Annotated in this window: 101 protein-coding genes, 1 tRNA gene, 1 pseudogene and 1 riboswitch (2 of these 104 running past the window's edge); of the genes and pseudogenes, 57 read left to right on the plus strand and 46 right to left on the minus strand. The window is 52.9% G+C overall.

What is annotated here, in order from left to right; genetic code table 11:
* Window positions 1-1,506: the 5' portion of a methyl-accepting chemotaxis protein gene (locus tag HV107_RS05960; protein WP_182062444.1), read on the minus strand. The gene continues 132 nt to the left of window position 1, outside the view; only the first 1,506 of its 1,638 coding nucleotides appear in the window; it begins with the start codon at window positions 1,504-1,506; its stop codon lies beyond the left edge, outside the window.
* Between the two features lie 115 nt (window positions 1,507-1,621).
* Window positions 1,622-2,509, minus strand: coding sequence for a YghX family hydrolase (yghX, locus tag HV107_RS05965; RefSeq protein WP_182062445.1), 888 nt, complete (start codon window positions 2,507-2,509; stop codon window positions 1,622-1,624).
* Window positions 2,510-2,591: 82 nt separating this feature from the next.
* On the opposite strand from yghX, the gene HV107_RS05970 reads away from it, so the two are divergent.
* Window positions 2,592-3,632 carry an aldo/keto reductase gene (locus HV107_RS05970; protein WP_182062446.1) on the plus strand — a complete coding sequence of 347 codons (1,041 nt, stop codon included), beginning with the start codon at window positions 2,592-2,594 and terminating at the stop codon, window positions 3,630-3,632.
* Window positions 3,633-3,744: 112 nt separating this feature from the next.
* Window positions 3,745-4,899 (plus strand): IS481 family transposase, encoded by a 1,155-nt coding sequence (locus tag HV107_RS05975; RefSeq protein WP_182059485.1) that lies wholly within the window; start codon window positions 3,745-3,747, stop codon window positions 4,897-4,899.
* Window positions 4,900-4,979: 80 nt separating this feature from the next.
* Here the strand turns inward: HV107_RS05975 and HV107_RS05980 are convergent, their stop codons facing one another.
* Together HV107_RS05980 and HV107_RS05985 are read right to left on the minus strand one after the other, a co-directional pair.
* Window positions 4,980-5,468, minus strand: a complete 489-nt coding sequence (locus HV107_RS05980; RefSeq protein WP_182062447.1) for a TIGR00645 family protein — start codon at window positions 5,466-5,468, stop codon at window positions 4,980-4,982.
* 78 nt (window positions 5,469-5,546) lie between these two features.
* Window positions 5,547-6,050, minus strand: a complete 504-nt coding sequence (locus HV107_RS05985) for an ESA_00282 family adhesion-associated protein (RefSeq protein WP_182062448.1) — start codon at window positions 6,048-6,050, stop codon at window positions 5,547-5,549.
* A gap of 103 nt (window positions 6,051-6,153) precedes the next feature.
* Between HV107_RS05985 and HV107_RS05990 the strand changes: the two genes are divergently transcribed.
* Together HV107_RS05990 and HV107_RS05995 are read left to right on the plus strand one after the other, a co-directional pair.
* Window positions 6,154-6,558 (plus strand): hypothetical protein, encoded by a 405-nt coding sequence (locus HV107_RS05990; RefSeq protein WP_182062449.1) that lies wholly within the window; start codon window positions 6,154-6,156, stop codon window positions 6,556-6,558.
* Entirely contained in the window at window positions 6,551-7,006 is a 456-nt protein-coding gene (locus tag HV107_RS05995) for a cytoplasmic protein (RefSeq protein WP_182062450.1), read from the plus strand. The genes HV107_RS05990 and HV107_RS05995 overlap by 8 nt, the downstream gene beginning before the upstream one ends.
* Here the strand turns inward: HV107_RS05995 and HV107_RS06000 are convergent.
* The 3 genes from HV107_RS06000 to exbB form a co-directional block, all read right to left on the minus strand.
* Window positions 7,003-8,454 carry a methyl-accepting chemotaxis protein gene (locus HV107_RS06000; RefSeq protein WP_182062451.1) on the minus strand — a complete coding sequence of 484 codons (1,452 nt, stop codon included), beginning with the start codon at window positions 8,452-8,454 and terminating at the stop codon, window positions 7,003-7,005. The two genes, HV107_RS05995 and HV107_RS06000, sit on opposite strands and share 4 nt — an antisense overlap.
* Before the next feature lie 887 nt (window positions 8,455-9,341).
* Complete coding sequence (gene exbD / locus HV107_RS06005) at window positions 9,342-9,773, minus strand: TonB system transport protein ExbD (protein ID WP_182062452.1); 432 nt, start codon at window positions 9,771-9,773, stop codon at window positions 9,342-9,344.
* A gap of 6 nt (window positions 9,774-9,779) precedes the next feature.
* Window positions 9,780-10,511: a tol-pal system-associated acyl-CoA thioesterase gene (gene exbB, locus HV107_RS06010; RefSeq protein ID WP_182062453.1), complete on the minus strand. Its 732-nt coding sequence runs from the start codon at window positions 10,509-10,511 to the stop codon at window positions 9,780-9,782.
* A 250-nt stretch (window positions 10,512-10,761) separates the two neighbouring features.
* On the opposite strand from exbB, the gene metC reads away from it, so the two are divergent.
* The gene (gene metC, locus HV107_RS06015) at window positions 10,762-11,949 is read left to right on the plus strand and encodes a cystathionine beta-lyase (protein WP_182062454.1); all 1,188 of its coding nucleotides are present in this window, start codon (window positions 10,762-10,764) and stop codon (window positions 11,947-11,949) included.
* Window positions 11,950-12,091: 142 nt separating this feature from the next.
* Window positions 12,092-12,751, plus strand: coding sequence for a DedA family general envelope maintenance protein YghB (yghB, locus tag HV107_RS06020; protein ID WP_182062455.1), 660 nt, complete (start codon window positions 12,092-12,094; stop codon window positions 12,749-12,751).
* A 49-nt stretch (window positions 12,752-12,800) separates the two neighbouring features.
* On the opposite strand, the gene HV107_RS06025 is transcribed toward yghB, so the two are convergent.
* Window positions 12,801-13,700 (minus strand): AraC family transcriptional regulator, encoded by a 900-nt coding sequence (locus tag HV107_RS06025; protein ID WP_182062456.1) that lies wholly within the window; start codon window positions 13,698-13,700, stop codon window positions 12,801-12,803.
* A gap of 194 nt (window positions 13,701-13,894) precedes the next feature.
* Between HV107_RS06025 and yqhD the strand changes: the two genes are divergently transcribed.
* The 3 genes from yqhD to HV107_RS06040 all read left to right on the plus strand — a co-directional run bounded on the left by yqhD (window position 13,895) and on the right by HV107_RS06040 (window position 16,619).
* The gene (gene yqhD, locus HV107_RS06030; protein ID WP_182062457.1) at window positions 13,895-15,058 is read left to right on the plus strand and encodes an alcohol dehydrogenase; all 1,164 of its coding nucleotides are present in this window, start codon (window positions 13,895-13,897) and stop codon (window positions 15,056-15,058) included.
* A 106-nt stretch (window positions 15,059-15,164) separates the two neighbouring features.
* Window positions 15,165-15,992, plus strand: coding sequence for a 2,5-didehydrogluconate reductase DkgA (gene dkgA, locus HV107_RS06035; protein ID WP_182062458.1), 828 nt, complete (start codon window positions 15,165-15,167; stop codon window positions 15,990-15,992).
* A 144-nt stretch (window positions 15,993-16,136) separates the two neighbouring features.
* Window positions 16,137-16,619: a lysozyme gene (locus HV107_RS06040; protein WP_220458426.1), complete on the plus strand. Its 483-nt coding sequence runs from the start codon at window positions 16,137-16,139 to the stop codon at window positions 16,617-16,619.
* Between the two features lie 22 nt (window positions 16,620-16,641).
* Here HV107_RS06040 and HV107_RS06045 read toward each other — a convergent pair whose 3' ends face one another.
* A complete protein-coding gene (locus HV107_RS06045; RefSeq protein WP_259349683.1) occupies window positions 16,642-18,813 on the minus strand; it encodes a YgiQ family radical SAM protein in 2,172 nt (723 codons plus the stop codon).
* 202 nt (window positions 18,814-19,015) lie between these two features.
* Between HV107_RS06045 and HV107_RS06050 the strand changes: the two genes are divergently transcribed.
* On the plus strand, window positions 19,016-20,491 hold the full coding sequence (locus tag HV107_RS06050) for a TrkH family potassium uptake protein (protein ID WP_182062459.1): 1,476 nt from the start codon (window positions 19,016-19,018) through the stop codon (window positions 20,489-20,491).
* 34 nt (window positions 20,492-20,525) lie between these two features.
* On the opposite strand, the gene ftsP is transcribed toward HV107_RS06050, so the two are convergent.
* The 3 genes from ftsP to parC form a co-directional block, all read right to left on the minus strand.
* Window positions 20,526-21,938 carry a cell division protein FtsP gene (gene ftsP / locus HV107_RS06055; RefSeq protein WP_182062460.1) on the minus strand — a complete coding sequence of 471 codons (1,413 nt, stop codon included), beginning with the start codon at window positions 21,936-21,938 and terminating at the stop codon, window positions 20,526-20,528.
* A gap of 58 nt (window positions 21,939-21,996) precedes the next feature.
* Window positions 21,997-22,734, minus strand: a complete 738-nt coding sequence (plsC, locus tag HV107_RS06060; protein WP_182062461.1) for a 1-acylglycerol-3-phosphate O-acyltransferase — start codon at window positions 22,732-22,734, stop codon at window positions 21,997-21,999.
* A 165-nt stretch (window positions 22,735-22,899) separates the two neighbouring features.
* Complete coding sequence (gene parC, locus HV107_RS06065; RefSeq protein WP_182062462.1) at window positions 22,900-25,158, minus strand: DNA topoisomerase IV subunit A; 2,259 nt, start codon at window positions 25,156-25,158, stop codon at window positions 22,900-22,902.
* A 274-nt stretch (window positions 25,159-25,432) separates the two neighbouring features.
* On the opposite strand from parC, the gene tssD reads away from it, so the two are divergent.
* From tssD to HV107_RS06080, 3 genes are read left to right on the plus strand one after another with little or no spacing between them, the layout of a single operon-like run.
* Entirely contained in the window at window positions 25,433-27,412 is a 1,980-nt protein-coding gene (gene tssD / locus HV107_RS06070; RefSeq protein ID WP_182062463.1) for a type VI secretion system tube protein TssD, read from the plus strand.
* A gap of 2 nt (window positions 27,413-27,414) precedes the next feature.
* A complete protein-coding gene (locus HV107_RS06075; protein WP_182062464.1) occupies window positions 27,415-28,098 on the plus strand; it encodes a DUF2931 family protein in 684 nt (227 codons plus the stop codon).
* Window positions 28,099-28,112: 14 nt separating this feature from the next.
* Window positions 28,113-28,796, plus strand: coding sequence for a DUF2931 family protein (locus HV107_RS06080; protein WP_182062465.1), 684 nt, complete (start codon window positions 28,113-28,115; stop codon window positions 28,794-28,796).
* A 53-nt stretch (window positions 28,797-28,849) separates the two neighbouring features.
* Here the strand turns inward: HV107_RS06080 and HV107_RS06085 are convergent, their stop codons facing one another.
* Window positions 28,850-29,251 carry a YgiW/YdeI family stress tolerance OB fold protein gene (locus tag HV107_RS06085; RefSeq protein WP_014071765.1) on the minus strand — a complete coding sequence of 134 codons (402 nt, stop codon included), beginning with the start codon at window positions 29,249-29,251 and terminating at the stop codon, window positions 28,850-28,852.
* A 138-nt stretch (window positions 29,252-29,389) separates the two neighbouring features.
* Here HV107_RS06085 and qseB point away from each other — a divergent pair, with 138 nt between their 5' ends.
* The 4 genes from qseB to HV107_RS06105 all read left to right on the plus strand — a co-directional run bounded on the left by qseB (window position 29,390) and on the right by HV107_RS06105 (window position 32,428).
* Window positions 29,390-30,049: a quorum sensing response regulator transcription factor QseB gene (gene qseB / locus HV107_RS06090; protein WP_182062466.1), complete on the plus strand. Its 660-nt coding sequence runs from the start codon at window positions 29,390-29,392 to the stop codon at window positions 30,047-30,049.
* Window positions 30,046-31,395, plus strand: coding sequence for a quorum sensing histidine kinase QseC (qseC, locus tag HV107_RS06095; protein WP_182062467.1), 1,350 nt, complete (start codon window positions 30,046-30,048; stop codon window positions 31,393-31,395). The genes qseB and qseC overlap by 4 nt, the downstream gene beginning before the upstream one ends.
* Before the next feature lie 106 nt (window positions 31,396-31,501).
* Window positions 31,502-32,083 carry an NAD(P)H-dependent oxidoreductase gene (locus HV107_RS06100; RefSeq protein ID WP_182062468.1) on the plus strand — a complete coding sequence of 194 codons (582 nt, stop codon included), beginning with the start codon at window positions 31,502-31,504 and terminating at the stop codon, window positions 32,081-32,083.
* A gap of 30 nt (window positions 32,084-32,113) precedes the next feature.
* Window positions 32,114-32,428: a putative quinol monooxygenase gene (locus tag HV107_RS06105; RefSeq protein ID WP_182062469.1), complete on the plus strand. Its 315-nt coding sequence runs from the start codon at window positions 32,114-32,116 to the stop codon at window positions 32,426-32,428.
* A 63-nt stretch (window positions 32,429-32,491) separates the two neighbouring features.
* On the opposite strand, the gene HV107_RS06110 is transcribed toward HV107_RS06105, so the two are convergent.
* Genes HV107_RS06110 through HV107_RS06120 form a run of 3 tightly spaced genes read right to left on the minus strand, consistent with a single transcriptional unit; the run spans window position 32,492 to window position 36,826 of the window.
* Window positions 32,492-33,679, minus strand: coding sequence for a glycoside hydrolase family 88 protein (locus HV107_RS06110; RefSeq protein WP_182062470.1), 1,188 nt, complete (start codon window positions 33,677-33,679; stop codon window positions 32,492-32,494).
* A gap of 27 nt (window positions 33,680-33,706) precedes the next feature.
* Window positions 33,707-34,975 (minus strand): oligosaccharide MFS transporter, encoded by a 1,269-nt coding sequence (locus tag HV107_RS06115; protein ID WP_182062471.1) that lies wholly within the window; start codon window positions 34,973-34,975, stop codon window positions 33,707-33,709.
* A 33-nt stretch (window positions 34,976-35,008) separates the two neighbouring features.
* Window positions 35,009-36,826, minus strand: a complete 1,818-nt coding sequence (locus tag HV107_RS06120) for a DUF2264 domain-containing protein (RefSeq protein WP_182062472.1) — start codon at window positions 36,824-36,826, stop codon at window positions 35,009-35,011.
* 166 nt (window positions 36,827-36,992) lie between these two features.
* Here HV107_RS06120 and HV107_RS06125 point away from each other — a divergent pair, with 166 nt between their 5' ends.
* Window positions 36,993-37,847 carry an AraC family transcriptional regulator gene (locus HV107_RS06125; protein WP_182062473.1) on the plus strand — a complete coding sequence of 285 codons (855 nt, stop codon included), beginning with the start codon at window positions 36,993-36,995 and terminating at the stop codon, window positions 37,845-37,847.
* Between the two features lie 94 nt (window positions 37,848-37,941).
* Here HV107_RS06125 and HV107_RS06130 read toward each other — a convergent pair whose 3' ends face one another.
* From HV107_RS06130 to HV107_RS06150, 5 genes are read right to left on the minus strand one after another with little or no spacing between them, the layout of a single operon-like run.
* The gene (locus HV107_RS06130; protein ID WP_182062474.1) at window positions 37,942-38,829 is read right to left on the minus strand and encodes a MurR/RpiR family transcriptional regulator; all 888 of its coding nucleotides are present in this window, start codon (window positions 38,827-38,829) and stop codon (window positions 37,942-37,944) included.
* Window positions 38,826-39,776: an iron-siderophore ABC transporter substrate-binding protein gene (locus HV107_RS06135; protein ID WP_182062475.1), complete on the minus strand. Its 951-nt coding sequence runs from the start codon at window positions 39,774-39,776 to the stop codon at window positions 38,826-38,828. Before HV107_RS06135 ends, HV107_RS06130 begins: the two co-directional genes overlap by 4 nt.
* 9 nt (window positions 39,777-39,785) lie before the next feature.
* A complete protein-coding gene (locus HV107_RS06140; protein ID WP_182062476.1) occupies window positions 39,786-40,838 on the minus strand; it encodes an iron ABC transporter permease in 1,053 nt (350 codons plus the stop codon).
* On the minus strand, window positions 40,835-41,818 hold the full coding sequence (locus HV107_RS06145) for an iron ABC transporter permease (protein ID WP_182062477.1): 984 nt from the start codon (window positions 41,816-41,818) through the stop codon (window positions 40,835-40,837). The genes HV107_RS06140 and HV107_RS06145 overlap by 4 nt, the downstream gene beginning before the upstream one ends.
* Window positions 41,815-42,627, minus strand: a complete 813-nt coding sequence (locus HV107_RS06150) for an ABC transporter ATP-binding protein (protein WP_182062478.1) — start codon at window positions 42,625-42,627, stop codon at window positions 41,815-41,817. The genes HV107_RS06145 and HV107_RS06150 overlap by 4 nt, the downstream gene beginning before the upstream one ends.
* A gap of 294 nt (window positions 42,628-42,921) precedes the next feature.
* On the opposite strand from HV107_RS06150, the gene HV107_RS06155 reads away from it, so the two are divergent.
* Complete coding sequence (locus HV107_RS06155; RefSeq protein WP_000427623.1) at window positions 42,922-43,926, plus strand: IS110-like element IS4321 family transposase; 1,005 nt, start codon at window positions 42,922-42,924, stop codon at window positions 43,924-43,926.
* Between the two features lie 413 nt (window positions 43,927-44,339).
* Window positions 44,340-46,481: a TonB-dependent siderophore receptor gene (locus tag HV107_RS06160; protein WP_182062479.1), complete on the plus strand. Its 2,142-nt coding sequence runs from the start codon at window positions 44,340-44,342 to the stop codon at window positions 46,479-46,481.
* A gap of 84 nt (window positions 46,482-46,565) precedes the next feature.
* Here HV107_RS06160 and parE read toward each other — a convergent pair whose 3' ends face one another.
* Genes parE through nudF form a run of 5 tightly spaced genes read right to left on the minus strand, consistent with a single transcriptional unit; the run spans window position 46,566 to window position 50,974 of the window.
* Complete coding sequence (gene parE / locus HV107_RS06165) at window positions 46,566-48,458, minus strand: DNA topoisomerase IV subunit B (RefSeq protein WP_182062480.1); 1,893 nt, start codon at window positions 48,456-48,458, stop codon at window positions 46,566-46,568.
* 28 nt (window positions 48,459-48,486) lie between these two features.
* Window positions 48,487-49,068 carry an esterase YqiA gene (yqiA, locus tag HV107_RS06170; protein ID WP_182062481.1) on the minus strand — a complete coding sequence of 194 codons (582 nt, stop codon included), beginning with the start codon at window positions 49,066-49,068 and terminating at the stop codon, window positions 48,487-48,489.
* Window positions 49,068-49,895: a 3',5'-cyclic-AMP phosphodiesterase gene (cpdA, locus tag HV107_RS06175; RefSeq protein WP_182062482.1), complete on the minus strand. Its 828-nt coding sequence runs from the start codon at window positions 49,893-49,895 to the stop codon at window positions 49,068-49,070. Before cpdA ends, yqiA begins: the two co-directional genes overlap by 1 nt.
* A 27-nt stretch (window positions 49,896-49,922) precedes the next feature.
* Window positions 49,923-50,345, minus strand: coding sequence for a DUF1249 family protein (locus tag HV107_RS06180; RefSeq protein ID WP_003862516.1), 423 nt, complete (start codon window positions 50,343-50,345; stop codon window positions 49,923-49,925).
* Window positions 50,342-50,974 (minus strand): ADP-ribose diphosphatase, encoded by a 633-nt coding sequence (nudF, locus tag HV107_RS06185; protein WP_014071785.1) that lies wholly within the window; start codon window positions 50,972-50,974, stop codon window positions 50,342-50,344. Before nudF ends, HV107_RS06180 begins: the two co-directional genes overlap by 4 nt.
* A 192-nt stretch (window positions 50,975-51,166) precedes the next feature.
* Here nudF and tolC point away from each other — a divergent pair, with 192 nt between their 5' ends.
* The 3 genes from tolC to HV107_RS06200 all read left to right on the plus strand — a co-directional run bounded on the left by tolC (window position 51,167) and on the right by HV107_RS06200 (window position 54,685).
* Window positions 51,167-52,645 (plus strand): outer membrane channel protein TolC, encoded by a 1,479-nt coding sequence (gene tolC / locus HV107_RS06190; protein ID WP_182062483.1) that lies wholly within the window; start codon window positions 51,167-51,169, stop codon window positions 52,643-52,645.
* Between the two features lie 211 nt (window positions 52,646-52,856).
* Complete coding sequence (locus HV107_RS06195) at window positions 52,857-53,522, plus strand: DUF1190 family protein (RefSeq protein ID WP_182062484.1); 666 nt, start codon at window positions 52,857-52,859, stop codon at window positions 53,520-53,522.
* A gap of 2 nt (window positions 53,523-53,524) precedes the next feature.
* Entirely contained in the window at window positions 53,525-54,685 is a 1,161-nt protein-coding gene (locus HV107_RS06200) for a glutathionylspermidine synthase family protein (protein WP_182062485.1), read from the plus strand.
* An 83-nt stretch (window positions 54,686-54,768) separates the two neighbouring features.
* Here HV107_RS06200 and ygiD read toward each other — a convergent pair whose 3' ends face one another.
* Entirely contained in the window at window positions 54,769-55,557 is a 789-nt protein-coding gene (ygiD, locus tag HV107_RS06205) for a 4,5-DOPA dioxygenase extradiol (protein ID WP_182062486.1), read from the minus strand.
* A 196-nt stretch (window positions 55,558-55,753) separates the two neighbouring features.
* On the opposite strand from ygiD, the gene zupT reads away from it, so the two are divergent.
* From zupT to HV107_RS06230, 5 genes are all read left to right on the plus strand, one after another.
* Window positions 55,754-56,527, plus strand: coding sequence for a zinc transporter ZupT (zupT, locus tag HV107_RS06210; RefSeq protein WP_182062487.1), 774 nt, complete (start codon window positions 55,754-55,756; stop codon window positions 56,525-56,527).
* Between the two features lie 423 nt (window positions 56,528-56,950).
* Entirely contained in the window at window positions 56,951-57,526 is a 576-nt protein-coding gene (locus tag HV107_RS06215) for a fimbrial-like protein (RefSeq protein WP_182062488.1), read from the plus strand.
* 80 nt (window positions 57,527-57,606) lie between these two features.
* The gene (locus tag HV107_RS06220) at window positions 57,607-60,129 is read left to right on the plus strand and encodes a fimbria/pilus outer membrane usher protein (protein ID WP_182062489.1); all 2,523 of its coding nucleotides are present in this window, start codon (window positions 57,607-57,609) and stop codon (window positions 60,127-60,129) included.
* 6 nt (window positions 60,130-60,135) lie between these two features.
* A complete protein-coding gene (locus tag HV107_RS06225; protein WP_409050251.1) occupies window positions 60,136-60,879 on the plus strand; it encodes a molecular chaperone in 744 nt (247 codons plus the stop codon).
* Window positions 60,880-60,881: 2 nt separating this feature from the next.
* Window positions 60,882-61,943 (plus strand): pilus assembly protein, encoded by a 1,062-nt coding sequence (locus tag HV107_RS06230; protein ID WP_182063467.1) that lies wholly within the window; start codon window positions 60,882-60,884, stop codon window positions 61,941-61,943.
* A gap of 59 nt (window positions 61,944-62,002) precedes the next feature.
* Here HV107_RS06230 and ribB read toward each other — a convergent pair whose 3' ends face one another.
* Entirely contained in the window at window positions 62,003-62,656 is a 654-nt protein-coding gene (gene ribB, locus HV107_RS06235; protein WP_182062491.1) for a 3,4-dihydroxy-2-butanone-4-phosphate synthase, read from the minus strand.
* 106 nt (window positions 62,657-62,762) lie between these two features.
* Window positions 62,763-62,913: riboswitch (FMN riboswitch) on the minus strand.
* 121 nt (window positions 62,914-63,034) lie between these two features.
* On the opposite strand from ribB, the gene ubiK reads away from it, so the two are divergent.
* Window positions 63,035-63,331 (plus strand): ubiquinone biosynthesis accessory factor UbiK, encoded by a 297-nt coding sequence (gene ubiK, locus HV107_RS06240; protein WP_003862539.1) that lies wholly within the window; start codon window positions 63,035-63,037, stop codon window positions 63,329-63,331.
* A gap of 66 nt (window positions 63,332-63,397) precedes the next feature.
* Here the strand turns inward: ubiK and hldE are convergent, their stop codons facing one another.
* From hldE to HV107_RS06255, 3 genes are read right to left on the minus strand one after another with little or no spacing between them, the layout of a single operon-like run.
* Entirely contained in the window at window positions 63,398-64,828 is a 1,431-nt protein-coding gene (gene hldE, locus HV107_RS06245) for a bifunctional D-glycero-beta-D-manno-heptose-7-phosphate kinase/D-glycero-beta-D-manno-heptose 1-phosphate adenylyltransferase HldE (protein ID WP_182062492.1), read from the minus strand.
* A 40-nt stretch (window positions 64,829-64,868) separates the two neighbouring features.
* On the minus strand, window positions 64,869-67,727 hold the full coding sequence (gene glnE / locus HV107_RS06250; protein ID WP_182063468.1) for a bifunctional [glutamate--ammonia ligase]-adenylyl-L-tyrosine phosphorylase/[glutamate--ammonia-ligase] adenylyltransferase: 2,859 nt from the start codon (window positions 67,725-67,727) through the stop codon (window positions 64,869-64,871).
* Window positions 67,728-67,745: 18 nt separating this feature from the next.
* Window positions 67,746-69,044, minus strand: a complete 1,299-nt coding sequence (locus tag HV107_RS06255; protein WP_182062493.1) for an inorganic triphosphatase — start codon at window positions 69,042-69,044, stop codon at window positions 67,746-67,748.
* A gap of 237 nt (window positions 69,045-69,281) precedes the next feature.
* Here HV107_RS06255 and HV107_RS06260 point away from each other — a divergent pair, with 237 nt between their 5' ends.
* Complete coding sequence (locus HV107_RS06260; RefSeq protein ID WP_182062494.1) at window positions 69,282-69,902, plus strand: TIGR04211 family SH3 domain-containing protein; 621 nt, start codon at window positions 69,282-69,284, stop codon at window positions 69,900-69,902.
* Window positions 69,903-69,963: 61 nt separating this feature from the next.
* Window positions 69,964-71,205 (plus strand): multifunctional CCA addition/repair protein, encoded by a 1,242-nt coding sequence (locus tag HV107_RS06265; protein WP_182062495.1) that lies wholly within the window; start codon window positions 69,964-69,966, stop codon window positions 71,203-71,205.
* Between the two features lie 10 nt (window positions 71,206-71,215).
* On the opposite strand, the gene bacA is transcribed toward HV107_RS06265, so the two are convergent.
* Entirely contained in the window at window positions 71,216-72,037 is an 822-nt protein-coding gene (bacA, locus tag HV107_RS06270) for an undecaprenyl-diphosphate phosphatase (protein ID WP_182062496.1), read from the minus strand.
* A gap of 106 nt (window positions 72,038-72,143) precedes the next feature.
* Window positions 72,144-72,512, minus strand: coding sequence for a bifunctional dihydroneopterin aldolase/7,8-dihydroneopterin epimerase (folB, locus tag HV107_RS06275; RefSeq protein ID WP_182062497.1), 369 nt, complete (start codon window positions 72,510-72,512; stop codon window positions 72,144-72,146).
* A 107-nt stretch (window positions 72,513-72,619) separates the two neighbouring features.
* Between folB and plsY the strand changes: the two genes are divergently transcribed.
* The 10 genes and pseudogenes from plsY (at window position 72,620) to ureG (ending at window position 80,509) form a co-directional block, all read left to right on the plus strand.
* The gene (gene plsY, locus HV107_RS06280) at window positions 72,620-73,234 is read left to right on the plus strand and encodes a glycerol-3-phosphate 1-O-acyltransferase PlsY (RefSeq protein WP_182062498.1); all 615 of its coding nucleotides are present in this window, start codon (window positions 72,620-72,622) and stop codon (window positions 73,232-73,234) included.
* A gap of 143 nt (window positions 73,235-73,377) precedes the next feature.
* Window positions 73,378-74,843: pseudogene (locus HV107_RS06285) on the plus strand (MFS transporter).
* A gap of 180 nt (window positions 74,844-75,023) precedes the next feature.
* Window positions 75,024-75,851, plus strand: a complete 828-nt coding sequence (locus tag HV107_RS06290; protein ID WP_182062499.1) for an urease accessory protein UreD — start codon at window positions 75,024-75,026, stop codon at window positions 75,849-75,851.
* A gap of 10 nt (window positions 75,852-75,861) precedes the next feature.
* A complete protein-coding gene (locus HV107_RS06295; protein ID WP_182062500.1) occupies window positions 75,862-76,164 on the plus strand; it encodes an urease subunit gamma in 303 nt (100 codons plus the stop codon).
* A 10-nt stretch (window positions 76,165-76,174) separates the two neighbouring features.
* On the plus strand, window positions 76,175-76,489 hold the full coding sequence (locus HV107_RS06300; protein WP_182062501.1) for an urease subunit beta: 315 nt from the start codon (window positions 76,175-76,177) through the stop codon (window positions 76,487-76,489).
* The gene (ureC, locus tag HV107_RS06305; protein ID WP_182062502.1) at window positions 76,482-78,185 is read left to right on the plus strand and encodes an urease subunit alpha; all 1,704 of its coding nucleotides are present in this window, start codon (window positions 76,482-76,484) and stop codon (window positions 78,183-78,185) included. The genes HV107_RS06300 and ureC overlap by 8 nt, the downstream gene beginning before the upstream one ends.
* 9 nt (window positions 78,186-78,194) lie before the next feature.
* Window positions 78,195-78,659 (plus strand): urease accessory protein UreE, encoded by a 465-nt coding sequence (ureE, locus tag HV107_RS06310; protein WP_182062503.1) that lies wholly within the window; start codon window positions 78,195-78,197, stop codon window positions 78,657-78,659.
* A gap of 9 nt (window positions 78,660-78,668) precedes the next feature.
* A complete protein-coding gene (locus HV107_RS06315; protein WP_182062504.1) occupies window positions 78,669-79,208 on the plus strand; it encodes a HupE/UreJ family protein in 540 nt (179 codons plus the stop codon).
* Window positions 79,208-79,882: an urease accessory protein UreF gene (locus tag HV107_RS06320; protein ID WP_182062505.1), complete on the plus strand. Its 675-nt coding sequence runs from the start codon at window positions 79,208-79,210 to the stop codon at window positions 79,880-79,882. The genes HV107_RS06315 and HV107_RS06320 overlap by 1 nt, the downstream gene beginning before the upstream one ends.
* Window positions 79,883-79,891: 9 nt before the next feature.
* Window positions 79,892-80,509, plus strand: coding sequence for an urease accessory protein UreG (ureG, locus tag HV107_RS06325; RefSeq protein WP_014071813.1), 618 nt, complete (start codon window positions 79,892-79,894; stop codon window positions 80,507-80,509).
* A gap of 85 nt (window positions 80,510-80,594) precedes the next feature.
* Here the strand turns inward: ureG and tsaD are convergent, their stop codons facing one another.
* On the minus strand, window positions 80,595-81,608 hold the full coding sequence (gene tsaD, locus HV107_RS06330; protein ID WP_182062506.1) for a tRNA (adenosine(37)-N6)-threonylcarbamoyltransferase complex transferase subunit TsaD: 1,014 nt from the start codon (window positions 81,606-81,608) through the stop codon (window positions 80,595-80,597).
* 236 nt (window positions 81,609-81,844) lie between these two features.
* On the opposite strand from tsaD, the gene rpsU reads away from it, so the two are divergent.
* The 5 genes from rpsU to HV107_RS06355 all read left to right on the plus strand — a co-directional run bounded on the left by rpsU (window position 81,845) and on the right by HV107_RS06355 (window position 89,132).
* On the plus strand, window positions 81,845-82,060 hold the full coding sequence (gene rpsU, locus HV107_RS06335) for a 30S ribosomal protein S21 (RefSeq protein ID WP_001144069.1): 216 nt from the start codon (window positions 81,845-81,847) through the stop codon (window positions 82,058-82,060).
* A gap of 115 nt (window positions 82,061-82,175) precedes the next feature.
* Window positions 82,176-83,918 (plus strand): DNA primase, encoded by a 1,743-nt coding sequence (dnaG, locus tag HV107_RS06340; RefSeq protein ID WP_182062507.1) that lies wholly within the window; start codon window positions 82,176-82,178, stop codon window positions 83,916-83,918.
* Between the two features lie 150 nt (window positions 83,919-84,068).
* Window positions 84,069-85,913 (plus strand): RNA polymerase sigma factor RpoD, encoded by a 1,845-nt coding sequence (rpoD, locus tag HV107_RS06345; RefSeq protein ID WP_182062508.1) that lies wholly within the window; start codon window positions 84,069-84,071, stop codon window positions 85,911-85,913.
* Window positions 85,914-86,074: 161 nt separating this feature from the next.
* Entirely contained in the window at window positions 86,075-87,124 is a 1,050-nt protein-coding gene (locus HV107_RS06350) for a YncE family protein (protein WP_182062509.1), read from the plus strand.
* 10 nt (window positions 87,125-87,134) lie between these two features.
* Window positions 87,135-89,132 (plus strand): TonB-dependent receptor domain-containing protein, encoded by a 1,998-nt coding sequence (locus HV107_RS06355; protein WP_182062510.1) that lies wholly within the window; start codon window positions 87,135-87,137, stop codon window positions 89,130-89,132.
* Window positions 89,133-89,162: 30 nt separating this feature from the next.
* Here the strand turns inward: HV107_RS06355 and mug are convergent, their stop codons facing one another.
* Window positions 89,163-89,669 (minus strand): G/U mismatch-specific DNA glycosylase, encoded by a 507-nt coding sequence (mug, locus tag HV107_RS06360; protein WP_182062511.1) that lies wholly within the window; start codon window positions 89,667-89,669, stop codon window positions 89,163-89,165.
* A 125-nt stretch (window positions 89,670-89,794) separates the two neighbouring features.
* On the opposite strand from mug, the gene HV107_RS06365 reads away from it, so the two are divergent.
* Window positions 89,795-89,870 (plus strand) — tRNA-Ile (locus tag HV107_RS06365).
* A gap of 102 nt (window positions 89,871-89,972) precedes the next feature.
* Here the strand turns inward: HV107_RS06365 and HV107_RS06370 are convergent.
* The 4 genes from HV107_RS06370 to radC all read right to left on the minus strand — a co-directional run bounded on the left by HV107_RS06370 (window position 89,973) and on the right by radC (window position 92,136).
* Window positions 89,973-90,806, minus strand: coding sequence for a DUF4942 domain-containing protein (locus tag HV107_RS06370; RefSeq protein ID WP_182062512.1), 834 nt, complete (start codon window positions 90,804-90,806; stop codon window positions 89,973-89,975).
* Between the two features lie 113 nt (window positions 90,807-90,919).
* The gene (locus HV107_RS06375; RefSeq protein WP_182062513.1) at window positions 90,920-91,240 is read right to left on the minus strand and encodes a TA system toxin CbtA family protein; all 321 of its coding nucleotides are present in this window, start codon (window positions 91,238-91,240) and stop codon (window positions 90,920-90,922) included.
* Between the two features lie 67 nt (window positions 91,241-91,307).
* Window positions 91,308-91,643 (minus strand): type IV toxin-antitoxin system YeeU family antitoxin, encoded by a 336-nt coding sequence (locus HV107_RS06380; RefSeq protein WP_182063469.1) that lies wholly within the window; start codon window positions 91,641-91,643, stop codon window positions 91,308-91,310.
* A gap of 13 nt (window positions 91,644-91,656) precedes the next feature.
* Window positions 91,657-92,136, minus strand: coding sequence for a RadC family protein (radC, locus tag HV107_RS06385; protein ID WP_182062514.1), 480 nt, complete (start codon window positions 92,134-92,136; stop codon window positions 91,657-91,659).
* Between the two features lie 422 nt (window positions 92,137-92,558).
* Between radC and HV107_RS06390 the strand changes: the two genes are divergently transcribed.
* Together HV107_RS06390 and HV107_RS06395 are read left to right on the plus strand one after the other, a co-directional pair.
* Window positions 92,559-94,217: an ATP-dependent endonuclease gene (locus tag HV107_RS06390; RefSeq protein ID WP_182062515.1), complete on the plus strand. Its 1,659-nt coding sequence runs from the start codon at window positions 92,559-92,561 to the stop codon at window positions 94,215-94,217.
* The gene (locus tag HV107_RS06395; protein ID WP_182062516.1) at window positions 94,210-95,364 is read left to right on the plus strand and encodes a UvrD-helicase domain-containing protein; all 1,155 of its coding nucleotides are present in this window, start codon (window positions 94,210-94,212) and stop codon (window positions 95,362-95,364) included. The genes HV107_RS06390 and HV107_RS06395 overlap by 8 nt, the downstream gene beginning before the upstream one ends.
* A gap of 212 nt (window positions 95,365-95,576) precedes the next feature.
* Here HV107_RS06395 and HV107_RS06400 read toward each other — a convergent pair whose 3' ends face one another.
* The 5 genes from HV107_RS06400 to HV107_RS06420 form a co-directional block, all read right to left on the minus strand.
* Window positions 95,577-96,047: a hypothetical protein gene (locus HV107_RS06400; RefSeq protein ID WP_182062517.1), complete on the minus strand. Its 471-nt coding sequence runs from the start codon at window positions 96,045-96,047 to the stop codon at window positions 95,577-95,579.
* Window positions 96,048-96,088: 41 nt separating this feature from the next.
* A complete protein-coding gene (locus HV107_RS06405) occupies window positions 96,089-96,541 on the minus strand; it encodes a YfjS/YafY family lipoprotein (RefSeq protein WP_259349684.1) in 453 nt (150 codons plus the stop codon).
* Window positions 96,538-96,777, minus strand: a complete 240-nt coding sequence (locus HV107_RS06410; protein ID WP_182062518.1) for a hypothetical protein — start codon at window positions 96,775-96,777, stop codon at window positions 96,538-96,540. Before HV107_RS06410 ends, HV107_RS06405 begins: the two co-directional genes overlap by 4 nt.
* Window positions 96,778-96,822: 45 nt before the next feature.
* Window positions 96,823-97,524, minus strand: a complete 702-nt coding sequence (locus HV107_RS06415; RefSeq protein WP_182062519.1) for a YafY family protein — start codon at window positions 97,522-97,524, stop codon at window positions 96,823-96,825.
* Window positions 97,525-97,897: 373 nt separating this feature from the next.
* Window positions 97,898-98,761, minus strand: a complete 864-nt coding sequence (locus HV107_RS06420; protein WP_182062520.1) for a GTPase family protein — start codon at window positions 98,759-98,761, stop codon at window positions 97,898-97,900.
* A 457-nt stretch (window positions 98,762-99,218) separates the two neighbouring features.
* Between HV107_RS06420 and HV107_RS06425 the strand changes: the two genes are divergently transcribed.
* From HV107_RS06425 to brxL, 8 genes are read left to right on the plus strand one after another with little or no spacing between them, the layout of a single operon-like run.
* On the plus strand, window positions 99,219-99,836 hold the full coding sequence (locus HV107_RS06425) for a DUF1819 family protein (protein ID WP_182062521.1): 618 nt from the start codon (window positions 99,219-99,221) through the stop codon (window positions 99,834-99,836).
* Window positions 99,833-100,435 carry a DUF1788 domain-containing protein gene (locus HV107_RS06430; protein WP_182062522.1) on the plus strand — a complete coding sequence of 201 codons (603 nt, stop codon included), beginning with the start codon at window positions 99,833-99,835 and terminating at the stop codon, window positions 100,433-100,435. The genes HV107_RS06425 and HV107_RS06430 overlap by 4 nt, the downstream gene beginning before the upstream one ends.
* Window positions 100,436-100,447: 12 nt before the next feature.
* A complete protein-coding gene (gene brxC, locus HV107_RS06435) occupies window positions 100,448-104,056 on the plus strand; it encodes a BREX system P-loop protein BrxC (protein WP_182062523.1) in 3,609 nt (1,202 codons plus the stop codon).
* 48 nt (window positions 104,057-104,104) lie between these two features.
* Entirely contained in the window at window positions 104,105-107,761 is a 3,657-nt protein-coding gene (gene pglX, locus HV107_RS06440) for a BREX-1 system adenine-specific DNA-methyltransferase PglX (protein WP_182062524.1), read from the plus strand.
* Entirely contained in the window at window positions 107,761-108,882 is a 1,122-nt protein-coding gene (locus tag HV107_RS06445; RefSeq protein ID WP_182062525.1) for an AAA family ATPase, read from the plus strand. Before pglX ends, HV107_RS06445 begins: the two co-directional genes overlap by 1 nt.
* Window positions 108,876-109,445: a hypothetical protein gene (locus HV107_RS06450; protein WP_182063471.1), complete on the plus strand. Its 570-nt coding sequence runs from the start codon at window positions 108,876-108,878 to the stop codon at window positions 109,443-109,445. The genes HV107_RS06445 and HV107_RS06450 overlap by 7 nt, the downstream gene beginning before the upstream one ends.
* Complete coding sequence (pglZ, locus tag HV107_RS06455) at window positions 109,445-112,042, plus strand: BREX-1 system phosphatase PglZ type A (protein ID WP_182062526.1); 2,598 nt, start codon at window positions 109,445-109,447, stop codon at window positions 112,040-112,042. Before HV107_RS06450 ends, pglZ begins: the two co-directional genes overlap by 1 nt.
* A 10-nt stretch (window positions 112,043-112,052) precedes the next feature.
* Entirely contained in the window at window positions 112,053-114,128 is a 2,076-nt protein-coding gene (brxL, locus tag HV107_RS06460; RefSeq protein ID WP_182062527.1) for a protease Lon-related BREX system protein BrxL, read from the plus strand.
* Between the two features lie 114 nt (window positions 114,129-114,242).
* On the opposite strand, the gene HV107_RS06465 is transcribed toward brxL, so the two are convergent.
* Together HV107_RS06465 and HV107_RS06470 are read right to left on the minus strand one after the other, a co-directional pair.
* Entirely contained in the window at window positions 114,243-114,869 is a 627-nt protein-coding gene (locus HV107_RS06465; protein ID WP_182062528.1) for an inovirus Gp2 family protein, read from the minus strand.
* Between the two features lie 127 nt (window positions 114,870-114,996).
* On the minus strand, window positions 114,997-115,343 hold the 3' end of the coding sequence (locus tag HV107_RS06470; protein ID WP_182062529.1) for a YfjI family protein. The gene runs 1,069 nt beyond the window's last position; 347 of the gene's 1,416 nt are visible here — the last part of the coding sequence; its start codon lies off the right edge, out of view; it ends in the stop codon at window positions 114,997-114,999.

The raw sequence follows: 115,343 nt of genomic DNA on the forward strand, positions 1-115,343 counted from the left end.
TTCAGTCTGACGCTCCAGCGCGGATGCCGCAGCGGAAACTTGTTCCACCAGCGAGGCGTTCTGCTGCGTCACGCCGTCCATCTGGCTGATGGCCACGCCGACCTGCGAAATGCCTTTGCTCTGCTCTTCCGATGCAGACGCAATCTGCTTCATGATGGTGGTCACTTCGGTCACCGCACGCAGAATGGCTTCCATGGTTGTGCCGGTGTCATTAACCAGCTGCGCGCCCTGCTCCACGCGGTTGACGGAATCAGCGATCAGCCCTTCGATCTCTTTTGCTGCATTGGCACTGCGGCTTGCGAGGTTACGGACTTCTCCGGCAACAACTGCAAAACCACGCCCTTGCTCACCCGCACGCGCGGCTTCTACCGCGGCATTAAGCGCCAGGATGTTAGTCTGGAAAGCAATGCTGTTGATCACGTTGGTGATTTCCGCGATTTTCTTCGAGCTGTCAGAAATACCGCTCATGGTGGTGACAACATCGTCCACCAGCGAGCCACCACGGCTGGCCGTGGTTGAAGCCACATCCGCCAGCTGGCTGGCCTGACGTGCGCTTTCGGCATTCAGCTTCACCGTTGCGGTCAGCTGTTCCATGCTGGCTGCCGTCTCTTCCAGCGCGGCGGCCTGCTCTTCAGTACGTGACGAGAGATCGTTGTTCCCGCTGGAGATTTCCGTCGCGCCGCGCCAGATATTTTCACTGCCCGAGCGGATAGTGCTGACCGCTTCACGCAGGCTGTCCTGCATGGCGCTCAGCAGCGGAACCAGTTGCCCCACGCAGTTGCGGCCAAAAGGTTCAATCGGTTGGCTGAGGTCACCCTGCGCAATCTGGCGGAACTGCTGACGGATACGATCCAGCGGTTTGACCAGCATCGCCACCAGGTAGCGGTCGGTGAAGAGCAGGATCAGCAGGCCAATAATGGTAGCAGCGATAATCACGGTGCGGGTCATGGCTGTCAGGCCGTCGACCACCACACGGGTGGAGTCCAGACGGTCGCCCGCAGCTTTGTTAAAGCTCTCTGCGGCAGCACCAAACGCGCGGCTCAGCGGCGGAGTGATGTTGTTCGCCTGCTGGCGATAGCCGTCCAGTTGCCCCTGCTGCGCCTGCTGCATCTGCGGTGCAACACCCTGGTCGAGCAGCGCCTGCCAGGTGCTGATCACCTGAGAGGAAACCTGCTCATCCATTGGCCCTGGAGAGATAGCCTTCATCTGCTCCAGCTTTTTGCCCATGTTGTCCAGCGCCTGCTGTGCAGAGGCCAGGTCAGGGTTACCCCCGCTGGCTTTGACTTCCATCGCGCGGCTCAGGCGCGTAACAAAGCGGAAATACTGATCGTTGCCCTGGCTGAGCACCGTCATCTGTTGTACCAGCTGTCTGTCGACCTCGTTGCCATCCGACACCCGGGAGAGCGACCAGGTGCTGTAGAGGCCAACACCCGCCCACATTAAACAAAAGATCCCAAGTATCGTCAGCATGACGAAGCGGATCGTGAAATTACGAAGCATCTGCATAGAGTGTTCCTTGCCGTGAGGGTGAATTCGCCCAGAGGCGAGACTTACCCTCGTTATCGGCAGATGCTGCGGAAAATCTAACCTTTTATGATGAATTTGGGTGACGTTTTATTAATCAATTCAGGTACTTTTCAAACCAGCTTAACGTTCGCTTCCAGGCAAGCTCTGCTGCGGGCTCATCGTATCTTGGGGTAGAATCGTTGTGAAATCCGTGGTTTACGCCCGGATAGATGTACGCCTCGTAAACCTTATTATTCAATTTAAGCGCTGCTTCATAGGTAGGCCAGCCCTCATTAATATTTTTATCCAGCCCGGCATAATGTAGCAGCAGTGGCGCTTTTATTTTCGGAACATCTGCCGCTGCGGGCTGGCGTCCGTAAAACGGCACGGCACAATCCAGCTCCGGGTAAGCCACCGCGGCGGCATTCGCCACACCTCCACCGTAGCAAAATCCGGTGATCCCCACCTTACCGCTGGCATCCGGGTGCTTTCTCATAAATTCAACGGCGGCAAAGAAGTCGTTCATCAGCTTTGTCGGGTCAACCTTCTGCTGTAAAACCTTCCCTTCTTCGTCATTGCCCGGATAACCGCCCACCGAGCTTAAACCGTCTGGCGCAAGCGCAATGTACCCGGCTTTTGCAACCCGTCTTGCCACATCTTCGATATACGGATTAAGACCCCGGTTTTCGTGGACCACTACTACGGCAGGCACTTTTCCGTGGGCTTTAGCAGGCTTTACCAGATAGCCGCGCACTTCGCCGTGGCCGTTTGGCGAGGGGTAATGAATATATTCAGGCAGGATATCGGGATCGGTGAATTTGACCTGCTCTGCCAGCGCATAGTTGGGCTTGAGCATATTGAACAGGGCCAGCGCCGTCACGCCCCCCACGGCGTAGCGTGCCGCGAGATTCAGGAACTCGCGCTTGTTGATTTTACCGTGGGCGTAGTAGTCGTAATAGTCGAGCAATTCTTGTGGAAAATCTTTGGCGGTCAGGCGCGTCATCGCTTATCTCCATGAATTGTGATTTGATAAGCATAGAATGAAAACGTTGTTTCGAAAATTCATCGACAAGAAAGGAGACATCATGTCCTGGCACCCTTACTCCGGCCGCTATGAAAATATGCAGTACCGCTACTGCGGAAAAAGTGGCCTGCGCCTGCCTGCGCTGTCACTTGGTCTGTGGCACAGCTTTGGCCACGTTCAGGCACTCGATTCCCAGCGCGCGCTGTTGCGTAAAGCCTTCGACCTTGGCATTACCCATTTCGACCTTGCCAATAACTACGGCCCGCCTGCGGGCAGCGCCGAAGAGAATTTTGGTCGCCTGCTGCACGACGATTTTGCCGCGTACCGCGACGAGCTGATTATCTCGACCAAAGCGGGCTACGACATGTGGCCTGGGCCATACGGTTCGGGTGGGTCGCGTAAGTATCTGCTGGCCAGCCTCGACCAGAGCCTGAAACGCATGGGCGTGGAGTATGTTGATATTTTCTATTCCCACCGCGTAGACGAAAACACGCCGATGGAAGAGACCGCCTCCGCGCTGGCGCAGGCGGTTCAGAGCGGTAAGGCGCTGTATGTGGGGATTTCGTCCTACTCAACAGAGCGCACGCAGAAAATGGCTGCGCTACTGCGCGAGTGGAAAATCCCGTTGCTTATCCACCAGCCGTCCTACAACCTGCTCAACCGTTGGGTGGATAAAACCGGGCTGCTGGATACCCTTGCGGAAAACGACACCGGTTGTATCGCCTTTACGCCGCTGGCGCAGGGGTTGCTGACAGGGAAATACCTGAATGGCATTCCTGATGGCTCGCGGATGCAGCGTGAAGGTAAGAAAGTACGCGGCCTGACGGAGAAAATGCTGACGGAAGCCAACCTGAACAGCCTGCGTTTGCTGAACGAAATGGCCCATGCTCGCGGGCAATCAATGGCGCAAATGGCCCTGAGCTGGCTGCTAAAAGATGAGCGCGTAACGTCGGTGCTGATTGGCGCAAGCCGCCCGGAGCAGCTGGAAGAGAACGTCCAGGCGCTGAATAACCTGCACTTTACGGACGATGAGCTGAAGCGGATTGACCAGCATGTTGCGGATGGAGAGCTGAATCTGTGGCAGGCGTCGTCGGATAAGTAGAGTGGTCTGTTGCCCTCACCCTAACCCTCTCCCACTGTACGGTCCGGGGACATAGTGAACACTTGTTCGGGGACATGGTAGACACTTACAACTAAGGCATAAGAACCCGTTTATGGAGTCGCTTATGTCCTGGGATGCGAGAGATACCATGTCATTACGTACCGAGTTTGTTTTGTTCGCCTCGCAGGACGGGGCGAACATCCGTTCCCTCTGCCGTCGCTTCGGCATTTCACCTGCCACCGGCTATAAGTGGCTTCGCCGCTGGGCGGAGGAAGGGGCCTCCGGCCTTCAGGACCGCCCGCGCATACCGCACCATTCCCCGAACCGCTCATCTGACGACATCACTGCCCTGCTGCGTATGGCGCATGACCGCCATGAACGCTGGGGCGCACGCAAGATAAAGCGCTGGCTGGAAGACCAGGGGCACACCATGCCCGCCTTCAGCACCGTCCATAACCTCATGGCCCGTCACGGTCTGCTGCCGGGCACTTCACCGGGCATTCCCGCCACGGGACGGTTCGAACATGACGCGCCGAACCGCCTCTGGCAGATGGATTTTAAGGGCCACTTTCCCTTTGGAGGCGGCCGCTGCCATCCGCTCACCCTGCTGGACGACCACTCCCGATTTTCCCTGTGCCTGGCGCACTGTACCGATGAACGGCGCGAGACCGTGCAGCAGCAGCTGGTCAGCGTGTTTGAGCGCTACGGCCTGCCGGACCGGATGACGATGGACAACGGTTCTCCGTGGGGAGACACCACCGGCACCTGGACGGCGCTGGAGCTGTGGCTGATGCGTCTGGGTATCCGGGTGGGGCACTCCCGGCCGTATCATCCGCAGACGCAGGGTAAGCTGGAGCGTTTTCACCGGAGCCTGAAGGCAGAAGTGCTGCAGGGGAAGTGGTTCGCGAGCGGGGGCGAACTGCAGCGCGCCTTCGACCACTGGCGGACAGTCTATAACCTTGAACGCCCGCATGAGGCGCTGGATATGGCGGTACCGGGGTCGCGGTATAAGCCGTCAGAGCGGCAGTACAGCGGCAACACCACGCCCCCGGAATACGACGAGGGCGTGATGGTCAGGAAAGTGGATATCAGCGGAAAGCTGAGCGTGAAAGGGGTAAGTCTGAGCGCAGGCAAGGCGTTCAGGGGAGAACGGGTCGGGCTGAAGGAGATGCAGGAAGACGGCAGCTACGAGGTGTGGTGGTACAGCACGAAAGTGGGGGTGATCGACCTGAAGAAAAAGTCGATCACCATGGGTAAAGGATGTTAAAAAGTGTTCACCATGTCCCCGAACACCTGTCTACCATGTCCCCGGAACGTACATGGGGAGAGGGCGGGGTGAGGGGGACTTTATTTCTTACTGATCTTATCCAGATACCCCATCACAAACGCTGACAGCACAAATGTCAGGTGGATAATCACATACCACATCAGCTTGTTATCCGGGATATTCTTCGCGTCCATAAACACGCGCAGCAGATGGATGGAAGAGATAGCCACAATCGAGGCGGCGACTTTGTTCTTCAGCGACGAGGCATCCATTTTGCCAAGCCAGCTCAGTTTTTCTTTATGCTCATCGATATCCAGCTGAGACACAAAGTTCTCATAGCCAGAGAACATCACCATTACCAGCAAGCCACCCACCAGCGTCATATCCACCAGTGACAGCAGCACCAGAATCAGATCGGACTCAGCAACGGAAAAAATGTTGGGTAAGACGTGAAAAATTTCCTGAAAAAACTTAATGCTCAGTGCGACCAGTGCCAGAGAAAGGCCGAAATAGACCGGTGCCAGTAACCAACGGGAGGCATACATTGCATTTTCAAAAAAGCGTTCCATAGAGTCCTTTGTGCAAAAAAATAAGCGCAGTATATCTTAACGGCGCTTACTCTTTGCAACAACTAACCAACAAAACACCTACACTTCATCCGGATTTACTTCAGGGCGTGCATACTCAGGCCATACCAAAACAACCAGTTCCGGGTAGGCTTCCAGGCTGAACTCGCGAAAGCACTGCCGCAAATTTAAAACATCCAGATCGGAATACGACACCTTCTCGCCATTAAGACAACGCTTCTTGATATTGTCGTAATATTTATACACAGCGGAATTCAGGTCGCTGCAACGGCGCTGGGCTTCAAACAGCCCTGGCGTGTCATTAATTTGCGACATCTTCATGCGCTTTATTGTGGCATGAAGAAAATCGATATATTCGTGGTTAACTCGCCAGTACCAAACCGGAGTCACAGAGTTCATCAAAACGGAAAAATGATCCTCTCCTTCCTCTTTAGTCATCAGTTCAGGTTCAGGCGGTTCACTGGCGTCTTTCGACACTTTCGTTTTATTGAACTCTTGCATCAATAAAAGAACGCCAGCGGTCAGTAATAGTAATGTTATGACCGTAAAGAAAATACTGTTCATGGGTAGGCTCCATTTTTTTTGATTTTAAAATTGCCTCATGTTATTGTCAACGAATCTCACGCCTTTACCAACCCCACCCTGTTGAAATTAAAGGAAATTAAAAATGCTGCCCGACAATCTCGTCCCGGCTAAGTACCACATTGCGCCTGTGGAACAGCAACCGGTGGAAGCAGAAAAAGAGGCTAATTTCACTCAGGGAAAAAGAAAGCTCTCCGATTTTGAAGCAGACGTATTAATTGGTGTTTCCCGAACCGGGAAGTCTCGTAATATGTTGCTGGAAGAGCACGATCGTCATATAAAAGACCGGCTATTTCGCGTTGTTAAAATCGAAGCCTTTGTTCACCTTCTGGATGACTTGCAGGCCGAAGGTGAAATAGATGCCCAGACACTAAGTCAAATAATGGTCGAAAAAACAAAAGAAATAAATGAAGCCGGTAATAAAATTTGGCTTAATTTAATTACCCGCGAAAAAAACAACCCTATTTTTTATAACCTCGGGGATGATTAACGTGAAAGGTATTGAAGATAATAATGTTTATTTGACTTTAGATGACAAAAAAAGTGATGAGTTTATCTTAGAGCAAAATCTCGAGGCGTTGAGAAACACAAAAAATGTGGAAATGACGCGTATTACGCAAGATCTGGTTTCAATACCCGCCACGCTGGTGCGCCTGAAATGGCAAAACCGCCGCGAGATTTATGCGCTCCAGGTTAAAGAAGAAATTTACGGCGCAGTGATGAATGCGCTGATTGAGCAACGACCAGAGCTTAAAGAGAAGATCCTCGGGCGTCTGGAAGCCAACTACCAGTACCTGCTGGCCAGAGAAACGGCCACCCTACGTTTGACCCGCAAGCTCTCCGACGGCGAATACCGCACGTCGAATGTCACTTATGTCGCGCTGAATGAAGACGCGCTGGCATCCAAAACCAACGCGCCCGCTGACCCGCAAAGCTAATCAAATCTAAATACCGCTATCGCCTCTTTTAGCTGTCCGGTCTGCTGCTGCTGTTGCTCGGCAACCTGTATCGTCTGCGCGACATGCCGTACATTCTCCTGCACGCTGGCATCAATACTGGCAATACTGCCGTTCATCTGCGCGATACTGGACCGTTGATCCTCACTCATCTGCGAAAGCTCCTCCAGCAGCGAGCGCAATCCGTCGATACTCTCGATAATCGATTTCATCGTCTGTCCGGCGTGCTCTACGTGCTCGACACCCTGCTGCGTGGTCGTCTGAGAGGTGGTCAGCAGCTGACGGATCTCTTTTGCCGCCCCTTCACTGCGCTGGGCTAACATACGAACCTCGGAGGCTACCACGGCGAACCCTTTCCCGTGTTCCCCTGCTCTTGCCGCCTCGACAGAAGCATTCAGCGACAGAATATTCGTCTGGAATGCGATTCCGTCAATCAGCTCAAGAATGGTGTAAATACGTTGGGACTCTTCGCGGATCTGATCCATGGCCGCGATGGCCCGGCGAACGTTCTCGCCACCCTGTTCTGCTACCTCACTGGCGCTAAGCGCCATCTCCCGCACCTGAATGGCCTTGTGGCTGGTCTGGGTCGCCACGTTACTGAGATGCTCCATTGCGCTGGCTGCCGTCGCAAGCGATGACGCCTGATGATCGGTTCGCTCTGAGAGCGCGCTGTTACGTTGTCGCAGCGCCCGGGAGGCCTCCAGCAGTTGCCCGATATTGGCGCTCACCTGCTCAAGCGTGGAACGCATTGTGCCGAGCGTCAGGCTAAAGGTGCGGGCGAAAGAGGAGTCAGCAGGTTCGCTATCAACGGCCAGCGTCAGATAGCCTGGCTCGCGGTTAATCACCCCCGCGAGCCTCGCTACCTCGCTGGCCGAACGGGCATCCTGCTCCATACGTACCGCCAGCAGGAGAAGAATGGCCGTCTGTACCACTACAAACAGGCCGTGGAAGACCACCATATGAAAACCGGTGTGCATAAAGACCACCACGCCGTACAACCCATTTTCCTGGAGATAATTAAACACCAGATGGTGCAGCGCGATGACCGTAGCGCCCATCACCAGCGGACGCCAGTCACGCCAGGCCAGCAGTGCCGAAAGCAGGACAAAAACAGAGAAGTGGTACTCCGTCTCCCCTTCGCCAAGATGGATAAGCAGCGCGGAAAACGCCATCAGTACGAAAGCAAAGCTCAGGCGCAACAGCAGCGAGCCGGGGCAAAGCATCGCCAGCAGAGTTGAGAAACAGCTCAGCAGGGTACTGATAATCGCCCCCTGCGCCATATTGTCGTTCATATATCCCACGCACAGCGAAACGCCCCACATGGCCCAGATAAGCACCAGCATTAAGCGGTCAGCACGTTGTCGTATTGCAGATAAAGAGATGAGGTCGCGTTGAGGTGCGTGCGGGTGCAGCCATGTCGTCATCGCCATAGGGAGTCTCTTGCTGTGCAGGTGAAATAAGCCCTTCAAAAGAAGGTATTTTTTATTATCTGTTTTAAGCGTAGTGGGTATATCCCACGCTGCCATTTCAGCAAAAAGATATATTTTAATAACGCAGCCGAATACTGATATTTTCTTAACTATCAACAGATTATTAACTATGGCTTTATTGATAAATAAATGTGAAGAGTGGGGATATACAGCAGAAAAAAAGCTGGCTTGCGCCAGCTTAATGCCAGTCAGTTAAGCGATATTAAACTACTCTGCTATTTGAGTGGCATCGTTCCGTTCACTTAGGCTTTCCTGCTACCTGCATAATCCGCTGCGGTGAACGTGCTAAGGGGGTTGCCGCCGCCCCCTTAGCAATCCCGGCTCCCGGCAAAGAAACTCGCCGCTTCGCGGTACCCTCAGCTTATTCCTTCCGGCTTATCGGGGACGGGCGGAGGTAACGTCCCTGTAAATCCGCCCTCGCCGCGCATCCCTGCGCGTCGCCCCGGCCTTCAGGAAACGCTTCGGCGATTTTCAGCCGGACTCACGAACCTTCAACCTTCTCTGCGGCCTGAAAATGGCACGGATGTTGAGTCCCGCAGAAATCGGCGAACCGGAGACCGGATGACAAGGGCTGGACGCCATGGATGGCGGCCAGAGGCGAAATGAGACAGGATGTCGAGTCGAGCCGACCGCAGGCAGACGGTCGTGAGGTGAGCGCAGTGCGAAGCACCGATTTCTTTGCGGGCCGCGGGGATTGATAAGGGGGCCGCGGCGGCCCCCTTATCCCGTTCACGTGTTCTGAACGAATTATTTTCTGCGAGTATTAAGGTGAACGGAACCCTGCACCGTGCTTAACTGACAAGCATTAGGCTCTCGCCAGCTCTCTTTTATTTAACGGCGGCTTTTTCTTCGCCAACCAGGCCAATCTTCAGGTAACCCGCCTGATGCAGCGTGTCCATTACCTTCATCATGGTTTCGTAATCAACCGTTTTATCCGCACGGAAGAAGACGGTAGTGTCCTTCTTCCCGCCTGTAAGCTGCTCCAGTGCCGGGATAACTGATTCATCCGTCACCGGATCATTGCCCAGGAACATGGATTTATCGGCCTTCACCGACAGATAGATAGGCTTTTCCGGGCGCGGCTGCGGCTGCGGCTGGCTGGAAGAGGCCGGCAGATTCACCTTCACGTCAACCGTCGCCAGAGGCGCCGCCACCATGAAGATAATCAACAGAACCAGCATGACGTCGATAAACGGCGTCACGTTGATTTCGTGCATTTCGCCGTTATCGTCCAGATTTTCATTAAGACGCATTGCCATAGCTAATCAACCTGCACGCAGTTTCGACGCCGCGTGTACCGGTTTAACGGAGCTGGCGTTAAGGTCAAGGTCACGGCTTTGCAGCAGCAGAACCTGCGCTGCCACGTCGCCCAGAGTGGCTTTGTAGCTGCCAATCATACGCGCGAAGACGTTATAGATAACCACCGCAGGAATTGCCGCAACCAGACCGATTGCCGTTGCCAGCAGGGCTTCTGCGATACCAGGCGCCACAACCGCCAGGTTAGTGGTTTGCGTCTGGGCAATACCAATGAAGCTGTTCATGATGCCCCACACCGTACCGAACAGACCCACGAACGGGGAAATCGCACCGATAGTCGCCAGATAACCATTACCGCGGCCCATATGACGGCCAACAGCGGCAACACGACGCTCCAGGCGGAAGCCGGTACGTTCTTTAATGCCTTCGTTATCTTCACTGCCTGCGGAGAGTTCCAGCTCGTTCTGAGCTTCGTTCACTAACAGAGTGCTCAGGCTTTTGGCGTGGAAGGAAGAGGTCATATCAGAAGCCTGATCCAGAGAGCGGGCCTCTGCCAGCTGCTGCTGTTCGCGCTTGAGGCGACGCTTCTGCGAAATGAGCTCAACGCTCTTACTGAAGAAAATAGCCCAGGTGACAACGGACGCCAGAATCAGGCCGATCATCACAATCTTAACCACGATGTCAGCATGATGATACATGCCCCAGACGGAAAGATCCGTCTGCATCAAATTATTACCCACTCTGTATCTCCAGGACGCAAATCACAAAATCTGAGCGTAATAATATCAAAACGTCGTCGAATTGATAGTAGTTCTCATTATTATTTACATATTGCCGTAATTTTCGCTCACTTTCCTTGCGCTTACGCAGTAAAAATTTCTTATGCGTATTTTTCATAAAATTTTCTGCTTATTCGATAAGCATCCGGGTGCACATTTTTACAATCGTGGTAGTCTGGACGTCCAGACGTATAAAACAGGGTTGGCGAACATGACTAAGAAGCAGCTTGATACCACGCTTGTGCAGGCAGGACGCAACAAGAAATACACACTGGGATCGGTGAACAGCGTGATTCAGCGGGCCTCCTCACTGGTATTTGATACCGTTGAGGACAAAAAAATCGCAACGCGTAACCGTGCCAAAGGCGGGCTGTTTTACGGTCGTCGCGGGACGCTGACCCATTTTTCACTCCAGGAAGCCATGTGCGAACTGGAAGGCGGCGCGGGCTGCGCACTGTTCCCGTGCGGGGCTGCGGCGGTTGCCAATACCATTCTGGCGTTTGTGGAACAGGGTGACCATATCCTGATGACTAACACCGCCTATGAACCAAGCCAGGATTTCTGCACCAAAATTCTCAGCAAGCTCGGCGTAGCCACCGGCTGGTTTGATCCGCTGATTGGTGAAGGTATCGCAGAGCTTATTCAGCCAAACACGCGCATCGTGTTCCTGGAATCCCCGGGCTCTATCACCATGGAAGTGCATGACGTGCCCGCCATTGTGAAAGCCGTGCGCAGCAAAGCGCCGGAAGCCATCATCATGATCGACAACACCTGGGCGGCGGGCGTGCTGTTTAAGGCGCTGGATTTCGACATTGATATCTCTATTCAGGCAGCAACCAAATACCTGATTGGCCACTCCGATGGCATGATTGGCACCGCCGTGTCCAATGCCCGCTGCTGGGATCAACTGCGCGAAAATGCCTACCTGATGGGACAAATGGTTGATGCCGATACGGCCTACATGACCAGCCGCGGGATCCGTACGCTGGGCGTGCGCCTGCGTCAGCATCACGAGAGCAGCCTGAAAATCGCTGAATGGCTGGCGCAGCACCCGCAGGTTGAACGCGTGAACCATCCTGCCCTGCCGGGTAGCAAAGGTCATGAGTTCTGGCAACGTGACTTTACAGGCAGCAGCGGTTTGTTCTCATTCGTTCTTAAAAAACGGCTGAATAACGATGAGCTGGCGAGCTACCTGGATAATTTTACCCTCTTCAGCATGGCCTACTCCTGGGGCGGTTTTGAATCCCTGATCCTGCCAAACCAGCCAGAGCAGATAGCAGACCTGCGTCCGGGCGGCGAGGTGGACTTCAGCGGAACCCTGATCCGCCTGCATATCGGTTTAGAAAATGTGGACGATTTAATTGCGGATTTAGCGGCAGGGTTTGAGCGTATCGTGTAGAGTGCTGGCTGAAAATGTACCCCTGGACTCTTTTGTGAACACCGCCACCAGAAAAGTCTGCATTAGTTGCGCCCGCGATCAAACCCTGCGGGCGAATCAGGGTGTACAATAGCGCTATATCTGCTGTTCCACAGGAAAGTCCATGGCTGTTATTCAAGATATTATCGCGGCACTCTGGCAACACGATTTTGCCGCACTGGCGGACCCACATGTCGTGGGTGTTGTCTATTTCGTGATGTTCGCGACCCTGTTTCTGGAAAATGGATTACTGCCAGCCTCGTTTTTGCCCGGTGACAGCCTGCTTCTGCTGGCCGGCGCATTAATCGGAAAGGGTGTGATGGACTTTACCCCGACGATGGTCATTCTCACCTCTGCCGCCAGCCTGGGCTGCTGGTTAAGCTATTTACAGGGCCGCTGGCTCGGGAATACGCGCATGGTGAAGAGCTGGCTTTCGCAGTTACCCCATAAATATCATCAACGTGCGACCTGCATGTTTGACCGGCACGGCCTGCTCGCGCTGCTCGCCGGGCGCTTCCTGGCGTTTGTCCGCACGCTGCTGCCGACGATGGCCGGTATCTCTGGCCTCTCGAATCGCCGCTTCCAGTTCTTCAACTGGCTGAGTGGGCTGCTGTGGGTCGGCGTGGTGACCTCACTCGGCTATGCGCTGAACATGATCCCGTTTGTGAAACACCATGAAGATCAGGTGATGACCTTCCTGATGATCCTGCCGATGTTCCTGCTGGTAGCAGGCCTGGTGGGAACTATTGCGGTAGTGATTAAGAAGAAGTATTGCAGCGCGTGATAAAAAATTGCCGGGTGGCGGCTACGCCTTACCCGGCTTATATTTCCCGTCAGGCTCCCTGCATCATTCTGATGCGTGAAGCATCTTCCCCCGGCGTCACGCCGAAGTAGCGCTTAAACTCCCGACTGAACTGCGACGCACTTTCATAGCCTACCCGCATTGCCGCCGCGCTGGCCTTCATGCCGTCGTGGATCATCATCATGCGCGCTTTATGCAGCCGGTATGTTTTCAGGTATTGCAGCGGCGAGGTGCTGGTCACTGATTTAAAATTATGGTGAAACGCCGAGACACTCATGTTCGCTTCCGCCGCCAGCTGGTCAACGCTGAGGTTTTCCGTGTACTGGCTTTCTATGCGCTTGAGCACGCGGCTTATCAGGCTAAAGTGCGTCTGGCGGCTCACCAGCGCCAGCAGCGCCCCGCCACCCGGCCCCAGCAGCACGTGGTAGAGAATTTCACGGATAATCTGTTTGCCCAGAATGCGGGCATCGAGCGGCCTCGCCATCACATCCAGCAAGCGTTCAATGGCACAGAGGATCTCTTCCGATAACGTGGCCGAGTTAATCGCGCTTGCTGCCATCGATGGCTGGAACAGCTCGTCCTCGCCGATCTCCATCAGCAGCTCCTGCAACTGAAGGATATCGACATTTAAACGAATACCGGCCAGCGGAACGGCTTCTGTCGCAAAGGTTTCACATTCAAAGGGTAAAGGTACTGTCAGGAGCAGATATTCATTGGTGTCATAACGGAACACGCGCTCATTGATATAGCCAATTTTATGGCCAGAGAAGAGAAAAACGATGCCCGGCTGGTACATCACCGGCGTACGCGTACCCGGCTGGGTCCCGTAGAGCAGACGAATATCCGGCAGCAGCTCACCACTATTATTATCTTTATCTATCAGATGTTTAATCTGAGAGGTTAACTGAAGGCAAATCTCTTCGCGGTTCATTCTTAGTTACTCCGGGTACGGTTTCCGACCTTAACAGTGTGCGCAGTTTTTTGCTGTTTCTCCAGCGCTCTGTAGAAATGGGCAAGACATCGGCAGGAATGTGCATTGAGAGGATGGCGCGAGCCCGCCACAATGTGCAGCATCAGGTAGCCATCGCGCCACCACGATTTTTCACCCACGATAGGGAACGAGCAATGAACAATTTTAATCTCCACACCCCAACCCGCATTCTGTTTGGTAAAGGCGCTATCGCCGACCTGCGTGCACAAATCCCGGCTGACGCCCGCGTACTCATTACCTACGGCGGCGGTAGCGTGAAAAAAACCGGCGTGCTGGATCAGGTGTACAGCGCCCTGGAAGGTCTGGACGTGCGTGAGTTTGGCGGTATTGAGCCAAACCCATCTTATGAAACTCTGATGAACGCGGTCAAAATTGCCCGCGAAGAGAACATCACCTTCCTGCTGGCTGTTGGCGGCGGCTCCGTACTGGACGGTACTAAGTTCATCGCTGCTGCGGCGCATTACGCAGACGGCGTTGATCCGTGGCATATCCTGGAAACCCGTGGCAGCGACGTGAAAAGCGCGATCCTAATGGGCTCGGTCCTGACCCTGCCTGCTACCGGCTCTGAATCCAACAAAGGTGCCGTTATCTCCCGTAAAACCACGGGCGACAAACAGGCCTTTATGAACGATCACGTACAGCCTGTGTTCGCAATCCTTGACCCGGTTTACACCTACACCCTGCCTGCTCGCCAGGTGGCTAACGGTGTCGTGGATGCATTCGTTCACACCGTTGAACAGTATGTGACTTACCCGGTTGACGGCAAAATTCAGGATCGCTTCGCGGAAGGTATTCTGCTGACGCTGGTAGAAGATGGCCCGAAAGCGCTGAAAGAACCTGAAAACTACAACGTGCGTGCCAACGTAATGTGGGCCGCGACTCAGGCGCTGAACGGCCTGATCGGTGCAGGTGTTCCGCAGGACTGGGCAACCCACATGCTGGGCCACGAACTGACGGCAATGCATGGTCTGGATCACGCTCAGACGCTGGCGGTTGTGCTGCCTGCACTGTGGAACGAAAAACGTGATACCAAGCGCGCCAAACTGCTGCAATACGCTGAGCGCGTGTGGAATATCACCGAAGGCTCAGAAGATGCACGTATCGATGCCGCAATCGAAGCAACCCGCAACTTCTTTGAAGGACTGGGTGTTCCGACACGTCTTTCTGGTTACGGCCTGGATGGTAGCTCCATCCCTGCCCTGCTGGCAAAACTGGAAGAACACGGCATGACACAACTGGGCGAACATGGCGACATCACGCTGGACGTGAGCCGTCGTATCTACGAAGCGGCGCGCTAAGCGTTTTTAACATCCCGCCTTTCGTTTTTTGACATTTCGTCCAGACTTAATGCACACACGCCATCGGGGGTTCGCCCCCGATGGATGAGCAAATGAAGGAGGAAAAATGGCAAACCAAACCGTAATCAAGCTTCAGGACGGCAACGTGATGCCCCAGCTGGGGCTCGGTGTATGGAAAGCCGGTAACGACGAGGTCGTATCCGCCATTCATAAAGCACTGGAAGTCGGCTATCGCTCTATCGATACCGCCGCCGCGTACAAGAATGAAGACGGCGTGGGTAAAGCGCTTGCCACTGCAGGCGTCTCACGCGACGACCTTTTCATCACCACCAAACTGTGGAACGACGATCAAAAGCGCCCGCGTGAAGCGTTACAGGAAAGCCTGGATAAGCTACGGCTGGATTTCGTCGATCTGTATTTGATGCACTGGCCCGTTCCGGCTATTGACCACTATGTTGAAGCCTGGGAAGGGATGATTGAGCTGCAAAAAATTGGGCTGGTGAAAAGTATCGGGGTCTGTAATTTCCAGGTTCACCATCTGCAACGTCTTATTGACGAAACGGGAGTGGTTCCGGTCATTAATCAGATTGAGTTGCACCCGCTGATGCAGCAGCGTCAGCTCCATTCCTGGAATGCCACGCACAAAATCCAGACCGAGTCCTGGAGCCCGTTGGCTCAGGGTGGTGAAGGCGTTTTCGATCAGAAAATTATCCGTGAACTGGCGGATAAATATGGCAAGAGCCCTGCGCAAATTGTCATCCGCTGGCATCTGGACAGTGGTCTGGTGGTTATCCCGAAATCGGTCACGCCAGCGCGCATCGCCGAAAACTTCGACGTCTGGGATTTCCGTCTGGACAAAGATGAATTGGGTGAAATTGCGAAGCTGGATCAGGGCAAACGGCTTGGGCCGGACCCGGATCAGTTTGGCGGCTAATCTCTTCTCAACCCCGGCATCGCCCGGGGTTCTTTTTAACCTACCCGTCTTACTCCGCCGCAATTATTACAACTTTTTGCCTGGGGCGTAACCCAACCAGCGCTGTGTATAGTCTGTCAACATGATCACTTCGGAGATCGGGCTATGAGCAACATGCGGGTAGGTACGAGCGGTAAACTTTTGTTCAAAGAGTGGGAAGGACTTATTCCCTATGAATATCTGGATTCGGGAGGGGCGCCAACGATTGGTATCGGCCATCTGCTGACCCCTTCAGAACGGCGCTCGGGAAAGCTAACTATCGCGGGCGTTACAGTGAGGTACAAGGACGAGCTCACAGAGAACCAGTGCTGGGCGTTACTGGATCAAGATCTTGATCCCGTTGAAGCCCTGATTAACAACAGCGTCCAGCAGATTCTGTCACAAAACCAATTCGACGCGCTGGTGTCATTTGCCTTTAACGTGGGTAACGGTGCTTTCCTGGACAGTACCTTGCTGAAGGTACTTAACAACGGAAACTTTGCTGGCGTTCCCGATCAGATGCGGCGCTGGGTTTACGACAATGGCAAAAAAGTACCGGGGCTGGTCAACCGCCGGGAAAAAGAGGTAGCGCTGTGGAATACCCCTTAGGGTATTCCACTGTCATTTTGCACTAAGCTTTACGCTTCACTGGCTTCTTCGCACTGGAATTGCCGTTCGAACGCTGATGCACAATCGGCGTGTGCTTGGTCAACGCCGGGCGCGTATTGCGGTTCTGACGACGTGCTTCGCGCATTTCATCAAGCGTCGGCGCGGGTACCAGACAGTCGCGACGCGAGCCGATCAGGTGTTTTTTACCCATATCTTCCAGCGCCTGACGGATCAGCGGCCAGTTAGCCGGATCGTGGTAACGCAGCAGCGCTTTATGCAGGCGACGCTGTTTATCCCCTTTCGGCACCACCACATCTTCACTCTTATAGCCAATCTTACTCAGCGGGTTCTTACCGGTGTAATACATGGTCGTTGAGTTTGCGAGCGGTGACGGATAGAAGTTCTGCACCTGATCCAGACGGAAGCGGCGTTGTTTTAGCCACAGCGCGAGGTTCACCATGTCTTCATCACGCGTACCAGGGTGCGCGGAGATAAAGTACGGGATCAGATACTGCTCTTTACCGGCCTGTTTCGAGTAAGTGTCGAACAGCTCTTTAAAGCGGTCATAGCTGCCCATGCCCGGCTTCATCATCTTGGACAGTGGGCCTTCTTCGGTGTGCTCCGGGGCAATCTTCAGGTAACCGCCAACGTGGTGCGTTGCCAGCTCTTTGATATAACGCGGATCTTCAACCGCGATGTCGTAACGCACACCGGAGGCGATCAGGATCTTCTTGATGCCTTTCAGGTCACGGGCGCGGCGATAGAGATTGATCGTCGGCTCGTGGTTGGTGTCCATATGCTCGCAAATGCTTGGGTAGACGCACGACAGACGGCGGCAGGTTTGCTCCGCACGTGGGGACTTACAGCGCAGCATATACATGTTTGCCGTTGGGCCGCCCAGATCGGAGATAACCCCGGTAAAGCCGGGTACGGTATCACGAATGGCTTCGATCTCGTTGACGATCGACTCTTCAGAGCGGCTCTGAATAATGCGGCCTTCGTGCTCGGTAATGGAGCAGAAGGAACAGCCACCGAAGCAGCCACGCATGATGTTGATCGAGAAGCGGATCATCTCATACGCCGGGATACGGCTGTTGCCATATGCCGGATGCGGAACACGCTTGTACGGCAGCGCAAAGACGCTGTCCATCTCTTCGGTCGACAGCGGGATGGCTGGCGGGTTAACCCAGATGTAACGCTCGCCGTGCTTTTGCATCAGCGCGCGGGCACAGCCCGGGTTGGTTTCATGGTGCAGAATACGCGAGGCGTGCGCATAGAGCACTTTGTCGCTTTTGACCTTCTCAAAGGACGGCAGCAGCACATAGGTCTTTTCCCACGGCTTTGGACGCGGCGGCTGCACGACAACGGCTTTAGCTTCGGCTTTTTTCGGCTCGACCGGTTTGTTATCCGCGCACGGCAAATCTTCACCGTACGGATGCGGGATAGGGTCTATTTTGCCCGGCATATCGATGATACGGGAATCCACACCGCTCCAGCCTGGCAGTGCTTCTTTCACCATGATCGCAGTGTTACGCACGTCGCGGATCTCGCTGACTGGCTCACCCTGCGCCAGACGGTGCGCCACTTCTACCAGCGGACGTTCACCGTTACCGAAGATAAGCATGTCAGCTTTGGAATCCACCAGCACTGAACGACGCACGGTATCAGACCAGTAGTCATAGTGCGCGGTACGGCGCAGGCTTGCTTCGATGCCACCCAGGATGACCGGCACGTCTTTCCATGCTTCTTTGCATCGTTGGGTGTACACAAGCGTCGCGCGATCCGGGCGTTTGCCCGCCACGTTATCGGCGGTATAGGCATCGTCATGGCGCAGCTTACGGTCGGCAGTATAGCGGTTGATCATCGAGTCCATGTTGCCGGCAGTGACGCCGAAAAACAGGTTCGGTTTACCGAGCGCCATAAACGCGTCTTTGCTGTTCCAGTCAGGCTGGGAGATGATCCCTACACGGAAGCCCTGTGCTTCGAGCATTCGGCCACAGATGGCCATCCCAAAGCTCGGGTGGTCGACATAGGCATCGCCCGTGACCAGAATGATGTCGCAGCTGTCCCAGCCCAGTTGGTCCATCTCTTCACGGGACATCGGCAGAAACGGCGCCGGCCCAAAACAGGCTGCCCAGTACTGGGGCCAGGAGAAGAGGTCACGATCCGGCTGGATCAGGGAAATTGCGCTCATAATGCTTCCGAAGAAAAAATAAACAAAAGGGCGGGGATTATACGCTGTTAATCTGCCAGAAATGAAGAAAAGGATGCAGGATCAAAACAGAAAATCATGGAAGATGTTAAATCCCAGCATATCCGTAGTTTTAGATCATAATATCCACTATATTTCTCCGGCATTGAACCTCAGAAACCCGTTACCTGGCTGGGAGTTGCCCGTGACGTCCAACGCTTCGTTAAACATATCCCAGTTGCGGGTTGTGCTTCACCTGTGCGGTTTTTTAGTTTGTCTTTACAGCCTCTCTATGCTGCCGCCGATGGTTATAGCCCTGCTGAATAAAGAGCGTAGCTATTTTACGTTTTTAATCACCTTTTTAGCTTTTTTCACTCTCGGTGGGCTCACCTGGCGTTCGACAAAACACGCCGGTATACAGCTCCGCACCCGCGATGGTTTTGTGATTATTGTGCTGTTCTGGCTGCTGTTTTCATTGATTAGCGCCATGCCAATGTGGATGGATGACGGGTTACAGCTCTCCTTTGCCGATGCGCTTTTTGAAGGGGTTTCAGGGATCACCACAACCGGTGCAACCGTTGTTGGTGATGTCAGCGCCCTGCCCAAATCCTATCTTTATTATCGTGCCCAGCTTAATTTTATTGGTGGGTTAGGTGTTATCGTGCTGGCCGTTGCCGTCCTGCCTTTACTGGGGATCGGCGGCATGAAACTTTATCAGTCCGAGATGCCTGGTCCGTTTAAGGAGGAGCGTCTCACCCCGAGACTGGCAGATACCGCCCGCACCCTGTGGCTGACCTATTTAATTCTCGGTTTAACCTGCACCTTCGCCTACTGGCTGGCGGGGATGTCTTTTTTTGACGCGCTCTGCCACGGGCTTTCGACCGTGTCACTGGGTGGGTTCTCTACCCGCAGCGAGAGTATTGGCTTCTTCGACAGCCACGCGGTAGAGCTGGTTGCGGGCCTCTTTTCGCTGCTGTCAGCGTTTAACTTCACCCTCTGGTATGTCGTCATCACCAGACGAACGTTAAAGCCCATCCGCCACAGTCCGGAAGTGAAGTTTTTTCTGGTGGCTGCCACTATAGTGATAGCCATTACAGCCTGGCAGGTGTGGTTTGCGGGGATGTATAACCCCACCGACAGCCTTGTTCATGCTTTTTTCTTAGCCAGCTCGATGATGACAGATAATGGCCTTTCGACAGCGGATTACGCCAAATGGCCCCCTCATACTATCTTCCTGTTACTCAGCGCCAGCTTTTTTGGCGGCTGTGTAGGCTCTACCTGCGGCGGCATCAAGGCGCTGCGCTTTCTCATCATGTTCAAACAGTGTGCTCAGGAGCTGAAGCAGTTAGCCCACCCAAGAGCACTGCTCAGTATTAAAGTCGGTAAAAGCGTGGTCAATGAACGCGTCCTGCGCTCGGTATGGAGCTTCTTTTTCCTCTACGTGATGATTACCGGCTTATTCGTCTGGATGCTGAACCTGATGGGCTACGACCTGTTCACCTCATTTGCCACGGTGGCTGCCTGCATCAACAATATGGGGCTGGGATTTGGTGAGACGGCGTCGACATTTGGTACGCTGAAAGAAGGGGCGAAGCTGTTGATGTGCGCGGCGATGATATTAGGGCGTCTTGAAATTTACCCGGTACTGATCCTGTTTACGCGCTTTTTCTGGCGCACCTAGACTATTCCCGGCGAACCGGGAATAGTGGTTGCGGTTACGGTGCCGGGTTTACCAGCATCTGCCCCACGGAACCCCTGTCCATCATCTCCAGCGTCTGGCTGTGGAACAGGAACGGGAAGTGTGGCCATGAAGGCTGGCCGTAATAGACCAGCAGTTCAACCTGGCCATCCACCCAGACGGTATCCTTCCAGCCCCTGTCTTCCGGGAACGGCATCGCGCCATTCACGTTACGGATCAGGAAGTTCACCCCTTCAATATGGAACGATTGCGGCATGTCTGAACGCACGGTCCAGCGTTCCCATGTTCCCTGCTGAGCAGTGATATCAATGCGGTTAACATCCCACAGCGCACCGTTGATGCCCGGATCGCTACCCAGACTGATATCACGGCTACGCACGGGCGAACCACTCATGATCTCCTGCGGTAGCAAACGCATCGGCAGGGTATCAGTCACCAGCGGCAGCAGGCCGGTAGGACGCAGGGTCAACACCAGGGTCGACACCAGAATGCTTGAGGGTTCAAAGAACCCACGGATGCGATCCACAATGCTCGCCGCTTCACCGCAGGTGACCGACACTTCATCCCCGTTGGTCATATCAATGAGGATTTCACGACGTTCACCCGGCGACAGCGCCAGCTGTTTGACCGCAACCGGTGCAGGTAAAAAGCCCTGATCGCCCGAAATCACATGTAACGCGCGGCCATCGCTCATTTGCAGCTGATAGCGGCGTGAGTTGGAGGCATTCAGCAAACGCAGCCGCACCCAACCGCGAGACACTTCGACATACGGACTTTGCGCGCCATTAACCAGCAAGGTATCGCCGACAAAGCCCCCGCTACCCGGCTCGCTGTACTCAGGCGTGCCGAAATTATCCAGGCGTTTATCCTGGATAATGACCGGGAAATCATCCACACCGTAATGGTTCGGGATCGGCAGCGATTTGCTGATGTCATCTTCCACCAGCCACATCCCGGCCAGGCCGTTGTAAACCTGCTGCCCGGTGCGGTTAGGGGTATTGGCGTGATACCACAGCGTTGCGGCATTTTGACGAATCGGCAGCACCGGCGCCCAGTCAGCGTTAGGTGACATCATGCGTGCCGCGCCGCCAATCAGCGGCCCTGGCACCTGCAACCCGCTGATGGTCATGGCCACCTTTTCAGACGTGCGGTTGCTGTAGATCAGCTTAACGTCATCACCATTCCACACGCGAATGGTTGGCCCAAGATAGCGCCCGTTGATCCCCCAGACCGGCGCGCGCGTGCCCTGGGTAAAAGACCAGTGGCTACGCTGTAGCGTCAGGAATAGCGGTTGCCCGCGACGGGATTCCAGCAACGGCGGAATGGGCAGCGGCGGTTGCTGCCCGGCGGCGTTGGCTGTCGACGGAATCGCACCCGCACAAAGGGCAATCCCCGAAGCCTGAATAAACTGACGCCGACTGAGTGACATATAAGCTCCATCTGAAACGACTAACAACGCGGGAATTCGTTTTCCCTTTCACGCCGGATTAAATTTTACCGGCGGCTTCTCTCTCTGCGACTTCTTTGTCGAGCAGTGCAATATGCTGAGCCATCAGTTCACGGCAGTGTGCCGCCAGCTCACGTACCTGATCTTTGCCGTATTTGCTGGTGTCTACCGGCGGCAGCATTTCGACAATCACCAGCCCATTATTCAGGCGATTAAGATTAATCTTATTAGATGTATTGGAAACACACACAGGAATAATTGGAACGCCTGCCGCAATTGCAGCATGAAACGCACCGGTTTTAAACGGCAGCAGGCCGCGACCACGGCTGCGCGTCCCTTCCGGGAACATCCAGATGGAGATTTTGCGTTTTTTAAAGTGATTCACCATTTCCCCAATGGTGCTGTGCGCTTTCGCACGGTTGTTACGATCGATGAGCAGGTTACCGGTCAGCCAGTACAGCTGGCCGAAAAACGGGATCCACAGCAGGCTCTTTTTACCCACCGTCACCGTCGGTGGCAGGACGATGTTAGCAGCCGTCACCATATCGTAGTTGTTCTGATGGTTAGCGATATAAATGGCGTTACCGAAGTTTTCTGCGCCTTCCGGCAGGCGTTTTTCCACTTTCAGGCCAAACAGCGGCGCAAGGCGACCGAACATGTGACCGAAGGTCGAGACATGCTTCGGGTTACGCGGGCTGAACAGGCAGTAAATAGAGCCGAAAATACAGACCAGAATGCAGTAGATAACGGTAAGAATTAAACGAACAATGAATAGCATAGCGACCTCTGAAGCCCCAACAGCTGACAATTATACTTCACCTGTGGCCAGGTAAGGACTTTATTACGAGCGCGTATTGTTAATCGCAACGCACGAATTAACAACGTTTTTACGGGAAATTTTAATGAAATACCCCCTCCGGAACGGAGGGGGATGGGTACGGGATTACTCTTCGCTGTCGCCCGCGTGGCTTCGCGCCGGAGAGTCAATCTCTACGCGATCGATACGCTGTAGCCCGCGCATCAGTGAGCCGCGGCGACCGCGCTCACCCACCACTTTCTGCAACTCTTCCGGGCGGAGCTTAATTTTACGTTTACCCACGTGGATGGTAAGCGTGCTCTGCGGCGGCAGAATGAACAGGTGCGCCAGGCCATCTTCACCTTTTGCCGCTTCCGCCGACGGGATGTTAATGATCTTATTGCCCTTCCCTTTCGACAACTCCGGCAGGTCGCTAACCGGGAACATCAGCATTCGGCCCGCGGTGGTGATCGCCAGCAGCATGTCGCTTTCGTTTTCAATCACCAGCGGCGGCATAACGTGGGCGTTATCCGGCAGGGTGATGAGCGCTTTACCGGCACGGTTGCGCGCTACGAGGTCGTTAAAGGTACAGATAAAACCGTAACCCGCGTCAGAGGCCATCAGCAATTTCTGCTCGTCGGCTTCCATCAGCATATGGTCAACGGTGGCACCCGGCGGCAGCGTCAGCTTGCCGGTTAACGGCTCGCCCTGCCCGCGCGCAGACGGCAGCGTGATCGGGTCGATAGCGTAGCTGCGACCAGTGGAGTCAATAAAGGCGACCGGCTGGTTGCTCTTGCCTTTCACCGCTGCTTTAAAGCTGTCGCCCGCTTTGTAGCTCAGACCTGGCGCATCGATATCGTGACCTTTAGCGCTACGCACCCAGCCGCTCTGAGAGAGAACGATAGTGACAGGCTCAGACGGCTGCATGTCGTGCTCGTTCATGGCCTTCGCTTCTTCACGCTCGTGCAGCGGAGAACGACGGTCATCGCCAAAGGCCTCGGCATCGGCCTGAAGCTCTTTCTTCAGCAGGTTGTTCATCTTGCGTTCGGACGCCAGAATCGCCTGCAACTGATCGCGCTCTTTTTCCAGCTCGTTCTGCTCACCGCGAATTTTCATCTCTTCCAGTTTGGCGAGATGGCGCAGTTTCAGTTCGAGGATGGCTTCGGCCTGGGTTTCGCTTATCCCAAAGCGCGACATCAGCGCGGGTTTCGGTTCGTCCTCAGTACGAATGATCTCAATCACTTCGTCGATGTTGAGGAACGCCACCAGCAAACCTTCGAGGATATGCAGGCGCTTGAGCACTTTCTCCAGACGATGATTCAGACGACGGCGTACCGTATCGCGGCGGAACGTCAGCCACTCGGTCAGGATCTCCAGCAGGTTTTTCACCGCCGGACGCCCGTCCAGGCCAATCATGTTCAGGTTGATACGGTAGCTTTTTTCCAGATCGGTGGTGGCGAACAGGTGGTGCATGACCTGCTCCATGTCCACGCGGTTAGAACGCGGTACGATAACCAGACGGGTCGGGTTTTCGTGGTCGGATTCATCGCGCAGGTCGTCCACCATCGGCAGCTTTTTATTGCGCATCTGAGCCGCAATCTGCTCCAGCACTTTCGCCCCGGACACCTGGTGTGGCAGCGCGGTAATCACCACCGCGCCATCTTCTTTCGTCCACACCGCACGCATACGCACGGAGCCGCGACCGTTCTGATAGATTTTGCGGATTTCCGCACGTGAGGTGATGATTTCAGCTTCGGTCGGGTAGTCCGGCCCCTGCACGATATCCAGCACGTCATCCAGCGTGGTTTTCGGCTGTTCAATCAGAGTGATGGCGGCTTTTGCCACTTCGCGCAGGTTATGCGGCGGGATATCCGTCGCCATACCCACGGCAATACCGGTGGTGCCGTTCAGCAGGATGTTCGGCAGGCGCGCAGGCAGCATTTTCGGCTCCTGCATCGTGCCGTCAAAGTTTGGTACCCAGTCAACGGTTCCCTGACCCAGCTCGCCCAGCAGCACTTCGGCGTATTTAGACAGGCGGGATTCGGTATAACGCATCGCTGCGAATGACTTAGGATCGTCCGGCGCCCCCCAGTTCCCCTGCCCGTCTACCAGCGGGTAGCGGTAAGAGAACGGCTGCGCCATCAGCACCATCGCTTCGTAACAGGCGCTGTCGCCGTGCGGATGGTATTTACCGAGTACGTCACCCACGGTACGGGCGGATTTTTTGAACTTAGCGCTGGCACTCAGGCCCAGTTCAGACATTGCATAGACGATGCGTCGTTGAACGGGTTTCAGGCCATCACCGATAAACGGCAACGCCCTGTCCATGATGACGTACATGGAGTAGTTCAGGTAGGCGTTTTCCGTGAATTCATGTAGCGCGAGGCGCTCTGCCATATCGCTCATTAAATGTGATTCCTCAACTCAGAAACCTGCCGGTTTCAGGCAATATTGCCGCAGATACTACCCTATCTGGCGTGTTGAGTCACAAAGAAAAAGGGCCAGGTATGTGGCCCTTTTGGGGGTAGCGCAAAGGGTTTGATCGATATTTATTTTATTAGCGCTTCCTTTTACATTTAAATAACCCATAACGATTACTGCGTAATGTGATAAATAGCCGATTAATGATTTAACTTTATAATTATGCTTCTTTCTGAAAAAATACACTCAGGAAAAATAAATGAGCAACCTTATTTATTTAACGCTTGAGGGTGATATTCAGGGACAGATTTCTGCTGGCTGTGGCTCACAGGGCTCCGTTGGTAACCGCTATCAACAGGGACATGAAGATGAGATCTTCGTATTCAGCCTGATGCAGGCGACAGACGGCGCCAATGGCCGTGTTAACCACCGCGGCCTGCAATTTTGCAAACTCCTGGATAAAAGCTCTCCGTTACTCAGCAATGCCATTAATAATAATGAACGTCTTAATATGACGTTTGATATTTACCGGACCAATCAATACGGACGACTGGAGAAATATTATCTGATTGAAATTCGCGGTGCGACGATAAACGCCATTTATCTGAACTCAAGGATGAACGATTTAGATTATGAATATATCTCGGTGGATTATGATTATATTCTGAGTCGCCACCTGATTGCCGGCACCGAGTTTGCTTATCTGCTGACGCCGGAGCGTTATAACCAGCTCTTCCCGGTGGTGCAGAAGACCCTCCTGCCCGAAGAGTTGCCAGAACGCAAGGTGACGTTGGTGCTGGGCATATTCTTTGACGGTACCGGCAACAACGCGGTGAACACCCGAAATATGCTCGAAGCGCTGACGGCGCAGCACTTTGAGATTGATGGGCCTGATGCTGCAAGCATTCTTGCCAGAAATGCGTCAGAGAAGATGGGGATCAGCGGGATTGGGGCGACCAGTTATCTTGGGTATTACACGAACATTCACTGGTTGAATGAGTTGTATCGTTGGCAATTTCCTGAAAATAGCAGTTACGTGCAACACAGGCTGTATATAGAAGGAATTGGCACCCGGGCGGGTCAGCCTGATAACGTGATTGATATAGGACTAGGCACAGCCGAGACAGGAATTATTGCCAAAACTGACGATGCGGTAGCGCAACTGGCCGCTAAAATAAATACCGCTCTTTCCCGACTTAACGGGAAATTTGTCGTCGATGCGCTGTATTTCGACATCTTCGGCTTCAGCCGCGGCGCGGCCGCTGCACGCCACTTCGCCAACCGAATACAGGCTGAAGACAGCGCTATTATCAGTGCTATATCGACGGGTATGCGCAAATTTAGTTATTGCGGCGCACCTGCCGGAATCACCCGCTTTCTCGGCATTATGGACACCGTGGCGGCAGTCGGCACAGTAGCAAATGGACTCGATCCGCACAGCGCCGATACCGGCAGCGTTAATATCCAGCTTCGCCCCGGCGTGGCGCAGAAGGTGTTTCATCTCACCGCCCAGCACGAGTGTCGCTATAACTTCGCCCTTAACAGCGTTGCCCGCGCCTGGCCGGAACTGGCGCTCCCCGGCGTGCATTCCGATATCGGTGGCGGTTATTTGCCGCAACTGCGGGAAGACCTCTTTCTTACGCGCCCACAGGTGGAAACCCTGCCGCAAAATCAGCCCGGATCGCAGTCGCATGTTTACCAGCAGGCAATCGCGCAACTGCACGTGCTGGGACGCTCCCCCGCCATCCTGCCCATTATACGGACCAGTAAGATCACTCCCGAAATATGGGAAGACGACCGGGTACCCGACGACCACTACAGCCAACGGCAAAAACGCACATTCGCCGCCCTGACCCTGCGCCACCGGACGGTCTTTTTTGACTGGTCGAAGGTGGTACTGCGGGTCATGTTCGATGCGGCAGTTGAGGCCGGGGCGATACTTGCAGACGTCGACAAGGTCAGTACGCACAGGCTACCGGATGAACTGAAGGCGTTCAGCGACCATGCCCGGCTGATGGGAAAAGCGGCTCGTCTGGGTAAAAAAATAGCCGGTTTTACAACAGAAGAGGTGGATATGATTGCCCGGAAGTATATCCACTGCGCAGCTCACTGGAACGCGGTGGAGCTCCAGGCGTCCGGAGACTTACGGGGTGGAGCCTCCATCTCTGAAACCATCGGCTTTGTGAACCGACCGGACAGTAACTGGGTCAGAAAAATCTACAACATGGACGGAAAATAACGATGAAAAGACCACACGCACTGGCGCTTGCGCTGCTACTGACGGCTACAGGATGTAGCCCATCTAAAACCCACCCGTTACAGTCAAATCAGGCCGCCAGCGGTGACTGGACGCTGCCGTATGGTGAATGGAACTTTTCTTTTATCACCCCTTATGAGTTACCGTCTGAGGTCCTACATGCCAGGGTGATCGATACGGATGGTTATCTGTATACTTTTAACACTCTGGACCAGGCTTCCCCTGACCCTGATTCCGTCCCGAAATGGGCTAAAAGCGCACATGGATTTGGTGACCAGTTCAACAAAGTCAAAAATCCACCCCAGTATATTGTTTTCTGCTGGGATTCCTATATTGACCAGCAAACCTACGAAACCAGCGCCATATTCGGACCCGACACCTGGCTGCGCATGAAAACCCCTGCTGATCATATTTGGAGTAATGGGGACTTAGTCTGGTACGACAATATGACCTTCGGCCTGTCCCCTGGTGGCAAAGTCAATATCTGGTTCCCCGATGTCGCCGGACGCCCCAGCCTCCGCGTCAAACCCCTGAAGCTAATGACCCGTTCAGGCAAAGACCTGACCCTCTGCAAAGACTATGTCGTACCCGGCGGCAGTTTTAATTTTCTCCCCGAAACGCAGGAGTTCATAAAAGGCAAAACCTACCCCTACGGAAACTGGGATTAACAGGGATAATACCAATGAAAATAAATAACCTGTTGATACTCACGCTGTTGCTGATCGCTGCGGGATGCAGCCCGCAAAAGCGACACCCGTTACAGTCAAATCAGGCCGCCAGCGGAGACTGGACGCTGCCATATGGAGAGTGGAATTTTTCTTTTATTACCCCCTATGAACTACCGGGAGAAGCGCTTCATGTCCGCGTGATCGACACAGATGGTTATCTGTATACGTTTAACACGCTTGACTCGACTTCTCGCGACTCTGAATCCGTCGATAAATGGACAGATGTCACTTTTGGCGGGAGCGTTAATTTCAACAAAGTCAAAAAACCACCCCAGTATATTGTCTTCTGCTGGGATTCCTATATTGACCAGCAAACCTACGAAACAAGCGCCGTATTCGGGCCCGACACCTGGCTGCGCATGAAAGTCCCAGCTGATCATATCAGCCCGACGGGAAGAACGGTCTGGTACGACAGCATGGTGTTTGGCCTCTCCCCCGGCGGTAAAGTCAACGTCTGGTTATCAGATGTTGGCGGACGCCCCAGCCTCCGCGTCAAGCCCCTGAAGCTGATGACCCGCTCCGGCAAAGACCTGACCCTCTGCAAAGACTATGTCGTACCCGGCGGCAGTTTTACCTTCCTCCCCGAAACGCAGGAATTTATCAAAGGCAAAACCTACCCTTACGGGAACTGGGATTAATAAAAAAATGCCGATCGGCGACCGATCGGCATTTTTTGCATATCACCCAGCGGTTATTTATTCAGCCTGGTAACCTGCTTCACGTCGATTTCGAAATCGTTCCACTCTTTATCGACCTTACCCTGGATCTCCACTTTATCCTGCGGGCTGACCGTCACGCCGTTCCAGCGTTTGTGGTCGATTTCCACATTGACGGTGCCGGTTTCATCGCGGAAGGTATAGCGGTCATCAGACAGGCGCTGCGTGATGTTCCCGCGCAGTTTCACCCAGCTATCGTCTTTCATCTCTTTGACTTTCAGCGCGGTGGTGAGGTTGGCGTCGTTATCAATAAAACCGCCCTGCTGAGTTTGCGTCTTCGCAGTGGTGGCTGTTGGGCCAGTAAAGCCCCCTTCTGCCGCAAAGAGCGGAGCCGTGGTCATCATCATGATGGCAGCAATAGCAGCGAATTTTTTCATTTTATCTCTCCCTTTAATGTCGGTTCGCAGTCCATTAAACAGGGTAATCCTTAACAACTTCTTAAGGGGAAAATTTATTTATTATTGCTGTACAGCAGGCTTGCCCAGAGGGTTTACTGGCGTTATCAAGGAGGGAATATGCGCATCTTACTGGTAGAAGACGACAGGCTGATTGGCGATGGCCTTAAAGCCGGGCTGACGAAAATGGGCTTTAGTGTGGACTGGTTTACCGAGGGTAAAACGGGCAAAGCCGCGTTGTACGCAGCCCCCTACGATGCCGTGGTACTCGACCTGACGCTGCCGGAAATCGACGGTCTTGATATCCTGCGTGCATGGCGTGAAAACGGCCGCAGCGAGCCGGTGCTGATTTTAACGGCGCGGGATGCGCTCAACCAGCGGGTTGAAGGCCTGCGTCTTGGCGCAGATGACTATCTCTGCAAGCCCTTCGCCCTGATAGAAGTGGCTGCACGGCTTGAAGCGCTGGTACGCCGCAGCCACGGTCAGGCGCGCAGTGAACTGCGCCACGGCAGCGTGGTGCTTGATCCCACAAGCCTGATTGCCACACGCAACGGCGAAACTCTGGCGCTCAAACCCAAAGAGTTCGCGCTGCTGGAACTGCTGATGCGCAACGCCGGGCGCGTGCTGCCGCGCAAACTCATCGAAGAAAAGCTCTACAACTGGGACGATGATGTCTCCAGCAATACCGTGGAAGTTCACGTCCATCATCTGCGCCGCAAGCTCGGCACTGATTTTATCCGCACGGTGCACGGCATCGGCTACACCCTGGGTGACGCATGAAACTGACTCAACGCCTGAGCCTGAAACTGCGCCTGACGCTCCTCTTTTTATTGCTGTCACTGACGGCGTGGTTTGCCGCCAGCGTGGTGGCCTGGCAGCAGACCTCGCACAAGCTCGATAAGCTGTTCGATACGCAACAAATGCTGTTTGCCAAACGGCTGTTGACCATGAATTTGGACGAGATCCATGCACCAGAACGGATGCGTGAGCTCCCGAAAAAGGCCAAACATGGCCGCCTGGACGATGACGCGCTGGCTTTCGCTATCTACTCCCCCGACGGAAAAATGCTGCTGAATGACGGTGAAAATGGCCGTGATATTCCGTATCACTATCGCCGCGAGGGGTTCGACAACGGGCTATTGAAAGACGATAACGACGCGTGGCGTTTTTTATGGCTCACCGCGCCAGACGGCAAATACCGGGTGGTGGTCGGCCAGGAGCGGGAATACCGTCAGGAAATGGCGCTGGATATTGTCAGTTCGCAGCTTATGCCGTGGATGGTGGCACTACCCGTCATGCTGCTGTTGCTTATCGTGCTGCTGAGTCGGGAACTGAAGCCGCTGAAAAATCTGGCGCAAACCCTACGCTCACGCTCGCCGGATGCCACCGACAAGCTGCCGACCGGCGGCGTGCCGACCGAAGTTCGACCGCTGCTTGATGCGCTCAATCATCTGTTCATGCGCACCCAGGAGATGATGAGCCGTGAACGCCGTTTTACGTCTGATGCCGCTCACGAACTGCGTAGCCCGCTCACTGCGCTGAAAGTACACACCGATGTGGCGCAGCTTTCCCTGGATGACCCGCAGTTGCAGGCTAACGCCCTGGCGCAGCTGCACGCTGGGATTGACCGGGCATCGCGCCTGGTGGATCAGCTTCTGACGCTATCGCGCCTGGATTCTCTGGAAAACCTGGATGACGTTGAAACCCTGCCGATGGCCGATGTGCTGCAATCCGCCGTGATGGATTGTTATCATCCCGCGCAGCAGGCAGGCATCGACGTGCGGCTTCAGGTCAATGCCCCGCAGACCACGCATACCGGGCAGCAGCTTTTGCTCAGCCTGCTGGTGCGTAATCTGCTGGACAACGCCGTGCGTTACAGTCCGCGCGGCAGCGTGGTGAACGTAACGCTCGACGCCCGCAGTTTTACCGTGCGTGATAACGGGCCGGGGATTGCACCCGATGCGCTGGCGCGGATCGGCGAGCGCTTTTACCGCCCGCCGGGGCAGACTGAAACGGGCAGCGGCCTGGGGTTATCTATCGTGAAGCGCATTGCTGCGCTGCACGGGATGCACGTCACTCTGGGCAATGCACCGGAAGGCGGATGTGAAGTAAAGGTGAGCTGGTAGCCGCATTATTGCTTCTCAGGCAAAAGACTTTGCACATTTTGCTCATTTTATCGCTTCGCCCTCGCGCGTAGAATTGTTGCCAGCATTGCATTAACGAGGACAAACAATGAGCAACCTCCTGATTATCAACGGCGCGAAAGAGTTCGCGCACTCTAAAGGCCAACTGAATGACACCCTGACCGAGGTCGCGGACGGTTTCCTGCGCGACGCCGGGCATGATGTTAAAGTTGTACGCGCAGACAGCGACTATGACATCAAAGCAGAAGTGCAGAATTTCCTGTGGGCGGATGTGATTGTCTGGCAGATGCCAGGCTGGTGGATGGGCGCGCCGTGGACGGTGAAAAAGTACATAGACGATGTGTTCACCGAAGGCCACGGTTCACTGTATGCCAGCGACGGTCGTACCCGTTCAGATGGGTCTAAAAAATACGGCTCTGGCGGCCTGATTCAGGGCAAAAAATACATGCTGTCGCTGACCTGGAACGCGCCAATGGAAGCCTTCACCGATAAAGACCAGTTCTTTGAAGGCGTGGGCGTAGACGGTGCATATCTGCCGTTCCACAAAGCAAACCAGTTCCTGGGGATGGACCCACTGCCGACCTTTATCGTCAATGACGTAATTAAAATGCCGGACGTCCCGCGCTATATCGCAGAATATCGCAAGCATCTCGGCGAGATTTTTGCTTAACTGGTAGCCTGGAATTAGAAGGAGTTAACCATGCTTACCGTTATTGCTGAAATCCGTACTCGTCCAGGTCAACATCACCGCCAGGCGGTGCTGGATCAGTTCGCGAAGATTATCCCGACCGTACTGAAAGAAGAAGGCTGCCACGGCTACGCGCCAATGGTCGATGCCGCGACAAACGCCAGCTTCCAGGCGACTGCACCCGATTCAATCATTATGGTTGAACTGTGGGAAACCGTGTCACACCTTGAAGCACACCTGCAAACCGCGCACATGAAAGCGTGGAGCGATGCGGTGAAAGGTGACGTGCTGGAAACCCATATCCGTATTCTGGAGCAAGGGGTTTAAGTTCGGTTGACCCTGAACCGTAGGCCCGGTAAGCGTTAGCGCCACCGGGCTTTGTTTTATCGTCTACCAGTACAGCTTCCAGCTCTGGGTAAACCGCACCAGCGCCTCAACGTAGAAGTAATCCCCCCAGCTTGCGCACTCATCCACCCCTTTGTTGCTCGCCAGATGATAGACCGAGTGTTTCAGCAGCCCGTTGCCCTTCTCGTCTTTACCCATCAGGTAGTGTTTTGTGAGTGACGACATGATCCCTTTCGCCCACTCCAGATAATGCGCCCTGTCAGGATCCGTTTCCGGCAGATGTTTCACCAGCTCCAGCAACCCGCACACCGCAATAGCCGCCGATGACGAATCGCGCAGCGCATCGGTTCCCACCAGCGCCAGATCCCAGTGGCAGACGTAATCTTCCGGCAGGCGGTTAAGGAAGTAGTTCGCCAGCCGTTTAGACAGGGCGATCATCGTCTCATCACCGGTATAGATGTAGCTCAGCAGAAAACCATAAATCCCCCACGCTTGCCCGCGTGACCAGCAAGAGTCATCAGCATAGCCCTGCTGGGTGTTGCCATAACGCGGCGCGCCAGTGACCACATCCATATAGTAAGTGTGGAACGTCGAGGCATCTTCACGGATCAGGTAAGTCGCCGCCTGCATCACGTGGGCTTTCGCCGCATCGGCAAAACGGGGATCGCCCGTCTGTTCGCTCGCCCAGTAGAGCAGCGGCAGGTTCATGTTGCAGTCGATTATCATCCGCCCGGCCTGTTCAGGGTCGGCCAGATCGCCCCACGCCTGAATAATTTTCGCTTTGTCGTGGAAGCGCTCAAGCAGCGCTTCTGCCGCCAGCAGAGAGAAACCGCGCGCTTCACGGTTGCCGGTCAGCCGCCAGGCTGCCACGCAGGAGAGCGTATACAAAAAGCCTAAATCGTGGGTGTTGGTGTCGTTACGCCCGGCGATACGCAGACCAAATGAACGCACATGTTTTTCCGCCATCGCACGGAATTTCTCATCCCCGCTCATCTCCCACGCCAGCCAAAGCTGCCCGGTCCAGAAGCTGGTCGTCCACTCCACGTTGTCCGTCAGCGGATAAAAACCCTCTTTACAGGTTTCCGCCGGGAAGCGCTCACCGAACGCCGTTAAATGACGGCCAATCAGGTCGAGGATATGGCGGCGCGCCGAACTCAGTTCATCACCAAACGCACGCGGATCGACGGGTGCAGGAATAGCGGGCAGGCGCTCTTCAGTGATACGACTTAACATATTTCGGTTCCTTCTTTGACGGCTTCATTAGCGAGATGGATTTTGCTCTGCAACATTCAGCGCCTTTGCGCTGCGCCATTTGCACTGGCAGGCAGATAACGTAAATGCAGAAATAAGGGTAAAGGTCAGCGCCGTAGCACCCATGATGATATAGGTTTGTTCAAAACCGATGCGGTCATACAGTAAGCCTGCGGGTGAAGAGACAACCACGTTGCCGACATACAGCATCGCCTGATACCCCAGTAAATACATGGTGGCATTAACGCGTTTATCGAAATGCTCGGCGATATATTTAAATACTGAAACCAGCAACAGGCAGATTTCCAGACCGTAGAGTGGTTTCAGGACGGAAATTAATAAATGGGAATCACACAGACCAGAAATAATCAGCCGCGCGCCAACAATTAGCCCCACAATCAATAACCCGCGCTTGGCGCCAATGAAATTCACAAACAGTGGGATCACCATATACATGATGAACTCCATCCCCGACTGCACCGTGCCCAGATAGCCAAACACCGCGTTACCCTGATGAATATCATCAAAGAAGGTAACGAAATAACGCGAGAACTGCTGCTCAGCGATAAACATCATCCACGCCACGCCTGCCACATACAGGCAGAAGGCCCAGAACTTACGGCTACGCAGCAGGGCGTAGACATCCGCCGGGGCGATTTTTTCTTTGGTTAACACCTCGCCTGCATGAGCGGAGTTAGTGTTCACTTTCAGGCTAATCAATACCACCAGCATAATGACCGATGTCACGCTGCCCATGATAAAGTTATAGGCCGGAGAGAGGTTGAACAGCAGGCCAGAGAAAGAGGACGCCACCGCCCAGCCAAGCGAACCCCACATACGAATTTGCCCAAATTCCATACCGTTTAAACGGCTGAAGCGGTCAGAGTAGGATTCGCACGCCGCCACACCCGCATACCAGGCAAAGCTTAAATAGAGCGCACCGATGATAATCCCCAGCAGGGTGTTGGACATTAACAGCGGCTGGTAAACATAAATAAAGAACGGTGCCATCAGGGCAGACATCGCCACCACAAAATAGAGCAGGTATTTGCTCATGCCTATCTTATCGAGAATATAACCGTAGATGGGTTTCAGAATAACGGAGAACACACCGTTAACCGCAAATACCGTACCGATAACCGTGCCGCTGAGATTGGCTTTTTGTCCGAGCCAGATTGCCAGCAGGCCAATACTGGCCGACCAGGTAAAGAAATAGAGAAAAATAAAACTGCTTATTTTGTAATATTCGGTTCTGTTATTCGTAGATGTATTTTCCATATCATCCTCGCCGACGTGTAGGGGCCAGAGTTTTTATAATGTGAACGACAGCTGACGTTCGCCTCCAGGTTCGCGGATAACGACCTGGTGATGAGTAATGTTCAGTTGCGGCACTGCCGCGTAGTGTTTTTGTTTTTCACTGGCGATGACGGCACAACACAGCCAGCTTTCCCCTTGCGGGATATCGGTTTTCAGCAGCGGAACAGAGGCGCACTCCGGGAACATAATGCTGCTGTTCGGCGGCGTCACGATGCTGTCCGGCTGGCGCATCAGTTCTGGCGACAGACACACAATCGCGCTGCTGCCGTTTTGTGCGTCCAGGTAACAGCCGCGCTCACGGAGCTGGTGTTCGGTTTTCATCACGGCAAAGCCCCCTTCCACCGTTTGCAGGACGCGGGCGCTGTTGATACGGTGCAGGCGCAAATGCCATTCCCCGAACGGGACTTGCCAGGTTTCGATATGGACGTCGTGCCACGGTGACCAGCGTGAATAGAGGTAATGTTCATCCACCCGCACCGCGTCACACCCGCGGCGACCGCGGAAGTAGTTATCCCCGTCAGCCAGCAGCAGCATGGAGTCACAGGCGGCGTGCTTCAGGCCATAACGCCCGCGTTCAATGGTGAAACCAAAATGGCTGGAGTAGGCAAATTTGGTGTATTTGGCTTCGGTATTGACGTAGTTATTCAGTTCAAGCTGCCCGGCGGTGAGCAGCGTGACATGCTGCGATGCGTCCGCGTGTATCAGGATCTGTTGGGCATGGGGGATCACCTGTTTTTCAGCAAGCGCGGGCAACGGCTGCTCTTCGGCCTGCCAGAACGGGTGAGTCTCTGGTAGAGCCAGGATCAGGTATGTTTTCAGCGCCCAGTACGGTGAGCCAGGGGAATTGTAGTCTTCACACATCGCCAGGTTGGGATAGGCAAAGCCGAGCGTCAGAATACCGTCACGATCGGTAATGGGCTGCTGTTGCCACCAGCGCAGATGGCGCAGAACAATCCCTTTCACGATACCCGGCGTGAACACCTCCAGCCCGGAAAAGGCCACTGCACTCCAGAAGGCAACCATCGCAAAGCGGTAGGTCAGGCTACGGCCAAACGGCACCGACGCGCCATCAGCGGCAGACATATAAATAAAGTCCGTGGCAAACAGACGCGAGCGTTCACGCAGAATGGTCGCCCTCGGTTCATCACCACTCAGGGTCGCGTAAATCAGACCGTAGAAGTGGAACGCCATCGAGATGTAATAATCTTTCGGTCGGCCCGGGCCGTCGGAATACCAGCCATCACCCAGATAGTAGGCGTCCATCATCGCAAAACGCTCATCGATGGCCCGTTGGCTGAACGGCAGCCCGGCGCGTTTAAACCCAAGCTGAACCATAATGGCAAAGTAGTTCCAGTTGCTGTCCGGCATCTGGGCATCTGTTATCTGGTTCAGCCAGGTGTGCAGATTCATCAACTCGCGCTCCGTGAACTGCGACGTGAGTGTGTCCTGCAACAGTGACAGCCCCAGCCCGTACGACGCCATCTCTACCAGACGCTGATCGTAAGGCGCGGTTTCCCCCCAATAGCCCTCGCTGTGCGGATCGGTACCAGACCGGATAGCCGCAATGTACTTGTTGCTAAACGCGGTGGTTTCACCGGATGCCATCAGCGGGAATAGCCCCCACAATGCTCGAGAAAGCCCCTCCATCTGCGCGATATCCGTAGCGTAATGCGCACAGGTATCCCCCAGCGAAAAGCGCGAATGACCTGCCGGAAACTGCGTATCCAGCGCACTCAGCAGGGTATTTAACGCCGCCACTACATCCTGGCGGGAAGACAATGGATTTGATTTTTCTTTATTTACCGCCGACATAGGCTTGTCCTCGTCATCAACTGCGGCAAAGCATAGTGAATCCTCGGGGGGCAGAAATGTTAGCCATGTCACAGGAGAGAGTGATGAATAAACTCGCAGTTGAGAAAATTTAAAAAGGTGGTTTATAAAGATAGTCAGACGGGGAAAAGTTGAGTTTTATTGCACTATGCGCGACACGCTAAAATCCGATCATCTTGAGCTGATCACCTTAAACGATGCCATTGCGTCGTTTAGCCGACTCTTTGCCAATACCGTGCGTTATCACCACTGGCATCAGTGTCTGGAAATTCTGTATGTGGAGGAAGGATTTGGCGTGGCGATTGTTGATAACCGCCACTACACCATGCGCCCCGGGCGACTGTTTTTCTTCCCACCCTTTACCCTTCACAAAGTGATGGTGGATGAGCAGGCAGAGGCGATTTATCGACGCACCATTATTCACCTCGATCCCCATGCGGTGCTGAAGGTACTGCGTGATTTCCCGCAGACCCTGCAACGATTACAAAAGCTCTCACGCCGTGGCGGGGAGGCATGGGTCGCGGATGTGTTTGCCAGCCACGCGCACATTGATCACCTGCTGGAGTGCTATGCAAAGCGCGCCAGCGTTCAGCCCCTTAACAGTGAAAATATTGCCAGCCTGCTGATTAGCCTGTTTGCCATGTTACCCGGTGATAATGACGGAGCACCCGGCAGCAGCCACGGGATCGCAAGCCAGGTGATGTTCTGGCTCGATGAACACTATCGGGAAAAATTCAGGCTGGATGCGCTGGCCGAAGAGCTGGGGAAGTCACGAAGCTACGTGTCGCGAAAATTCCATGCTGAAACGGGCGAGAAGATCCACGACTATCTGAACACTATCAGGCTGCGGAAGGCGTGCGAATGCCTGCTGCACACGGATGCCAGCGTACGTGAAATAGCCGAACAGGTGGGTTTTTCCGACGTGACCTGGTTTATCAGTGCATTCAGGAAGGGGATTGGCGAAACGCCGTTGCAGTACCGGAAGAACCATGCTGACCGCTGAGCGGGGTTATTGCCGGGTGGCGGCTACGCCTTACCGGGCCTACAAAACGACAAAACCGTAGGCCCGTGCAAGCGCAGCGCCGCCGGGCATTTTATCAACCGCTCTTCTTCCCCGGCTTTAACCCGCGATGAAACTCGTTGATGCGCTTCATCGACTTAATGGTGCGCTGCGGCTCGGTTGAGGCCACGGACAAAATAATCATCTCCAGACACAGCAGCACGGTGCCATGCAGCGGGATTTTGCCTTTCTCGCCGCCGCGCGGCACGTGGATGACCACGCTTGCCTCTTTACTGAAGCGCGACTCCAGCGCGTTAGTCAGCAGGATGGTCGGAATGCCCAGACGCCTGGCTTCACGCAGGGTGGTTTGCCCTTCCCGATGAGCAGATTTCTGTGCCATCATCACCAGCACGTCACCCCGCTGAAGCGCAATCAGCTGCTCGGCCAGGCCAATGCCAGTACGGTTAAGGGGTGTGGCGGGCAGACCAATACGGCTAAACAGTCGCGCGGTGTATTCGGCCAGAATACCGGATGCGCCAATGCCAAAAATAGCGACCTGCCGTGCCTGCGCCAGCAGCGACACCGCCTGCGCCATCGCGTAACGGTTACCCGGCTCAGACAACACATCGCAGGTGTGTTGATGCCCTTCGAGCACAAAATCGATGCTCGCGTTCACGTCGCTGGTGAGGGTATTCACCGTGGTGGACATCTTTTCGCTGGAGTTCACCACCGGGCCAAACCACTGCTCCAGCGTTTGCTTCAGGTCGCGCAGCCCGGCAAAGCCCAGCGCCTGAATGGCACGGACCACGGTCGCATCGGAGGTTTTCAGCAGCGTGGCGATTTCCATTGCCGTCTGCTCCATTACTGCCTCACGGTTTTCATTGATATACCGCGCCACCAGCAGCAAGCGCGGTGTCAGCTGATGCCCGCGGGATCGGAAGCGTTCGCCATATACGTCTACCCGCGCTTTGTCTTTTCTGATCACCTGGAGGCCTCCGGCAGCGGACGCCCCGCTATCTGAGACTGCACCTGAGCGGCCATCAGCCCCAGTGAAGCGAATGAGTTTGAAATCGCCTCTTCACGGGAAATCAGGATGTAACGCCCGGTACGACAGGCATTCAGAAACTGACACCAGCCAGGCATCACCGCATCCATCGCCGCCAGCTCATCCTGCGGTTTTCCGCCCGTATCGCCACGCCAGGTAGCAAAGACAAAATCGGCGTCCAGCTCTGGCAGGCGCTCGGCGCTGACGTCAATACGCCCGCCATCCGGGATACTCTCGATAAGCGGCGGGAAGGTGAACCCGGCATCACGCAGCACGCGTCCCAGGGAGTGATAGCTGTGCATGGCGGTGATTTTGCCCTGATTAGCCTGAATCACCGACACCGTGATTTTGCGGGTATCAATGGTCGCTTTCAGCGCATTGATTTGCTCCTGATAGCGACGCTCAAGGATCTTCAGCCGCGCCTGCGTTCCCGTCAGTTGCGCCAGCTTGCGGTAAATTTCCGGCGCACCGCCATCGAGGTGATCGATACTCACCGTGGGGGCGATTTTTTCCAGTTGCTCAACCGGCGTGTTGCGGGTCGGCTCGGTGATGATCAGATCCGGTTTTGCGGCAGCAATGGCTTCGATATCGATATCCGCGGTGCCGATAAACCTGATGGAGGAGTTATCAAAATCAACGCCCGTTAACATCCCACTGGAGCGTATAAAATGGCTGCCGTCCGGTCGCGTGCGACCGTGGCTGGCAACCGGAGGCGCGCCAAGCTCGATTAAGGGGATAGTGATATCCAGATCGTGCAGCGAAACAATCCGTTGCGGATGAACGGGCACGGTAACCTTGCGCCCCAGATCGTCCGTGAACACCTGAGTCGGCTCTGCCGCACTCACCGAAAACCCGACCAGCAACAGCAATGAAAAAAGTACGCGCATCTTTATCCCCTAAAATCTGTCCCGACGCTGCCAGAGCAGCAGCAGGAAAAACGGCCCGCCAATTAAAGAAATCACAATGCCTGCGGGGAGTTGCAGCGGTAAAAACGCCAGACGACCGACGTTATCTGCCATCAGCACCAGCAGTGCGCCCAGCACGGCACTCCCCAACAACAATGCGGTTTGCCCGCCACGTAACAAGGCGCGCGCCATATGCGGGGCAATTAATCCGACAAACCCGATACTGCCCACGCAGGAGACACAGGCAGCAGTCAGCACTACAGGGGCGAGAAGGCGCAGCAGCGCCAGCCGTGACGTACGAACGCCCAGCCCGGTGGCGGCCTGATTGCCGAGCAGGGCCACGTCGGCCGCACGGGCGGTAAAGAGCAGTAAGGCACATGCAGGCACAGCCCACCCTGCCGCCACGCTCACTAACGCCCAGTTTGCCGTATGCAGACTCCCCGCCAGCCACAGCATCGCGGTCTGGACATCACGCACGTCAGCCGTGGTCATAAAGACGCCCATTGCCGCCGCAAAAGCCCAGGAGACGCCAATACCGGTCAGAATAAAACGTGGCCGCGAAATATCACGCGCCAGAGCCACCACCAGTAATGCCGTCAGCAGCCCGCCGACCATACCCACTGCCGGACGCCAGAACAGGCTCAGCGCCGGGAACTGAAAAATCAGCAGCAACACCGTCGCGCTACAGCCCTCTTTCACGCCGATAAGCCCCGGGTCGGCCAGTCCATTACGGGTAATGGACTGCATTGCCGCCCCCGCCATCCCCAGCATGGCGCCACACAGTACGGCCATCAGCAGGCGTGGCAGACGAATATCCATCACGATGTAACGCGCATCCGCAGGCAGGCTTTCAGGGTAAAACAGCGCACGACCGATAGCGGAAGTGGGAATAGGCAGTGAGCCGTGCGTCAGGCCAAAACTGAGCAACAGCACCGTTATTAACAGGAACAGCGCCAGGCACGCCAGCGCGCGCGGACGCACGAGCGCTGAATATGCGCCGATGCGTAACGGCCGCAGACCGGCTCGCAAAACCGCCCGCTTCATTTGAACATCCTCGATGCCATAACGATAAAGACCGGTGCGCCAACCAGCGCCGTCATAACGCCGGTGGCCAGCTCATAAGGGGTGAATAGCGTGCGGGCGGCCAGATCGGCAATCAGTAACACCAGCGCACCGCACAGGGCAGAAAGCGGCACCATCACGCGAATATCTACTGACACCAGACGGCGGATCAACTGCGGTACCACCAGGCCAATAAACCCGATGGGCCCGGCAATGGAAACGGCAGCACCACACAGCAGCGCAATCGCCAGCAGTGCAAACAGGCGGGTTTTCAGCAGCGCAACGCCTAATCCCTGTGCCATACGGTCGCCCAGCGCCAGCATATTCAGCGATGGCGACAGCCACAGCGCCAGCGCGAAACCTGCACCAGCTACCCAGGATGCCGTGCGAACTATCTCGCCGTTTAATCCAGCCAAATCCCCCGCCAGCCAGGTACGCATGGCGAGCAGCGTCTGTTCATCCAGGATCAGCACGGCGGCGGTAATAGACGACGCGAATGCCGACAACGCCACGCCGCACAGGGTCACCTTCATCGGGGTTAACCCGGTGCGCCCGGCGGATGAGAACATCAGCACCAGCAGAAACAGCGCCCCGGCACCGGTCGCAGCAATCAGCGGGCGACCAAACGGCAGGCTAAGCCCCAGAGCACTGGTTAACACCACCGCCAGTGCTGCCCCGGCATTCAACCCCAGAATATGCGGTTCACCCAGCGGGTTGCGGATAACGGATTGCAGCAACACACCCGCCACGCCAAGCGCCGCGCCGGTGGTCAGCGCGGCGAACAAGCGCAGCAACCGCAGCTTAACGATGACGTTATGGTCGAAATTGCGCGGATCGAAATGAAGGAGCGCCTGCACCACCGTTTGCGGGGCAATAAAACGCGCGCCGATCCCCAGATGGGCAATGCCACCCGCCACCAGCAGCAGCGCAAAAAGGATGAAAGCCAGAGATGTGCGCATCATGGTTTTGCGGTTCCCTGACGAAAAGGCATAAAGAACGGCTTTCCGGTCAATGGGTTCACCGACATATGCACGTCGACATCAAAAACCGCTTTGATCAGTTCAGGCGTACAGGTATCGCCTTCATGAAGCACGCCCTGCACTTTTCCCTGCCGCAGAAAGACCAGCGAATCGCCATAGTTAACGGCAAAATTGAGATCATGGAGCACCACCACAACGGTACGTCCGTGATGGCGGGTCAGCGTGTGAAGTAGTTCGAGTATCTCAACCTGATAGCGAAGGTCGAGATACGTCGTCGGCTCATCCAGCAGGATATATGGCGTTTGCTGCGCCAGCGCCATGGCTATCCAGCAGCGCTGACGCTGGCCACCGGAAAGGCTTTCTACTGGCAGGTGAGCAAATTCCGTGGTGCCGGTCAGACGCAGGGCTTCTTCAACGGCGTGCTCGTCTTCGTCGCTCCACTGGCGCATAAAGTTTTGCCAGGGAAAGCGCCCGCGTGAAACCAGCTCAAACACGGTTAACCCTTCCGGCAGTATTGGCGATTGCGGAAGAATGCCCAGGCTGCGGGCAACCGCTTTGGTGGGTTGTTCATGAATTGCCTTCCCGTCCAGAAATGCGCTACCGCCAAGCGGCTGAAGCAGGCGCGCAATGGTACTGAGCAGGGTGGATTTTCCGCAGCCGTTCGCCCCAATCAGGACAGTCATTTTCTGCTGAGGGATCGCCAGGGAAATATCATCAACGATGATTTTTTTCTGATAGCCAGCAGAGAGGTTTTCAAGCACCAACCCCTGCTTTTTCGTGTTATGAGCCACGTGAACGCCAACTTAATAAAATGACAAACAAATAAAAATAAAACTCATTCTCTTTTGGGAGTTTGCCGCTGCGCCATGTAGTAGTCAAGCGAATAAATACCCTGAAAAACCCAGGGATAATGATGGACTACTACGCTAACAACATCTTTATTAATCCTTTTATTTTCAGATTGTTAAAAAAGGAATAACCGGTCATGTACGGGTGTTTTTCTTTTGTAGTCGATTTTTAATGAGATGGTCACTCCCTCCTTCCCGGTACTATGCTGAGGACAGGCTTTCATTCGGAGAACTATCATGGAAAACATTGCGCTCATTGGTATCGATCTGGGTAAAAACTCTTTCCATATTCATTGCCAGGATCGTCGCGGGAAGGCTGTTTACCGTAAAAAATTTACCCGGCCAAAGTTGATCGAATTTTTGGCGACATGCCCCGCTACAACCATCGCAATGGAAGCCTGTGGCGGTTCTCACTTTATGGCACGCAAGTTGGAAGAGTTGGGGCATTCCCCAAAGCTGATATCACCACAATTTGTCCGCCCGTTCGTTAAAAGCAATAAAAACGACTTTGTCGACGCCGAAGCTATTTGTGAAGCTGCATCGCGTCCGTCTATGCGTTTTGTGCAGCCCAGAACGGAATCTCAGCAGGCAATGCGGGCTCTGCATCGTGTCCGTGAATCCCTGGTTCAGGATAAGGTAAAAACAACCAATCAAATGCATGCTTTTCTGCTGGAATTTGGCATTAGCGTTCCCCGAGGAGCTGCCGTTATTAGCCGACTGAGTACCATTCTTGAGGATAATAGTTTGCCTCTTTACCTCAGCCAGTTATTGCTGAAATTACAACAGCATTATCACTATCTTGTTGAGCAGATTAAAGATTTGGAATCCCAGTTGAAACGAAAGTTGGACGAAGATGAGGTTGGACAGCGCTTGCTGAGCATTCCCTGCGTCGGAACACTGACAGCGAGTACTATTTCAACTGAGATTGGCGACGGGAAGCAGTACGCCAGCAGCCGTGACTTTGCGGCGGCAACAGGGCTTGTACCTCGGCAGTACAGCACGGGAGGTAGGACGACATTGCTGGGAATTAGTAAGCGAGGTAATAAAAAGATCCGAACTTTGTTGGTTCAATGTGCCAGGGTATTCATACAAAAACTGGAACACCAGTCTGGCAAATTGGCCGATTGGGTCAGGGATTTACTGTGCCGGAAAAGCAACTTTGTCGTCACTTGTGCTCTGGCAAACAAGCTGGCCAGAATAGCCTGGGCCCTAACGGCACGACAGCAAACTTATGTAGCATAACGGCAGAAATACACCGGTTTAAAGAATTACTGATCTGGTTTTGCGAATACTGATATTGATGATACTAACGGCCCACCGGCCTGTTGAGGAACCTGTAAAACGGAAAGGCTCATTGAAGCCGTATATTTTCTGGAGGTTCATCAGGCGCGGAACTCATCAAGGCGCGGGAATAAAATCCCATTCAGACGCCGGATAGATTCAAGCAAGCCAACTTGTCGTCAAAATCGGTGTTGCAAAAACGGGAGTGACCATAGATTCTGTTTTCCATTTACTACTACATTCCCGCATGATTGAATGATTCTCAATTACATGTTCGATGCCTGACATGGCGAACGGACAGACCGTTAAGGGCAATGAATCACACATTCTTCCGCGAACATTCATGCGCGGGATATTTCGGGAAAACAGATGTAATGGCTAAGTTCACACCTTCTCTCTCTGGGGTAAAAGGGCGCGCGCTCTTTTCACTGTTATTCATCACACCGCTGGTGCAGGCCGCAGATACCACAACGGCTAAAGATGGCGAAACGCTGACTGTTACCGCCGATCCAAATGCAACCACCGATGCCACAAACGGCTATCAGCCGCTGAACACCTCCACCGCTACACTGACCAACATGCCAATGCTGGACATCCCGCAGGTGGTGAATACCGTCAGCGATAAGGTGCTTGAAGATCAGCACGCTACCACGCTCGACGAAGCGCTGTATAACGTCAGCAACGTTGTGCAGACCAACACCCTGGGCGGCACCCAGGATGCGTTTGTACGCCGGGGCTTTGGCGCTAATCGCGATGGCTCAATCATGACTAACGGCCTGCGCACCGTACTGCCGCGCAGCTTTAACGCGTCAACCGAGCGTGTGGAAGTGCTGAAAGGCCCGGCGTCGACCCTGTACGGCATTCTCGATCCTGGCGGCCTGATTAACGTGGTCACCAAACGCCCGGAAACGACGTTTGGCGGTTCAATTTCAGCCACCTCTTCCAGCTTTGGCGGCGGGACCGGGCAATTCGATGTTACTGGCCCGATTGAAGGGACGCGCCTTGCCTGGCGCCTGACGGGTGAATATCAGGACGAAGATTACTGGCGTAACTTCGGCACAGAACGCAGCACCTTTATCGCCCCATCGCTGACCTGGTTTGGCGATGATGCCACCGTCACGGTGCTCTACTCCCATCGCGACTATAAGACACCGTTCGATCGTGGAACGATCTTCGATCTCAATACCAAACAGGCGGTAAAGGTTGACCGAAAAACCCGCTTTGATGAGCCGTTTAACATCACCGACGGGCAATCCGACCTGGCGCAGCTCAACGCGGAATACCGCCTGAACAGCCAGTGGACCGCGAAGTTCGACTATAGCTACAGCCAGGATAAATACAGCGACAACCAGGCGCGCGTGATGGCCTATGACTCTGCCACCGGCAACCTGACCCGCCGTGTGGATGCAACGCAAGGCTCGACGCAGCGAATGCACACCACCCGTGCCGATTTGCAGGGAAATGTAGATATCGCCGGCTTCTACAACGAGATCCTGACCGGCATCTCCTATGAGAATTACGATCTGCTGCGCACGGATATGATCCGCTGTAAGAACGTGAAAGATTTCAACATCTATAACCCGACCTACGGCAATACCGGTAAATGTACAACCGTTTCTGCGTCCGATAGTGACCAGACGATCAAGCAGGAGAGCTACTCCGCCTATGCGCAGGACGCGTTGTATCTGACCGATAAATGGATCGCCGTCGCCGGGATGCGTTACCAGTACTACACCCAGTATGCGGGTAAAGGCCGTCCGTTTAACGTTAACACCGACAGCCGTGACGATCAGTGGACGCCGAAGCTGGGCCTGGTCTACAAGCTGACGCCAAACGTGTCGCTGTTTGCTAACTATTCGCAGACGTTTATGCCGCAATCCTCTATTGCGAGCTATATCGGCGACCTGCCACCAGAGACGTCAAATGCTTACGAAGTGGGTGCAAAGTTTGACCTGTTCAACGGCATTACCGCCAATATCGCGCTGTTTGATATTCATAAGCGCAATGTGCTGTATACCGAAAGCGTGGGGGATGAAACCATCGCCAAAACCGCAGGCCGCGTGCGCTCGCAGGGCGTGGAAGTGGATCTCGCCGGATCGCTCACCGAGAACACCAACATCATCGCCAGCTACGGTTATACCGATGCCAAAGTGCTGGAAGATCCTGATTACGCGGGTAAACCGCTGCCAAACGTGCCACGTCACACTGGCTCCCTGTTCCTGACCTACGACATTCATAACGTGATCGGCGGGAATACCCTGACGCTTGGCGGCGGCGGGCACGGCGTGAGCCGTCGTTCAGCTACCAACGGTGCGGATTACTATCTGCCAGGTTACGTCGTTGCGGATGCGTTTGCGGCGTATAAGATGAAGCTGCAATACCCGGTGACGTTGCAGGTGAACGTGAAGAACCTGTTTGATAAAACCTACTACACCTCTTCAATCGCCACCAATAACCTGGGCAACCAGATTGGCGATCCACGCGAAGTGCAGTTTACGGTGAAGATGGAGTTTTGATGTAAAAAAGCCCGGGGCGCTATCGCTTACCGGGCCTACGATCCAATACCCTCTCCCACCGGGAGAGGGTCAGGATGAGGAGCATCACCCCTCAATATCTGCCAGATCGCCTTTTTCCTGCAACCAGTTGCGTCGGTCTTCCGAACGTTTCTTGGCCAGCAGCATATCCATCATGGCGTTGGTTTGCTGTTCGTCTTCATCGCTGATCGTCAATTGCACCAGGCGGCGCGTGTTCGGATCCAGCGTGGTTTCACGCAGCTGCATCGGGTTCATTTCGCCCAGCCCTTTAAAGCGCTGAACGTTTGGTTTGCCCTTCTTGCGCTTAAGCTGTTCAAGCACGCCCGCTTTCTCTTCTTCCGTCAGCGCGTAATACACCTCTTTGCCGAGGTCGATACGGTACAGCGGCGGCAGCGCCACGTGGACGTGACCGTTTTTCACCAGCGTTCTGAAATGCTTCACAAACAGCGCACAGAGCAGCGTGGCAATGTGCAGACCATCGGAGTCCGCATCCGCGAGGATACACACTTTACCGTAGCGCAGCTGGCTCAGATCGTCGCTGTCAGGATCGATGCCAATCGCCACAGAGATATCGTGAACTTCCTGGGACGCCAGCACTTCATCAGAAGAGACTTCCCAGGTATTCAGGATCTTACCCTTGAGCGGCATGATCGCCTGATATTCACGATCGCGCGCCTGTTTGGCGGATCCACCTGCCGAGTCCCCTTCAACAAGGAACAGTTCGGTACGGTTGAGATCCTGTGCGGTGCAGTCTGCCAGTTTGCCCGGCAGCGCAGGGCCGCTGGTCAGCTTTTTACGCACCACTTTCTTCGCCGCACGCAGACGACGCTGCGCGCTGGAAATCGCCATTTCAGCCAGCATTTCTGCCGCCTGAACGTTCTGGTTCAGCCACAGAGTAAAGGCATCTTTGACCACGCCAGAAACGAAGGCCGCGCACTGGCGCGATGACAGACGCTCTTTGGTCTGACCGGCAAACTGCGGGTCTTGCATCTTCACGGACAGAACGTACGCGCAGCGATCCCAGATATCTTCCGCCGACAGCTTCACGCCGCGCGGCAGAATATTGCGGTATTCGCAGAACTCGCGCATCGCGTCCAGCAAGCCCTGGCGCAGGCCGTTTACGTGCGTACCGCCAAGCATGGTTGGGATCAGGTTGACGTAGCTTTCCGTCAGCAACTCGCCGCCTTCTGGCAGCCACAGCAGCGCCCAATCCACTGCTTCGGTGTCACCGTTAAAATTACCGACAAACGGTTTTTCCGGCAGCGTCGGCAGGCCGTTTACTGCTTCGCACAGATAGTCGTTCAGACCATCGGCGTAGCACCAGGTTTGTTCGGTGTTGTTAACGTGATCTTTAAAGGTGATTTCCACGCCCGGGCAGAGCACTGCTTTGGCTTTCAGCAGGTGCGTCAGGCGAGAAACGGAAAAACGTGGGCTGTCGAAGAAGCTTTCGTCTGGCCAGAAATGAACACTGGTGCCGGTCGTGCGTTTACCGCATGTCCCTACAACCTGGAGCTCTTGCACTTTTTCGCCGTTTTCAAACGCGATGTTATACACCTGGCCATCGCGCTTCACATTGACTTCTACGCGTCGGGACAGGGCGTTAACCACGGAGATCCCCACGCCGTGCAGGCCGCCCGAGAACTGGTAGTTCTTGTTAGAGAACTTACCGCCCGCGTGCAGACGACAGAGGATCAGCTCAACAGCAGGTACACCCTCTTCCGGGTGAATATCGACCGGCATCCCACGACCATCATCAATCACTTCCAGCGACTGATCGGCGTGCAGGATCACGTCTACGCGTTTGGCATGACCTGCCAGCGCTTCGTCCACACTGTTATCAATAACTTCCTGGCCCAGGTGGTTTGGGCGCGTCGTATCGGTGTACATCCCCGGGCGGCGGCGAACCGGCTCAAGCCCGGTGAGTACCTCAATGGCATCAGCGTTATAGGTTTGCGTCATGATTTAAACTAGCAATTCGCATTGATTGTCAGAGGCTGTGCAGTCCAAGAAAATCGACAATCTGGGTGAAATGATTCTCAAAGTCCGTGAAAGCATGGTTTCCGCCCTCTTCTATAGTCTGGCGGCAGGATGCGTAATACGCCACTGCCTGGCGGTAATCCAGCACTTCATCCCCCGTTTGTTGCAGCAGCCAGATAAGATCGGGCGCATCAAGCGGGTCTACCTGCATAACTTTGAGATCGTAAATATGGCGAGACTCTAGCACATATTGCTGTCCGGTGTAGGGGTTCTCGTTTTGACCAAGAAAGTCCCGTAACAGCTCATATGGCCGCACCGCCGGGTTGACCACTACCGCTGGCAGCATGAAGCATTGCGATAGCCAGGTGGCGTAATAACCGCCCAGCGAGGAGCCGACGACTCCCAGGGATTCCCCGCCGTGCTCCAGCACGATAGATTCCAGCATTTCTGCGGCGTCAGCCGGGTATGGTGGCAGCTGCGGGATAATCATCTCAACATACGGATGATGTTCGCTCAGCCACGCGCGGAATTGTGTCGCTTTCGCGGATCGCGGCGAACTGTTAAACCCATGCAGGTAAAGGAGGGTAGACATCAATAGCCTTCTGAAGCGGTATCTGGACGGAATTTTAACCCTGACAAACGGCACACTTCAGTGGTCAGCACACCATCAGCGTGGAGTTCCAGCCAGCGCCAGCCTGGGGCAATGGTATCCAGGGTAAAGTTGGCACAATGCGGTTTAAACTGCACGCAGGTAGACGGCGTTGCCAGCATCCGGCGGCCGTTCCAGTCGAGATCCTGTTCCTGATGAATGTGTCCGCAAAGCAGATTTTTCACCCGTGGGAATTTGACCAGAACACGGTCCAGCGCCGCAGAGTTGCGTAAGCTGTGCTGATCAAGCCAGCTACAGCCAGCCGGTAACGGATGATGATGGAGCAACAACAGCGTATGGCGTTCCGGCTCGGCGGCGAGTTTTGTCTCCAGCCAGTCAAGCTGAAACTCGCTCAGCTCACCGTGCGGCACGCCAAATACCTGGCTGTCGAGCAGCAGGATTTGCCACTGGTCGCCCACGATGACGGTCTTGGCCGGAGAGATGCCTGCCTCCTGAAGCGCGCTGTACATGGCGGGCTGGAAGTCATGGTTGCCCGGCAACCAGACGCAAGGCACGTTAAAGCTCGCGATACCCTCAGCAAAATGCTGATAGGCCGCGGAGGATTGATCCTGCGCGAGATCGCCCGTCGCGACGATTAAATCGCAAGGACGGTTTTCAGCGTGAATCGCGCCAAGTACTGCCTGATAACTCTCCCAGGTGTTCACTCCCAGCAGAGTCTCATGCTTTTCGGCAAACAGGTGAGTATCGGTGATTTGTAATATCCTGACTGGCGCCCCACCAGCAACAGTCAGGTTCAACAGGCTTTCCAAATGGTGTCCTTAGGTAGGTTTATGACGCTAACAAACCGGAATCGCCATTGCTCCATGTGCTAAACAATATCTTAGCCAGTCAGCTAAAAACTGGTTAATTTGATGCTTTTCGTCGCGTTGATGCAACTTTTTATTCGGATAATCATACCGTGCCTTGAAGCGAAAGATCTGCTGGCTTGAACACACTTCAGCGACCATCGCGTCGTGATACAGGCGTACTGTCATTGACGGCAAGCTCCAGTAGCTAATACTGGGTGCCGTTTGCTCGATTTCCACAAGCGTAGTGTAGCGCGTTGATTCTGTGATCGTTAACCGATACTGCGCGTTGCTCACCTGATAGCTCACCGTTTCGCCGGGTGCGTCGTTTCGCGGCAACAGGCGGCGCAATTGTGCAAAATTGGTTTCGCACAAGCGCATCATTTCTGGGAAGTCAGGTGTATAACGCTTCATTTTTTCCACTCGTTTCGTAATGTCTGATAATGCAGTTGCAGCCATTGCAGGGCGATGACAGACGCTGCGTTGTCGATTTTCCCCTCTTCAACCCACTGGTAAGCCTGCTCCCGACTCACCACATGAACCCGAATATCTTCGTTTTCATCTGCCAGACCGTGGATCCCTTCCGCCGTCGTGGCGTCCACTTCGCCCACCATAATGGATAAGCGTTCACTTGTGCCGCCAGGGCTTGCCAGATAGCTGAGCACCGGTTTGGTGCGGCCAACCACCAGCCCTGCTTCTTCCTGCGCTTCGCGGCGGGCGACATCTTCGACCGTCTCGCCCTCTTCTATCATCCCGGCGACCATCTCCAGCAACCATGGACTTGGGCTAACGTCATACGCCGCGATTCGGATCTGCTCAATCAGTACCACTTCGTCACGCACTGGGTCAAAGGGTAGCAAGACTGCCGCATGACCGCGCTCAAAAATTTCACGTCTGATCTCGCCGCTCATCTGCCCGTTAAACAGGCGATGCCGGAAACGGTAAAGATCCATCGAAAAAAAACCGCTATATAGCGTTTCTCGTGCAATAATTTCTACATCGTTTTTGGCGAATGTCACTGGCAACTTATCTGGTTTTTGCATGAGTCATACCTTTGTAGCAATAGTGTTGAAATCATTAATTTCAAGGCTGTATATAAGGCTATATGATAGATTGGTGCAAATTACAGCCGGATGGCACGTAACGCCAACCTTTTGGTGTGGAAGATTCTGTTAGAATCGGCAATTATTTTTAATTAGATCAGCGCTAATACTGCTTCACAACAAGGAATGCAAATGAAGAAATTGCTCCCCATCCTTATCGGCCTGAGCCTGACGGGCTTCAGTGCAATGAGTCAGGCGGAAAACCTGTTACAGGTCTACCAGCAGGCACGTCTGGGCAACCCTGATTTACGTAAATCAGCCGCCGATCGTGATGCTGCGTTTGAAAAAATTAACGAAGCACGTAGTCCGCTGCTGCCGCAGTTGGGCTTAGGTGCAGATTATACCTATAGCAACGGTTTTCGCGATGCTAACGGCGTTAACTCTAACGCCACCAGCGCATCGCTGCAGCTGACCCAGACGCTGTTTGATATGTCCAAATGGCGCGCCCTGACGCTGCAAGAGAAGAGCGCCGGTATCCAGGATGTGACCTATCAGACCGATCAGCAGACGCTGATCCTGAATACCGCCACCGCTTACTTCAACGTGCTGAGCGCCATCGACTCGCTCTCCTACACTGAAGCGCAGAAACAGGCGATTTATCGTCAGTTGGACCAAACCACCCAGCGTTTCAACGTGGGTCTGGTTGCAATTACCGACGTGCAGAACGCCCGTTCACAATACGACAGCGTACTGGCAAACGAAGTGACCGCGCGTAACAACCTCGATAATGCGCTTGAATCACTGCGTCAGGTCACCGGTAACTACTACCCTGAACTGGCCTCGCTAAACGTGGACCATTTCAAAACGGACAAACCACAGACGGTAAATGCGCTGCTGAAAGAAGCAGAAAACCGTAACCTGGCCTTGCTGCAGGCACGTCTGAGCCAGGATCTGGCGCGTGAACAGATTCGTCAGGCACAGGATGGTCATCTGCCAACCCTGAGCTTAAGCGCTTCTACTGGCGTGTCTGATACCACCTACAGCGGCTCTAAAACCAACTCTGCCCAGTATGACGACAGCAATCAGGGTCAAAACAAAGTGGGCCTGAGCTTCTCCCTGCCGCTGTATCAGGGCGGAATGGTGAACTCCCAGGTGAAACAGGCGCAGTACAACTTTGTGGGTGCGAGCGAGCAACTGGAAAGTGCACACCGCAACGTGGTGCAAACCGTGCGTTCTTCCTTCAACAACGTGAACGCCTCCATCAGCAGCATCAACGCCTATAAACAGGCCGTTATTTCTGCCCAGAGCTCACTGGATGCAATGGAAGCAGGCTATTCCGTTGGTACGCGCACCATCGTTGACGTGTTAGACGCAACGACCACGCTGTATAACGCGAAACAACAGCTCTCCAGCGCACGTTACACTTACCTGATTAACCAGCTGAACATCAAATCAGCACTGGGTACGTTGAATGAGCAGGATCTGCAAGCGCTGAACGCAGCACTCGGCAAGCCGGTTTCTACATCGCCAGATAGCGTTGCGCCTGAAAATCCGCAGCAGGTTGCCGCCGTTGATAATTTTAACGCCGACAGCAATACCCCTGCAGCACAACCTGCGGCTACGCGTTCAACCACGCCTGCCAGCAAGAGCACCAATCCGTTCCGTAATTAAGTATTAGTATTGCCCGCTGTCACTTCGCTTATTGAACCTGCTTCACCGCGGGCCGGGTAAGCGAAGTGACACCCGGCGCAAAATCACATCCAAACGTAAGTCAACGTAAAGATCTCCCTGTTTCCACCCCCCTTAGCTTCATTTTCAACCACTCATCCTCTATCCTGAGCCTTATTTACTTCGTTCTACCACTGGGTCCTGGAAGACAAAAATGAAACGGACAAAATCGATTAATCACGCATCGTTCCGCAAAAGCTGGAACGCGCGCCATCTCACTCCTGTCGCGCTGGCGATCACTGCCGTCTTTATGCTGGCGGGCTGTGAGAAAACCGACGAAACGGTATCGCTGTATCAGAACGCGGATGACTGTTCAGCCGCCACCGGCAAAGCCGCAGAATGTACTACTGCGTACAACACGGCGCTGAAAGAAGCAGAGCGTACCGCACCGAAATATGCCTCTCGTGCTGACTGCGTTGCTGAATTTGGCGAAGGCCAGTGCCAGCAAGCTCCAGCTCAGGCGGGCACGGCACCTGAAAACCAGGCGCAGGCACAATCCAGCGGCAGTTTCTGGATGCCACTGATGGCCGGTTACATGATGGGTCGTCTGATGGGCGGCGGTGCAGGCTACCAGCAGCAGCCGCTGTTTAGCTCAAAAAACCCGGCAAGCCCGGCGTACGGTCAGTACACCGATGCCAGCGGTAAAGGTTACGGTGCAGCGCAACCCGGCCGCACAATGACCGTGCCGAAAACCGCGATGGCGCCAAAACCAGCGACCACCAGTACCATTACCCGTGGCGGCTTTGGTGAGTCTGTTGCAAAACAAACTTCCATGCAGCGTAGCGCAACGGGTTCTTCTACCCGCTCAATGGGCGGCTGATCATGGAACGAGTCAGTATTACCGAGCGCCCTGACTGGCGCGAAAAAGCGACTGAATACGGCTTTAATTTCCACACCATGTACGGCGAGCCGTACTGGTGTGAAGACGCTTATTACAAGCTCACCCTCGCCCAGGTAGAGAAACTGGAAGATGTGACCGCTGAGCTGCACCAGATGTGCCTGAAAGTGGTTGATAAAGTCATCGATAGCGACGAACTGATGGCTAAATTCCGCATTCCAAAACACACCTGGAGCTTCGTTCGCCAGTCATGGAAAACCAGCCAGCCATCGCTCTACTCGCGCCTCGACCTGGCATGGGACGGCGTGGGTGAACCTAAGCTGTTAGAAAACAACGCCGACACGCCAACTTCTCTGTATGAAGCTGCATTCTTCCAGTGGATTTGGCTTGAAGACCAGGTGAATGCCGGAAACCTGCCGGAAGGCAGCGACCAGTTCAACAGCCTTCAGGAAAAGCTGATTGAGCGCTTTGGCGAATTGCGTGAACAGCATGGCTTCAACCTGCTGCACCTCGCCTGCTGTCGCGATACAGAAGAAGATCGTGGCACAGTGCAGTATTTACAGGACTGTGCGGCCGAAGCCGAAGTCGCTACCGAATTCCTTTATATTGAAGACATTGGCCTGGGTGAAAAGGGTCAGTTCACGGATATGCAGGATCAGGTAATCAGTAACCTGTTCAAGCTCTATCCCTGGGAATATATGCTGCGCGAGATGTTCTCGACCAAGCTGGAAGATGCTGGCGTACGCTGGCTGGAGCCTGCCTGGAAGAGCATTATTTCTAACAAGGCGCTGCTGCCAATGCTGTGGGAGATGTTCCCGAATCACCCTAATCTGCTGCCCGCTTACTTTGCTGAAGATGATTTCCCGCCGATGGATAAATACGTCGTGAAGCCCATCTTCTCTCGTGAAGGGGCGAACGTATCCATCATCGAAAACGGCAAAACGCTGGAAGCGGTTGAAGGGCCTTACGGCGAAGAAGGGATGATCGTCCAGGAATTTTATCAACTGCCGAAGTTTGGCGACAGCTATACGCTGATTGGTAGCTGGCTCATTAACGATCAGCCAGCCGGGATCGGCATCCGCGAAGATCGCGCGCTGATCACTCAGGATCTGTCACGGTTCTATCCGCACATCTTCGTCGAATAAAGCTTGCCCGGTGGCGCTACGCTTACCGGGTCTACGCGCGACATGTAGGCCGGGTAAGGCGAAGCCGCCACCCGGCATGTTTTTTACCCAATCTGCACCGACAACATACTCAAACTCCCCATCTCAATCCCATCAACCGGGATCGTAATCGGCTCCTGGCCATCCCACGCACCTAATACATACAGCAGCGGCAGGAAGTGATCCGCCGTTGGGTTAGAGAGTGAACCACCCTCGTGTTCCAGATAGTTCACCAGAGGGTGCTGTTCAACCGGGCCTTGCCACGTCAGGTTAGCTTTTACAAAATCGTTGAATGAGGTTGCCCACGGGTACGGCGTATTCTCTCCGTGCCAGCGTGCCGTGCGCAGGTTATGCACCACGTTGCCGCTCGCCACCAGCATAATGCCTTCATCACGCAGTGAGGCCAGCTTACGGCCAATTTCCAGATGCCAGGCCGCAGGTTTGGTACTGTCGATACTCAGTTGCACCATAGGGATATCCGCATCAGGATACATTTTGATGAGCACACCCCAGGAGCCGTGGTCAAAGCCCCAGGCTTCTTTATCCAGTGCAACCGGGACGGGTGCCAGCAGCTCCACCAGCTGTTGTGCCAGCGCAGGCGAGCCAGGTGCCGGATAATGCGTGTCATAGAGCGCCTGCGGGAATCCACCAAAATCATGGATGGTTTTTGGCGCTTCCATCGCCGTTACGCCTGTACCGCGGGTAAACCAGTGCGCGGAAACCACCACAATTGCTTTCGGGCGTGGCAACGTCTCTCCCAGATGACGCCAGGCGCGGGTATAGACGTTATCTTCCAGAACGTTCATTGGGCTGCCGTGGCCTAAAAACAGTGCTGGCATACGAGAAGAAGTCATGGTGATATCCTTACAGAAGGTGTCAATTTGATGGTTCTACATTACGCGTAATCTGGCAAAGATGAACGCAGATAAGCGTGAAGATCATCATCAGGAAATTTGAATGTAAGGAATGTGTAAAGCAGAGTCTCCGCTCTCGCTTTGCCATCAATGAATCATTAATATTAATGATAATCATTATCATAAGGAGCAGTGCATGTCAGTCCCTTTGATCCTGACAATACTTGCAGGTGCCGCGACCTTTATCGGTGCGATTTTAGGCGTGCTTGGTCAGAAACCGTCTAACCGCGTGCTGGCGTTCTCACTGGGTTTTGCCGCCGGGATCATGCTGCTTATCTCTCTGATGGAGATGCTCCCTGCTGCGCTTGGCACAGAAGGCATGTCTCCGGTCCTGGGCTATGGCATGTTTGTGTTTGGTCTGCTGGGTTACTTTGCGCTCGACCGCATGTTGCCTCACGCGCATCCGCAGGATCTCATGCAAAAAAACGTGGCAACGTTGCCGCACAATATTAAGCGCACCGCAGTTTTGCTGACACTGGGTATCAGTCTGCATAACTTCCCGGAGGGTGTCGCCACCTACGTGACCGCCAGTAATAACCTGGAGATGGGTTTTGGCATCGCCCTTGCCGTGGCGTTGCACAATATTCCTGAAGGACTGGCCGTTGCCGGGCCGGTTTATGCTGCTACGGGTTCAAAACGTACCGCTGTCTTCTGGGCGGGCATTTCCGGGATGGCTGAAATCCTGGGCGGTGTGCTTGCATGGTTGATTCTTGGCAGCCTGGTTTCACCCGTTGTGATGGCAGCCATTATGGCAGCGGTCGCGGGAATAATGGTTGCTCTTTCTGTGGATGAGCTGATGCCACTGGCGAAAGAGATCGATCCTGACAACAACCCCAGCTACGGTGTGCTGTGCGGTATGTCTGTAATGGGGCTTAGCCTGGTATTGTTACAAACGGCAGGTATTGGCTGAAAGGTTGCGCTCCCTTTATTGAGGGAGCGCAATTTTATGAAGTGTAAGTGAATACCAACTATCAGTATTAATAATATAAAGTCCGACGTCATACTTTTTGACCGCCATAGAAATCAATTAAGAAATATTACTTATAACTATTCCCTGTAAAATAAATACCGCTTCGCGTATTAAATAAACGTCAAAAGATAGATGTTAATCACTGTTTAACTAAGCATCTCAGCTTTTGATATACAGCATCCATCCCACTCATAACCTCAAGCAATCTATTAATAAACCCTAAATCCCTCATTAAGAAATACTCACGAGAACACCTATATTGTGGCTGATATATTTCACCCGTTTTAATGCAATAAAAGTGTTGCAATATTAATTCATTAAATTTATTGCGATGTCCAATCTTAGATAAAGGATTATATCTTCATGCTTAACAAGACTATCCTGGCAGTTGCGACAACTGCACTGCTTTCTGGCCTGTCCTTTACTGCTGTGGCAGCAGATAACCAGGGCTCAGGGAAGATCACTTTCACCGGTGAAGTCATCAGTGCACCTTGCTCTATCACCCCTGGTGATGAAAACCAGACCATTGAATTAGGCGAAGTCGCGGATAGCGTGCTGAACAGCGGTAAAAACTCGCTGCCGGTTGACGTAAATATCCACCTGCAAGACTGTATTCTTTCCGACAACAGCGGGCAAACGCCAACCACTATCGATAAAGTGAAGGTGACATTTACCTCTGCCAGCACCGATAGCACTGACACCAGCCTGATGAAAAACACCCTGGATGGCAACATCGGCGGTGCGACCGGCGTAGGTATTCGTCTGCTGGATAGCGGCAGTAATAAAGTGACGCTGGGTACTGCGATTCCAGTGTCATTCCCATCTGTTAACTCTTATCAGGAACTGAACTTTAAAGCCCGCATGGAGCCTGTAACAGGCAAAACGGCTACCCCAGGTAACGTTCAGGCCCAGGCGAACTACGTTCTCGACTATAAGTAGTTCAGTTTAACGCCTGAATTACTAGCCGATGATGGACTCATCGGCTTTTTAATTATCTCTTTAATCAGCGAAACGGATTTATGCTAAAACACTCAGCGCCTCAACTATCTCGCCTCTCTGCTTTTATAAAGCATTCGCTGAGTGCAACACTTTACTCAGCATTATTCGTCTTGCCAGTATCTGCGGTTGAATTCAACACGGATATGATTGATGTTGAAGACCGAAGTAATATTGATATTTCCCAGTTTGGGAAAAAAGGCCATATCACACCGGGTAGCTATCTCGTCCGTATTCAGGTCAATAAAAACACGTTACCTCAATCCACAACAATGGAATGGATCGCAACGGAAAACGAAAGCGGTTCACAAATTTGTGTTAACGCCGGGCAATTATCTGCTTTCGGACTGAGCACAGATTTCATTTCGCGACTCCATTATCCACAGAACGGACGTTGCCTTGACCTTTCGGCTGTTCCGGAACTGGGCTTTTCCCTTAATAAAGCGACGATGGTACTTTCCGTGACCGTTCCCCAGGCGTGGATGAAATATCAGGCGCAAAACTGGACGCCGCCAGAATTCTGGGACGAGGGTATTGCGGGTGTTTTACTCGATTATAATCTCTATGCCAGCCAGTACGACCCGCACGGGGGCGACGACAGCCAGAATATCAGCACCTACGGCACGCTCGGGTTTAACCTCGGCGCCTGGCGTCTACGTTCAGATTATCAATATAACCAAAACTTTCGTAACGGTGAGTCTACGGGCAGCGACAGCAGTCTGGCGCGAACCTATCTCTACCGACCAATCCCTTCGCTTTCATCAAAAATGACACTGGGACAATATGATTTAAGCTCAGATATTTTTGATACCTTCCACTTTACCGGTGCTTCACTGGAAAGTGACGAAAGTATGCTGCCGCCTGATTTACAAGGCTATGCACCGCAAATTACCGGCATCGCGCAGACCAATGCCAAAGTGACTGTCTCTCAGTCTGGCCGCGTTCTTTATCAAACGACTGTCGCGCCGGGTCCTTTCACAATTTCTGACCTGGGTGAAACTTACCAGGGACAACTGGATGTGGCAGTCGAAGAGGAAGATGGGCGTAAAACCACCTTCCAGGTCGGCTCATCCTCAATCCCTTTCCTGACCCGAAAAGGCCAGGTGCGTTATAAAACATCCATCGGTAAACCCACAGCCACGGGCCATAACGACATTAATAATCCCCTTTTCTGGACAGGTGAACTATCCTGGGGCTGGTCGAGCAATGTCTCACTGTATGGCGGCACCATGCTGACGGCGGATGATTATCAGGCTATGACCACCGGTATCGGCTTTAACCTTGATTCACTCGGCTCGATCTCTTTTGATGTGACAGGTGCCCAGGCCACACTGCATCAGGAAAAAAATGAAAAGCAGCGTGGATACAGCTATCGCGCAAACTATGCTAAACGCTTCGAGGCAACCGGCAGCCAGATTACCTTTGCGGGTTATCGATTCTCGGATAAAGAGTATGTCTCAATGAGCGAATATCTCGCGTCTCGGGACGGTGATACCTCAACGACAAACGAAAAAGAGAGCTATGTAATCTCCTTCAACCAGTACCTTGATTCTCTGTCATTAAATACGTATCTCAACGTCACCCGTAACACCTACTGGGACAACAGCAGCAACACGAACTACTCCTTTTCGATCAGCCGCAATTTCGATATCGGCAATTTTAGAGGTCTATCCGCATCGCTGGCGTTAAGCCGCGTACGCTGGGATGACAGTGACGAAAATCAGGTCTATTTCTCATTTACACTCCCGCTGGAACAGAGTCGTAGCATTATGTACAGCTACCAGCGCTCAGGCGGCGACAGCGCGTCTCATATGGCTTCTTACTATGACTCCTCCGATCGCAATAATACGTGGAACCTATCCGCCTCTACGACCGAAGACGATTTACGCGAAGGTGAACCGTCATTGCGCGGTGGATACCAGCACTATTCCCCTTACGGACGCCTCAACCTGTCAGGAAGCGTTCAGCCTAATCAATATCGTTCAATAAGCGCTGGCTGGAATGGCTCACTTACCGCCACACGGCATGGCGTTGCCCTGCATGATTACAGCCCGGCCGATAACGCCCGCATGATGATCGATGCCGATGGCGTTGCAGGGATTGAGGTCAACAGTTCGCGTACGCGGACTAACGCATTTGGTATTGCCGTTGTCCCTTCACTCACCAACTACACCACCTCAACGGTGCGCGTAAACAGCAACACGTTACCTGATGGCGTAGACATTGAAACCTCCATCATTCGAACCACGCTGACAGAAGGTGCCATTGGTTACAGCAAACTTAATGCCACCACGGGCTACCAGATTGTCGGCATTATTCGACAGGAAAATGGTCAGTTCCCGCCTCTGGGCGTCAGTATCGTCGACAGCATTTCGGGTAAAGAGGTCGGGCTGGTCGCAGAAGAAGGGTTCGCTTATCTCAGCGGAATTAAGGAAAACAGTGCGTTACGTCTCACCTGGTCTGGCAAAGTGTGCGAAATCACGCCACCGAACCAAAGTAACCTTAGCGGTGACGCTATATTTTTACCTTGTAAAACAGTGCATTAATTCAGGATGAATAAAATGAACATCTCGATTTTCTCAAAGGGAATAATCTGTTTCCTCGGCATGTGCAGCTTTGCACATGCCACCGTATCGCCCGACAGAACGCGCATCATTTTCAACGCTTCAGCAAAAAGCGTGTCGGTCAGACTGACAAACCAGAGTAAAACCGATCCTTATCTGGCTCAGTCGTGGATAGAGGATAAAGAGGGCAAAAAAACACGCGAGTTTATCTCCCCTATTCCGCCATTGTTGCGTATTGAGCCAGACGAACAAGCGCAGGTTCGCCTGATGGCCCAGAAAAAACTCAGCCAGCTTCCTGCCGATCGAGAGTCCCTGTTTTATTACAACATGCGGGAAATACCACCGAAATCAGGGCAGCAGAACGTGATGCAAATTGCGATGCAAAGCCGCCTGAAGCTGTTCTGGCGACCAAAAGCCATTGAGCTAAAAGAAGGGCAATTTGTACCACTGGATAAAGTGGTCATATCCCGTTCCACTGATGGACTGCAATTCAATAATACCAGCCCCTACCATATCACCGTGGGATATATCGGGTTGAATGGAAAAACACTCTTGCCGGGTGCAGAGAGTGTGATGGTTGAACCTTTCGGCCAGGCCAGTCAGACGCTGTCGAATTTACCTGCGGAATTTCAAATAGGCTATGTCGGCGATTACGGCGGACTGGAAATGTTTAAAGTGAGCTGTAATGCGGTGCAGACCAGTTGCCAGAGCAAGCCGGTGAAAAAGGGATAATGATGAAAAGAATCTGCTTCGCTGCAATCGCATTATTTTGTCTGTTCTCATCATCCGCATGGGCGCTGGAATGCTACAAAAGTTCAAAAGGGGGGGCAAGCCTGGTGACAACGACGTTACCGGCTTTCACTGTGCCCGCAAACGCCCCTGTCGGGCAAAAAATATGGGAAAGCGGCGATTTGCTGGTAACGGTGTATTGCGATAGTGCTACGCGCGATCACGCTAAGCCGGTCGACCAGGATCCCTGGAGTGAAAACATTTATGCCTATATCCTGGACAGTTTTCATAACACCGATAGTCTGATGACTAACAATCCTTATCTGGCGTTTGGCGTGACCTACAACGGTGTTGACTATGACATCCCTGATATCAAAATTGATACCGGTGCCTGTCTTGATAAAAAAGATGACTTTTTTGGAGAGTATAAGGTTGCAGCATGTAACGGTACCACAATACAAAAAAACGTCACTTTCACCGTACGGTTTCGCCTCTATGTGAAATTAAAATCGGTACCACAAGCACAGTTTGACTTCACTTTTCCTTCGGTCACAGTACTTACCTTTGATGGTGCTGGCGGAATAAATGTCATGCCTGGTGCAAAAAATCTGCATTACGACATTGCCGGGCTTTCAAACATTCATTTTCTGGATTGCGGCGTGGATATCCGAATCTACCCGGAGAATCAGATTGTGGACTTTGGACAGTTTACGGAGAGCGCCGTAAACGCCAAAGCGCTCACGTCACCGTTTAGCATCTCGACAATTAAAGATGCCACTGCGGGCTGTTCAGAACAATTTGACGTAACGACCAGTTTTTACACCACCGATACACTCTATGATGAAACGCACCTGGACATGGGAAATGGTTTACTCATGCGTCTCATTGATAAAACAAACGGCGACGTGACGTACAATCAGTATCTTCCTTTTGCAACCTATCGCCCTGACGATACGGTGACCACGCTGACTCATGATTATACCGCTGAGCTCACCCGCAAACCGGGTGAAGCCATTGCTCTCGGGCCATTCAGTAAAGACATTATTGTCAAAATTAACTATCAGTAGCCACACCTGCCAGACACAAAAAAGCCGGGCATTGCCCGGCTTTTTCACTTCAGCACTTTTCAGCTTGCTTTGCGTTCATGCGCCTGGCGGTATTCCACCAGATCTTCAATCGTTACAACCGGCATGTTGTGCAGACGCGCAAAGGTGATGCACTCTGGCGCACGCGCCATGGTGCCGTCATCGTTGGTCAGTTCACACAGAACACCCGCTGGTTTGAAACCGGCCAGGGTCACCAGGTCGATAGTCGCTTCGGTATGACCGCCACGGGTCAGCACGCCACCGGCCTGAGCACGCAGCGGGAAGACGTGTCCCGGACGATGCAGGTCGGATGGTTTCGCACCATCGGCAATCGCTGCGCGAACGGTGGTCAGGCGGTCGGCCGCAGACACACCAGTGGTCACGCCATGCGCCGCTTCGATGGTCACGGTAAAACCGGTACCAAAAGCGCTGGTGTTGTTTTCGACCATCATCGGCAGCTCGAGCTGCTTACGACGGTCTTCGGTAATACACAGGCAAACGATGCCGCTACCGTGACGGATGGTCAGCGCCATCTGTTCAACGGACATGTTTTCGGCGGCGAAAATCATGTCGCCTTCGTTTTCACGGTTTTCATCGTCAAGCACCATCACACCGCGGCCTTCGCGCAGTGCATCCAGTGCATGTTCAACACGTTGAGTTGAAGTGCCAAAAGAGGAAAGTAGCGTCTGATTCATGGTAAAAAAACCTCATTAAAATTATGGTTACCAGAATCAGGGCAGTCTTAGGAGCGCCGCATAAGCGGCAAAAAAATAACGTGAGCGGGCCCATGCCCGACTTGATCGTTACTCTCTCCCATCCGGACTCTAACCGTCGGCCCCGGAATTACACCGGATCTGCTGACCTTTGAGTTTTCACCCAAAGCGCTCGCGGGCTTTCAGCGTCACGCTGATTTACCGCCGGTGGGGAATTTCGCCCCGCCCTGAGAATAAGCGAATTAACTATAACGCTATTGATTAACCTGGGCAATGCATAAGCTTCAAACAATATTGGTTTAACCTGGTGCATGACGCGCTACAATGGTCATCAACACCGTTTCATCAAGGGAAGCCACAATGATTGACCCGAAAAAAATTGAGCAAATTGCGCGCCAGGTCCATGAGTCCATGCCAAAAGGCATTCGTGAATTTGGTGATGACGTTGAGAAGAAAATCCGCCAGACGTTGCAGGCGCAACTGGTTCGCCTTGATTTGGTCAGCCGTGAAGAGTTTGACGTGCAGACACAGGTACTGTTGCGCACCCGCGAAAAACTGGCATTGCTGGAACAGCGTTTAACCGAGCTGGAAAACCGCAATGCACCGGAAGAGGTGAAACCGGCACCAGCCATTCCGCCGGTGGACGACCAGGCATAAGTGCGGCCTGATGCCCTCTCCCACAGGGAGAGGGAGAAAAACGAACGGGCCAACTGGCCCGTTTTTTTACTGACTGTCTTTCTGGATCTTCTTAATGATGTTGGTGGTTGAACACCCGTCCTCAAAGTTGAGCACCATCACTTCACCGCCGTTGGCCCAAACCTCTTCGCTACCCGCGATTTGATCTGGCTTGTAATCGCCGCCTTTTACCAGCAGATCCGGCAAAATGCCGGCGATCAGGCGCTGCGGGGTATCTTCTTCAAACGAGACGACCCAGTCCACCGCTTCCAGCGCGCCAAGCACGATCATACGCTGTTCCAGTGGGTTCACCGGGCGCGTTTCGCCTTTCAGGCGTTTCGTTGACGCATCGCTGTTCACCGCCACAATCAGGCGGTCGCCCAACTTGCGCGCATTCGCCAGATACGAGACATGCCCGGCGTGCAGGATATCGAACACGCCGTTGGTCATCACCACTTTCTCACCGCGTTTACGCGCTGCGGCAACGGCAGCTTTCAGTTCATCTTCGCTCATCACCCCGAAACCGGTATCTGCACGGCCGCGCACGGCGTTTTCCAGCTCGATAGGCGAAACGGTTGATGTCCCCAGCTTGCCGACCACTACACCCGCAGCAGCGTTGGCAAAGTAGCAGGCTTCTTCAAGCGAGTTACCCGCGGCAAGCGTTGCAGCCAGCACGCCAATCACCGTATCGCCAGCACCAGTCACGTCATACACTTCCTGCGCCTGAGTTGGCATATGCAGTGGTGCTTTGCCCGGCTGAATCAGGGTCATACCCTGCTCTGAACGGGTCACCAGTAATGCTGACAGCTCGAAGTCAGCAATGATCTTCATGCCGCGTTCGACAATTTCAGCTTCCGTTTTGCACTTGCCCGCCACCGCTTCAAACTCAGAAAGGTTTGGCGTCAGCAGCGTTGCACCGCGGTAGCGTTCAAAATCCGTCCCTTTCGGGTCGATAAGCACAGGGACATTGGCTTTACGCGCCAGCTGGATCATCTTCTGAACGCTTGCCAGCGCGCCTTTGGCGTAGTCGGAAAGCACCAGCGCGCCGATATTCCCAAGCGCCTGATTGATGCGCTCGTGCAGCGGCTCAGGATCAACACCTTCAAACCCTTCTTCAAAGTCGAGGCGGATCAGCTGCTGGTTACGGGAAAGTACACGCAGTTTGGTAATCGTCGGGTGTGTCGGAACAGATACGAAGTCACACTTCACGTTCACGTCCGCCAGCGACTTACTCAACGCACGCGCTGCATCGTCGATACCGGTCAGCCCTACCAGACGCGAATGCGCGCCCAGAGAAGCAATGTTCATCGCCACGTTTGCCGCGCCGCCGGGACGCTCTTCAATGGTGTCTACCTTGACCACCGGAACAGGTGCTTCCGGGGAGATGCGGCTGGTTGGCCCATACCAGTAGCGATCCAGCATCACATCACCGACAACCATAACCCCAGCACGTTCAAACTCTGGCAGTGTTACTTTCATTCCTGACTCCAGAAAGATTCACAATTTGCGCGCGATAATATCACACTTGTTTTGTTACGCACGGTTCCACCAGCCACTTCTGCCAGCTGGCGGTGACCTGCGCGCGTTCCTGCGTAAAACAGTCCAGCGCCACATTGCCGGGCTGTTCCTGTAATGCCAGATGATGCAGCTCATCCCGTAATGTGGTGTAGGCGCGCGTTAACGCCTGCGCTTCCTGCTCATCCATAATGTCGTTTTGTGCCAGCAGTTCCAGAATGCGTACATTGTCCGACCAGCGGATAAGCTTCGGCTTCTCGTTAGCATGGCGCAGCACCAGATACTGCGTAATAAACTCGATATCTGTAATACCGCCTTCATCGGCTTTAATATCAAAGCGGTCGCGATGTTTATTACCTAAGTGGGCGCGCATTTTTTCACGCATTTCACGCACTTCAGTTTGCAGCGTGCTGCCGTCACGCGTTTTGGTCATCACGTCGCGACGGATGGTATCGAACTGGGTTTTAAGCTGCGGATCGCCATAGACGACGCGTGCGCGCACCAGCGCCTGATGCTCCCACGTCCAGGCTTCGTTTTGCTGGTAATCGGCAAACGACTCCGTGGATGTCACCAGCATCCCCGCGGCACCCGATGGGCGCAGACGCGCGTCCACTTCATACAAAATGCCCGACGAAGTGCGGGTGCTGAACAGGTGCATAATGCGCTGTGCCAGGCGCAGATAGAACTGACGCCCGTCGATCTCACGTTCGCCGTCGGTCATCACATCCACCGGGCAGTCATGCAGGAAGATCAAATCAAGGTCAGAGCTATAGCCCAACTCCCAGCCGCCAAGTTTCCCGTAACCCACCACGGCAAAACCGCGGCCTTCACGGTCGGCCAGGTGTTTCGGTTGCCCGTAGCGCGCCACCATTTGCATCCACGCCTGCTGTACCACCGCATCGATGATGGCTTCGGCAAGCCAGGTTAAGTGATCGCTCACTTTCATTACCGGCAATGTTCCGGCGATATCCGCCGCAGCTACACGCAGCATCTGCGCCTGTTTAAACTGACGCAGCGCCTCCAGCTGTTGTTCTTCATCTTCTTCCGGCACGCGTAGCAAGTACTGACGCAGCTCATCCCGGTAGGCATCGGTCGCCGTCGGCTGATAAAGCGTGTTCGGGTCGAGCAGTTCGTCCAGCAGCAGCGGGTAGCGGGCAAGTTTATTGGCCACCATCGGTGATGCGGCGCACAGCGTGATGAGGTGTTTCAGCGCGCCAGGGAACTCACTCAGCAGTTCAAGGTAGGTTGTCCGCGTGATGATCCCGCTCAGCAGCGGCATCATGCGCGACAATGGCACAGGTGCATCCGCACGGGAGCAGACATCGCTCAGCAGATGCGGCATCAAATGATCCAGCACCTGACGGCCACGCGGGCCGATCGCGCGCTTGTTCAGCTCACCACGGAAATCTGCAATCAGCACCACCACGCGGTGACGGTCATCGTCACTTAAGTGAGCCAGTACCGGCGTAGTGTCATCTTCCTGCAACGCATCCTGCCACAGCTCGCGCCAGTGCTCAGAGAGCGTATCGTCCTGAGATTCACTTTCATCGTCGCCGATAAGGTCGTTAAAGATCCGGCGTACGCCCGCCATGTGGGCTTCCAGCTTTTCGGTCAGTGCCGTCCAGTCGTCCACCCGCATTCCCCAGGCCAGACGTGCGCGATTAAGGTCATCGCCCGGCAGGGTCTGCGTTTGCTCATCGTTAATGCTTTGCAGCAGGTTTTCCAGCCGACGCAGGAACAAATAGGCGTCGTGAAGCGTGCTGGCATCACCTTCCGGCAGAAGATGAAGCTGCTCAATGGCGGTCAGGGTCGGTAGCAACGAACGGGATTGCAGCGAAGGCTCACGCCCGCCGCGAATAAGCTGGAAGACCTGAACGATAAACTCAATTTCACGAATACCGCCCGCGCCGAGTTTGATGTTGTCTTTCAGGCCACGGCGGCGCACCTCGCGGGCAATCATCCCTTTCATGTTACGCAGTGACTGGATCACGCTGAAATCGATATAGCGGCGGAATACAAACGGGCGCAGCATGGCGCGCAGCTCGTTGGCGTAGACATCGCCGTTGTCGCCCATGATCCGCGCTTTGACCATCGCATAACGCTCCCAGTCGCGCCCTTGCTCCTGGTAATAATCTTCCAGCGCCGCAAAGCTCAGCACCAGCGGACCGCTGTCGCCAAACGGACGCAAACGCATATCTACGCGATAGACAAAGCCATCCTGAGTAGGTTGATCCAGCGCTTTAATCAGGCGCTGCCCCAGGCGGGTAAAGAATTGCGCGTTGTCCAGCTCACGCCGACCGCCGCGCGTCGTTCCTTTCTCGGGCCAGGCAAATATCAGATCGATATCGGAAGAGAAATTCAGCTCTCCACCGCCGAGCTTGCCCATCCCCAGGATCAGCAACGGCTGAGGAACCCCCTCTTCGCTGCACGGCGTACCCCACTCTTTGCAGCAGGCGTCGTACAACCAGTCTCGTGCCGCGACAATCAGCGTCTGCGCCAGCTCGCTCAGCTGTTGCAACGTGCTCTCTTCGCTGACCAGCTCCAGCGCCTGTGCCCAGGCAATGCGCACCATCACCCGGCGACGGAACAGACGTAGCTCGCGCATCAGCGTTACTTCATCAGCCACGCCACTGAGCGCGGTTTGTAGCCAGCTGGCATAATGCCGCCACTCGTCAGCCTGCGGTGGTGAGCTCTCAAGCTCCGCCAGCCAGTCAGGGTTAGCGGTTACGCTTGCCTGCACAAAATCACTGAACGTGAGCACGCTTTTAGCCTGCTCGCTTAATGATGACGCCGGTAATGACTCAGGCAGACGTTCGCAAACGGTCTGCCACTGCTGCTGTAACTGCGAAGAGAGCGGCATTATTGGGGTTCCTTGCCAGAGTTAACGTTTTCCGCTGTGCAGCCAGAACGGATCCTGCGAAATGGCCTCGTTGCGGAAATGCTCTATTTCTATGTGTTGCCGGGTTTCGATGGCGTGCTTCAGCCCCTGCCAGTTATCCAGCCAGGCCTGTGCTTTAGCATCATACGCACCCGCCAGCAGCAAAATGCTGTCGATGTTGCGTGCCAGACGGGGAAGCTGGTCACCATACTGATCGCCCAGCGGGTACGCAAAGGTGGTTCTCAGTTCAGCGGCATGGCGAGAAAGATGGGTATCGGCAAAACGTTTGAACGATTCGGCGATTTTAGCCTGCGCTTTCGCGTCCAGGAATGTGCGCCAGCCGTGCGAAACCAGGAACTCTGTCAGCGCCAGTTTTGCCGTTGCGGTTTGCGGGCTATAGATGGCTGTCTGCGCCGACACATCCGAAAGCATCACCGCTTCGGTTTGCGTCAGTAAATCACGTAAGTGAGCGCTCGCTTTACGAGGAACAATACCGCCAAACAGCGCCAGGGTATGGCGCACCAGGCCAATCGCCGCCAGCACATGGGCTTTCGCCCCTTTCACGCCGCGTGACCACAGTTCTTCATGGTATTGCCATTGCGAAAGCGCCAGCTCCAGAGACGCTTCCAGTCCTTGCTCTACAGAGGCTTTCGGCGCTACGCGCAAAATAGCAGTCGGCTTCAGCACGCGTGGCGCATTGCCGGCCGCCAGATGGTATCCACGCGCGGCTTTGCTCAGACTGCCCTGGCGTAAACCGGGCTGATTCACCAGCCTGCGCGCCAGCTTCAGCACATCTTCAGCCTCGCCTTCGAGCAGCTCAAGCTCCAGTTCGCAAATCGGTTCCTGGAATTCGCCCGCTTTTACTTCACCCAAATCAAGGGCGATTTCGATGCGGCTTTTACCTTCGTTCACCAGCCATTTTTCGCGCCAGAAATCGGTGCTGAACAACGGTTGCACCTGCTCCGCAAGCGTTGCTGGCAGCTCGCCGTCGGGCCAGACTTCAGCCGGGAAACGATCCAGTTCAAGTTCGGGCTTGCTGATGTCGATATTATATTCAGGACGCTGATGTAAACCGCCCACCACATGGCCGGCGATTTTCATCGTCATTTCGTAGCGCCCACTGGCACCACGAATACGCAGCCCCATATCATGACGGCGCAGCCAGTTGTCCGGCGTTTCGTAATAGATGTTAAGCAGTTGAACCGGTTCATGATGCTCGCCGGTCAGCTGATTCAGGTGTTGACGGAGTGCATCAACGCTATCTTTTTCTACTATAAATTTTAATTCGATCTCTTGAGCCATAGCCTTGTACTTACGGTTGTGTCACAGCTGAATCAATTAAGGCGAACTTACTCGCCAGTTTCTTGTCAGTACATAGTATTTTGCGCCAAATTGCCACGCAATGAGCAATTTGACGGGTGTAAAAGTTTGAAGCAGTGGTTAGCAGGACACAGATGATTCTGATTGATGATGAATACTTTGCGTAGAGACACTGTTACCACTACTATCGTTCCACTTTTTATGAAAATAACGACTGATATGCTTAAATTACGCCTGATTGGACTCACTTTACTTGCTTTAAGCGCCGCGACGGCGGTACACGCTGAAGAGAAACGTTACGTTTCTGACGAACTGAACACCTGGGTACGCAGCGGCCCTGGGGATAATTATCGCCTCGTGGGCACGGTAAATGCCGGCGAGGAAGTGTCGCTTTTACAGACCAACACTGACACCAACTATGGTCAGGTTCGCGACAGCACCGGTCGTACTTCCTGGATCCCACTGAAAGAGCTGAGCAATGTGCCAAGCCTGCGTACCCGCGTACCGGATCTGGAAAATCAGGTGAAAACCCTGACCGACAAGCTGAACAATATTGATGGCACCTGGAATCAGCGCACCGCAGAAATGCAGCAGAAAGTGGCGCAGAGCGACAGCGTGATAAGTGGCCTGAAGGACGAAAACCAGAAGCTGAAAAACGAGCTGATTGTCGCGCAGAAGAAAGTCAATGCCGCCAACCTCCAGCTCGATGACAAACAACGCACCATCATCATGCAGTGGTTCATGTATGGCGGCGGCGTGCTGGGCGTCGGTCTGGTGATGGGTCTGGTTCTGCCACTCCTTATCCCTAGCCGTAAGCGTAAAGACCGCTGGATGAATTAATTCGTCTTCGATGCCAGACTTACGTACTATCTTGCGAAAAGAGAAAACGGGAGTGTTGGGCGTGAAGAGTTATCTGGTCGGTGGTGCGGTTCGTGATGCGTTGTTAGGTCTGCCGGTCAAAGATAAAGACTGGGTAGTGGTCGGCGCCACGCCAGAAGAGATGCTCAACGCGGGCTACCAGCAGGTTGGCCGCGATTTTCCTGTTTTTCTGCATCCACAAAGCCGCGAAGAGTACGCCCTGGCGCGCACAGAACGAAAATCCGGTTCTGGTTATACCGGCTTTACCTGCTATGCCGCGCCGGACGTGACACTGGAGCAAGATTTACTGCGCCGTGATCTCACGATTAACGCCCTGGCGCAGGACGACCAGGGCCACATCATTGACGCATACGGCGGTCAGGACGATCTGAGCAACCGTATTCTGCGCCATGTCTCCCCTGCCTTTTCCGAAGATCCGTTACGCGTGCTGCGCGTGGCGCGTTTTGCTGCCCGTTACGCCCATCTGAGCTTCCGTATCGCAGATGAGACGATGGCACTGATGACGGCCATGACGAATGCTGGCGAACTGGAACACCTCACACCAGAGCGCGTCTGGAAAGAGACGGAAAACGCTCTGACGACCCGCAACCCACAGGTCTTTTTCCAGGTGCTGCGCGATTGCGGCGCACTGAAAGTTCTCTTCCCGGAAGTGGATAATCTGTTTGGCGTCCCGGCTCCGGCTAAGTGGCACCCGGAAATTGATACCGGCGTTCACACGCTGATGACGCTGAGTATGGCTGCGATGCTGAGCCCGGAAGTGGACGTGCGCTTTTCCACGCTGTGCCACGATCTTGGTAAGGGGTTAACACCAAAAGCGCTCTGGCCGCGCCACCACGGACACGGTCCGGCAGGCGTGAAGCTGGTTGAAGGACTGTGCCAGCGCCTGCGCGTGCCTAACGACATCCGTGACCTGGCGAAACTGGTGGCAGAGTTCCACGACCTGATCCACACCTTCCCGATCCTGAAACCGGCCACCATCATTAAGCTGTTCGATAACATCGACGCCTGGCGCAAACCGCAGCGCGTGGAGCAAATCGCCTTAACCAGCGAAGCCGACGTGCGTGGGCGCACCGGGTTTGAAGCCTGCGATTACCCGCAAGCGCGTTTGCTGCGTGAAGCGTGGGATGTCGCCAGAGCCGTGCCGACAAAAGATGTCGTCGACGCCGGATTCAAAGGCCCGGAAATTCGCGAAGAGCTAACGAAGCGCCGGATTGACGCGGTAACAGCGTGGAAGGAACATCGTTGCCCTCAGCCCAAAGACTGAGGGCAATCGGTCAGAAGAAGACCACGTAAACGGCAGCCGCCACGATGAAGCGATAGATAGCGAACGGAATAAACGAAATACGCTTAATCAGTTGCAGGAAGGTTTTGATCGCAATCAGCGCCACGATAAAGGCAGTGATAAAGCCCACCGCGAACATCGGAATATCGCCTGCCGTCAGGAAGTGGTAGCTCTTATAGACGTCGAGCATGGTCGCGCCCATCATCATCGGCACCGCCAGCAGGAACGAAAACTCCGACGCTGCATAACGGCTGACACCCATCAGCATCCCGCCAGAAATGGTCGCCCCTGAACGGGAGAAGCCCGGCCACAGCGCCAGACACTGGAAGCAGCCAATCATAAACGCCTGGCGATAGGTCATATCGTCCAGACCTTCTGCGCGTGGCGTTTTCGGTTTCAGCACTTCCGCCGCAATCAACAGGAAGCCCCCCACCACCAGCGCGTACATCACGTTTATAGGGTTGAAGAGCGATTTGATCGTGTCATGGAACACCAGCCCCAGCACTACTGCCGGAACCATCCCCAACAGGATATGGATAAGCGTCAGGCGGCCTTTACCTGCCCCTTCGTGCTCTGGCGGACGACCGAAGTGGATACCAATCAAACCAAACAGACGACGCCAGAACATCACCACTACGGCCAGAATAGAACCGAGCTGAATAACGACTTCAAATGTCTTTGCCGTATCCCCTTCAAAGCCCAGCAGATGACCAACGATAATCATGTGACCGGTACTGGAAACCGGTAAAAACTCCGTCAATCCTTCGACCACACCCAGTATTGCCGCCACCAGCAGCGAGTGTATATCGCTCATCTATAAACCCCTAAAAAGATATAAAAAAACGGTTCACCCATCAGGCAACCGTGAAAGTTACAGCGTTAAGACCGATATAACAGAAAATGGTTTAGCAATTATGACGTTAATTACGGCCTTTCAGATTATGGCCACGCTCAATAATAACGCCAACATTTGTTGCACGCGCCACGGCACCAGGTTTGCTCAGTTTGATGCGCACCCAGGGCGAGTTGAATTTGTTCAGCAGCAGTTCCGCAACCTCTTCCGCCACGCGTTCTACCAGCGCAAAACGTTGCCCTTCAACGTGGCTGATGACCGTTTCACTGATATCGGCATAGCTGAGGCAGTCATTGACGTCATCACTTTTTGCCGACTTGCGGTTATCCCAGCCCATTTCGATATCGAACACCAGCTTCTGTTCAATGGTCTGTTCCCAGTCGTAAACACCAATAGTGGTGATTACCGAAAGTTGCTCTATAAATACAATATCCATCACGACCTGCCTGCTTTTTGGCTAAACCGGATACCACTTCCGGCGAATTATGCGTATTATCCACAGATGTTGAGAATACAGATACATTTTCAAAACGGAACAGCGTTATGAGTGCAATCGCGCCTGGAATGATCCTCCTCGCCTACCTTTGCGGCTCAATCTCCAGCGCCATTCTGGTCTGCCGCATCGCCGGGTTACCTGACCCTCGCGTAAGTGGTTCCGGGAACCCCGGGGCGACCAATGTACTACGAATTGGCGGCAAGGGAGCAGCCGTAGCGGTTTTGATTTTTGATGTTCTGAAAGGAATGCTACCCGTCTGGGGCGCCTATGCTCTGGGCATTACCCCGTTTTGGCTTGGCCTCATCGCCATCGCCGCCTGTGTTGGTCATATCTGGCCCATATTTTTCGGATTTAAAGGCGGCAAAGGCGTTGCAACCGCGTTTGGTGCTATTGCGCCTATCGGCTGGGATTTAACCGGCGTCATGGCCGGCACCTGGCTGCTGACCATTTTACTGAGCGGTTATTCGTCGCTGGGTGCGATTGTCAGCGCACTGATCGCGCCGTTCTATGTCTGGTGGTTCAAGCCGCAATTTACCTTCCCGGTATCGATGCTCTCCTGTCTGATCCTGCTGCGTCACCACGACAATATTCAGCGTTTGTGGCGACGTCAGGAAACGAAAATCTGGACGAAGCTGAAGCGGAAAAAGAAAGAATCTGAGTAATCGACATGCCCGGCGGCGCTTTGCTTGCACGGGCCAACAGCGACATTGTCCCCTTCAGGTTATGTCTTATAACCAAATGTGATTTAGGTCACCTTCTGCCTGTGGTAACTGTTAGAGACACAACACAACCACACAAAAAGAAAATGGCAGAAATTACAGAAACAGCACCCCTTTCAACGGCAGGAAATGCCCCTGATGGCGACATCAAGTGGGTACGTAACGCATCAGACGTTTCACGCCTGGTCAACGACGGCTCTCAGGGCCGGGCCAATGCCTGTATCGCATCGGTATCGCGCTGGGCGGTATTTTCCTGGATGCCTACGATCTTGGCGCGCTGGCGTTCGGTATCAAAGATATTACCCGCGAATTCAGTCTCACCCCTGCGGGCACCGGAATGGTGGCTTCGGCCATTACCTTCGGTGCCATTGTCGGGGCATTGCTCGGCGGTTATCTCACGGACAAAATCGGGCGCTATCGCGTCTTTATGGCCGACATGGTGTTCTTTGTGGTCGCAGCCATCGCCTGTGCGCTGGCGCCAAACGAGTATGTACTGGCAGGCGCACGCTTTGTGATGGGTCTCGGCGTGGGGATTGACCTGCCGGTGGCGATGGCGTTTCTGAGCGAGTTCGCCAGGTTGAAAGGGCCGGGGAATAAAGCCTCAAGCGTCGCCATGTGGTGCCCGACCTGGTATGCCGCCATCAGTATCTCTTACCTGCTGGTGCTCTTTTTCTACGCCGTACTGCCGGAAAGCCACAGCGACTGGTTGTGGCGTTTGATCCTGGGCTTTGGCGCGGTACCTGCACTGGTGATTATTGCTATCCGCAGCCGCTATATGAGCGAGTCTCCGGTCTGGGCGGCGAATCAGGGTAACCTGAAGGAGGCGGCGTCTATTTTACGCCAGTCGTATAACATCAACGCCCACGTGCCGCAGGATGCGCTCGACCAGCCCGCACCGGTGGTCAACAAGGCGAAATGGTCAAACTATCTGAACCTGTTCCGCGGCATCTATTTACGACGCACTACGCTCGCCACACTGCTGTCGGTGGTTTCCTCGTTCGCCTATAACGCGGTCGCCTTTGGGCTGCCGGTGATTATCTCCAGTTTCTTTGTGCAGTCGATGCTGACCACTATTCTGATTTCGCTGGTGCTTAACCTGCTGTTTGCCTTCGTGGGTGGACTGCTGGCGGTGCGCTACGTGCCGCGCTTCGGCGCATGGCGGATGTCGCTTGCGGGTTACGCCTGTCAGCTTATCGCCCTGCTCGGCCTGGCGCTGATTGGTCGCCCCGAGGGCGCAGCAGAAGGTGTTGCCGCCGTTGCGATGCTGGCTCTGTTCCTGTTTGGTCAGGGCTTTGGACCGGGCGCGCACACCATGACCTTTGCCTCCCTGAGCTACCCGACCTCGCTGCGCGGTGTGGGCGTAGGCCTTAACCAGACGCTGATGCGCAGCAGTTCAACGCTATCGCTGTTCCTGTTCCCGTTGCTGGTCGCGTCCCTCGACACCGCTGTGTTCTGGGTGATCGCCCTGGCGCCGTTTATCGGCCTGGCCTCACTGCTGGCGATCCGCTGGGAACCGTCCGGGTATGATGTGGATGCGGAGGATTACCGGTAGTTTCTTCTTTAACTGAATTGTGGAATGGTTCCGTTCACTACAGCACCTCTGCTATCTGAAACGCCCGCTGCGGTGAACGGAACAAACCTCAAGACTTATCCATAAGCGACTCATATGACAGCCTTCATTTCCGCCAGGGCATACTGAAACGTAACCCGATGGTGAGCAGATGGATGCAGCATGTTAGCAACTCAGGTCACTGATAACTCTTACAAAGGCTGGCAGGCATCGCTTGCTCTGCAATTTTGTCACACCCCTGAGAAAACCCTCCTGCACTCCGCTCACCATGTCGGGCCGCTCACCGTTCAGCGGCCATTTTATCCCGAAGGTGAAACCTGCCATCTCTACCTGTTGCACCCGCCTGGCGGGATTGTCGGTGGTGATTCGCTGGATATCACCGTACGGCTGGACGCGAAAAGCCACGCACTGATCACCATGCCCGGTGCCAGTAAGTTCTATCGCAGTAGCGGACCACAGGCCTGCCTGAACCAGCACTTTTACCTTGATGAAAATGCAACGCTGGAGTGGCTACCGCAGGACACCATTGTCTTCCCCGGCGCGAATGCCGCATTGCGTTCCGTCTTTCACCTGCGGGCATCCAGCACCTTGCTGGCCTGGGAGCTTTACTGTCTGGGCCGCCCGGTCATTAATGAAACCTTCAGCCACGGCACGCTTGAGAGCCGTCTTGAGGTATGGGTCGACGACGAGCCACGCCTGATTGAGCGCCAGCATCTCAGCAATGGCGACCTGACGCCCGTCGCCGGCCATCCGTGGATCGGCACCTTACTGTTTTATCCCGCCTGCGAAAATCACCTTGAAACGGTACGCGAGCGGCTCGGTCCGCTGGACAATTTTGCCGGTGCCACCCTCACCGACGACCTGCTGTCGGTACGCTTTCTTGCACATGACAACCTGATTTGCCAGCGGGTAATGCGCGATATCTGGCAGTCGCTTCGCCCGCTTTTAACCCCCAAAACCGCCTGTTCGCCGCGTATCTGGCAGACATAAGAGAAACGTTATGGAACTGACCCCCAGAGAAAAAGACAAGCTGTTGTTGTTCACCGCCGCGCTGGTTGCCGAACGCCGTCTTGCGCGCGGGGTAAAACTCAATTACCCGGAATCGGTCGCGCTGATCAGCGCCTTTATTATGGAAGGCGCACGCGATGGCGAAACCGTGGCCTCGCTCATGGAATCAGGCCGCCATGTCCTGACGCGCGCGCAGGTAATGGAAGGTGTACCGGAGATGATCCCCGATATTCAGGTGGAAGCCACCTTCCCGGACGGATCAAAGCTTGTCACCGTTCACAACCCGATCGTGTAAGGAGCCACTGATGATCCCAGGCGAATATCAGGTTAAACCCGGCAATATCGCTCTTAACACCGGGCGTAAAACAGTGAGTGTGATCGTTGAAAACCACGGCGACAGGCCGATCCAGGTAGGTTCGCATTACCATTTTTATGAGGTAAACCCGGCGCTGAAATTCGATCGTGAGGCCACGAAAGGCTATCGGCTCAATATCCCGGCAGGCACTGCGGTGCGCTTTGAACCCGGCCAAAAGCGCGAGGTAACGCTGGTTCTGGTGGCGGGCGCACAGCGCATTTTCGGTTTTCGCGGCGATGTGATGGGAGAGGTGAAAAATGGCTGACATTTCACGCAAGGCTTACGCCGACATGTTCGGCCCGACCACCGGAGATAAAGTGCGTCTGGCCGATACCGAACTGTGGATCGAAGTCGAAAACGATCTAACGGTGTACGGCGAAGAGGTTAAATTCGGCGGCGGAAAAGTGATCCGCGATGGCATGGGTCAGGGGCAAATGACCTCGCAGGCGTGTGTGGATCTGGTGCTGACCAATGCGCTGATTGTCGATCACTGGGGGATCGTGAAAGCCGATATCGGCGTCAAAAACGGCCGGATCTTTGCCGTGGGTAAAGCCGGAAACCCGGATATCCAGCCCGGTGTGACGATCCCGATTGGCGCCGCAACGGAAGTGATCGCCGCCGAAGGGAAGATCGTTACCGCCGGCGGGATCGACACCCATATTCACTGGATCTGCCCGCAGCAGGCAGAAGAGGCGCTCGTCTCTGGCGTTACCACCATGATCGGTGGCGGAACGGGGCCAGCGGCAGGTACTAACGCCACCACCTGTACGCCAGGGCCGTGGTATATCGCCCGCATGTTGCAGGCCGCCGATACGCTTCCCGTCAACATCGGTTTACTGGGTAAGGGAAATGGCTCGAACCCTGACGCCCTGCGCGAACAAATCGCCGCCGGAGCCATCGGTCTGAAAATTCATGAAGACTGGGGCGCAACCCCTGCGGCCATTAACTGCTCGCTGACGGTTGCCGACGAGATGGATATTCAGGTGGCGTTGCACAGCGATACGCTTAACGAATCCGGGTTTGTTGAAGACACGCTGGCGGCAATTGGCGGGCGCACCATCCACACCTTCCACACCGAAGGCGCGGGCGGTGGACACGCGCCGGACATCATTACCGCCTGCGCGCACCCGAATATTTTGCCCTCCTCCACTAACCCGACGCTGCCCTACACCGTCAACACCATCGACGAACATCTCGACATGCTGATGGTCTGCCACCATCTCGACCCCGATATCGCCGAGGACGTGGCGTTTGCTGAATCCCGCATTCGCCGGGAAACCATCGCCGCCGAAGATGTGCTGCACGATATCGGTGCCTTCTCGCTGACCTCGTCCGATTCTCAGGCCATGGGCCGCGTGGGTGAAGTGATTGTCCGCACCTGGCAGGTGGCTCACCGCATGAAGGTGCAACGCGGTGCGCTGGCGGAAGAACGCGGCGATAACGATAACTTTCGCGTCAAACGCTATATCGCCAAATACACCATTAACCCGGCGCTGACTCATGGCATCGCACATGAAGTCGGTTCAATTGAGGCGGGAAAACTGGCTGACCTGGTGGTCTGGTCACCGGCCTTCTTTGGCGTGAAACCGGCCACCATCGTCAAAGGTGGGATGATTGCCTGCGCGCCGATGGGCGACATCAACGCCTCGATCCCCACGCCACAGCCTGTGCACTATCGCCCGATGTTTGGCTCTCTGGGTGCCGCAAGACATGCTACCCGGCTGACGTTTATCTCCCAGGCCGCCGCATCCGCCAACCTTGCCGGGCAACTCAACCTGCAAAGCGCCACCGCCGTGGTGAAAGGCTGCCGCAGCGTGAAAAAGGCCGACATGATCCACAACGGCCTGCAACCGAATATCACCGTTGATGCGCAGACGTATGAAGTGCGTGTTGACGGGGAACTGATTACCAGCGAACCGGCTGACGTTTTGCCGATGGCACAACGCTATTTCCTGTTTTGAGGAGCGACAATGATCTACTTAACTCAACGCCTTGACCACGCGCACCGCGTCACCGCCAGCGTTACGCTGCCGATTGATGTGCGGGTGAAAAGCCGCGCCCGTGTTGCGCTGAACGACGGTCGTGAAGCCGGGCTGATGCTTCCCCGAGGTTTACTGCTGCGCGGCGGTGACCTGCTGGCCAGTGAAGACGGCAGCGAAGTGATCGAGGTGATTGCCGCACCGGAATCCGTGTCGGTCGTGCGCTGTGCCGATCCGTTCCTGCTGGCTCGCGCCTGTTATCACCTGGGCAACCGCCATGTTCCGCTGCAAATCATGCCAGGCGAACTGCGCTATCACCACGATCATGTCCTCGACGATATGTTGCGCCAGTTCGGACTGGAGGTGACCTATGCCAGCCTGCCCTTTGAACCGGAAGCAGGTGCCTACACCAGCGATGCCCACAGCCATAGCCACTCGCACGCTCACTCACATTAAGGATTAATCATGCGTAAGTATTTACCTCTGTTACTGCTGGCTTTCTCCCTTCCGGCGCTGGCTCATCCGGGCCACGGTGCCGACAGTTTTCAGGCAGGTTTTTTCCATCCGCTGACCGGGCTTGATCATCTGCTGATGCTAACAGGCGCGGGCGTACTGTCGGCACTGAGCGGCCGCAAGCTGCTACTGCCCTTTGCCACTCTCGGGATGATGCTGACCGGCGCAATTGCGGGCAGCCTGCTCGGCGGCTTTAGCGGGATGGAGATGCTGATTATCGCCTCACTGGCGGTATGTGGCGTGATGATGTTTAAAACTGAAAATCGTCTGCTGCTGGCGGTGCCTGCGCTGGCAATGTTCCACGGCTGGGCGCACGGCGTGGAGATGGCTGGCCATAACTTCTGGCTCTTCACCAGCGGGTTTATGTTCGCCAGCGCCACGGTGCTGTGTGCCAGTTTTGCGGCGGGATTACTGCTGCGCCGCCACGACGGTCTGCGTAAAACCTTCGGCGGCGGGCTGATTGTCTCTGCCCTGTTGGCGCTGATGAGCTAATGGAACACTCCCGCCAGTGGCTGCGACTGATGCAGCTTTCCAGCAGCAGCCTGCCTGTCGGGTCATTTACCTGGTCGCAGGGGCTGGAATGGGCCGTTGAGGCCGGATGGGTAACCAGTGCCGATGCATTCAAAGACTGGCAAATTCAGCAGATGGAACAGAGCCTTTTCTGCGTCGACCTGCCGCTGTTTATCCGTCTGTATCAGGCCTGCGAGCAGCAGGAACTGGCCGCAGCCAAACGCTGGACAGCTTACCTGCTCGCCTGCAGGGAAACGCGCGAGCTGCGCGAAGAAGAGCGCAATCGCGGCGCAGCCTTTACGCGGTTGATTAAAAGCTGGGAGCCGGACTGCCCGGCAGACTGGCTGGCATTAATTGCGCAAAGCCAGCTCTGTGGCATGGCGTGGCTGGGTATGCGCTGGGGAATTGGTGCCCGCGAGCTGGCCCTGAGTCTGGGCTATAGCTGGATTGAGAGCGCCGTGATGGCGGGCGTTAAGCTCGTCCCGTTCGGACAGCAGGCTGCGCAACAGCTGATTATCGGGCTGAGCGACCATTTTGCGAAAGGGCTGGATGCAGCATTTTTACGGGGTGATGAGGCGCTGGGTGCGGCAACGCCACTTTCCGCCATCGCCTCTGCGCGACACGAAACACAATATTCACGGTTATTCCGTTCCTGAGGATGCAACATGGCTGATTACAAACACCCTCTGCGCGTTGGCGTGGGCGGCCCGGTGGGGTCGGGCAAAACCGCACTGCTGGAAGCGCTCTGCAAGGCAATGCGCGACACGTATCATCTGGCGGTGGTCACTAACGATATCTACACCAAAGAGGATCAGCGTATCCTGACCGAAGCGGGCGCGCTGGAGCCAGAGCGCATCGTGGGTGTGGAAACCGGCGGGTGTCCGCATACTGCCATTCGTGAAGATGCGTCGATGAATCTCGCGGCCGTAGAAGCATTAAGTGAGAAATTCGGCAATCTGGATCTGATCTTCGTCGAAAGCGGGGGCGACAACCTGAGCGCCACCTTTAGCCCGGAGTTGGCGGATCTGACCATCTATGTGATCGACGTTGCTGAAGGCGAGAAGATCCCGCGTAAGGGCGGGCCAGGGATCACTAAATCAGATTTCCTGGTGATCAATAAAACCGATCTCGCGCCGTACGTTGGCGCCTCGCTGGAGGTGATGGAGCGTGACACCAACCGGATGCGTGGCGAGCGTCCGTGGACCTTTACCAATCTGAAGGCGGGTGACGGTTTAGCAACGATTATTGCGTTTCTGGAAGAGAAAGGAATGTTGCGGGTGTAGTGCAGTTTATTGCCCGGTGGCGCTGCGCTTACCGGGCCTACAAAACCGTAGGCCGGGCAAACGAAATGCCGCCCGGCAAAAAAACTTACGCCTCTGGCAATTCTGCCAGCGGCCAGCGCGGACGTACGGACACGCTCAGGTCAGACGTTGCGCCCGCATTCAGACGCACCATCCCGGCGTAAGCAATCATCGCGCCGTTGTCAGTACAAAACTCCGGACGCGCGTAGAACACTTCACCGCGACGTTTTTGCATCATCTCTGCAAGCTTCGCGCGCAGGGTACGGTTAGCGCTCACGCCACCCGCCATCACCAGACGCTTAAAGCCGGTCTGATCCAGTGCACGTTTGCATTTGATCATCAGTGTATCTACCACTGCATCTTCAAACGCGCGGGCGATATCAGCGCGAGTCTGCTCGTCGTTTTCGTTATTGCGAATGGTATTGGCCGCGAAGGTTTTCAGGCCAGAGAAGCTGAAATCCAGCCCCGGGCGATCGGTCATCGGACGCGGGAAGACAAAACGCCCTTCGGTGCCCTGCGATGCCATTTTCGATAGCATCGGGCCGCCCGGGTAATCCAGTCCAAGCAGTTTGGCGGTTTTATCGAACGCTTCACCGGCCGCGTCGTCGATAGACTCGCCCAGCAGTTCGTATTTGCCAATTCCCGTCACGCTAATCAGCTGGGTATGGCCACCAGAAACCAGCAGTGCCACAAACGGGAATTCAGGTGGGTTATCTTCCAGCATTGGCGCCAGCAAATGCCCTTCCATATGGTGCACCGGAATCGCCGGAACATCCCACGCGAACGCCAGAGAACGCCCGACCGTGGCCCCAACCAGCAGCGCGCCGACCAGACCCGGGCCTGCTGTATAGGCAACTGCATCGATCTCTTTTGCGCTCAATCCGGCTTCTTTCAACGCCGCCTGAATCAAAGGAACCGTTTTACGTACGTGGTCACGAGAGGCCAGTTCAGGCACGACACCACCGTAGTCAGCATGGAGTTTCACCTGACTATACAGTTGGTTGGCAAGCAGCCCTTTTTCGTCGTCGTAAATCGCGATGCCGGTTTCATCGCAGGATGTTTCTATACCCAGTACACGCATGACTTGTTTTACCTCATTTCAATACCGCGCAGTGTAGAGCCTGGGCGGGTTGATGTAAAACTTTGTTCGCCCCAGGAAGAAGGCTCGTGTATACTCCTCACCCTTATTAAAGTCCCTTTCAAAATCGCATTGGTGCTTTACAAAGCAGCAGCATTTGCAGTAAAATTCCGCACCATTTTGAAATAAGCTGGCGTTGATGCCAGCGGCAAACCGAATTTATTAAAGGTGAGAGTTACATGCCGGTAATTAAAGTACGTGAAAACGAGCCGTTCGACGTAGCACTGCGTCGCTTCAAACGTTCATGCGAAAAAGCAGGTGTTCTGGCGGAAGTTCGTCGTCGTGAGTTCTATGAAAAACCAACGACCGAACGTAAACGCGCTAAAGCTTCTGCTGTGAAACGTCACGCGAAGAAACTGGCTCGCGAAAACGCACGCCGTACTCGTCTGTACTAATCTGTTGAGGGCTGCGGTCCTCAATTGACAGACAGAGTAATAGTCGTAAGGCCGTGCTTCCGGAAGGAATGCGCGGCTTGTTTTCGTTTATAAGTCGCTTAAATTTTTGGGGCATATGGCCGGAAGAATCCCACGCGTTTTCATCAATGATCTGCTTGCCAGAACCGACATCGTCGATCTCATCGACGCGCGGGTAAAGCTCAAAAAGCAGGGCAAGAACTACCATGCGTGCTGTCCGTTCCATAACGAAAAAACCCCCTCTTTCACCGTAAACGGTGAAAAACAGTTTTACCACTGCTTCGGCTGTGGCGCTCACGGTAATGCCGTCGATTTTTTAATGAATTACGACAAGCTCGAGTTCGTTGAAACCGTCGAAGAGCTGGCGGCGATGCACAACCTTGAAGTGCCGTATGAAGCCGGAACTGGCCTGAGTCAGATAGAACGCCATCAAAGGCAAAATCTCTATCAGTTAATGGAGGGGTTAAATGATTTTTATCAGAAATCCTTCACCCAACCCAATGCCGAGCCTGCACGTCAGTATCTGGAGCAACGCGGTCTAAGCGCCGAGATTGTTCAGCAGTTCGCTATTGGTTTTGCTCCGCCAGGCTGGGACAACGCGTTAAAACGTTTCGGTGGTAATGTCGACAACAGGAAGCTGCTGCTCGATGCCGGAATGCTGGTCAACAACGACCAGGGAAGAACTTACGACCGTTTCCGCAATCGCGTGATGTTCCCGATTCGCGACAAACGGGGCCGGGTTATTGGATTCGGTGGCCGCGTACTGGGTAACGATACGCCGAAATACCTTAACTCCCCGGAAACCGATATTTTCCATAAGGGTCGCCAGCTGTATGGCCTTTATGAAGCGCAGCAGCATCAAGCTGAGCCACAACGACTGTTGGTTGTCGAAGGATATATGGATGTTGTCGCCCTGGCGCAATACGGTATTCATTATGCCGTTGCTTCGCTAGGAACATCGACCACAGCCGATCATATGCACATGTTATTCCGGGCAACGAATAACGTTATTTGTTGTTACGACGGCGACCGTGCAGGACGAGATGCCGCATGGCGTGCGCTTGAAACGGCAATGCCTTACATGACGGACGGTCGTCAGCTACGCTTTATGTTTCTGCCCGACGGTGAAGACCCGGATACGCTGGTGCGTAAAGAAGGCAAAGAGGCGTTTGAAGCACGGATGGAGCAGGCTCAGCCGCTCTCCATGTTTCTGTTTAATAGTCTGTTGCCGCAGGTCGATTTGAGCTCACCAGATGGCAGTACGCAGCTGGCAGCGCTGGCGCTGCCGCTTATCAGTCAGGTCCCTGGCGATGCGCACCGTATTCAGCTGCGCCAGACGCTGGGTCTGAAGTTGGGCATTTTTGATGACGGCCAACTTGATCGTTTAATGCCAAAACAGGCAGAAAGTGGTGTCGTACGTCCCACTCAGCAGATAAAACAAACTCCTATGCGTATACTTATAGGACTGCTGGTGCAAAACCCGAATCTGGCACCGCTGGTGCCACCCTTGCATGGGCTGGTGCAGAGCAAGCTACCTGGACTCAGCCTGTTCAACGAGCTGGTGAGTCTTTGTGTAGCCCAGCCAGGCCTGAATACGGGTCAGCTTTTAGAGAACTACCGCGGGACAAGTGAATACTCAACACTTGAAAAACTCTCAGCCTGGAACGATATAAAGGATGAGAATGTTGAAAAAATGTTCACCGACACGCTAAACCGAATTTTTGATTCAATGCTTGAACAGCGACAGGAAGAGTTGATAGCTCGCGATCGCACTCACGGTTTAAGCAGTGAAGAACGCAGGGAGTTCTGGGAAATCAGACAAGCCCTGGAAAAAAAATGAATTTAACGGCTTAAGTGCCGAATATCGATCGGGGAGCCCCCGGCAGCCGCACTGAGAGGCAGCGGCACAAATATAAGTACGCCCTCGCTTTAAAGGTTGGCAGCACCATCGCCAACACCAATCAAACGAATTAAGTGTGGATACCGTCTTATGGAGCAAAACCCGCAGTCACAGCTGAAACTTCTTGTCCAACGTGGTAAGGAGCAAGGCTATCTGACCTATGCCGAGGTCAATGACCATCTGCCGGAAGATATCGTCGATTCAGATCAGATCGAAGACATCATCCAAATGATCAATGACATGGGCATTCAGGTGATGGAAGAAGCACCGGATGCCGATGATCTGTTGCTGGCTGAAAACTCCAACAACACTGACGAAGATGCGGAAGAAGCTGCTGCACAGGTACTGTCCAGCGTGGAATCTGAAATCGGGCGCACCACTGACCCGGTCCGCATGTACATGCGCGAAATGGGCACCGTTGAACTGCTGACCCGCGAAGGCGAAATCGACATCGCTAAGCGCATCGAAGACGGGATCAACCAGGTTCAGTGTTCCGTTGCCGAATACCCGGAAGCGATCACGTATCTGCTGGAACAGTATGACCGCGTTGAAGCTGAAGAAGCGCGCCTGTCTGATCTGATCACCGGTTTTGTTGACCCGAACGCTGAAGAAGATCTGGCGCCAACCGCTACACACGTCGGTTCTGAACTGTCTCAGGAAGAGATGGATGACGACGAAGACGAAGATGAAGAGGAAGACGACGACAGCAGCGATGACGACAACAGCATCGACCCTGAGCTGGCTCGTGAGAAGTTCGGTGAACTGCGTACCCAGTACGAACTGACCCGTGACACCATCAAAGCAAAAGGCCGTAGCCACGCCGCTGCTCAGGAAGAGATCCTGAAACTGTCTGAAGTATTCAAACAGTTCCGTCTGGTGCCAAAACAGTTCGACTACCTGGTAAACAGTATGCGCGTCATGATGGACCGCGTGCGTACCCAGGAACGTATCATCATGAAACTGTGTGTTGAACAGTGCAAGATGCCGAAGAAGAACTTCATCACGCTCTTCACCGGCAACGAAACCAGCGAAACCTGGTTCAACGCCGCTATCGCGATGAACAAGCCGTGGTCTGAAAAACTGCATGACGTGAAAGAAGACGTGCATCGCGGGCTTCAGAAACTGCAGCAAATTGAAGAAGAAACCGGCCTGACCATCGAGCAGGTGAAAGATATCAACCGTCGTATGTCTATCGGTGAAGCGAAAGCCCGCCGTGCGAAAAAAGAGATGGTTGAAGCAAACTTACGTCTGGTTATCTCTATCGCTAAGAAATACACCAACCGTGGTCTGCAATTCCTGGATCTTATTCAGGAAGGCAACATCGGTCTGATGAAAGCGGTAGATAAATTTGAATACCGTCGTGGTTACAAGTTCTCCACCTACGCAACCTGGTGGATCCGTCAGGCTATCACCCGCTCTATCGCGGATCAGGCGCGCACCATCCGTATTCCGGTGCATATGATTGAGACGATTAACAAACTCAACCGTATCTCCCGCCAGATGCTGCAAGAGATGGGCCGCGAGCCATCGCCAGAAGAGCTGGCTGAACGTATGCTGATGCCGGAAGACAAGATCCGTAAAGTGCTGAAGATTGCCAAAGAGCCTATCTCCATGGAAACACCGATCGGCGACGATGAAGATTCGCATCTGGGTGATTTCATCGAGGATACCACCCTCGAGCTGCCACTGGACTCTGCGACCACCGAGAGCCTGCGTGCCGCAACGCACGATGTTCTGGCTGGCCTGACCGCCCGTGAAGCAAAAGTTCTGCGTATGCGTTTCGGTATCGACATGAACACCGACCACACGCTGGAAGAAGTGGGTAAACAGTTCGACGTTACCCGTGAACGTATCCGTCAGATCGAAGCGAAGGCGCTGCGTAAACTGCGCCATCCGAGCCGCTCTGAAGTGCTGCGTAGCTTCCTGGACGACTAATCGGTCCTCGATGAAAAAGCTCCCTCCGGGGAGCTTTTTTTTTGGGGTTTTCCGCTCAGAGTACAAAAATTGGTAGGGGCCAAAATCACAGATGAAATTGTAAATGATATTTATTTTCATTATCATTTTTCTTTTCGTAAACTACTGTAAAGAAAAATTACATGAATTTCAAAACATTAAAAAATCAATCTCTCTGTGCGCTCTTCATTTCTCTGGCACTTCAGGCGGGCCCCGCCTTTGCAAAGGACTTCTCAGAGGATCGGTTCGCCTCCCAACCGCTGGGGCACGGCGTTTACGAGCTGGCTTATGATGCTGGTCAAAAAGCAGTTTATGCCGCGTCCGCCCCCTCTTTCGATAAGGACAAAACGACCGGGGACGTTTTTCAGCTCGCCGCTGACTCCCTGAAAATGAACACGCGGATCGCCACCCAGCGCCGCCCTTTTGCCGTCTCACTGGATGAGCAAAATTATATTCTCTGGTTGGGTAATGCGCTGGATGGCTCCGTTTCCCTGCTGGACACCCGCACCCACAAAGAACTGAAAACCCTCCAGCTCGCCGATTCAGAGAATCAGGCCCATGTCCGTGAAGTGGTTCTCGACAAGAAACATCAGCGGCTCTACGTCTCTGGTATTGGCAGTGAAGGCAAAGGCACGCTGTGGGTTGTCGACACGCAAAACCAGAAGCTTGCGCATACCCTGAAAGGGATGGATCCGGTCGGCTTTGCCGTTGATGAGGCAGGCAACAAGGTTTACGCCGTGACCGGAAAAGGCGAGCTGATCACCCTGGATGGCAAAACCTCTCAGGCAATCTCCCGCGTGAAGGTCGATCCGTCTGAGCCTAACCATTACTTCCTCAACATCGCGCTGAACGCCGCCAAAGGGGTGGGTTTTATCACCGATAGCAACACCAGGGACGTATTGGTTGTTCAGCTCGATTCCGGCAAGATCCTTCACCGGGTTCCAACGCCGAACTCCATTGCCGCCGTCTACAACCCGGCGCGCAACGAAGTGTACGTCACCCACCGCAATGCACGTCAGATTAGCGTTATCGATACCGACACCTACAGCCTGAAACACACCGTCAAAACGGCCGCCATGCCAAACAGCATGGCGCTTTCTCCTGACGGCAAAACGCTGTTTGTCAGCGTAAAGCAGGATGAAAAAGCCACCCAGGCTGACTATGTGCTCAAACTCGATTTAACCCAATTCTGAGGATTGCTTTGTGATTAACCAGACACGTACGGCGCTGGCGATTTCGCTCGCCCTCGCCAGCCTTCCTGCGGCCGTTTTCGCCGAGGAGACAACACCCGCTAATGAAGATCAGATTGTGGTCACCGCCACCGGTTTCGCTCAGGAGCGCCGCGAAGCACCGGCGACCATCTCCGTTGTCGGCGAGAAAGAGCTGAACACCCGTTCGAACCAGAATGTGACTGAAGCGTTGCGTGAGATGCCCGGTGTATTAGTGGGGAACGGTAACGGGAGCCTTGCCACCGGTGATGTGCAGATGCGCGGCATGGACTCCACGTATACCTCCTATATGGTCAACGGCATCAAACAAGGAACCCGCGAGTCCCGCCCTTACGGCCACCATATCGGTACCGAAGCAGCATTCCTGCCACCGCTTGCGGCTATCGAACGCATAGAGGTGATCCGTGGGCCGATGTCCTCCCTGTATGGTTCAGACTCCATTGGCGGCGTGGTGAACGTCATCACCAAAAAAGGCTACAACCTGGATAAATGGACCGGGGTGCTGGAGGATAACTACTTCCTTCAGGAGAAAAGCGAGTACGGCAACACCAACCAGACCAATGCCTTTTTGATGGGGCCGGTCATTCCTGGTAAACTCGGCGTGAGCGTGGCGGCGGATTATCTTGATCGCCGTGACGATGACAGCCAGAACGATGAGCGCTTCGTTAAGCACCAGGCTGGCAACCTGGACGCCACCATTAATATGGCCCCGACCGACACCCAGCTGTGGGATTTGAACGTCGTCAAAGGGCATCAGGTAAAATCACACAACGATAAAGCCTGGCAATGGGACTTCGACCGAGATGCCGCGTCGTTATCCCAGCACGCGTGGTACGGCGACGACCTGGTGGAAGTAAAGAACTTCATCAGTTACGAGAGCGCCAAAACCGAATACCGCGTCCCGGGTATGAGCTCGCAGTTTATCAAACAGAAAAACTATGAAGCCAATAGCGCAAACACCTTTAATCTCGGCGATCATAAGCTGACGCTTGGGATCAACTTCACCCGCAACGAGCTGGATGATACGTTCGGCATCGCCGACAAAGAGGTTCCGGGGATCACGCCGGTCAGCGAGATCAGCCGCAACGGCTGGGCCGTGTTTGCCGAAGACGCGTGGATGATGGTGCCAGACTTCACTCTGACCACCTCGGCGCGTCTCGATCACGACAGCTACTTTGGTTACCACGTGACGCCTAAGCTCTACGGGAACTGGACCATTGATGAAAGCTGGGCGCTGAAAGGTGGTGTATCGGCGGGGTATAAAAAACCTGACCTGCGTGAGAACAACGAAGGCTTCACCAGCGTCTATGGCTCTTATCCTTACTCGTACATTGGGATCGGTAACGATGACCTGAAGCCAGAGCAAAGCGTTAACACCGAGCTGGGCGTCTACTGGCAGCAGGATACGCTGGCGCTGGATGCCACCGTGTTCTTCACCAAATTTAAAGACAAGATCAGCGACTACACCATCTGTACCGCAACCGCCACGCAGAAGTGTATTTACAACGGTTATGAAGCTGAAGAAGTGTCCCAGTATTTCAACGTCAGCGATGCGGAAATCTATGGTCTGGAGCTGAACGCCGACTGGCAGGTCACGCCTGGGCTGAAGGCTAACGCAAACTATACGTACACCCACAGCGAGCAAAAAAGCGGTCAGTATAAGGGAGAAGCGCTGAACGAATTCCCAGGCAGTATGGCCAACTTGTCACTGACGTGGAATGCGCTCAATGACCTGGAGCTGTGGACCACCAGCAGTTGGCGCAGTAATACGCCAAACACCGGTAAATCAACCTCAACCGAGGCCTATGCGCTGGTCGATTTAGGTGCCCGCTACCATCTCAGTAAGAGCATCACGCTGATGGCCGGGGTTTATAACCTGTTCGACGTGAACCCGATTTACAAAACGTCCTATAACCAGTCTTCCATCCTGGAAGGACGCCGCTACAACATGGGCGCTCGATTCGAGTTCTGATAGTGACGCCGGAGCCTGAGGCTCCGGCAGTTACAGTCCGCGCACAACCAACGCTTCATCAAGTTCGCGATACGCCTCAACCAACTTATCCAGCGTCGCCCTGTTCAACCCACTCGGGTTTGGCAACACCCACATCTGCGTAACGCCGATAGTGATGCGTTGTTTACCCCACTGTGTTCCGCGCTGGCTAAATGCCTGCTCATAAGCCTGCTTACCGAGGATCGCCAGCGCCGCTGGCTGGTAGTCTTCAATCTTTTTAATCAGTTCACGCCCGCCACTGCGCAGTTCGTGCAGATTCACTTCGGTTGCCTGTACCGTTGGCCGCTCGACCAGCATGGTTATCCCGCAACGCGTATCCAGCAGATGCTGTTCCTCTTCAGGCTTCAGCAACCTGTCGGTAAACCCCGCCTGATGAATAACCTTCCAGAAGCGATTGCCCGGGTGGGCAAAGTGAAAACCGGTGTGCGCCGAGGACTTACCGGGGTTAATACCGCAGAACACCACCCGCAGGCCAGGGGCAAGAATATCGTTGATCATATTTACTCCCGATCGATACATCATCGTGGAAGTATAAAGGATTGATTATGCGTTGTTTATAAAAACAGCAGGCAGGTGCGAATGGCTGGATTGCTGCGGGGAGTTACTTTATAATTCACCGCCACGGCCCCTTAGCTCAGTGGTTAGAGCAGGCGACTCATAATCGCTTGGTCGCTGGTTCAAGTCCAGCAGGGGCCACCAAATAAAACAAGGAGTTAGATGAGAAATCGTCTGACTCCTTTTTCGTTTTATACGAATCGGGTCAGGTAATGGGTCAGGTAAGGAATTGCCTCCCTGCCCTCTTCATCCCGCTGCCAGCATCCCCGGATAGTGCTTCGCCACGATATCATTCATCTTTTCTGTCAGATCGCACCGTTTAAAAGTGATGTGTGCGGTTCCCTTTTGGAAGTAACGGATACTGAAAAAATCATCTTCGTAAACATCCTTTGAAGGGTTGTCCCGAATATGCTCCATCAACCGTGTAGTGACATCACCACGGTTGTCGGGTATCGGTTTACCATCGAGCAGAAACAGCATTCTCTCCATGTCCGCTAGTTGATCCCGCCGCCAGCCCCAGTTCAGACTAAATCCCCAGCGATTATGACTTACCAGATTATTGATGATGATCTTCTTACCGAAGCTGCAGGGACTATTGGTTTTGTAATCCCACGACAGCCCTTTGAAGACATTGATAATGCCACGCTCAAATACATCCATTTTGTTCAGATGTAGCTGCTCAAAAGTACTGAGGATATTCACCTCACAGATAGCAGGAAGATCGCCCTCCTCCAGGTTCTTGTGCCACTGGTCGCGAGCCTGCGCATCCATCAAGGCCATCATGCCGGACTTCAGCATCAAATCGCGCCAGATACTGCGGTCAATATTGCGGGTGATGGCAGGCATCGCTTTATCAACCTTCTCAGTCAGCCAGCTATCGTAACGGTGCCCGGCTTTCATCGCCCAGTCTTGCGCTGTACCCCCGCCAATTTCTGAGGTTAACCGTGAAATGGCATCAAGCTGCTGAATGAGTTGTTCTATCTGTTTCAGTGCGGTATCACGGCCAGTGACCACACGTTCAATATTGGTTGAAAGGATAAGTTCGTTGTGATCTGTTAACACGTCGGGTTCTGTTTGCATCGTTAATCGTCCGTAAAAGCAAACACGCCTGCCGAAAGTGGCAGGCGCATTATGCGATGAATAAAAAGGGTGGAAAGCGCAGAGATAAAAATCAGGAATGAGGCTCGAAGAATTTAAGTATTTATTAATCCGGTAGCTCGTCTGGCTCGGAGAATATCGGTAGCGGTCAGGAATGGCGTCTGCTCCTGCCAGGTGAATCCTTTGCGGTCAGTACGCACCAACTCATAACGTTCCACTAAGAAATTCACCGCATCAGCCAATGTTATTCCCGCTTCGATATGCTCCTGGATGGCAGCGTCATCATGGAATGGCGTGTCGTTAAGCGTCAGGCCGTAATGGTGCTCCAGCAGATACGTTAACAATTGCTGCCACACCTGTACGGGCGACAGGCGTGACGAAACCGGCACCGTGGCCGGTACAGATGAAATGTGCATGTGTTGAGTCTCTTAAGAAAAGGAACGGAAGATTTGAAGGTTTACAAAGCTGAGATGATGCTGAAGATCAGTCCTTAACCTGATTTGAGGGATAAATTGCGATATACACATACCCATGACTGCCCAACGTATCGGCTTCACAGGTTAGCCCGTTACGGTACAGCGTGACGCAGTGCGCGCACCGGGGATTCAGCTCACCGGAGAGCAGCATCAATTCCAGATGCGCTACAAAATGCGGAAAGGATTGATCCAGATCTCGGGCCTGCATCTCGCTGAATGTGCCAGTGAATCCTGCCCGCTCTGCCAGAAAATGAAGACGATGACCTTCCTGCACCAGCCGGGCTCCAAAGCACAGTGTGATATCTCTTTTAAGACCCCAGGTCTGGATAGTGTCTTTATTCATCATTTTATTCCTGTTAAAGAAGGCCATGTTCGGCGAAGGAGAATATCTGCCTGCTACCGACAATCAGGTGGTCGGGCACGCGAATTTCCACCAGCATCAGCGCCTGTACCAGTCGCTGAGTGACAGCCTTGTCTGCCTGGCTCGGGACAACCTCCCCGGACGGGTGATTGTGGGCAAATATCACTGCCGCCGCATTAAAGTACAGCGCACGTTTTACCACCTCACGGGGATGGACTTCGGTGTGACTGAGTGTGCCGGTGAACAGCGTTTCGTGGGCAAGCAGCTGGTTCTGGTTGTTGAGATACAGCACGACAAACTCCTCCCGCTCAAGGGTGCCCATCTTCAGCCTAAGCCAGTCGCGGGCAGCCTGTGTGGAGGTGAATGCAACACCTGGTTCGCGCAGATGCTGGTCAAGCAGATTGAGGGCACGTTTGATGGTGCGCAGTGAGGTCAATGGCAGTTCCGGTGTAAACAGAGTGAGTTGTTTTTCCATGGCAGAACTCCTTAATCAAAGGTAGTAAGGATGGCACTGGATTCGGTACGGCAGACGTAATGTCTGTATTCGAGCAGGCAGATGGCAATATGAGTGCAAAATGCATGAGGAAACAGAGTCAATAATGACCCAGTGGTTCATACCCAATCACAGTGTTAAAAATAAAAAATCCCGCAATCCAATGAGGATGCGGGAGGATGCAAGGGGATAATATCTATCTGAAAAAGTTTAGAAAAATGGATTTTTCCCGAGACCTATTATGAAATTTTTTCGATCAGATACTTCTCGGATATGATCGTCTGCTGAGTGCCTGCAGGAATTAAGGTGACATCGAGCCTGCATGTGGACACAGGTGGAGCGGCGAGGTAATGTCTTTAAGGAATCATTTAGCTATTATTTGACAGTATCTTGAGGGACTTAGAGTGCGCGTTAAATCGATTAAGCTTACCAATTTCAAGAAATTCAAAGATGAACATCTTGAGTTCAACGATGACGTAAATATCTTTGTAGGTGATAACAACGCCGGTAAAAGTACGATTCTGGAAGCCTTGGAGATGGTTCTTAATTACAACTATCGTGGCCGTCCCTTCAACACCGAGTTAACACCAGACATTTTTAACAAGGATGCAGTCCAGCAATTCTTGGCTTCTGACAAGTCAGCCAAGCATCTGCCTAGCTTGACGATTGAGGCATTCATCGATGGAGTGCCAGAATATCGAGGGGTGAATAACTTCCTGAAAGCCGATGCGCAGGGGATCTCGGTGCAAGTGCGCTTCGATGCTACGCTTGAGGACGTGTATGTCGACTACCTGAAGACAAACCCTAACATTACGAGTATTCCGATCGAGTTCTACAAGCTGGAGTGGTTGGATTTCGGATGGAACCCCATTAAGGCTGTAGCCAAGAAATTCAGGGCGTTGTACATCGATCCGACCCGCATCCACCCGACTTTGGGTAAAAATCAGTACATCTCGACCATCCTGAACACTGCGTTGAACAAAGAGGAACTGGTTAAGCTGACTCTCAATTATCGCGAGAATCAGCAGGTGTTCAACAACTCGGGTGAGGTCAAGATGGTCAACACTGGCCTAGATACAGACCACTTGATCACGGACAAAAAACTCTCCATTGCCGCGAGTACCTTACCTGCCGGATCTATTCAAACCAGTCTTCAACTTGAGGTGGATGACGTACCTTTCCAGTTCATCGGCAAGGGTGAACAGAGTAATGTGCAGATCAAACTCGCAATTCAGAACAAATCGAAGGATATCGATTTGGTGATGATGGAGGAGCCCGAAAACCACCTTTCGCACACTAACCTTAATAAGCTGGTGCACTACATCGAGAGGCAGCGGGGCACCAAACAGCTCTTCCTTACAACTCACAGCTCGTATGTGCTCAATAAGCTGAGCATTGATAAAATCTGCCTTGTCCAGACGGGATATAAGCGCCTTCATAAGCTTGATCCTGCAGTCGTCAAAACCCTTAAGCGATTGCCGGGCTATGATACCTTGCGTGTGGCATTGTCGCGCAATGTGATCTTGGTAGAGGGACCGTCGGACGAGCTGGTACTCAAGAAGATCTACCTTCGCAAACATGGTCGACTGCCGGAGCAAGATGGAATCGATATCATTGTGGTGCGCGGAGTCGGGTTCGATACTTTCATCTCAGTGGGCATGGAGATTGGTACCAGTATCAACGTGCTCCGGGATAACGATGGAGCCTATGATGAGAACGTCGTGAAGGCCCGTGAGGCCTATGCGGCCTATCCCAATATCAAGCTCATCTCCTCTGAGAATGATGAAGAGTTTTCGCTTGAGCCCGCGATGATTTATGCCAATGCAATCGACCTAAAAACGCTGAATGCTTTCGCTGAGGAGGTGTTATCCAAGCAGACCTACAACCTCTACAAGAAGGTTGCCGACTTGAACAAACGGCGCGAATTTCTTATCGAGTGGTTCCGAAGCGTTAAGGGAAACGGTAAGGGCGCTCGCAAGGTCGATTCGGCTATCAAGCTGTTTGATGGGAATATAGATTTCAAGTACCCGGCCTTCCTCGATGAGGTGTTCAACTTTGGCTAATGAATTCTGGATCGCCGGTGCAGGATCAGGCAAAACCTATAAAATCATCCAGGACGCCATTAAGGTGATAGAGGCAGGTGGCCGTGTATTGGTAGTCACCTACACGACGAACAACCAAGCCGAGATCCGTTCTCGTTTCGTGGAGCTATATGGCAAAAGCAGTGATGATTTTGTCGTCAAAGGCTTGTTTTCCTTTTATCTGGAAGACTTAGTGAGACCCTACCAAAATGTTGTGTTCCCTGAGCGCATTACCACCACAGTGTTCACCGAGCATAACCCTCACCTGATGCCGGGTACGAAGAATTGGTATCCCAATAGGGGAGAGAAAATTGGCGGTACGTTAAACCCACTCCATTATCTGACCTCCTGCAAGACAAAAGCATACACCGGCCTACTAGCTAAGCTGGCTACTAGGATCGCTAGCGCGACAAAGAATGCACCAGCCAAGAGGTTGAAAGATATCTATCATCGGGTCTTTTTCGATGAGGTTCAGGATTTAGTTGGTTGGGATTACGATGTTATCAAAGCGCTAAGTAAGATAATGTCTGACTCAATTTGCTGTGTCGGCGATTTCCGTCAAACTATTTACACGACTACGTTCGGTCAAAAGGCACCGCATACTCCTGCGCAAAAGATCCAATATTTTCAGAAGATAAATTTTGAGCAGCGCTCGCTGCCGAGAAACCGTAGATGTATTCAAAAAATCTGTGATCTGTCCGATACGATTCATCCCGGTCTCTATGAAAAGACACTGTCAGAGGTGGAAAATGTTCCTGATGAGGTGGCCCATCACTACGGTGCCTTCGTCATCAAGTCTTCGCAGGTGAGCGATTATCTCACAACGTTCAAACCTCAGGTTTTGCGATGGTCATCGTCCATGGGTAGAGCCTATTTGCCGCCTGATCTGGGCTGTCACACCTTCGGTTCCAGCAAAGGTCTCGGTTTCGATCGTGTCCTGATTATTTCACCAGAGAAACATCTCAAGTATCTAGGCGGCGACCTCAGGGTGTTCGACAAAGATAAAACGGAGGAGTCTAGAAACAAGCTGTACGTGGCCATTACCCGAGCTCGTTACAGCCTGGCGTTTGTCGTTGAGGAAGAGCATTTTACAAATATAAAGCTGCCGCATTGGATTAGACCTGTGTAAGTCGATGCTAACGTCTAACCATTTAACTTCCGCTTGTCACTCCCAGCAGACCTTACAGCCAGAAGCGGATACATTTACCTGAAGAATGAAACTGACCACTGCGCTCATCGTTCGGAAGTGCCAGGGCTATCGGTGGTGAATCAGCGACAAAAAAAGAAAACCCCCGACCGCCGGAGGCAATCAGGGTTGTTATGGTAGGGAAAGCGCAGCCGTCAGTCGTTAGTGCAGTCCGCTAATGTTGGCAGGACCTTTTGTGCATTCTGCACATCAGGGCTGAACGTCCCCACTTTACGATTATTGATGTAGACCTCAAACTGCCCTGCCTGACGAATATCTTTGATGAATTCATACCAAGCATTGTCACCGTTGCGCCAGCCCAGGAATGAAGGGATAGCATATTGCTGGTGGTTCATCACCACCGTGACATCTTTTCCTTCATCGTGTGAACTGACCATACTGTCGTCAGGTAGCGTGACGATAACCGAGTGCTGATAGATACCATTGTTATCGGGATTACCGGTGCAGTTGAGCGTAAATTCCAGCCCCTTTTCGCTGGTAATGGTGTATTCCGCATTTCCCTGCCCGTATCCCTGCCCCCACAAGTTCGGGATGGCCTGTGCGCTGAATGCCGTCAGTGCGGAGCCCGCCACCAGCAGAATGCGAATATATTGATTGAGTTTCATATTCTTCCTTAATGAAAGTAAACGTGTTTTGTTTGGCTGACTCAGTCGTCGTTGTCCTGATTTGCAGGCAGCAGAAGTCTGCCCATGTCCTTGCCATCATGGGAATAGACGAAATATTTCTCACGGGTATAGCGGTCGGTTTCTTCCCGGTACTTGAGGGTGATGTTGTCAGCAAGGCAGAGAGCATTCATCAGGGGCTGGATGGTTTTCTGCTGCATATCGGCCAGGTAGTAATAACTGCCCCCTTCACAGCCCTTCGGTGACTTTCTGGTTTTTATCACCTTATACAACGGCCTGCCGGTACCCTCCAGCTGTGACCATTCATCCGCAATATCATCCTTGTCAGAAACCACATCGCTGAAGCCGGGTGGAGTCAGGTCCTTAAATTTACGCACCGCATTTAATTCTTCATCGTTGCTACCATTACAGGCCGCCAGCAGCATGGTTGACGAAGCCATGAGTAGGACGGGAATACACTTTATTTTTTTCATCATTTTCTCTTTCCTGAGATTAAGCGAACCACTTTGATAAATACGTAAACACCCACCAGTACCCCGACAGGAATTCCAACGAACGGCGTCAGGGCGACGCTGGCAGCACCAGCAGCTCCGCCAACGGTCAGCAGTCCGGCTAGGGTGGCAACGATTAATGCAATAAGGCTCTCGGATACGCCGGTCTTGTTCAGAATGATGACAACAATGACGATGGCGATTATGGCAATGACAGGCATACTTTTGACCTTCCTGAGTGACAGTAACGGACCTGCCGCTTCACCTTAATCCTGCCCTTCCGGCACAGAACTGAAGGAAAGCAGCGACTGTTGTATAAAACGGAAATGGGGCAATGCCTGGATAAATACCGGGTTCTCCACCAGCCGACATAGGTTTTCGCTGCGTCTGAATGCTTCTGTTGTGGGTTGCACTACATGTATTTCATCCAGTGTAAATACCGCGATATGGCCGTTGTATCCGGCGACCAGATACCAGACATCCTGATACGCAATCAGTCTGCAGGGCTCTGCACGTTCACAGCGTTGCCCCTCGGCAATCAGCGTGACCCGCTGGCGGTCAGTGATGGCTTTTATCAGCCGGTAAAAAGACAGTGAGCCTGCCGGGGTGGTAACTTCCGGCGAGGGCCAGGTCAGGCAGGGAGCCTCATCACACTCCAGCAGAGTGGTAACCAGTCGTCTGTCGAGACCCGGAAACATCCCGGCAATTCCCGCCCGGTGGGCAAACGTCAGCACGTCCAGCTCGCGCAGCGCGGTGTTGCCTGCTGCACGCAGGCGACAGGAGCCATGGTGATATTCGAGGTCGAGATACATCAGGCGCTCACGAAAATCACGGCGCAGTGTACGTACGGACACGCCAAACTCAGCGGCCAGCTTGCGTACGCTCAGCGTTTCGCCTGCCACCAGGCGGCTGATAATGAGAGACAGTCTGACGGCCAGCCGGTCATGACGACGAACTGCCTGAGTCATGAAAGACCTCCATGATGATTAAGTGACTGAAAAGGTATGGTTACTTTAAAGAAGGGGGTGGACAGGGTATGGACACTGCAGGAACTATTTTTTCGTCAGCGACAAACCCTGTCGTGATGCGGGTTACAGCGGGAATGATTGTTTAGCGAACATTAAATCGTGATGAATGCGGAAAGGACATGACCGGTTTTAACCGGATATCAACATTTCTATAGAAGTAAAAGGGTAACGGACGATCACGACGGATAACATTAGCTGCGCCAAAGCGCGAAGCCAGACGGGTCATAAGCGGGCTCCTTACGGAAATTAATTAAAGAAAATCCCCGTCGAACAGGCGACAGGGCTCATGGAATAGCAAAGGGTTGAAGAAAATTCAGAAGAAGAAACTCCAGACTGCACGGGCAACAGATACTACAGTGTCGCGTGCAGCCTGAATGATTGCCCGGATTGGAGCTGGTATCAGCGGCATGGAACTTACGGTGTCCAGCACCGAGCCAACCGTTTCACCAAAATCGTCACGAGCTTTTTTATTCACTGCATCGGTACGAAAGGAATGCTGAAGTTGTGCAACAACCGAGCTGCTGGCTTCACGTGGCAGGCAGCGGATCATCCGTTCGGCCATCACCCGTACTCCCCACTGCAGACGGACCGATATGGCGCACACCGGATGCACGGGCTGGAACAGTTCGTGCAGCAGGCAGATTTTATGGCTGATATTTTGTTTCTGCTCTGTGGACAATTTATCTCCACCGCTGCCAGGCTCGGCCTTGTCCGACTGACTGATTACGAACAGCACCTTATGCCGGTATGCTTCACCAATCACCTGCTGGTAAAAATGCTCATCCGTTACCAGAGCCCGATCATCGGCCTTAATCAGCCACAGCACCAAGTCAAGCCGGGGAAGCTGGTCTCGATACAGCGCAGCATACTCGTTATCACGTGCATCACTTTCGCCTACACCGGGCAGATCCACCAATGTCATAAATCGTTCGCCCACCTGAAGGCGAAAGCGCAGGGGTTCACGAGTACAGGCCATCACATCGCTGACCGGCGATACTTCACTTGCAAACAACGCATTACAAAGTGACGATTTCCCCGCCCCGGTTTTTCCCATGATACCGATCGCTGGTTCGTAGTTAGTGAGCTGACGTATTTGCTGCATGATCCGCTCTGAGGCCCATTCCGGCAAACCCGTAAGCGAGTCCTGCAGGGACTGCTGGCCTTCCTTATTTTTCATGACATCTCCCGAGACTAAGAAAACAAAAACGGCGAATCCTTGATAGATTCGCCGTTATGTTGGTGTGTTCAGGAGAATGATATATATCGAAAAATTATTTGAATGAAGGGCATATCCCATTATGGGATACCTCAATGTGTTCGCTCCGGTTTTTCCTGGCTTTCTGTATTCAAACTGACTGTGCCATTAAATCGACAGAGATAAGACCTACACACGATTAACTTGAAGACGCATTTTCAATACCCGGGAATGATCGTTAATAATTCGCTGTGACATTGCCCTGCAAGAGCCGATAACTGGAGTAAGGCAGTCTAACCACGACTCGAATCTATGGTCGCGATCAGCCAATAACCAGCATGAATAAATCCCATAAATGGGGTGACCATAGTCATAGCATCTACCCTGCATGCCGATTACAATCATTACTTGATTTTTGCGAGCAGCATTCCGGATTTTGATGACAAATACCATGATTAAAAATGATAAACGCTGGATTGGCGATCTGCTGGGCGGCTCGCTGATGGTTAGAGAGAGCCGGACAATTGCTGAATTGCTGCTTTCCGAACCAGATGAAACGACCTGGCAGCAGCAAATAATCGATGAAAATATCCTTCAGGCATCCTCCACCAGCACCGCGAATCGCTATGCCAGAACAGTAAAACTTCGACTAATGACGCTAGATCACGAGTGCTGGCAGCTGATAGTTGATGGTAGTGAAAGTGAACGCCTGCAAATGCTGCTAGTGGCCCTGATGATTCAGTCGCCGATTGTCGCGGATTTTATGGCTGATGTCGTGAACCCGGCACGCCAGCAGTTTAAAGAAAAACTTGGCGTAAATTGCTGGAATGAATTCGTGGATGAGAATCTTCGTTTGCACCCCGAACTGGGGGCTTTCTCTGATTCCTCTATTCAAAAAATGGGCAACAACCTAATTAAGGCCCTGGCAGAAGCCGGATATCTAGACACTCCACGCCGTCGGAATCTTCAAACTATTTTCCTGTTACCTGATGTCGCTGCGGCGTTGCATCGTTTAAACAAAGCCGAACTTCTGCCAATCCTGGAGGGCAATGCATGAATGACCCAATCCTTGATTACCGTTTAAAGCAGTTAGAAGAGCGTATCGGCGATGACCGTTTTTTAAAAAACCAGGGCTCCGGCAATGAGATTGGCTTCTGGATTTTTGATTATCCGGCACAGCAGGAGCTACAGGTACGTGAGTACCTGGCGTTTCTTTTTAAGAAACTAGAAAAAAAATACACATTCACCAAGTTGAATATTTTTCAGGTCATCATCGACATGCTGGAAGAACGTAAGCTATTCGAGCGTATCTGCCAGCGTGAACCTGAACTTGGGCTGGAAACACTGAAAAAGCATCTGGCTGCACCACTCAGTCAGAAAAAAATCGCTGAATATATTGCCCGTACGGTAGATCTTCCCGCCCAGCAATTTGTCATTCTGACTGGGCTCGGCAACGCCTGGCCGTTGGTGCGCGGGCATGAGCTCATGAGTGCTTTACAGGATGTCATGGGTTTTACGCCACTTCTGATGTTCTATCCAGGCAATTACAGTGGATATGACCTGTCTCCTCTAGCTGGCATTAACTCCCGTAACTATTACCGAGCCTTCAGACTGGTACCCGAAACCGGTCCTGCGGCGACTTTGACCCCTCGTTAAAAGACGACAGTAATGAATATTGAACAGATTTTCGAAAAACCGCTAAAACGTAATATTAACGGCGTGGTTAAAGCCGAGCAGACCGATGACGAAAGTGCCTGGGTTGAACTGGATGAGTATGTCATTACCCGAGAGCTGGATGGTCACCTGCGCCAGTTTTTCGAGGTGTATGCCCCCGCCACAGGCCCCGGTCGGTTGCAACTTGCCGATAAGATGGGGGTTTGGGTTTCCGGCTTCTTTGGGTCCGGTAAATCACACTTCATTAAGATCCTTTCCTATCTGCTGGCGAACCGCGAAGTTAGCCACAATGGCGTCACGCGTAATGCGCTCTCCTTCTTTGAAGAGAAAATTGATGATGCACTGCTATTGGCCGATATTCGCAAAGCGGTTCAACATCCGACCGATGTGGTGCTGTTCAATATTGATTCTCGCGCAAACGTTGAAGACGGCGTTGATGCGATCCTCAAAGTTTTCCTGAAAGTGTTTAACGAGCTTGCTGGTTATTGCGGGGACTTCCCACACATTGCACACCTGGAGCGCGAGCTCGATAAACGCGGTCAGTTTGATACGTTTAAAGCCGCCTTTGCCGACATTACAGGCTCTCACTGGGAAGATGAACGTGATGTCTATCTGATGATCAACGATCAGATGGCGAAGGCATTAAGCATCGCTACCAAGCAGAGTGAGGAGTCCTCTCGCCAGTGGATCGAACAACTGGATAAGAACTTCCCGCTGGATATTAAGAACTTCTGTACGTGGGTCAAAGAGTGGCTCGACATCCAGGGCAACCGTAACATTCTGTTTATGGTCGATGAGGTTGGTCAGTTCATTGGCAAAGATGCTCAGATGATGCTGAAACTGCAAACTATCACTGAAAACCTGGGCGTTATCTGCGGTGGTCGCGCATGGGTGATTGTGACGTCTCAGGCTGACATCAATGCCGCGATTGGCGGTATGAGTAGCCGCGATGGTCAGGACTTCTCCAAAATTCAGGGACGCTTCTCCACTCGCTTGCAGCTCTCCAGCTCCAATACTTCAGAAGTTATCCAGAAACGACTATTGGTGAAAACCGACGCGGCAAAACCGGCGCTGGAAGCCGTCTGGCAAGAAAAAGGCGACATTCTACGTAACCAACTGGCGTTCGACACAACAACCACAGCCACGCTACGCGCTTACACCAACAGCAAAGAATTCGTTGATAACTATCCATTTGTGCCATGGCACTACCAGATCCTACAAAAGGTCTTTGAATCGATCCGTACCAAAGGGGCCGCAGGTAAGCAGTTGGCAATGGGGGAACGCTCTCTGCTGGATGCCTTCCAGTCAGCCGCTGTTCAAATCTCTGCCGATGGGCTGGACAGCCTGGTCCCGTTCTGGCGTTTCTATTCCGCGATTGAGAGCTTCCTGGAGCCAGCGGTTAGCCGCACCATCATTCAGGCCTGCCAGTCTCCGTCACTGACGGAATTTGACGGCAAGCTGTTAAAGACGCTGTTCCTTATCCGTTATGTCGATGTGTTGAAAAGTACCCTGGATAACCTTGTCACGCTTTCCATTGATCGTATTGATACTGATAAAGTGGAACTACGTCGTCAGATTGAAGCCAGCCTCAATCGCCTACAGGCAGAAATGCTGATCTCACGTATTGATGACAAATTCGTTTTCCTCACCAATGAAGAAAAAGAGATCGAAAACGAAATCCGCAATATAGACATTGAGTTCACCACCATCAATAAACAGCTCTCGACCATCATTTTTGACGAGATCCTGAAGAACAAAAAGTACCGTTATCCGGCGAACAAGCAGGATTTTGATATCAGTCGCTTCTGTAACGGGCATCCACTGGATGGCGCGAACCTTAACGATCTGGTGGTTAAAGTTCTCACGCCGCTGGACTCAAACTACGAAAGCTATAAAGGCACGCATTCCAACAGTCTGCTGATAACGGACAGCAAAGACTGCATTCTGATTTGCCTGCCCGATGAAGCTCGTACCTGGCAAGACCTGACCATGTATGCGCAGACCAAATCTTTCCTCAGTAAGCAAAGCGGGCAACGTCCCGAGCAAGCAACGCTATTGGCCGAAAAAGGCCGTGAAAATGGCATGCGCGAAAAAACGCTGAAAACGCAGATTGAAGCCCTTCTGGCGCAGGCCGATGTCTGGGCGTTGGGGGAACGGCAGGATAAAAAATCCTCCTCGCCATCGACGATTGTTGATGCCGCCTGCAGCTATGTAATCGAAAACAGTTTCTCCAAACTTAAAATGTTGCGTCTCAGTACCGGGGATGTGAACCGTGAAACCCATGCGTTGCTAACGGTAGAAAATGATACCCAGCTTGATTTGGGAGAAATGGAAGAGTCTAACCCGGAGGCGATGCGGGAAGTGGATAACTGGATAAGCATGAGTATAGATACTCATAAGCCGGTTTATCTGCGGGATATCCTCACCACCTTTGGTCGCCGACCATTTGGTTGGCCGGAAGATGAAGTCAAACTGCTGGTGGCCCGCCTGGCGCGTAGCGGCAAATACAGTTTCAACCTACAGGGTAGCGAAATCGCGCTGAAACAAGCGTGGGATGCGTTTAATAATTCACGTCGCTACAGCGATTTGCGACTGCTTAAAATTCGTCGCCATGACGAAGCGCAGTTAACCAAAGCAGCACAGCTGATGGCCGACATTGCCGGGGAACCCTTCAACGAGCGTGAAGAGCAGACGCTGGTATCCCACATTCGCGAATTGTTTGGCCGTTGGAAGAGTGAACTGACGGTCTTTAAAACCAGATCCGAGAGCGGGCAAAACCCAGGGCGTAAAGAGATTGAAGAAGGTCTGGTGCTGCTGAACGGGATTCTCAGTGAGAAAGAAGAGTATGCCGTTATTGAAAAAGTTATCGCGGCGACTGAAGACCTCGAAGATTTTGCAGAAGACTGGGACGATCTGGTCAGCTTCTACAAGAACCAGTATTCCACCTGGCAACGTCTGAGTGCCGCGTTGAACGGCAGTTTTAAAGCTAACCGTAATGCGCTGGAAAAAGACGATACCGCCCAAAATACACTTCGGGAACTGGAAGCTATCTACGGAAAGCCGCGACCTTACGGTGAACTGCATCGTATTATCCCGCTGATTGAAACCGTTGAGTCTGTTAACCAGCGTCTGGTGGAAGAATACCGCAACCATGCGCTTATGCAGATGACCAACCACATTGAAGAGCTGAAGCAGAGCATGCAGGAGATGCACGTTCCTGCTGATTTGCAGCATACGCTCTTGCATCCAATGCAACAGTCGCGCAAAAAAGTGGAACAAAATGGTCTAATCCCGCAAATCATGGACGAACAGTCTGAGGTACGTGCGCTTTTGCTTAAAGCGAATGAGCGCCTGAATGCCTGGGTTGAAGAGCAGCGTAAAAAGGAACCAAAACCAGAGCCTGCACCGGGAGGCGTAGTACCGCCTACTGAACCCAAACCGAAGCTTAAAAAAACCATCTACGTGAATACGCGTAAAACGATGGAACGAGCAGCGGGTGTCACAACGCTGGATAACGCCGAACAGGTAGACAAAGCGCTGGAACAGCTGCGTAAAACGCTGATGGATGCCATTAACGCAGGCGAACGTGTACAGCTTCAGTAATTCCCCCATTTTTAGGGCAGACGCTGTCTGCCCTATTCAGGACTTCACATGAATACGTCAAATATCAAAAAATACGCCCCGGTGGCACGTAAACAGTTCCGCGATGCGGTCATGCAGAAACTGACCACGCTGGGCATTGAAGCCGATAAAAAAGGCAAGCTGCAAATTTCGCAGGCGACAGATCTTGGCGACAGCGTGCGATACGGTCAGTTCACGCTGGAAAAATCACTAACTGCGCGTCGTGAACGTCTGGTTAAACGCGCAGAAAAGCAGGGCTACGAAGTTCTGGTAGAGCACATCGCTTACACCTGGTTTAACCGCTTCTGTGCCATCCGCTATATGGAGTTGCATGGTTATCTGGATCACGGATTCCGTATGCTGTCTCATCCGACGTTGGAAGGCGGTTTTGAGGTGCTGGATCATGTGCCAGAAGTGGCGGATTCTCTGGAGCTAGACAAATCGCGCTTGGTGGAAATGAAACTGGCGGGCGATCGTGACGAAGAGCTGTATCGTGAATTGCTGCTTGCGCAATGCCATACCCTTCAGGGTGCTATGCCTTTCCTGTTCGAAGCCGTCAACGATGATATCGAACTGGTGCTGCCGGATAACCTGACCCGAACCGACTCCATTTTGCGTGGGCTTGTAGACACCATTCCTGAAGAAGACTGGGCGCAGGTCGAAGTGATCGGCTGGCTGTATCAGTTCTACATCTCAGAGAAGAAAGACGACGTGATCGGCAAGGTAGTGAAGAGCGAAGATATTCCCGCCGCCACCCAGCTGTTTACCCCGAACTGGATTGTGCAGTATCTGGTGCAGAACTCTGTGGGTCGCCAGTGGCTGCAAACCTATCCGAATTCAGAGCTCAAAGGCAAAATGCCGTACTACATCGAGCCAGCGGAACAAACGCCAGAAGTGCAGGCGCAGCTGGCAACAATCACCCCATCCAGCATTGAACCAGAAAGCATCAAGGTACTGGATCCGGCCTGTGGTTCCGGGCATATCCTGACCGAAGCCTATAACGTACTGAAGGCGATTTACGAAGAGCGCGGCTACCGTACCCGTAATATCCCACAGCTGATTCTGGAAAATAATATCTTCGGCCTGGACATTGACGACCGTGCCGCACAGCTGTCTGGTTTTGCACTGCTGATGCTGGCCCGCCAGGATGATCGCCGCATTCTGGGCCGTAGTGTGCGTCTGAATATTGTTTCCCTGCAGGAAAGTAAGCTGGATATAGCTGAGCTGTGGACCAAGCTGAACTACCACCAGCAGGCGCAGTGCGGCAGCATGGGGGACATGTTCGCTGAAGGGACTACGCTGGCCAATACTGGCAGTGCGGAATATAAGCTGCTGATGCGTACGTTGGCACTGTTCACCAGCGCAAAAACGCTGGGATCGCTGATTCAGGTTCCACATGAAGATGAAGCGGCGTTGAAAGCGTTTCTGGATGGGTTGTATCGCCTGGCTGTTGAAGGTGATATTCAGCAGAAAGAAGCGGCGGCGGAGCTGATTCCGTATATTCAGCAGGCGTGGATTTTGGCGCAGCGTTACGATGCGGTGGTGGCGAACCCGCCGTATATGGGCGGGAAAGGGATGAATGGCGAGCTGAAAGAGTTTGCTAAAAAGCAATTCCCGGACAGCAAGTCGGATTTGTTTGCGATGTTTATGCAACATGCATTTTCTTTACTCAAAGAGAATGGTTTCAATGCGCAAGTGAATATGCAATCGTGGATGTTCCTTTCTAGCTATGAAGCGCTTCGTGGCTGGTTGCTGGATAATAAGACCTTTATTACGATGGCACATTTAGGGGCTCGGGCGTTTGGGCAAATCTCGGGGGAGGTTGTGCAAACGACTGCTTGGGTGATAAGCAACAATCGCACTGAACGTTACAGGCCAGCTTTTTTCCGTTTAACTGACGGGGGTGAAGAGCAAAAAAATAATAATTTACGAGGTAAAAAACATCGATTTGACACTACTGAACAAAATGATTTAAAAAAAATACCAGGAATACCGCTGGCATATTGGGTCGGACCCAAATTACATAATGCATTTTCTAATTTTAAAATCATTGATGATTTAGCCCCTCCTCGTATTGGCATGATGACAACAGACAATGAGAGATTTTTACGTCAATGGTTTGAGGTTAGTATAAATAGTATAAGATTTGATTTTAAGGATAGAGAATCTGCGGAGAAATCTAGCAATAAGTGGTTTCCCTATAACAAAGGTGGTGGATACAGAAAATGGTATGGACTGCAAACGTTAATTGTTAACTGGCAATTTGGCGGAAGAGAAATTATTCAAAATGGAATGACTAGCTTTCGTGGAAAAAATTACTATTTCAAAGAGGGCATCACATGGTCAGATGTTGCCACTGGGGACTTTACTTGCCGACATACTGAATCTGGGTCGATATTCGACATCAAAGGCACCTCGGCATTTCCTGACAAAAATTTAATTGGGTTAATAGCCTGTACTTTAAATTCGAAAGGGGGGAGTTATATTTTACACCTTCTCAACCCTACGATGTCATATCAAAGTGGCGATATTCGCAGAGTTCCTATTACCAAAGAGCTCTATGAGCAACGTGATTTTTTTAACGAAAACTATAAAAAATTAACTGAAATTTCCAAGAAAGATTGGGATAGGCAGGAGATTTCATGGAACTATAGCAAAAACCCTCTAATTACAAAACAAGGGGGAGTAGAAGATAATTTAAAATCCCTCTTAATGGAATTCGAGTCAGATAAAGAATCCACCATTCAATTAGAGTCCGAAAATAACTCAATAATAATAAATGAGTATGGGTTAAACAATGAAATTAGCCCAACCCCTAATATCAATGAAATTACTTTGATAAGTAATACATGCTACTATTATAAAGGGTTAAACAATTCAGATGAGCACTACAAGCGACAACGCTCTGATATTATTTCTGATTTACTTAGTTATATCATTGGCTGCCAAATGGGTCGCTACTCACTCGATCGCGAAGGCTTGGTCTACGCCCACGAAGCCAACAAAGGCTTTGCTGCTCTCGTAGGAGAAGGTGCCTATCAAACTTTCCCTGCCGATGAAGACGGCATCCTACCACTCATGGATACCGACTGGTTTGACGACGACGTCACTGCCCGCATTAAAGAGTTCGTCCGCACCGTCTGGGGTGAAGAGCATCTGCAGGAAAACCTCGATTTCATCGCCGAAAGCCTCTGTTTATACGCAATCAAGCCGAAAAAAGGCGAATCTTCGCTGGATACCATCCGTCGCTATCTTTCCACTCAGTTCTGGAAAGATCATATGAAGATGTACAAGAAACGCCCGATTTACTGGCTGTTCAGTTCTGGTAAAGAAAAAGCGTTTGAGTGCTTGGTCTACCTGCACCGTTATAATGACGCCACGCTGTCGCGTATGCGTACCGAATATGTGGTGCCACTGCTGGCGCGCTACCAGGGCAATATCGATCTGGTTAACGATCAGCTTAAGAATGCTGAATCCGGCGCTGCCACCACACGCCTGAAAAAAGAACTGGATGGGCTGAGCAAAAAATTCAACGAGCTACGCAACTTTGACGATCGCTTGCGCCATTATGCTGATAGACGTATCACTATTGATCTGGATGACGGCGTTAAGGTTAACTACGGCAAATTTGGCGACCTGCTGGCAGATGTGAAGGCAATCACCGGCAGTGCTCCACTGGAGGCATAATGGATCAACATCCCCTGATTATTAAAGGCTACAAGAGCATCGCGGAGCTTTCCCTTGTGGAAAGCCCACCGTTCATTACTTTTGCCGGGTCCAACGGCGCGGGAAAAAGTAACATTACTGATGCTCTGGCTTTTTTTGGTGCTGTGGTCAAAACCGGCGCGACTCAGGCTATTCGTGATTTTGGTGGTTTTCAGCAGATTCATTGCTACAAACTACGCAAGGAAAACCGGACTACCGCTTCGCTGCACCTTGAGATTGAGCTGGAGGGAAAGCAATTTACCTATGACTTGACGATCAAGAACATGGATAAAAAACCATCAGTCACTGAAAAATTGGTCATTGATGGAGATATTCATATTGATCGTAAGCACCCAGATAATCTTATGATTCGCCTAAGCGATGATGAGGAAACACCAGCTACTTATATCCCTAATTATTCGTCGGATATGACAGCGCTAATGTTGCTGGGCAAAAGTGAATTGTATGCTTTTTTAACCAATATTGTTGTTTTTCGCATCGATCCGCTACGAGCTAAAGAGCCCGATAGCGCCAAAACCGACGCGACATTTCTGGACAGTCATGGCCGTAACATTGCCTCTGTGCTCTCTGCTCTCGAATCGAATAGCGACTTTAAAGAGCAAATACTGGAGTGGATGGAACTCATTGTTCCAGGTATGGAAAATGTATCGACCGAAAAACAAAAATTGGATGGTTCAACAGTACTGACTTTCAAAGAACACGGAACTAAAGCGCGTTTTCCAGCACATTTGATCTCCGATGGCACTATTTATACCTTGTGCATCATGACGGCCATACTGAGTCGAGCTCAGCACACGGGGATGACCATCATTGAAGAACCCGAACGAGGCATTCACCCAAAAGCCATCGGGGAACTTGTGCAATTGATGCGTGATAACGCCACTATGGATCATCCGATTATTATTACCACCCATAGTGAATCTGTTGTTCGCAACCTGGAACCGGATGAATTGTGGTTTGTGAGTAAGCAAGAAGGGAAAACCAAACTGAAACATGCTTTGGAAGCTGGCATTGATAAGAAGAAAATCCCATTGGATACCGCGTGGCTGATGAACATGTTCGATGGTGGTCTGCCATGGTAAAAATAGGATTCATTGTAGAAGGCGATACCGAGTCAATTATCGTCAATTCGCCAGCATTCATTTCATTTTTACGTGCTAATAATTTTGAACTGGTGACCCCCGTCATTGATGCCAAAGGCGGTGGTAACCTGTTGCCGAAGTATGTTGAGAACTTCGTTGAAAGGCTCAGAAATATCGGCGCAGAACGGTTCTGTATTCTCACCGATCTGGAAGATGCCGCTTCGATTGCTGATGTGCAGGCACGAATTGCTCATCAAGATGTTGATGTCTCGTTTATCGCAGTCAAAGCGGTTGAGGCTTGGTTTCTTGCCGATTCAGAGGCAATGAAAAAATGGCTTAAGGTAGACGAATTTAATGAAGAGCAGCCTGAAGCTACAGCCGAAATGCCATGGGATCGCTTAAAAGAAGTCTCACGGCAACTAAGAAAACGAGGGCCAGGAAGTTCTAAAACCGCATTTGCTAAAAGGATGGTTACACATCACGGTTTTGATATTCAGAGTTCGGCTCGCCACCCTTCTTGCCCTAGCGCCCGTGAACTGGTCGAATGGTTTGAGAATCAATAATGCAATTTAAAGAACTGGAATCCGGGCTTCGTCAGAAGTTTACCGACAATCGCATCGTCTTCTGGCACGACCCGGAACTACGCTTCATCGATTCGCTCATTGAGCTGGGTCTCGACAATGTCACGCTGCTGGATATGCGCGGCGTTTCTGTGCTCGCCACCAAAAAAAGAATCGAAATCGACGAGCCAGCACAGAAATTTCTACTTTATTTCACCAGCGAAGTCCCCGCCCGCGAGCAGGACTGGCTACTGGATATCCGCCTCTATAGCACCGAATTCCACGCTGATTATGCCTCGATCACACTGAACTCATTGGGCATCCCACAACTAGGGTTACGTGAACATGTTCAGCTTCGCAAAGCCTTCTTTACCGTCAAACGTACCCAGTTACTTAAAGGCTGGGTTACCGAACGCGAGACAGAAAAATCCCTCGATAAAAAGATGCTGGCAGTGGTTGCCGGAGCCAGCACCTTTGAAACCAAAGAGATCCTGTTTGCTCTCATCCAGCAATTTGTTGCCGCAAGTCAGCAGGATGATAGTGTCCTGGAAAATACTTTTGCCGTGCTGAAAAAGCTGGGGCTGGATAAGGTCCTCTGGGAAGTCCTTAGTCTTGAACTGGGCTACCAGGCAGAAGCACCAACGCTTGAAAACCTACTGCTGAAACTGTTCTGTACCGATCTTTGGGCACAAGGTGATGACTCTCATCGTGAGTGGTTAAGTAAAAATGTGCTGACTACTGCCGCAGGTCGTGCCTCTGCCCTGGCCTTTATGGGGGCATGGCGAAACGATCGTCGCTATAAAGCGGAATATGATTACTGCGCAGCCGATCTCCAGCAAACACTGCAACCGAAAGAGCATTACAACTACAGCTCGCCGTATGCGCTGGCAAAATGTGACACTTTCGAAGCTATCGAGCAATTGATTATCCGTGGCCTGGTAACTCAACTACAAGAAGAAAGCACGACCCTGGACAGGGACGCGTTTAAAGCACTGGTATCAGAGCGTAGTGCGAAATACTGGAGCCAGACGCAGCCAGTGTATCTATCCATCTGGAATGCTATCCGCCAGGCCGAGCGTTTGCTGAATTTGCGTAACCGTTACACCGACGGGTTTAATTTCCCTGATACTGGCGCGTTCTGGAAAGCCTACTGCGACGAAATTTATCGCTTCGATCAGACCTACCGTTTGTTCAATGAATATGCCGCACCGGTGCACAGTAAAGGGGCGATGATCCTCCATGAGCTGGATAAATTCATTGAAGAGCTTTACAGCAATTGGTATCTGGCAGAGCTGAGCCGTGGATGGAACAAACTGCTGGAAGCGGAAAATCGCATGCAGACCTGGCAAATTAGCGGCGTGCCATTGCAGCGTAATTTCTATAAAGAGAATGTGAAACGGCAATTTGACACTTCGCAGGTGAAACGTGTTTTTGTCGTGATTTCAGATGCGTTGCGCTACGAGGTAGCAGAAGAACTGGGTCGACACATCAATCATGAGAAGCACTTCAGTGCCGAACTGCGCTCTCAGACGGGAGTGTTGCCAAGCTACACACAGCTAGGTATGGCGGCATTGTTACCTCATGAGTCGTTGAGTTATCAGCCTGACAATTCCGGCGTAGTGTATGCCGATGGGATGTCTACCTCGGGGTTTGAAAAACGCGCCGCTATCCTGACAAAGGTAAATGGTGTTGCACTTAAAGCGAAGGATTTGCAGAACGCCAACAACCAGGAAGTGAACGATCAAATCCGCAACGCCTCCGTGGTTTATATCTGGCACGACACTATTGATGCCATTGGTGATAAGGCTGCAACAGAAGATAAAACGTTTGAGGCCTGCCGAAGTGCCATCACTGAGCTAAAAGATCTGGTCTCACGTTTACGTAACCGATTTAACGCCAGCCGAATTTTTGTCACTGCCGATCATGGGTTCCTTTTCCAACAACAGGCGCTTGTGGAGCAAGATAAAACGAAGCTGGAGAGTAAAGCAGTAAATACGATTGAAGCGAATAAGCGATTCATTATTGGGCATCAGCTGCCTGAAAGTGAATTTTGCTGGCACGGCAAACTGGCAGATACCGCAGGCGCAAGCGATGAAAGTGAATTCCTGTTGCCAAAAGGCGTACAGCGTTTCCACTTTGTAGGAGGAGCGCGTTTCGTTCATGGCGGTGCCATGTTGCAGGAAGTGTGTGTTCCCGTCTTGAAGATTCGCGCGCTTGAGAAAAAAGCAGCAGAGAAACAGCCACAGCGCCAACCAGTGTCAGTTGTTGCACGGGACCACGTAATAAAACTGGTTAACAGTATTGATAAAATCGGCTTCATCCAGACTACGGCGGTGGACGACCTCAATGAGCCGCGCACGCTGAATATCTTTATCGTTGATGAAAATAAACAGGTGGTATCCGGAACGGAAACAGTTTGCTTCGACAGTGACAATGACGACATGGGCAAACGCACCCGCGATGTGACGATGAAACTTATTGGTTCAGCATTTAACCGTAAAAACAAATATGTGCTCATCCTGGAGAATGCGGACAGCGCCACAGAGTATGGCCGCTATCCCATTACAATCGACCTGGCTTTCCAGGATGACTTCTTTTAAGTGAGGCGTTATGCAACATCAGGATAACTCGACGACTAGCATGGAAATGGCCTCTGCTCAGTCTCAGGACCTAGATTCATTACTGAATCAGCACTTTCGTGGTCGCGTGGTGCGTAAAGACCTGACTAAACAACTTAAAGAAGGGGCGAATGTTCCTGTCTATGTGCTGGAGTATTTACTCGGTATGTACTGTGCATCCGATGACAATGAGGTTGTCGAGCAAGGGCTTCAATCGGTTAAACGTATTCTTTCTGATAACTATGTCCGCCCCGATGAGGCAGAAAAAGTAAAATCGCTGATCCGTGAGCGTGGTTCCTACAAAATTATCGATAAGGTCACGGTAAAGTTAAACCAAAAGAAAGACGTTTACGAAGCCCAATTATCTAACCTCGGCATTAAGGATGCCTTGGTACCTTCACAGATGGTGAAAGATAACGAGAAACTACTAACAGGTGGCATCTGGTGCATGATCACCGTGAACTACTTTTATGAGGAAGGGCAAAAAACATCACCTTTCTCGTTGTTCACTTTGAAACCTATTCAAATGCCAAACATGGACATGGATGAAGTGTTTGAGGCTCGTAAGCAGTTCGACCGCGACCAGTGGATTGATGTGTTATTACGCTCTGTGGGAATGGAACCAGCCAATATTGAACAGCGCACCAAATGGCATCTCATTGCTCGAATGATCCCGTTTGTAGAGAATAACTATAACGTTTGTGAGCTTGGACCTCGCGGCACCGGTAAAAGCCACGTCTACAAGGAATGCTCACCAAATTCATTGCTGGTTTCTGGTGGGCAAACTACGGTAGCCAACCTGTTCTACAACATGGCCAGCCGCCAGATTGGTTTGGTCGGCATGTGGGACGTAGTGGCGTTTGATGAAGTGGCAGGAATTACGTTCAAAGACAAAGACGGCGTGCAGATCATGAAGGACTATATGGCATCAGGTTCGTTCTCTCGCGGACGTGATTCCATTGAAGGTAAAGCCTCCATGGTTTTCGTCGGCAACATCAATCAGAGCGTGGATACGCTGGTGAAAACCAGCCATCTGCTGGCACCGTTTCCGGCGGCGATGATCGATACGGCATTTTTTGATCGCTTCCACGCCTATATTCCCGGCTGGGAAATACCCAAAATGCGCCCGGAGTTTTTCACTAACCGCTACGGTTTAATTACCGATTATCTCGCGGAATATATGCGTGAAATGCGTAAGCGCAGTTTCTCTGACGCGATCGATAAGTTTTTCAAGCTTGGTAATAACCTTAACCAACGTGACGTCATTGCAGTTCGCCGCACTGTTTCCGGCCTTCTAAAGTTAATGCATCCCAATGGCGCTTATGAAAAAGAAGATGTACGCGTGTGCCTCACCTATGCATTAGAGGTTCGTCGTCGTGTGAAAGAACAGCTTAAGAAACTTGGTGGTCTTGAGTTTTTTGATGTGAACTTCAGTTATATCGACAACGACAGCCTGGAAGAGTTTTTCGTCAGTGTGCCAGAACAAGGCGGGAGCGAATTGATCCCGGCAGGAATGCCAAAGCCTGGAGTCGTGCATCTGGTTACGCAAGCCGATTCTGGCATGACTGGACTTTATCGGTTCGAAACCCAAATGACTGCCGGAAACGGAAAACATGCGGTATCAGGGCTAGGCTCAAACACGGCAGCGAAAGAATCCATTCGTGTTGGTTTCGATTACTTCAAAGGTAATCTCAGCCGTATCAGCGCCGCGGCAAAATTCTCTGAGCACGAATACCATCTTCATGTCGTGGAACTGCATAGCACGGGTCCCAGTACGACGACCAGCCTGGCAGCATTGATTGCCTTTTGCTCGGTCCTGCTGGCAAAGCCAGTACAGGAACAGATGGTGATTCTGGGCGGTATGACATTGGGAGGGGTGACTAATCCTGTCCAGGATTTAGCTGCATGCTTGCAAGTAGCATTCGACAGCGGCGCGAAACGAGTATTGCTCCCTATGGCTTCAGCTATGGATATCCCAACAGTGCCGACTGAATTGTTTACCAAGTTCCAGGTGAGTTTTTACGCTGATCCGGTGGATGCTGTTTATAAAGCATTAGGTGTCAACTAAGATGGTTATGCAATAGTCCGTTATGCTTGTAACATACCCGTGAGATAATTGAGGCATCAAACAACAGACATAGCCTTTCCATCCATAACAAAGGCTATGTCTATAAAAAATAAATCAACCTCGACTACAACCGAAATTTCGGTCTCCATCACCGAAGATTTTTGTTCGGACCTTAGTCATATAATCTACCCTATTCATTAACTCGTTATAAGTTTGCTCAAAGTTGTCTCTTTTACGATTGAGGAGATATTTCCCATTTGATGGGTAATTAACTAACGTCCCAGAGTCATCTATCGGAATACCGAGCGCACTGTACCAGGCTGTTGTTATCATTGTGCGTAGCGTGTTACGGTTCAAGTCGTAATCACCCAGATGATAATAAGCCTCCTGATTGAAACACAGTATCAGATGGTAATGCCTTTTTCCATTTTTGGTATATTCCCTGGCCCATGCGTAACGTAAGGTGGAGTGTCTATCATCTGGCCAGTCTTTCCTTTTAGTTTTAAAGTGCTTATGGTGTTCAAGCTTTGCTTTTAATGCACTGGTAAAACGAGATATTGCACCAGAGTCTACTCTGGGTTGAAAGAATGGGTTATCCAGATTTTCCGTATCTATTGGGTCATGTAAATCAACACGTATAATCATTGTATTAGGATGCTCATTCAGTGATTCATCAATGACCTGTTTAATCCTATTCTTATACAGGGTTACATGTGAACCAAACTCACTATCGTATGTCATACAGTATCCTGTTTAATAATAGAGCGGATAATGGTTCTGAGATATATTACCTATCATGACAATAAACCATTATCTGAACTGGGCTCAGTATTTATTTTTACTCCTGAATTATAATATTTGCTCAGTATCAAATCGCGGGCTTCAAATTAGCTATGGCTATCAATGTGGTTTTTCCTCTTTTCCCTATAAGTATTTTATTTTGAGATTGTAGCATGTTGAGTAATTCATTTGCTTTACTGCGATTTCTAAATTTATTGGGACCATATTGGAGTATAGTATTTTTAGTAATGTAAGGTACAACATGGCGATTACAATGGTTCTTTATCCACCAATAAAGTTCATCCCCTTCCGTGATTGCGAGCGTGAATTCATTAGGCTTAGAAAATAAATGGATGTATTCATTCACATACCAGGTAGTTATCTTCACAGCATCTTCGATTGCAGAAAGAGGTATATCTCCATCGTTGCCATTAA

The sequence above is a fragment of the Enterobacter sp. RHBSTW-00175 genome, from assembly GCF_013927005.1.
In the GTDB taxonomy this organism is placed as follows: Bacteria; Pseudomonadota; Gammaproteobacteria; order Enterobacterales; family Enterobacteriaceae; genus Enterobacter.

Excerpts from the sequence above, each read along its gene's own strand:
- HV107_RS06430 (WP_182062522.1), top strand. The coding sequence starts at position 99,833 with ATGAATGACCCAATCCTTGATTACCGTTTAAAGCAGTTAGAAGAGCGT.
- parE (WP_182062480.1), bottom strand. The coding sequence starts at position 48,458 with ATGACGCAAACCTATAACGCTGATGCCATTGAGGTACTCACCGGGCTT.
- yqiA (WP_182062481.1), bottom strand. The coding sequence starts at position 49,068 with ATGTCTACCCTCCTTTACCTGCATGGGTTTAACAGTTCGCCGCGATCC.
- plsC (WP_182062461.1), bottom strand. The coding sequence starts at position 22,734 with ATGCTATTCATTGTTCGTTTAATTCTTACCGTTATCTACTGCATTCTG.
- HV107_RS06040 (WP_220458426.1), top strand. The coding sequence starts at position 16,137 with ATGAGCAACATGCGGGTAGGTACGAGCGGTAAACTTTTGTTCAAAGAG.
- HV107_RS06120 (WP_182062472.1), bottom strand. The coding sequence starts at position 36,826 with ATGTCGGCGGTAAATAAAGAAAAATCAAATCCATTGTCTTCCCGCCAG.
- folB (WP_182062497.1), bottom strand. The coding sequence starts at position 72,512 with ATGGATATTGTATTTATAGAGCAACTTTCGGTAATCACCACTATTGGT.
- pglZ (WP_182062526.1), top strand. The coding sequence starts at position 109,445 with ATGCAATTTAAAGAACTGGAATCCGGGCTTCGTCAGAAGTTTACCGAC.
- HV107_RS06320 (WP_182062505.1), top strand. The coding sequence starts at position 79,208 with ATGGAACACTCCCGCCAGTGGCTGCGACTGATGCAGCTTTCCAGCAGC.
- HV107_RS06420 (WP_182062520.1), bottom strand. The coding sequence starts at position 98,761 with ATGAAAAATAAGGAAGGCCAGCAGTCCCTGCAGGACTCGCTTACGGGT.
- HV107_RS06025 (WP_182062456.1), bottom strand. The coding sequence starts at position 13,700 with ATGAACCGCGAAGAGATTTGCCTTCAGTTAACCTCTCAGATTAAACAT.
- HV107_RS06135 (WP_182062475.1), bottom strand. The coding sequence starts at position 39,776 with ATGCGCGTACTTTTTTCATTGCTGTTGCTGGTCGGGTTTTCGGTGAGT.
- HV107_RS06000 (WP_182062451.1), bottom strand. The coding sequence starts at position 8,454 with ATGGCGATGACGACATGGCTGCACCCGCACGCACCTCAACGCGACCTC.
- rpsU (WP_001144069.1), top strand. The coding sequence starts at position 81,845 with ATGCCGGTAATTAAAGTACGTGAAAACGAGCCGTTCGACGTAGCACTG.
- HV107_RS06295 (WP_182062500.1), top strand. The coding sequence starts at position 75,862 with ATGGAACTGACCCCCAGAGAAAAAGACAAGCTGTTGTTGTTCACCGCC.
- ftsP (WP_182062460.1), bottom strand. The coding sequence starts at position 21,938 with ATGTCACTCAGTCGGCGTCAGTTTATTCAGGCTTCGGGGATTGCCCTT.
- HV107_RS06155 (WP_000427623.1), top strand. The coding sequence starts at position 42,922 with ATGGAAAACATTGCGCTCATTGGTATCGATCTGGGTAAAAACTCTTTC.
- HV107_RS06115 (WP_182062471.1), bottom strand. The coding sequence starts at position 34,975 with ATGGAAAATACATCTACGAATAACAGAACCGAATATTACAAAATAAGC.
- pglX (WP_182062524.1), top strand. The coding sequence starts at position 104,105 with ATGAATACGTCAAATATCAAAAAATACGCCCCGGTGGCACGTAAACAG.
- nudF (WP_014071785.1), bottom strand. The coding sequence starts at position 50,974 with ATGCAAAAACCAGATAAGTTGCCAGTGACATTCGCCAAAAACGATGTA.
- HV107_RS06180 (WP_003862516.1), bottom strand. The coding sequence starts at position 50,345 with ATGAAGCGTTATACACCTGACTTCCCAGAAATGATGCGCTTGTGCGAA.
- HV107_RS05990 (WP_182062449.1), top strand. The coding sequence starts at position 6,154 with ATGCTGCCCGACAATCTCGTCCCGGCTAAGTACCACATTGCGCCTGTG.
- HV107_RS05970 (WP_182062446.1), top strand. The coding sequence starts at position 2,592 with ATGTCCTGGCACCCTTACTCCGGCCGCTATGAAAATATGCAGTACCGC.
- tolC (WP_182062483.1), top strand. The coding sequence starts at position 51,167 with ATGAAGAAATTGCTCCCCATCCTTATCGGCCTGAGCCTGACGGGCTTC.
- HV107_RS06300 (WP_182062501.1), top strand. The coding sequence starts at position 76,175 with ATGATCCCAGGCGAATATCAGGTTAAACCCGGCAATATCGCTCTTAAC.
- hldE (WP_182062492.1), bottom strand. The coding sequence starts at position 64,828 with ATGAAAGTAACACTGCCAGAGTTTGAACGTGCTGGGGTTATGGTTGTC.
- rpoD (WP_182062508.1), top strand. The coding sequence starts at position 84,069 with ATGGAGCAAAACCCGCAGTCACAGCTGAAACTTCTTGTCCAACGTGGT.
- HV107_RS06100 (WP_182062468.1), top strand. The coding sequence starts at position 31,502 with ATGAGCAACCTCCTGATTATCAACGGCGCGAAAGAGTTCGCGCACTCT.
- radC (WP_182062514.1), bottom strand. The coding sequence starts at position 92,136 with ATGGAAAAACAACTCACTCTGTTTACACCGGAACTGCCATTGACCTCA.
- dnaG (WP_182062507.1), top strand. The coding sequence starts at position 82,176 with ATGGCCGGAAGAATCCCACGCGTTTTCATCAATGATCTGCTTGCCAGA.
- exbD (WP_182062452.1), bottom strand. The coding sequence starts at position 9,773 with ATGGCAATGCGTCTTAATGAAAATCTGGACGATAACGGCGAAATGCAC.
- HV107_RS06075 (WP_182062464.1), top strand. The coding sequence starts at position 27,415 with ATGAAAAGACCACACGCACTGGCGCTTGCGCTGCTACTGACGGCTACA.
- metC (WP_182062454.1), top strand. The coding sequence starts at position 10,762 with ATGACTAAGAAGCAGCTTGATACCACGCTTGTGCAGGCAGGACGCAAC.
- HV107_RS06415 (WP_182062519.1), bottom strand. The coding sequence starts at position 97,524 with ATGACTCAGGCAGTTCGTCGTCATGACCGGCTGGCCGTCAGACTGTCT.
- HV107_RS06140 (WP_182062476.1), bottom strand. The coding sequence starts at position 40,838 with ATGAAGCGGGCGGTTTTGCGAGCCGGTCTGCGGCCGTTACGCATCGGC.
- ribB (WP_182062491.1), bottom strand. The coding sequence starts at position 62,656 with ATGAATCAGACGCTACTTTCCTCTTTTGGCACTTCAACTCAACGTGTT.
- HV107_RS06105 (WP_182062469.1), top strand. The coding sequence starts at position 32,114 with ATGCTTACCGTTATTGCTGAAATCCGTACTCGTCCAGGTCAACATCAC.
- HV107_RS06425 (WP_182062521.1), top strand. The coding sequence starts at position 99,219 with ATGACAAATACCATGATTAAAAATGATAAACGCTGGATTGGCGATCTG.
- HV107_RS06200 (WP_182062485.1), top strand. The coding sequence starts at position 53,525 with ATGGAACGAGTCAGTATTACCGAGCGCCCTGACTGGCGCGAAAAAGCG.
- yghB (WP_182062455.1), top strand. The coding sequence starts at position 12,092 with ATGGCTGTTATTCAAGATATTATCGCGGCACTCTGGCAACACGATTTT.
- HV107_RS06445 (WP_182062525.1), top strand. The coding sequence starts at position 107,761 with ATGGATCAACATCCCCTGATTATTAAAGGCTACAAGAGCATCGCGGAG.
- zupT (WP_182062487.1), top strand. The coding sequence starts at position 55,754 with ATGTCAGTCCCTTTGATCCTGACAATACTTGCAGGTGCCGCGACCTTT.
- HV107_RS06160 (WP_182062479.1), top strand. The coding sequence starts at position 44,340 with ATGGCTAAGTTCACACCTTCTCTCTCTGGGGTAAAAGGGCGCGCGCTC.
- HV107_RS06110 (WP_182062470.1), bottom strand. The coding sequence starts at position 33,679 with ATGTTAAGTCGTATCACTGAAGAGCGCCTGCCCGCTATTCCTGCACCC.
- bacA (WP_182062496.1), bottom strand. The coding sequence starts at position 72,037 with ATGAGCGATATACACTCGCTGCTGGTGGCGGCAATACTGGGTGTGGTC.
- plsY (WP_182062498.1), top strand. The coding sequence starts at position 72,620 with ATGAGTGCAATCGCGCCTGGAATGATCCTCCTCGCCTACCTTTGCGGC.
- HV107_RS06410 (WP_182062518.1), bottom strand. The coding sequence starts at position 96,777 with ATGCCTGTCATTGCCATAATCGCCATCGTCATTGTTGTCATCATTCTG.
- HV107_RS06380 (WP_182063469.1), bottom strand. The coding sequence starts at position 91,643 with ATGAATAAAGACACTATCCAGACCTGGGGTCTTAAAAGAGATATCACA.
- HV107_RS06405 (WP_259349684.1), bottom strand. The coding sequence starts at position 96,541 with ATGATGAAAAAAATAAAGTGTATTCCCGTCCTACTCATGGCTTCGTCA.
- HV107_RS06260 (WP_182062494.1), top strand. The coding sequence starts at position 69,282 with ATGCTTAAATTACGCCTGATTGGACTCACTTTACTTGCTTTAAGCGCC.
- HV107_RS06125 (WP_182062473.1), top strand. The coding sequence starts at position 36,993 with ATGCGCGACACGCTAAAATCCGATCATCTTGAGCTGATCACCTTAAAC.
- HV107_RS06220 (WP_182062489.1), top strand. The coding sequence starts at position 57,607 with ATGCTAAAACACTCAGCGCCTCAACTATCTCGCCTCTCTGCTTTTATA.
- mug (WP_182062511.1), bottom strand. The coding sequence starts at position 89,669 with ATGATCAACGATATTCTTGCCCCTGGCCTGCGGGTGGTGTTCTGCGGT.
- yghX (WP_182062445.1), bottom strand. The coding sequence starts at position 2,509 with ATGACGCGCCTGACCGCCAAAGATTTTCCACAAGAATTGCTCGACTAT.
- ureC (WP_182062502.1), top strand. The coding sequence starts at position 76,482 with ATGGCTGACATTTCACGCAAGGCTTACGCCGACATGTTCGGCCCGACC.
- HV107_RS06255 (WP_182062493.1), bottom strand. The coding sequence starts at position 69,044 with ATGGCTCAAGAGATCGAATTAAAATTTATAGTAGAAAAAGATAGCGTT.
- dkgA (WP_182062458.1), top strand. The coding sequence starts at position 15,165 with ATGGCAAACCAAACCGTAATCAAGCTTCAGGACGGCAACGTGATGCCC.
- HV107_RS06465 (WP_182062528.1), bottom strand. The coding sequence starts at position 114,869 with ATGACATACGATAGTGAGTTTGGTTCACATGTAACCCTGTATAAGAAT.
- tssD (WP_182062463.1), top strand. The coding sequence starts at position 25,433 with ATGAGCAACCTTATTTATTTAACGCTTGAGGGTGATATTCAGGGACAG.
- HV107_RS06225 (WP_409050251.1), top strand. The coding sequence starts at position 60,136 with ATGAATAAAATGAACATCTCGATTTTCTCAAAGGGAATAATCTGTTTC.
- HV107_RS06375 (WP_182062513.1), bottom strand. The coding sequence starts at position 91,240 with ATGCACATTTCATCTGTACCGGCCACGGTGCCGGTTTCGTCACGCCTG.
- HV107_RS06450 (WP_182063471.1), top strand. The coding sequence starts at position 108,876 with ATGGTAAAAATAGGATTCATTGTAGAAGGCGATACCGAGTCAATTATC.
- HV107_RS05975 (WP_182059485.1), top strand. The coding sequence starts at position 3,745 with ATGGAGTCGCTTATGTCCTGGGATGCGAGAGATACCATGTCATTACGT.
- HV107_RS06290 (WP_182062499.1), top strand. The coding sequence starts at position 75,024 with ATGTTAGCAACTCAGGTCACTGATAACTCTTACAAAGGCTGGCAGGCA.
- ygiD (WP_182062486.1), bottom strand. The coding sequence starts at position 55,557 with ATGACTTCTTCTCGTATGCCAGCACTGTTTTTAGGCCACGGCAGCCCA.
- ureG (WP_014071813.1), top strand. The coding sequence starts at position 79,892 with ATGGCTGATTACAAACACCCTCTGCGCGTTGGCGTGGGCGGCCCGGTG.
- HV107_RS06315 (WP_182062504.1), top strand. The coding sequence starts at position 78,669 with ATGCGTAAGTATTTACCTCTGTTACTGCTGGCTTTCTCCCTTCCGGCG.
- qseB (WP_182062466.1), top strand. The coding sequence starts at position 29,390 with ATGCGCATCTTACTGGTAGAAGACGACAGGCTGATTGGCGATGGCCTT.
- tsaD (WP_182062506.1), bottom strand. The coding sequence starts at position 81,608 with ATGCGTGTACTGGGTATAGAAACATCCTGCGATGAAACCGGCATCGCG.
- HV107_RS05995 (WP_182062450.1), top strand. The coding sequence starts at position 6,551 with ATGATTAACGTGAAAGGTATTGAAGATAATAATGTTTATTTGACTTTA.
- HV107_RS06085 (WP_014071765.1), bottom strand. The coding sequence starts at position 29,251 with ATGAAAAAATTCGCTGCTATTGCTGCCATCATGATGATGACCACGGCT.
- HV107_RS06195 (WP_182062484.1), top strand. The coding sequence starts at position 52,857 with ATGAAACGGACAAAATCGATTAATCACGCATCGTTCCGCAAAAGCTGG.
- HV107_RS06370 (WP_182062512.1), bottom strand. The coding sequence starts at position 90,806 with ATGCAAACAGAACCCGACGTGTTAACAGATCACAACGAACTTATCCTT.
- yqhD (WP_182062457.1), top strand. The coding sequence starts at position 13,895 with ATGAACAATTTTAATCTCCACACCCCAACCCGCATTCTGTTTGGTAAA.
- HV107_RS06145 (WP_182062477.1), bottom strand. The coding sequence starts at position 41,818 with ATGATGCGCACATCTCTGGCTTTCATCCTTTTTGCGCTGCTGCTGGTG.
- ubiK (WP_003862539.1), top strand. The coding sequence starts at position 63,035 with ATGATTGACCCGAAAAAAATTGAGCAAATTGCGCGCCAGGTCCATGAG.
- HV107_RS06230 (WP_182063467.1), top strand. The coding sequence starts at position 60,882 with ATGAAAAGAATCTGCTTCGCTGCAATCGCATTATTTTGTCTGTTCTCA.
- HV107_RS06400 (WP_182062517.1), bottom strand. The coding sequence starts at position 96,047 with ATGAAACTCAATCAATATATTCGCATTCTGCTGGTGGCGGGCTCCGCA.
- ureE (WP_182062503.1), top strand. The coding sequence starts at position 78,195 with ATGATCTACTTAACTCAACGCCTTGACCACGCGCACCGCGTCACCGCC.
- brxC (WP_182062523.1), top strand. The coding sequence starts at position 100,448 with ATGAATATTGAACAGATTTTCGAAAAACCGCTAAAACGTAATATTAAC.
- HV107_RS06350 (WP_182062509.1), top strand. The coding sequence starts at position 86,075 with ATGAATTTCAAAACATTAAAAAATCAATCTCTCTGTGCGCTCTTCATT.
- HV107_RS06215 (WP_182062488.1), top strand. The coding sequence starts at position 56,951 with ATGCTTAACAAGACTATCCTGGCAGTTGCGACAACTGCACTGCTTTCT.
- parC (WP_182062462.1), bottom strand. The coding sequence starts at position 25,158 with ATGAGCGATATGGCAGAGCGCCTCGCGCTACATGAATTCACGGAAAAC.
- HV107_RS06080 (WP_182062465.1), top strand. The coding sequence starts at position 28,113 with ATGAAAATAAATAACCTGTTGATACTCACGCTGTTGCTGATCGCTGCG.
- qseC (WP_182062467.1), top strand. The coding sequence starts at position 30,046 with ATGAAACTGACTCAACGCCTGAGCCTGAAACTGCGCCTGACGCTCCTC.
- HV107_RS05985 (WP_182062448.1), bottom strand. The coding sequence starts at position 6,050 with ATGAACAGTATTTTCTTTACGGTCATAACATTACTATTACTGACCGCT.
- HV107_RS05980 (WP_182062447.1), bottom strand. The coding sequence starts at position 5,468 with ATGGAACGCTTTTTTGAAAATGCAATGTATGCCTCCCGTTGGTTACTG.
- HV107_RS06045 (WP_259349683.1), bottom strand. The coding sequence starts at position 18,813 with ATGAGCGCAATTTCCCTGATCCAGCCGGATCGTGACCTCTTCTCCTGG.
- brxL (WP_182062527.1), top strand. The coding sequence starts at position 112,053 with ATGCAACATCAGGATAACTCGACGACTAGCATGGAAATGGCCTCTGCT.